Here is a 115,343-nt window from a genome sequence, read left to right as displayed (position 1 = left end):
GAGTTGTCATTGATGGTATGCCATGACGGCATACCGGCCTGTTCACAGTGCAGAAGGAAGATTTTACGTGGAGATTCACGACGTGAAGAAGTTAGCGCCGTCCCAGGGGCTGCGTCTCATGGCAATTCATGCCCACCCGGACGACGAGTCTTCAAAGGGGGCTGCCACCATGGCCGCCTATGTTGAAGCCGGCGCCGAGGTCATGGTCGTCAGCTGCACCGGCGGTGAACGCGGTGACATTCTCAACGCTGCGGTCGGGGAACTGGCCCACGCGCATCGTGACCTGCCCGGCGTGCGCCGCACGGAGATGGCTGAAGCCGCCGCGGTACTCGGGGTTAAACACCGCTGGCTAGGATACGTCGACTCGGGCCTGCCCGAGGGAGAGCCGTTGCCGGAACTGCCTTTCGGCGCGTTCGCACTGCAGCCGGTGGAAATCGCGGCAGCTGGTGTCATCAAGCTGATCCGCGAATTCCGTCCGCACGTGATTACCACCTACGACGAGAATGGCGGATACCCGCACCCGGACCACATCCAAAGCCACAAGGTCGCCACCTTCGCTTTCGAACAAGCCGGAAACCCGGAGATGTACCCCGAGCTCGGTGAACCTTGGGAAGTGGACAAGCTCTACTTCGACCGTGCGTTCTCCTCTGACCGCTTCCGCACCTTGCACTACGCAATGCTGGAAGCTGGCTACGAATCTCCGTACACCGAACGTGTTGCCATGTGGGAAAACGACGAAGAGAACGAAATGTTCAAGTGGGTTTCGCCACATACGACCACCACCCAGGTGCACTGCGCAGACTACTTCACGCTGCGCGATCAGGCCTTGCTAGCGCACCGAACCCAGATTGACCCGGAAGGTTTCTTCTTCGCGGTCCCCGAGCACATCTATGCCGAGTCATGGCCGTGGGAGGACTACACGCTGATCTCCTCGAAGGTTGCCACCGAGTTGCCCGAAACAGATCTGTTTGCCGGACTAAGATAGAGCTAAGTACCAACCAGTCCCAGAAAAGAGTTGTCCCCACACCGTGAATGCGATCTACGCGACCATGCTGGTTGCGAGCACCAAAGTGCAGAACGAAAACTTGGACGAGAACAGTTATGGCCCGGGTTTCCTCGGGTTCGTGTTCACCGCGTTTCTGGCACTGGCAGTAATCTTCCTCATTCGCGACATGGTGCGCCGCGTACGCCGCGTGCGCTACGCCTCGGAAGCCGAGGCTAAGCAGAATGAGCTGATGCTTAAGGGCGAGAACCAGCCACGCCAAGAATCTACCGATCCGGTAGATCCGAAAACTTCCGAAGACAGCTAAGCTTCACGGCAGTTGGATCAAGGCCTCGTGCCGTGTTCGCCAAATTTTTGGTGCGCCCGGCACGAGGCTTTCCGTTTCTGATCAGGCGGGCCATGCGGGAACGCAGTGTGGCCTAGCAAACCGATTTTGCCTTTGGCCACGTTTGCAGGTGAGCTCTAATCCTCATGGGGCAGAATGGCGCTATGGGACAACGAATCGCCACAAGCTCCTCTGCCTACCTGCGTCAGCACTCGCACCAGCTCGTTGACTGGTGGCCCTACGGTGATGAGGCTTTTGAGCAGGCCCGGCTGCGGGATGTTCCGGTAATGCTCTCCATCGGCTATGCGGCCTGCCACTGGTGCCACGTGATGAGCCACGAATCCTTTGATGACCCTGGGATCGCTGGAAAATTGAATGACCGATTTGTCTCGATCAAGGTGGACCGCGAGGAACACCCGTTGGTGGATGACACCTATATGATGGCCACTCAAGCCTTGACGGGTTCCGGCGGCTGGCCCATGACGATCTTCACCCTGCCCGACGGGAGGGCCTTCCACGCCGGCACCTACTACCCCCGCGAACCCCGGGGGAAGATTCCATCCTTCACCCAGCTGCTCGACGCGGTGCATCAGGCCTGGGAGGAACGCCGCGAAGGGCTGGAAGAACAGGCCGATATGCTCGCCAACCATCTGGCCGAACTTGGCTCCCGGCAAGGGACATTATTGACCCTGCCGAGCACCTCTCCGGTAGCCGAGGCGCTTGCGGTCGCGAGCACGCATTGGATTACCGCGACCAAACCCGAAGGTGGATTCACCCCGGCGCCCAAGTTCCCACCGAGCTGGGCGCTAAAAACCCTGTGGCGCACGGTGATGCTGAACCCCGAGCGCAGCGCTGAAGGGTTCAATGCGCTGGCGACTACCATCGAGGCAATGCTGCTTGGCGGTCTGCGCGATCATCTGGCCGGCGGGTTCGCCCGCTACTGCGTGGATGAGCACTGGGCGGTCCCGCACTTTGAAAAAATGCTCTACGACAATGCGGGTTTGCTCTCCCTGTGTGCGCGCACCGCGGTCTTTGCCGAAGAGTTGGCGGCACAGGACACCGCGGAGTCGGTACGTGCAGCGCAGCTTGCGCAGCTGTCCCGGCAGGCGGCGCTGGATACGGCGCAATTCTTGTCCGCCGAGCTGCTGACCGGAGCGGAAGGCGAAGCGCATCGTGCGTTGGCCGCCTCGTTGGATGCGGATTCAATGCGTGCCGGAAAAAGTGTCGAGGGTGCGGCCTACACCTTCACCCGGGAAGAATGCGCCGAGGCGCTGCGCCGGGCGGGAGTGGAGCTGCCTGCGGGTCTGGTGCGGCTCGCGGCGGTGGCCGAAGATCCCGGCTACTTCCACCTGTCGTTGACCGAGGCGCCGGCAAACGACCAGGTCGAGATCTGGGAGGCCTTCAAGGAGCAGCTGCGCATCCTGCGGGCCGCTCGCGAACGTCCGGGGCGAGATGAGAAAATCATTGCCGGATGGAACGGGCTGGCGATCGAGGCCCTCGCGGAGGCGGGCGAACTGCTCGCCGACCCGTGGCTCGGAGAACTTGCCGAGCAGGTGGCGACCACGCTCTGGGAGGTTCACTGGGACGCGCAGACTAGGACCCTTGCCCGAGTCAGCTTCGCCGGTCAGCCGGCGGCCGGCAACGAGGGGACCTTGCAGGACTATGCTGCCCTCGCCCTGGGGTTTCTGGCGCTGGGCCAAAGCCCTAAGCGTGCCACATGGCAAGAGCGCGCCGGGGTGCTGCTTGAGCGTGCTGCGAGCTTCCTCGATCCCGAAACCGGGATCCCACGAGATACCGTCAGCCTAGATGCACGGCTGAGCAAGCAGCGCGCAAATATCGCACCGGTCACGGTACTCGATGATGCCATCCCCGCCGCCGGGGCGCTCTACGCCAAGGCCATGGCGCGCCAGGCGCTGCAGAGCATGGCGGACGGGAGCTTCGATGCGCTGGGCGCCGACCGGCTTGAGCAGGCAGGCAAGCTCAGTGCGCACGCTTCGGCGCTCGCCGGCGAAGCGCCCACCCAGGTGGCAACCGCGCTAGAGGTGCAAGCGGTGCTCGACGCGACGGTGCATTATGTGAATTTCACCGGAGGCAGCAACGCGGAACGCGTGAGATTACGGGCGCTTTGCAGGGGACTGGGGATCGAAGCCAGGAGCGCCGGCGAAGCGTCCAAGGACGTGCAGAGCCTGCAAATCCAGCCCTGCAGGCTCCAATTGTGCAACCTTCCGGTGACCGGAGTAGACGCATTCTTGCGGATGCTGCGTGGTCAATAACCCTTGAGCCGGCCCGGTTGGATGCACCGGGCACGCGGCGAAACACGATAGATTTAGTTAGAAGAATTCTTTGATTGTGTGCGAAAGCGAGGAACCAGGTGCGATTTCCCTCTCTGGTGTACCGTTTCTACGAACGGCGCCTAGCGAAGTCGTTGCCCAGTGACAAGCTTCCGCACCACATTGGGGTGATGGTTGACGGTAATCGCCGGTGGGCAAAGCTTGCCGGAAGCCCGACCCTTGCCGGCCATCAGGCCGGAGCAGACAAGATCCTTGAATTCCTTGAATGGTGCGAGGACCTGGGAATCAAGGTCGTCACCCTCTACATGCTCTCCACCGACAATCTGAACCGCGAACCCAGCGAACTGCGCGACCTGCTCAAGGTCATCGGCAACACCCTGGATCGGCTGGGGGAGACCAACCAGGTCAAGGTGCAGCAAGTCGGTGCGCTGGATCTGTTGCCCGAAGAACTTGCCACGAAGCTATCGGCCCTGGAAACGATCACGGCACACCGCACCGGGGTGCACGTGAATGTCGCTATCGGCTATGGCGGCCGGCGGGAAATTATCGACGCGATCAAGTCATTGCTGCACGATGCAGCGGAGCACGGACGTTCGCTGGAATCGGTAAGCGAGTCGCTATGCATCGATGAGCTGGAGTCATACCTGTACACCAAGGGGCAGCCGGATCCCGACCTGGTGATACGCACCAGCGGTGAACAACGGCTCAGCGGATTCTTGACCTGGCAGAGTGCCTACTCCGAGTTTTATTTCTGCGAAGCGTTGTGGCCGGACTTCAGGCGCGTCGATTTCCTCCGCGCGCTACGCGACTTCGCAGACCGCCAGCGCCGGTTCGGCGCTTAGTAGCCCAGTGAAATGCCAAGTATCTAGCGTTCAAAAAAATGATACTTGCGCTTAACCTACTGGAGCCCTTTGCGGTCTATGGTGAGAATATGGCGGGATGACACAGTCCCGGCTGACCGAAAGGTTCCTCACTAGATGACCAGATGCGGCGTTTCCCCGGAGCAATTCGTGGGTCACCCTCGGCATCCGGTGGCGGAACTTCCCACTGAAGCGTGGGGAGATTCCCCCACGCCGGATTCGAGAATGGGTGCGCTGCTATGACCCGAACTACCGACTCGGTTGTCCGAACTTACGTCATCGACACCTCGGTGTTGCTGTCGGACCCGAAAGCGATGTTCCACTTCGAGGAACACCATGTGGTGATCCCGTTGACAGTCATTACCGAGCTGGAACACAAGCGCAAGGATCCTGACCTGGGCTTCTTCGCCCGCCAAGCGTTGCGCCTGCTCGACGAGCTGATCGCCAGCCATGGCGGCTTGGCGGATGCGGTTCCGGTTTCCGATGCCGGAGGTACCTTGCGCATCGAGCTGAATAACATCGCCTCCGAGGTGCTTCCCTTGGGGATGCGCTCGGGAGACAACGACACCCGCATCCTGGCGGTAGCCAAGCACCTGCTCGACCAAGGCCAGGACGTGGCCTTGGTGACCAAGGACCTGCCGATGCGCATCAAGGCTTCGGCCATCGGTATCCACGCCGAGGTGTACCGCAACGAGCTGATCGCTTCCTCGGAATGGAGCGGGGTGGAATCACTGGAACTCGATGAATCGAAGATGGCAAGGCTCTACGACACCGAGCGGCTCACCGATCTTCCCGAGGGGAAAGATTCTCCGGTGAACACCGGCTACGTGATTACCTCGCCGCGCGGCAGTGCGCTGGCCCGCAAGGTCTCGGCCGACACGGTCAAGCTGGTGCGCGGGGACCAGCAGGCCTTCGGGCTGCATGGGCGCAGCGCCGAACAACGCATCGCACTGGATTTATTGATGGATCCGAATGTCGGAATCGTATCGATGGGCGGCAGCGCAGGCACCGGCAAGTCCGCGCTGGCCTTGTGCGCGGGGATGGAAGCGGTGCTCGAACGCCGGGAACACCGCAAGATCACCGTGTTTCGACCGCTCTATGCGGTGGGCGGCCAGGAACTTGGCTATCTGCCGGGCTCCGAGGGAGAGAAGATGGGACCGTGGGCTCAGGCGGTCTTCGATACCCTGGGCTCCATCGTGTCCAAGAACGTGATCGACGAGGTTCTCGAGCGGGGGATGCTCGAAGTCTTGCCGCTGACCCACATCCGCGGGCGTTCGCTGCATGACTCCTTTGTGATCGTGGACGAGGCGCAGTCCTTGGAGCGCAACGTGCTGCTTACGGTGCTCTCGCGTATCGGACAGAACTCGAAGGTGGTGCTCACCCACGACGTGGCCCAGCGCGACAACCTCCACGTGGGACGCCATGACGGTGTCGCCGCGGTGGTTGAGCAGCTCAAGGGGCATGCGCTCTTCGGGCACGTGACGCTGATGCGTTCGGAGCGCTCGGCGATCGCGGCGCTGGTCACCGAGATGCTCGAGGGGCCGCTGGTCTAGCGCTGTGCGCGCACCGTCCACGGGATGTGTGCGCGCACATCAGTCATGGTGGGTGTGGCTACGGTGAACAGCGAGTCGATGTAGTACTCGTTCTTCGCCAGCACCGCGATGCGCAGCGGCGGTTCGCTCCCATCCAGCAGCCGGCGCTCGACGCAGATTCCGGTATCCAAATCCAAGACAAGCAGCGCAGCAGTTCCGGCTGGGACCAAGGTAAATGAGTCGCTACTGGGCTGGTAGCTGTGGCCTGCGGTGAGCACCGCGGAGAGCTGCGCGCGACCGTGCTCGCTGCGCGTGGGAGCCAGCTCGTGGATGTACGTGGGATGTTCAAAGGCGAGGTCCAAAGATGCCGGCTCGGTACCCGCCAGCTCAAAGGGATCGAGCATGCTCGCCAAGAAATCCAAGGGCAAGAGGTCCTGGTAGCCGTCGATGTCCGGCCGCCGGGCGATCAGGTGGTCATTTGTGTAGACCGGATAGGTGAGCGAGGCCGGCAGCTTCCAGGAGGACTCGGTCGCAGCCACGTAGTCGCGCCCCCGGTCCGCGGTGAACAACTCGCGCTGATAGCGCAAGGTATCGGATTCGTCGCTGATGGCGATAGCCTCACGGCCGCGCAGGATCATGCCCAGCGTGCCCGATAGCGAGTGCTGGGCGAAGGCCGGCGGGACATCGAGTTCCAGCCGCAGCGAGGTGCTCAGCCATGGCGCCGAGCGGGCCAGTGCACGGAAACGCCGGCGCGCCGCGGAATCGGGTGCCGGATGTTCGGGGAACAACTGCGGTGCTGCTGGCTGGGTCATAATTCAAGTGTAGAAGCGCTCAAGTTATTCACAACCCCACAAGCACCACTAGAGTCCAAGTCCCCGCCCGCTTATGCTCTAACCATGATCGGTATCTGGCAGGAATCGGTGGGTGCGGCGTTGCTGCTCATGCTGTTCTGCGCCTGCTTTCTGGGCTTCGGGGTGTCGCTGGCGGTGGCCGATGTGAAAAGCCACCGGTTGCCGAACCGCTGGCTGCTGCGTTGGGCCGCGGCCAGTGCGCTGCTCTTGCTGGGGCTCAGCGCGGTGCGGGCAGCCTACATGCCTTTGCTCTGGGCGCTGCTCGGCGCCGTCATTCTGGGCGGGGCCTACTTGGTGCTCGCGCTGGTCTCGCGCGGGTCAATGGGCATGGGCGACGTGAAGTTGGCCGCGGTGCTCGGCTTGAACCTCGGCTACTTCTCGCTGCCCGCGTTATTCGTGGGCAGCGTATTTGCCTTTGTGCTCGCCAGCCTGGTGGTGCTGGCGGGAATTATCGCGCGGAAGCTCACTGCCAAGTCGGCGGTGGCCTTCGGCCCGTTCATGATCCTCGGTGCGGCCCTGGCCCTGCTTATGACACGATAGGCCCATGGCAACTCCGGAATTCATCACCGAACTGCGTACCCATATCGGCCATGACATGCTCTGGCTCAGCGGGGTGAAGGTCGTCGTGCTGGACGGAACTAAGGTCTTGCTGGTTCGCCGGGCAGATAACGGGCTGTGGACCCTGCCGGCAGGAATTATCGATCCCGGCGAAGAAGCCTCGCACACCGCGGTGCGCGAGGTCCACGAAGAGACCGGCATCGACTGCGAGCTGACCCACCTGCTGGGCATCGGTGTCACCGCGCCGGCGACCTATCCGAACGGGGACCACGCCCAGTATCTTGATGTGGTCTTCCGGGCGAGGCATCTGGGCGGCACTGCGGAAATAAATGATGATGAAAACGTGGAAGTCGGCTACTTCGAACTCGATGACCGCCCGCGGCTGCCGCCGCTGCACGAGCGGGCCATCGACTGGGCGCTGAATCCGCGCCCCGGAGGGTATTTCGCCGCCTAGAGCAAGGTGTAGTTTGCGATTCCCCGGAAGCGCATAAGTCGTTTGCCTGCCCTTCGCTTGGTAAACAAGAAGACTTTGGAAAACGACAACGCCCCGCACGAGCGATTCCTCATCTCCCAGCAGGCTGGGGAAAGGAATCGCAGGTGCGGGGCGGCGCCTAGCACGAGGCTAGCTACACCCTAGGGCGTTCGTCGCTTTTCGGGGCGGTAGCTGCATCCTGCTCCGACTCACCTTGCGGAGGCTGATTCACCAACCTTGCTTGTCGTTCTGCATCTTCAAGTAGCTTGGCTTCCTCGCCACCAATCGCCTCGCCACGTGCCACCATGCCAGCGGTGTCCGAGAGCGGAACCTGCTTGAGCAGCAAGGCCAAGACGAAGGCGATGAGGATGAACGGGATCAGGTACCAGAACACCGGGGCCAGCGAATCGGCATAGGCGGTCACGATCCCATCGCGCATTTGCTCCGGCAGCTTGGCCAGGGTCTGCGGATCCAGAGTCGCGGTCGCATTGCCGGCGTCCGTGGCGCTTGCCCCGGAAGCGGTGAACACCTCGGTGAGCTTCTCGGAGAGTCGGTTGGTGAACATGGCACCGAAGATCGCCACGCCCAACGAGGCACCGACCTCGCGGAAGTAGTTGTTCGTCGACGTGGCGGTGCCGACCATTATCGGGTCCACCGCATTCTGCACCACAAGCACAACAACCTGCATGATCAGGCCAAGGCCCGCGCCGAAGACGAACAGGTACACGCAGATCAGCCACAACGGGGTGCTGGCGCTCAGCGAGGTGAACGCGAGCATCGCCAGCGCGGTGACCAGGGCACCGGCGATCGGGTAGCCCTTGTACCTGCCGGACTTCGTGATTGCGATACCCGAGAAGATGCTGGTACCCATCATGCCGATCATCATCGGGACCATGAGCAGCCCCGAGACCGCGGCGGAGGTGCCAGAGGACATCTGCAGGAAGGTCGGAACGAAGGCAATCGCCGCGAACATGCCCAGGCCCAGGGTGAATCCGATGGCGGTGGCGTTGATGAAGATCCGGTTCTTGAACAGCGAGAGCGGAATGATCGGGTCTTCCGCACGGGCTTCGACGACCACGAACAGCACGGCGGCTGCCAGCATGCCAAGGCCCCAACCCCAGGTTTCCAGGGCTGCCCAGCCATGGTTCTTCGAGCCGCCGAAGTCGGTGAAGAAGATCAGGCAGGTGGTGGCGGCCGAGAGCAGCAGCACGCCCAAGACGTCGATCTTCTTGGTGGATTTCTTGTTCGGGATGGTCAGCGCGAACCAGGCGATCAGGAACGCGGCGATCCCGATTGGGATGTTGATGTAGAAGGCCCACTGCCAGGTCAGGTGATCTACGAAGAATCCACCAAGCAGGGGACCTGCGACGGCCGAGATGCCGAAGATCGCGCCCAGCGGACCCATGTATTTGCCGCGTTCGGAGGCCGGGACGATATCCGCGATGATGGCCTGCGAAAGGATCATCAGCCCGCCGCCGCCCAGGCCCTGCATGGCGCGGAAGAAGACGAACATCCAGAAGGTGTCGGCAAACGCGGCACCCACCGAGGCCAGAGTGAACAGCGCGATGGCGATCAAAAACAGGTTGCGCCGGCCGAGCACGTCACCGAATTTGCCGTAGATCGGCATCACGATGGTGGTGGCCAGCAGGTAGGCGGTGGTGATCCAGGCCTGGTGCTCGACGCCGCCGAGCTGCCCCACGATGGTTGGCATGGCGGTGGAAACAATGGTCTGGTCGAGGGAGGAGAGCATCATTCCGGCGATCAGCGCGGAGAAGATGATCCAGATACGCCGTTGCGTCAGGAGCAGCGGCGCCGGTTCCGGGATTTTCCGGGACTCGGTGGTCGTTGACATGCGTGGGTCCTTGCGAGATTTATAGGTGGCTGGTGGTTCTGGCGTCCGGCTAGGAACGAGTTAAGGGCTGGCAATACAATTCCCGAGCCAGCTCGATGACTATGAGGAATTCTTCGGCCAGGCTTCGTTCGCGCTCGGATTCGAGGAAACGGTCGATGGCTTTGAACGTGGCGAACTGCAATGAATGAACAAGCAGCGCGAGACCCGGATGGTCCGCCTCGACACCTTCGCGCTGGGCGATAAGCTTCATGAATTCGGCTTGCCGCTCGGGGCCCACCTGCATCATGCGTTCTAGCAATTCGGGTTCGCGATGCACGGCTGCGAAGAATCCCTGGGTGCTGCGGATAGCCTGCTCGTCGCGGTTCAGCTGTTCGATGATCAGTGCGACGAGATCCGCCTGCAGGGTGGGGGAGATCCCGGTGATTCCTGCCGGCCGGGCGGCCATAAACCGATCCATTGCGCCGTGCGGCACCCCGTCATCAACGTGCCCGAAGACCGCGTCGATCTTTGTGGCGAAGTAGTTGAAAAAAGTGCGGCGCGAAATGCCCACCGCCGCGCAGAGCTGATCCACGGTGAAACCGGCAAAGCCGTATTCGGCGGTGAGCTCACGTGCGTGCTGGGTGATCGAAAGGCGCGTTTTTTGCATGCGTGCGCTGAGCCCGGCAGGTGCTGCAGCCGGTTCGGAATCGTTCGTTGCACTTTTATTCACAAGATGCAGTTTTGCACTCAAGGTGCAGGCAGTGCAACTTAAGTAATCGGGAACACAGGACGGCATCTGCCGGCAATGGCGGGGGACGGCCAGAAACCACTAGGATCGGCCCTATGACTTTGCTACAGCTGCTCGAACCGAGCACGCATCTTCACGAATCATGGCTCGCGAGCAACCGGGAATGGAACGGCGAGGACCAGCAGGGAGCCTCGGTATTCTTTGCCGAAAGGTTCGGGTGGGATTTGGAGAAGCCCGAGGATTTTGCCAGCTGGGTACGGCTGCTCAAGGACCTCAGCGACGACTCAATCCTCCCGCCGCAAGGCTTCGTCAACCAGAGCACTCTCTGGCTGGAACGCGAGGGCGAATACCTCGGTGCGGTCAGCCTGCGCCACGCATTGATCAACGAATCCCTCAAACAGGTCGGAGGGCATATCGGCTACGGGCTGCGCCCCAGTGCACGCGGAGCCGGCCTGGCCAAGCGGGCGCTCGCCGAAATGCTCGAGATTTCTCGCCAACGTGGCCTCGAAGAGGTGCTGCTTACCTGTGCCGACTCGAATATCGCTTCGGCGCGAACCATCGAGGCCTGCGGCGGGGTGCTGGAACGTGTCTGCCCGGTAGCCGAGATCGCCGAACCGTTCGGGCTTCAGGAGCCGCAACGCCGTTATTGGATCAAGCTCTAAGTTCACTGCCCCGGCGAATGCACGCGGGCGGCCACCGGGAATCTCCGGTGGCCGCCCGCGTCGGGACCTGGATCGCCACGAAGGGGCTGGCCTTCGCTCCTAGTATTTGCCCGTCATCGTGGAAACATCCAGCAACTCATCAAGCTGTGCTTCGGTGACTTCGCCACGCCCCACAAAACCCAGCGCAACGGTTGCTTCGCGGACCGTCAGGCCCTCGGCGACCGCTTTCTTGGCGATCTTCGCAGCATTTTCGTAGCCGATGAGCTTATTCAGCGGAGTCACGATCGAGGGGGAAGCCTCGGCGAGGAATCGCGCACGTTCCACATTCGCGGTAATCCCATCGATCATCTTCTCGGCCATCACCGTCGAGACGTTGGCCAGCAACCGAATGGATTCAAGCAGGTTCGAAGCCATCACCGGGATGCCGACATTGAGCTCGAAGGCGCCGTTGGTGCCGGCCCAAGCGATCGCGGTGTCATTGCCGATGACCTGGGCTGCAACCTGAATGGCTGCCTCGGAGATCACCGGGTTGACCTTCCCGGGCATGATCGAGGAGCCGGGCTGCAGATCAGGAATCGCGATCTCGCCCAAGCCGGTGTTCGGGCCCGAACCCATCCAACGCAGGTCGTTGGCGATCTTGATGATCGAGATCGCGATGGTGCGCAATGCGGCGGAACCCTCGACCAGGCCATCGCGGTTCGCTTGGGCCTCGAAGTGGTTGCGCGCCTCGGTGATCGGCAGGCCGGTATCTTCACGCAGGAATTCCAGGACGCGCTGCGGGAAGCCGTCCGGGGTGTTGATGCCGGTACCCACCGCGGTGCCGCCTAGCGGGACCTCGGCCACGCGCGGCAGGGCAGCCTCGACGCGTTCGATACCGTAGCGGATCTGTGCCGCGTATCCGCCGAATTCCTGGCCTAGGGTGACCGGGGTGGCGTCCATCAGGTGGGTGCGCCCGGACTTCACCACGTCCTTGAACTCGGACTTCTTTGCCTCCAGCGAAGTGGCAAGCGTTGCCAGGGCCGGGAGCAGGTCGTTGAGCAGCGCGTTGGTGGCCGCTACGTGCACCGAAGTGGGGAAGACGTCATTGGAAGACTGCGAGGCGTTGACGTGGTCGTTCGGGTGGACTTCCGTTTCGCTTCCCGACTCCTTCAGCGCACGTGTCGCCAATTCGGCCAGGACTTCGTTGGTATTCATATTCGAGCTGGTGCCGGAACCGGTCTGGAAGACGTCGATCGGGAAGTGGGCATCAAATTTTCCGGCGGCCACCTGGTCAGCGGCCGCTACGATGGCGTTTGCGCGTTCGGAGTCCAGCACCTGCAAGGCTTCATTGGCGCGTGCGGCGGCCTTCTTGACCTGCGCGAGCGCCTTGATGTGGGCAGACTCCAGCGTCTTGCCCGAGATCGGGAAGTTTTCTACGGCACGCTGGGTCTGGGCACGGTACAGGGCCTGGGCCGGGACTCGGACCTCGCCCATGGTGTCATGTTCAATTCGGAATTCTTCGCTGTTGCTCATGAGGCTCACCATACGCCTGGAACGAGTGCCGGAACAGGGATCTGCCTCAAAGATCACAGTCATCAGTGAGGTTAACGAAAACCGGGAATAAGCTCGGGATTAAATGCAGCGACCCGCGGAAAATCCGCGGGTCGCTTCGATTATTTCAGGCCCATATTGGAGACCAGCTGCGCTTCGCCTTCGGCTAGCTTGTAGGCAACGCCGGCCACTGCGGTACGTCCTTCGGCGATCGCGGTTTCGATGATGCTCGACAGATCAACCAACCTGGCGGTGGTCTGCTTGACGTGCTCGACGACGGTGCCGTTGACATCGGTAATGTTGGCGCTTTCGGCGGCGAAGACCGATGGGATGATGTGTTCGACCAGGTCGCGCACGAAGCCCTTGGGCATAATGCCCGATTCCTTGGCCTTGATCGCGCTGGTCACGGCACCGCAGCTGTCATGTCCGAGAATCACGATCAGCGGGATGTTGAGGATGTCCACGGCGAATTCCAGCGAGCCGAGGCTTGCCGGGTCCAGCACGTGGCCGGCGGTGCGCACCACGAAGACGTCGCCCAGTCCCACATCAAAAATGATCTCCGCAGCAAGGCGGGAGTCGGAGCAACCGAAAATGACGGCGAAAGGTTCTTGTCCCGTCACGAGGGACTGACGTCGAGCACCGTCCTGATTGGGGTGCTCTGTGGCGCCTTGGATGAATCGACTGTTGCCTTCGGTGAGCTTTTTCCAAGCTTCTTGAGGGGTCAACGGTGTCTGGCTGTGTTCAGAATCCATAACTGAAATTCTACGCTTGAGGTCCAGAGTTAGGTCGCACTGATGTCCACGGTGAAGCGAAAATTACGAGATCTGCGCCTCGGCCGCCTGCACAATTGCCATAATTTCTTCTTCGCCGGTGTCGCTGGAGACGATCAGCGTGGACGCTTCGCGTTCCGAAATCATGTAGGTGGTCTCGTCCTTAACTCGGACCTCCCACTTCGAGCCGTCGACTATGCGTTCGTCGGTGGGGGCAGCATTATCGGTGACCAGCGCAATCCATGTGGGATTCGCGTCGGCAGTCTGGCGAACGTAGACAAAGTTCGTTTCGCTCATCACCAGTCCGAACTCCCAGTAAGAGATGTCTTGCACCTGGTTGCTCTTCCAGCGGGCGAAATTCGCGTAATCCTCGCCGGAAACCTGCGGGGCGAATACCTCGAATTCTGCAATGCCGGAAGCGTCGCTAGCCACCTTTTGCAGGTCAACCGCGTGCTGGAAATTTTCTTCCTTGGTGCCAGGGTTCAGCAGCAGCAACGGAATGAGCACCGCGACGGTGAAGCCAATGGACAGGACCATGCCCTTGAATGTCTGGTTGGCGCGCTTCGACTGCTTCTCGGTGAGTACCGGGGTGAACGGAAGATCCTCAAAGGTTGCTTTGGGGTCGTTCAGGTCGCGGCGGACCGGCTGCGCGCCGGTCTGGGCGTCATTCTGGGGAGTGTTCTCTGGCTGCACGAGTCCATTCTCCCCGATGTTCCTGTGCAAATCGAACCGAGGTGCCCAAACACACGTTGTCTGCGCTCCGGCGCGCACGACATGAATTACATGCTGAAAATCGATGGGGATATGATGGAGTTGTTTGCATAGGCGCAATGACTACGACTCAGTGATGGGATCTTTCGTGACCGAAAACAACAATTATGCCCACCTTTCTCCCCGACTGTCGGTAACCGACTCGGAGCCGGACCGCAACCTTGCCTTGGAGCTGGTGCGTGCCACGGAAGCGGCAGCCATTGCTTCATCCCCTTGGGTTGGCTTCGGTGACAAGAACGCAGCCGACGGCGCCGCAGTGGACGCCATGCGCGGCCTGCTCTCCTCCGTGAACTTCAACGGCGTGGTAGTCATCGGCGAAGGCGAAAAAGATGAAGCCCCGATGCTTTTCAACGGTGAACAGGTCGGCAACGGCTCGGGAGCCGAATGCGACGTCGCGGTAGACCCGATCGACGGCACTCGCCTGACCGCCCTGGGCCTGAACAACGCCCTGTCCGTGCTGGCCGTGGCCGACCGAGGCTCGATGTTCGACCCTTCGGCAGTGTTCTACATGGAGAAGCTGGTGACCGGCCCGGAAGCCGCGGACCTCGTTGACCTGCGTTTGCCGGTGAAGCAGAATCTGCACCTGATCGCCAAGGCCAAGGGCAAGAAGATCAGCCAGATCACCGTGACCCTGCTCGACCGCCCACGTCATGCCGGGCTGATCGAGGAGATCCGTGCCGCTGGCGCCCGCACCAAGCTGCTGATGGACGGCGACGTCGCCGGCGCCATCGCGGCCACTCGCGAGGGCACCGGCGTGGACGCGCTGATGGGTATCGGCGGCACTCCAGAGGGCATCGTCACCGCATGCGCCATCAAGGCCATGGGCGGCGTGATCCAGGGCCGCTTGTGGCCAACCGATGACGATGAGAAGCAGAAGGCCATCGACGCGGGCCACGAGCTGGGCCGCGTGCTGACCACCAACGACCTGGTTACTAGCGATAACTGCTACTTCGCAGCCACCGGCATCACCGATGGCGACCTGCTGCGCGGCGTCCGCTACAAGAACGGGCGCATCCACACCCAGTCGATCGTGACGCGTGCCAAATCCGGCACCATCCGTTTCGTCGATGGTGAGCACCAGCAGGACAAGTGGGAAGCCTACACCCGCTAAAAATCATTAAACGAGTCGAGCCGCAGANNTCTGCGGCTCGACTCGTTTATGGGCTAGTTGGCGCTATTTGCCCTGTGCGCTGGCGGCAAAGAGCGTGGCCGCGCCCGGGGACGCGGATACCGCGGTCACCGGCAACTCATGGGCGGCAATGAACACCGACCCGCCACGGGAGACCTGGAGGGTCTGGGATGAGGTTTCCAGGCTGAACTCACCTGCCGTGCACAGCACCAGCGCGGCGCCGTGCAATTGCAGCTCGGTGCGAATCTGCGGCGCCGCGGTGTCCACCACCTGGAGCTGGAATTCGTCGAAGGCCGGCTGGAAGAGCTGGGAGTGCTCCGAAACCGCAGTGCCCTGCAAGAGCGGTGCCGCGGAGGACTCGGCGATGGTCACCTCGAGCAGTTCCGGAACATCGATATGCTTGCTGGTCAGCCCGCCGCGCAGCACGTTGTCCGAGTTGGCCATCACCTCGATGCCAAGCCCGCGCAGGTAGGCGTGGACGTTTCCGGCACCCAGGCTAATCGCTTCGCCGGGCTTCAAGAACACCAGATTCAGCAGCAAGGCGACGAGGACCCCGGGGTCCGCAGGATAGATCTCGTTGATCCGCACCAGCTCGGCGAACTGCACATTTTCCTGCAGGACCGGGTCCGCGGTAATGGTCCCGCAGAGCGTGAGCACCAGATCGCTGATACCGGTGCCCGAGGTGAGCACGAGATTCAGCGCCCGTGCCAGCGGGTCGGCGGACTGCAAAGCCGCAATCAGGTCTGCGGCCAGGGCCGTCTCCGTGGTGGATAGCCGGGGCAGGAAGAGGCGCAAATCCGCGATGATCTCCTCGGGCACGCGAAATCCGGAGAGCGCCACGAAATCGGTGAGCGCATAGAGCATCTCGGGCTTGTGGTTGTCGTCCTTGTAGTTGCGTTCTGCCGCATCACGGGGGACACCGGCGGCATCTTCCTTGGCGAAACGTTCCCGCGCCTGCTCCAGGGTCGGGTGCACCTGGATCGATAGGGGCTGAGCGGCGGAGAGCACCTTGAATAAGAATGGCAGGCGGCCATAGCGCTCATTGACCTGCTCGCCGAGCGTATTCACCGGATCCGCCGCAATGACTTCGTGCAGCGGCTGACCGGTGTCGACGAGCATGCTCGGGCATCCGGGATGGGCGCCGAGCCACATCTCGGCCTGGGGGCTGAGCCGTGCCGGCTGGCCGAGCAACTCGGTTATGTCCTGCTTCGAACCCCAGTGATAGTCCCGAATGGAATTTTTCAACTCAAACACGTTTTGCACCCTTCAACTTTCACAAACGATAGTGGTTTCAAAACGGTCGGGGGGTCTTAACCGCGGGTGAAACCTGGAATGCTGGTTAAGGCACCGAGCATTCGTCGTTGTTTGCGGCGATCTGCGCCAGGCGAGTCGTTTGGCCAATCATCTCAAGTTCCACCAGGTACTGCTCGTCGATCGGGCTGCCGTCGCGCTGCGTGAAGACTTCTTGTTCACCGTTGGACAGCTTCGGAGCGTCGTTGATGCTAGTGGATTCTTCCTCGGCGCTTTCGGATGGTTCGGCTGAACCGCCGGCCTCGGTGGTGTCCTTTGACTTGGCAGGTTCCTCGGATTTCTTGGATTCCTTGGGCTTCTCCGGAGCGTTCTGCTTTTCAATGATCTTAGTGATGCGATCATCGATCTTGCCGAAGTCAGGGTAGGTGGAGAACGAACGCTCGAAGTCCGGCGCTCCCAGGGTCAAGCGGCTGAACGGAGTGCCCGATACCTTGTCCGCCACGGACACGAAGGAGCTGAGCTGGCTGGCGGGAATGTTCGTCTCGACCAGCTGCTCTCCGGCCTGCATGATGCTGCTGAAGTTGCTCAGAATGGTCTGCGGGGTGAACTGCTTGATGATTGCCTGCTGCAGGCATTGCTGCCGCTTGATGCGGTGGTAGTCATCGGTGAAGTCACGCGAACGCGCGAACCAGAGCGCGTCCTTGCCGTTGAAGGTTTGCTCGCCCGGGGCGAACCAATGGGTATTGACCAGCGAGCCTTCCCACTTCTTGCCGTTGTGCGGGACCCAACCGCCAGAATTGATGGTGACGCCACCGAGGGCGTCAACGAAGTTTTCGAAGCCTGCCATGTCGACCATGACATAGCCTTGGACCTCGAGCCCGGTGGTCCCGGTCAAGGCATCCATGGCGGCCTGCGCGCCGACGTTCTTCACCGAATCCGGGAACCGATCCGCGTGGTTATCTACCGCGTCGCGGTAGATCGCGTTGAACAGGCACTCGTCCCCGCAGCTGTACCCGTCGGGGTAGACCTCGGCCATGGGCGTACCCTCGGCGAAGCGGGCATTCTGGAAGTTACGCGGCACCGAGATCATCAGTGACTTGCCGGTTTTGGCATCCACCGAAAGCAGAGCGATGGAGTCGGTACGCACGCCATCTCGGTTCGAGCCGGAGTCGGCGCCGAAAACCGCGATGTTGTAGCGTCCATCCACCGGGTCAAAGGCAGGACCCGCATCGAAGACCTTGACGATGGTCTCGCGTCCGGTGTTCAGGATCGAGGCACCGTAGACGAAGATGCCGCTGGTTGCGATGACCGCAGCCAAGGTGAAAATGGAGACGATTGCGCGCATTCCGGGTGCCAGCATTCGGGGCCGGATGATGAACAGCGTATTCAGGAACATGATCAGCCAGCCGACGGCCAGCACCGAAAGCACGACGATCAAGAACAACTGGAAGTTCGGGTGCGCTACCCAACCCAGGATGATCGAACGGTCAATGAAGTAGATGACTGCGAGCCCAATGAGCGCGGCCCAGCAGAGCATGGTGATCGTGACCGCGATGCGTCCCAGCTTGCGGTTACCCGCAATCAGCTGAGCGCTACCCGGGAAAATAATGGTCAAGACGACCAGTATCAGGGCGCGTTTGCTCCGGGCCGGAGAGGAAATCGTCTCCGGGTTCCTGAGCGGACTTGGAGCGCGGTGGCTGGCAGAACCCATGTACTTTGTGACTTTCCTTAGGAAGAGAAGTTCTCGTTTGCTACTTCGGCACGCAACGCGGCGCCCTTGGCATATGCAGAATCGCGCAGCGAATCTGCGAAGGCTAGCAACTTAACCTGTAACGACTTGGCAAGCTCGTCGGTTCCCGATGCCAGCATACGCACAGCTAACAGGCCGGCATTGCGGGCACCGCCAATGGAGACGGTAGCCACTGGCACGCCGGCAGGCATCTGCACGATCGACAAGAGGGAATCCATTCCATCGAGCTTGGCTAATGGTACCGGAACACCCACCACCGGAAGCGGCGTCACCGAGGCGAGCATGCCCGGCAGATGCGCGGCGCCACCGGCGCCGGCGATGATCACGCGCAGGCCACGGGTGTGGGCGCGCTGGCCGTACTCGATCATTTCGGTGGGCATACGGTGCGCCGAAACGACGTCGGCCTCGAAGGGGATGCCGAATTCGGTAAGCGCCTCGGCGGCCAGCCGCATAACCGGCCAGTCGGAGTCCGAACCCATGACGAGTCCGACAAGTGGTGCTGTTTCAGTCATTAGAATCTATGTCCTTGAAGATCGTGGCCCAAAATGAGCGGGTCTTGCTGAAAGCCTAGGCGGTCGGGGTGATGCCATCACGGATTAAGCCCGCGACCCGGTCGGCGCGTTCACGTAGTTCTTCTACGCGTTGGCCTTCCTCGGCCACCACATTAACGTGTCCGATCTTGCGTCCGGGGCGCACCGATTTTCCGTAGGCGTGTACCTTGACTTCCGGCGCGGCAGCCAACGCGGCCTGGAATGCGGAGAACAGATCCTGGTTGGCCCCGCCGAGGAAATTCTTCATCACGGTCACTCCAAGTTCGCGGGTTTCACCCAGCGGCAAGTCCAAGACTGCACGAAGGTGCTGTTCGAACTGGCTGGTGACCGAACCGTTCATGGTCCAGTGCCCGGTGTTGTGCGGGCGCATGGCAAGTTCGTTGATGACGAAACCGGCACCCCGTCCCGGGGTTTCGAAAAGCTCAGCTGCCATGACGCCGGTGACACCGAACTCTTCGGCGATGCGCATGGCAGCATTTGATGCGGTAGCCGCGGTTTCCGCCGAGATGTCTTGGGCCGGTGCAATTACCTCGTCGCAGACGCCGGCGACCTGGATGGTGTGCACTACCGGCCAGGCTTTCGTCTCGCCGGAAGGAGTGCGCGCGACCATGGCCGAAAGCTCGCGGGTGAAATCCACTTTGTCCTCGGCCAGCAGGGCTCCGTTGGCAAACCATTCTTCGGCTTCTCGGGCCTGCTCAGCGTTCTCCAGCATGCGTACGCCCTTGCCGTCGTAGCCGCCGCGCGGGGTTTTGAGCACGATCGGCCATCCGGTCTGCTCACCGAAGGCAATCAGTTCGGCTACGTTCTCCACCTTGGCCCACGCCGGGTTTGGAAGTCCGAGCTTCTCAATCGCGGCACGCATCACCAGCTTGTCTTGCGCGTGGATCAGGGCCTCTGGGCGAGGCTGGACATTGATTCCCTCATTGATGAGTGTGGTGAGGAACTCATTGGGGACATGCTCGTGGTCGAAGGTCACCACGTCCTTACCCTGGGCGAAGGCGCGCAGGGTCGCTAGGTCCTTGTAGTCGCCAATGGGCGCATCGGGCACACAACGTGCCGCCGATACGTCCGGGCCTTCGGCGAGAACATGCAGTTCAAATCCGAGGTTCAGGGCCTCTGGGGCCATCATTCGGGCTAGTTGCCCGCCGCCAATCACACCAATTTTAGGGAAGCTCACCCCTCTAGGTTATCGAAATTGTTCCGGCTTCCCGTCCTCGCGGTGACTGATTACTCACCAAATTCGGGGAATTGTCAGGAAAAGCGGATAAAATAGCAAGATGTGCCCTCATGCCATTGCGTATTCGGGGCAACACTAAACCGATAACCGAGGGAACTGAACTTCCCGGGATTCTGACGATCTTTAGGTCTAGATGATTCGAAATTGGATCAGCAAGAGCGCAGATACGTCTGGAGGAAAATGTTCGAGCGCATCTCACGAAAACTAGCTGGACTCATTTCGCTGCTCTGGCGCGAAGTGGCGAAGTTCGGCGTTGTCGGTGGTATTGCGTTCATCATCGACTCCGGCATCTATGTGTGGTTGCTGCATGGACCGATGAGCGATTCGCAGGTCAAGGCCAAGATCATCGCCGGCATCGTCGCGACCTTGTTCTCGTGGGTGGCCAATCGCTTTTGGACCTTCCGCCATCGCCGCCAGGCAAATGTCGCTCGTGAACTGGTGATGTTCCTGATCATGAACGCTATCGGCCTGGGTATCGCCGCCGCCTGCGTTTGGTTCACCAAGTACGTGTTGAACCTGACCGACCCGACCAGCGTATTTATTGCCGGCTCCGTGGTTGGCCTGGTGCTGGGCACCATCTTCCGTTTCTTCGCCTACCGTTTCTGGGTCTTCGGCGCCGAGATGGATCAGGAAGAAAAGTTCGCCCACGACCATGAGCTTTTGGTCCATCACGACAAAGGTGCCGGCGCCCAGGCCGTTTCCCCGGACACCGGCACTATCCCCACTGGGAAGAGCTAATCAGCCAGTTAGGTAGTCGTGGCTGATTTTTTCGCCCTCGCGAAGCCGGTCGCTCACCTCCATGGCTTCATCGATCAATACGATCGTGTCGCCGGCCTTCCACTGCGCCACCGCGTAAGGCAATAGATCAAGAACCGGGATATCTGCGCGCACCAAGATGGTGCCGCGGGCCGGTGCCTCGGCGGCAAATAATTGTGCGCTAGACAGCTCTTGGCCGCCGGGGGTGATGAGGCTGATGCGTGAGCCGGATACCGCTGATGGGTAGAACTGGTCCCCGTAGGTGCGCACATTGGCGTTGTAGTCTTCGGCGACCGGGCCTAGATCGGCGCCGAAGGACAGCGCCATGGCTGCGGGGTTGACCGCCAGGATTTCCGCTGCGCCGGGAATGCGCTCATCCGTTGGGTTGCTGGTGATCCAAAGTTGCGCCTCGGCCGCCTGGTCATGTTCGGCGGAAACCAAGGTGGCTCCGTGATGCAGGGAGGCAAGCGCCAGGACCAGGGATTTCCAGTGCGCACTGAGATCCAAGACCACTACCGATGCTTCGTCGAGGTCGAAAGTTTCGCCCAGAAGGTTTGCGCTCTTGGCGACCCAATTGTCAAAGACCCTGCCCGACAGCTCGATCCTCTCACCGGAAGTCGAGTACCAGGTGAGCCATGGAGTGGCCGAGGCACGGCGCGGTGCGAGCAGACCTTCGGCAAAGGCTCCCTTAGCGGAGTTGAACGGCATTTTCCACCTTAAATAATTTACTGAGAATTTACCGACAATTCGCGGAAGTTGCGACTCGCCGGATTCATTGGTGTCTTTCGCGGCGTGTTGTGCCGAGAGTTTCCTGAGAACTCTCCATAGAATATCCTCCCCGCTTGACTATGACCGAGTTACACGGCTGTAATTAGATGGTGAGTTCGGCTCGTCCATCGTTTCACTATTTCGATGGAATAAATAGAGACGTATGGATCGGGAGCAAGGATGGCTCGATCTTCTCAAACCAATCGAAAGGCCAACATCAACATGACGAAGCTGGAGCAGGGGTACTCCGATTTTTCGACATCGGCTGTAGCGTCCGCCCAATACGGGGTTGAGGGTGCACCATCGGACTGGTTTGTCGATCCACAAGCTGGTGACTCCGCACGCGTTGCGGTTGCCGCTGATCTGGAGAACGCCGCAGAAGACTTCCTACGGGAGCATGCGCCAGCGGAAACCGAAGGCGGATCGACCGCAGGGTCGTGGGCTCCGGAGCTGGATGAAGACGAACAGGTTCGCGAAAGCATCAAGGCCGTTTGGCTCGGCGTCGGCGGGGAAGTCGACGAAGGCGAGCTCGGTTGGCAGGCCCGCGCATTGTGCGCGCAGACCGACCCCGAAGCATTTTTCCCAGAAAAGGGCGGTTCGACCCGCGACGCTAAGCGTGTCTGCGGTGCCTGTGTTGTACGTTCAGAATGTTTGGAATACGCGCTGAGCAACGACGAGCGCTTCGGCATTTGGGGAGGGCTCTCCGAGCGCGAACGCCGCCGACTACGGAAACGAGCAATCTAATTCGACCGCCAATTCATGTCACCGCCATCGTTGCCGCGCACGATGGCGCTGACTTTTTACCCCGAACTTTAGCCGCACTGCGAAACCAGTCACGGCCGATCGAACGGTACCTCGGGGTCGATGCGTCGTCCCAAGACGCTTCCCGGCAGGTATTAAAAGCAAATCTTCCTTCCAACGCGACCCTGCTCGCGGCCCCGGCTGGGTCATTGGGACTTTCCGTTCAAGAAGCGGTTGATTCATTGCCCGAAGCTCGTGCAGATCGCGACGAGTGGCTGTGGATCATCCACGACGATTCGATGCCGGCTCCCGACGCGCTAGAACAACTGACGCGTACGGTCGAAGCCTCCGAGTCCGTGACCATTGCAGGTTGCAAGATCCTGGACATTGACAATCCTCGCCGCTTGGCCGAAGTCGGGCTCAGCGTGGACCGCAAGGCGCAGCGCCTGACGATGATCGATATCGACGAAGTCGACCAGGGTCAGTACGACGGCCGAAGCGACTACTTCGCCGTATCCTCGGCAGGAATGTTCATCCGCCGCGACGTCTTTGAAGAATTAGGCGGTTTCGATCCGGCGCTGCCAGGCCGCGGCGACGACGTGGATCTATGCTGGCGCAACCGCTTAGCCGGACACCGTGTGGTGGTCGTTCCCTCCGCGAAGGTCTACCATCAGGTCGACGTGGTCGACTCGCTGGCTGGACCGGGCGAAGCACGACGCTCTGAGGTCTTTCAGCGGCTGAAGTTCGCACCGACCTTGGGACTCCCATTTCTTTGGCTAGGCCTCCTTTTGGGCGGCATCGGGCACTTCCTTTTGGCTCTTTTAGCCAAGGATCCGGGCCATGGGTTCAGCCATTTGGGCTCGACCCTGCGCGGCTTGTTCTCGCCGGTGAAGTTGGTGTCCTCGCGCCGTGGGATCAAGCAAATCCGCAAGGTGCCGCGCGGCCAGGTACGCAAGCTGATGACTTCGAATAGCGCCGTGCGCGAGTACCGGCGAAACTTGTCAAACAGCACGGATGACTCGCAGGTCTACGGCGACGGCTCCGGCGCAGAGGGCATGGTGGAGCCAAGCGGCGAGAACTTCTCGGACTTTGTCCGAATTGCTCGGCCGCCGCGGACCACTGCGGTGCTGTCGCTGATTCTCGCATTGCTCATCACGACCGCGGCCTCGCTGATCGCCTGGCGTTCACTGATCGGTGCCAACGCCCTGAGCGGCGGTTCCATGCGTCCGCTGTCGCGCACGCTGAATGAGATCGGAGCCAACGCCACCTCGTGGTGGCAGAACGCGGGCACCGGCTTCAGCGCTGCTCCAGATAACACAGACATCATGTACTGGCTGCTTTCGGTGCTCAGCTTCAACCACGCGAACCAGGCTTCGGTGATCTTGTTCCTGGCGGCCATGCCGTTGGCGGCTCTCACCGCTTGGTGGGGCGTGGGCGTAGTGAGCCGTTCGCGTGCGGTACGTTTCTTCGCCGCGGTGATCTGGGCTTTGCAGCCTGCCCTTATTTCGGCCCTGGCCAGCGGCCGGGTGGGCTCGGTACTTATCCACGTCCTACTGCCGTTGTTCTTCCTGGCCATGCTTCGTGCGCTCAACGCGCACGTGCGCCCGGAGGGCAAACCGGCAACAAGCGCGCAATCCAAAAAGACTTCGGCCTGGACCGCTTCGGCCTGCGCGGCACTGATCCTGTGGGTAATTTCTACCGGCTCAATGCCTTTCTTCTTGGCACTTGTGGTGCTGATCTACGTTTTGGCGCTTTCGGCTCCGCGCCGGGCGCGCACGCTGTGGTGGGTTCCGCTTCCTGCAGTGGTGTGGAACTTGCCCTTGCTTTTCGAAGCACTGGGCAACCCACGGCTGCTGTTAACCGAACCTGGTGCACCGCTGGCATTCAACCCGGCGCCGCTGTGGCAGATGCTTTTGGGCTTCCCCGAGGCCTTTGACGCAATGCTCACCCCGCTTGGTTGGGGAATACTGCCTGCCGGACCGTGGGCATTGGTCGCAGGGGCTCTTGTGGGCGCACCTGTGGTGATTTTGGCGGTACTGGGCGCACTCGGGTCATCCTTTAGCCTGGACTCCACCATGCGTCGAAATTCCCGCAAACTCGTCTGGGCCGCAGCCCTGTCCTTGGTGGCCGGCTGGGGAATCGGTTTCATTTCGGTCTCCCTGGACTCGTCCAGGACGGTCAGCGCATACACCGCGCCATTTGTTTCCTTCGCGGTCTTCGCGATGCTCGCCGCCGCCGCCAACGCGCTGGCAGCATTACGCCATGAGGAGCAGCCACGCACACTTCGCCGTCCGGCGAATCGGGCAGTTTTGAGCCTGATGGCAACGCTGAGCGTGATTAGCGTGTTGGCCGCCGGTTCGGTGGCACTCGGCGCGCAACTGAATTCGCAGAATCCAGATGGCGCCATGACCGCGCTGAACGCCGCCCAGCGGGTGTCGCCCTCGCAGGAACGGACGATTCCGGCCACCGCGGCGGACGCCGGCCGCGCGGAATCCGCAGAGCGCACCTTGGTGCTGACCCCACGGGCTTCGGGCGAGATCGACAGCCAGCTGCTGACCGGGGCCGGCGAAACGCTTGACGCCATCAGCCGTTCTTCGCAGGTGTCGCAACTGAGCGGATCGCTGCTGAATCCGGCACGAAACGAGGCTTCGGCCACGGGAAGCGTGCAGCGGGAAGCCGTGGCAATGCTTTTGTCTGAATCAGCACTCGACTCCCGCGAAGCCTTGCGAGACCTGGGTGTTGGGTTTGTAGTGCTCAACGAGACCGGTGAATCAGTCTCGGCCACCGTGCGTGTGCTGGATGCTGCGACCGGCCTGGCCTCCGTGGGGCAGACCGACAACGGATGGCTGTGGCGCGTCAATTATGAAAGCTCCACGCCAAATGCGGGCGCAGGATTTGCGCGCTTGATCGACAAGTCGGACCGGGTGCAGGTACTGGCCACCAATCGCGGGCGAATTCAGGATACTGAGATACCCGCAGCCGACGGACCGCGCACTCTTGTGTTGGCGACCGCGCAGGATCCAAAACTGCGTGCCACTATCGATGGCGCGCCGTTGCGTGCGGTAGCTTACCCCCGGGATTCGGATACCCGCTGGGCGCAGGCCTATGAAGTGCCGGCCGAAGGCGGCAAGCTGACGCTGACCCACTTCGAACCATTGGCATTGCCCACGCTGATCCTCGGTAGCGTCGTATTGCTTATCGCGGTATTGCTAGCGATCCCGGTACCCAGTACCCGTCGCCTCGCTAGCTACCGAAATAGCGAATATCGTTTCCGCGCAGTCGAGGAATCGGACGACGGGCAAGACGAAGTGGCCAGCGAGCCGGCAGAACCAGCTTTCGAACCGGAACCCGAGACGAGCTCAACACCGTTGAGCCGTCGAGAGGCTCGCGAACGGACGCACGAGATCCGTGACACCTTGGCCCCGAAGCTCGGTGACCGTATTTCGGACACCGACACCGAGCAGGAGAAAAAGTAGTGAGTGATGAGAAGAAGCCCGCTTCGGATGACGCAAAAAACGAGCATGCCGGTCACCCTGCGCACGCTGCGGAACCACGCAAGGATCAAGGATCACCGGTAGCCGGCAATGCCTCCGCGGATGGCAGCGACGAGCCAGCCGTGGACGATGCAAAAAACGAGCATGCCGGTCACCCCGCGCACGCTGCGGAACCATCTAAGGATCAAGGATCACCGGTAGCCGGCAATGCCTCCGCGGACGGCAGTGGCAAGCCCGCTGCCAAACCGGTCACAGCGGACACCGGCTCCTCTGCCGAGCCGGCTAAGCCAGCGCCGCAACCGGTGGCTGCGACGAAGCCGGAATCGGCTCCGACTGTGCGGCCTTCGGCAAGCGAGCGGCCAATAAAGAGCAAGTCCGAATTGCGTGCCGAGGCCAAAGCCGAGAAGGAAGCCAAGGCAGAGGCCAAGGCAACGGCGAAGGCTACTGCGAAAGCCGAGGCGAAAGCAGCGGCCGAGGCCAAAGCCACCGCAAAGGCCGAAGCCAAGGACCGGGCAAAGGCCCAGCCGCTAGCTAAGCCGGAGCCAAAGCGTCAGGCGGAGCCGGAGAACAAGGCTGAGCCGGAAGCCAAGGACGAGAAGATGGCTGCAGCCCTAGCACAGCCGGTTATCGCAGGCGCCGCGGAAAACAGCGAGGCCTCGGCGCCCGCAGATCCGATTGCGAGTCGACGCCGACGCAAACTAGACGACGCAAATAAGGCGGCACGTAAGGATCAGGAAGCTGCTCCGGTGCGTCGTCGTGCGGGCGCCGTGCTGCTCAGCCTGGTGGCCATCATTGCCGCCGGTGGCGTGGTCGCCGCGGCTTCGGTGCTTGCACCGCAACCGTCCAATACGGCGCTCCCCGCGGCGGTGACCAGTCTTCCGGCCGGCGATGCCCAGTCCGTCTGTACCGGAACTCCGCAACTTCTCAAGGGCGTGGACGGTACCGATCCACAGTTCGCCGCCGGTGCAAAACAAATCTCAAGCAATATTCGCACAGCCCTGGTCTCAGACTTGGGTAAACGAATTCCCGGTGCCACACTCCGGGACCTGGGCAGTTCAGATCCGGCCCAGCTCAGCGAACGCATTCCGGATGCTGAAGCGGCGCAGTCTCTGGGTGCGGATGACGAGGGGTTGACCGGTCGTGTTGGAAAGGTAAACACCACCAACGGCCGAGACAAGGCGCAAGTCTTCTCCCTGCAACCCTTGGGCGAACTACCTTCCTGGGGTAGCGCCATGCGCAGTTTCTTGGCCAAGGATGGAGATCTCGCGGGACTGGCCGCGGCGACCTGCCAGGCTCCAGCCTCCAGCTGGCGCTTCACCGGGCTGATGACGAATACCGGTGCGACCAGCGTGCTTCACCTGTCGAACCCGACCCACACCACCGCCCAGGTCTCTATCGATCTGCGCGGTCCGGAGGGTCTGATCGACACCTCAACGCTGCAGAATGTCGTGCTTGCGCCGGGATCCTCGCGAGCGTTGGTGCTTGGCGGCTACGCCCAGAATTTGGATTCGGTGTCCGCCGATATCACCAGTCTCGGCGGAAAGATCACCGCATCAGTTCAACAGGCAGCGTTGCGCGGCCTGACACCTTCCGGGGTAGACCTAGTGGCTGCAAATGCTTCGGCAGCCAATACGCAGGTGATTCCGGGCGTTTGGCTTGGCAACAAGAATGACCGAAACGAACTAAGCAAAGATGACAAGAAACTGGTGCCGCAGCTTCATGTTTCGGCCACAGGTGCGCAGGGTGCAGGTTTCAAGGTGAAGATCTTGGGTGCCGAGGGCGAAGTCAAGGCGGATCTTGGCTCGAACCTCGCGGTAGCCTCCGACGCAACTAGCGTCATCGACCTCAACGGTCTCGAAGCGGGCGCTTACACCGTAGTCGTGGAAGCTGATGCTCCGGTGACCAGCAGTGTGCGCATGGTGCGCGGCGCGGATCCCAAGGATTCCTCGGACAACGCCTGGGCCGCCAGCTCCATGCCACTGGCGGGAAAGCAGGTTGCGCCTATTTCAGCGAACGGCACCGGTGAATTCAGCATTGCCGCGCCATCGGCCGATGCCTCTGTCGAAGCAGTTGTGGTCGACAAGGATGGGAAGCTTTCAAAGCCGACCAAACTCGAGGTGAAGACCGGGCAGAACATGGTGTTCAAACCGAAGGAAATCACCGAAGAAGCCCAAGCCGTGATCTTCTCTGCAGATGCAAACGCCTATATTGGCCAGTTGATCTTCGGGTCGGATCGTTCGCTGGCCTGGGCTGCCATGCCTCAAGCCAATGTCGGACGTGACGGTATCGTCGTCAACGTCGGCGGCTAGCAGGACTAAAAATCCGGGTTTTCCGGGAAATATTCGGGATCAACTTCGTGGGGCGAAAGCATCCACAAATTAGCGACCTCGTGCACCACACACTGGTGTACGAGGTCGACTAATTCCGTGTGGCTATGACTAGCTTGCTCCAAAGGCAGCCGATAAATGGAAATCCGGGCACGGCGCTTAGCCGTTGCCGGTCGAGCAGAGGACAGCGGCATGCGGTCTCCGGCGGCCGCGGCCTGAGTCATGACCTTGTCGCCGGGTACCGGGACGATGCGAAAATCGATGATCGCGAGTTTTTGGCCCCAGCGTTCGCCTAATCGTTGGGCGCTGGCCATCACCGCGTCATCAAAGCGTTCTGGTCGCGTGCGGAAGGCGGGCAGGTGCATTGGCATCAACGGACCACGCCGTCCGCGTCCATGACGGTTGCGGCGCGAGCGCTGCTGCGGACTCTGGGGATTATGCTCCATGGCTCCACAGTAAACGTTTGCGCGAGCGAACGTGGCCGTTCGGGCCAGATTACCGGGCTAGGACGGCTAGCACGAGTAGACTGGAAGCCGTGGAAAGTCTTCGTCTTTGCTCTCGCCCCGCGTGCCGTGAATCGGCCCGCGCAACCCTCACCTACAACTACGCCGATTCGACCGCCGTACTCGGGCCATTGGCGCAGTACCCCGAGCCGCATTGCTATGACCTGTGCGCCCGGCACGCCAACCGGCTCACGGTGCCCAGCGGGTGGAACCTGCTGCGCGGCGCCCTGCCAGAGGTCATTGAAAACGAAGATGAATTGCACGCACTGATGAATGCCGTGCGTGAAGAGCGTAAACCCAAGCACTCTGTCGAAACACCTGCACCCCGTGAGGTGCGCGGCACCCGTTTCGATTCTCGTCCACGGTTGGCAGTGCTTCCGCCGGAGGCCGAAGAAATCTAAGAATTGCCACCGAGGTTATTTAGCTTCGCGCGGGATCTAGCCTCCCGCTGCACCGTGGGGTGCGCCGCAGTCGACAGTTCCGCATTCCTACTAATCGGATGGGAATGGCTGGCTTTACCGTTTCCCGCACCACGGTCCTAATTTAGGTGTGGTAATGCGCGGATTGGCGCGGTCGGCTGGATAAGCTGAAACCGCGGGGCCTGTTGTGCAGGTTTCGTCTATTTATGATGGTCAGAGATCGCGCGATTTGCAGGAGGACTCCTCATGGCTGAGGCGGCGAAGAACACCCCCGGTGGTAAGGGCCCAGAAGGCCCGGACACGCCCATCGCGGCCACCAATGCTGAATCGAACGAGTCGGTCACCAAGGCCACGCTCAGCCAGCGAGCCGACGAATTGTCGGCACGCCTTGAGGAGCATAAAAAACAAGCCAAAGCTCAGCAGGACGCTCGTGCTGCAAAGGCGGCGGCCGCTGCGAAAGCAGCGTTCTTGAACCCATCAGGGGCCAAAGCAGCAGCATCCAAGCCTGCCGAGGCGAAGCCGGCAGCTCCTGAAACTTCAGATACCAAGCCCGCAGCGAATCCAACCACGGTGCAGCCGGCCACGACGCCTGCGACGGCCAAGCCAGCAGCTACCAAACCCGTCGCGAATCCTGCGCCAGCCAAACCTGTGGCGACTAAGCCGGCAGCATCCAAACCAGCAGCAGCCAAGCCGGCAACAGCAGCCAAGCCGGCAGCAGCAGCCAAATCGGCCGCAGCTAAGCCAGCAGTGAGCAAGCCAGCTACGAGTGCAGCCAAGCCGAAAACCGACGAGCCGGTAGAGGACATCATTCGAGCGATTAAACTTCCGCATGAACTCGACGCGGAACAGCAGCAGCCGAAGGCCTCCACAAAAGCCGAGGTACCTGCCAAATCTGATGCGCCGCTCAACGAAGCCAAACAGACGGTGCCACCGGTCAGCGCTGCACCAAATAAAGACAACCCAGAGACTACGTCCGCCGCAGTTGCCCAGGCGCGTTCGCGTGTCTTTGGGAACTACGCTCCGGAGTCGGAGCCATCCGAGGCAGCGGTCAAACGCCGTGTGGCTCGCGAACGCGCATTAAATTCCAAGCCGCCGCTGGCCCGCACCGCACAGGTGCTGCTTGCACTCATCTTCCCGGTATTGACGCTGATCGCCGCGATTCGTCTGGTCGCCACCCCAGCGTTCTTGGCGCTGGCCTACGCCCGGCCAGGGTTCCCCAGCGACCAGTTCGGCTTCACCGATCCGGAACGCCTAACCTATGGCAGCTACGGGGTGGACTACCTGAATAACTTCGCTGGCCCGGAATTTTTATCTGGATTGAAACTTCCGACTGGCTCCAGTATGTTCACCGCCCAAGAGGTGCAGCACATGCTTGACGTGAAAAACCTGATCGGTTTGGGCTATGTCATCGGGGCCGTGCTAGCGGTATTGGCCATAATCTTCATCGTCTACCTGGCCAACCGTTACTCCGGCGGAGTGCGCCGAGCGCTCTTCTCCGGGGCAATCTTGACCCTGGTGCTAATTGCCGGAATCGCGGTCATCGCCATTACCGGGTGGAACACGTTCTTCTCCGGTTTCCACCAATTGTTCTTCGCCGAAGGCACCTGGACTTTCAACCTCAGCGATACCCTGATCCGTCTATACCCCGAGCAGTTCTGGGTCGATTCCGCGCTTGCCATCGGGGTGTTGGTGGTTGTCTCCGCGGTTGTTGCGCTCATTACCTGCTGGCCAACCGGGCGCCGCCGCGAAAGCTCACGCCTACGTCAAGAAGCGCGAGTTTACGGATTGAATAGCTAAACAACTACACGTGGCAAAGCGCCCCGGAACAGCTAAACCTCGGGAACCGGGCAGTACGGATCCCGAGGTTTTATTGTTAAAAAGCAAGTCAGCGACGGTATAGCTCTTCGGTTTCGGAGACAAAATCATCCAGGACCTGCTGGCGTTTAAGCTTTAGCGAGCTAGTCAAATGTCCGGAAGCCTCGGTGAACTCGGCAGGAAGAACCACAAATTTGCGAATCGATTCTGCCTGAGAAACAGTCTGGTTTGCTGCGTCAATATAACTTTGCACCTCGGTGCGCACCTTGTCGTGCAGCGCCGCCTCGCCAAGCGTCAGCTGGCCCACATCGCGGGCCTTGGACCACAACGTCAGCTCTTCGGCATCTAGCGTGACCAAAGCCGCGATAAACGGTTTGTTCTCACCGACCACTACGCATTGGTCCACTATCCGGCCGGCCCGGACCATCTCCTCCAACGGACCGGGTGAGACGTTTTTGCCCCCGGCTGTGACGATCAGTTCCTTCTTGCGCCCGGTGACCAATAGATAACCGGCCTCATCAAGGCGCCCGGTATCGCCGGATTTGAAGTACCCGTCTTCGGTGAATGCCCCAGCACTGGCTTCGTTGTTGTGGTGGTATCCGGCGAATACACCGATGCCTTTGACAAGGATTTCTCCGTCACCAGCTATCCTGACGCTGGTGCCGGGAAGCGGGCGGCCCACGGTCCCCACTCGATTGTTATGAGCCTGATTCACCGTGGCAGGTGCAGTGGTTTCGGTAAGTCCGTAGCCTTCGACCAGCTGGATGCCGGCGCCGCGGAAGAAATGCGCCAGATCCTGGTTAAGGGCGCTGGCCCCGGAGATCGCGTAACCGCACTGTCCACCGAAGACCGCGCGGAGCTTCGGATAAAGTACCTTATCGAAAAATAGGTGACGGGCTCGTAATGACAGTGGCATCCGCACCTTTTCGCCACGGGATTTCGCATCCCGGATCTTGGAGACCTCAATGGCGGTCAGCTCCGCGCTGTGGAACAGGTCTGCCTGGCCGGACTGTTCCGCCTTATTCAGCGCTGTGGTGTGGATCTTCTCGAATACCCGGGGCACTGCCAGCAGAAACCCTGGCTTGACGGAGTTCAGGTCCTCCATCAACGTTGCCGTCGAGTTGCTATGAGCAATGATTGCTCCACCGTGAATGCAGACTTGTTGGACCGCACGGGCCAAAACGTGCGCCAGCGGCAGGAACATCAATGTGCGGCGGCGTTCACCCAGCACCTCGGCCATGTGCTCGGCGAGGTTGTAGGCGACCAAAGCGAAGTTCGCGTGGGTGATGTTGCAGCCCTTGGGCCGTCCGGTAGTACCCGAGGTATAGACGAGGGTGGCCGTGGCTTCCAAGTTCAGGCTCGAGCAGGCGATGCTGATTTCCTTTTCGGCGATCTGTGCTTCGTCGACCAGAATCTGCTGCAGGCCCGCAGCGGGAATCGCCTCCGGATCCGCGGTATGCGATCCCTCAAAAAGGTGAATGGCAACGGATTCTCCGAGCTGGGCCGCGGCCCGGCGAACGTTGGCGCGTAACTCGTGGTCCTCGGCGAAGACGACCCGTGCGCCGGAATCGCGCAAGATCCATTCGATTTGGAAGGGACTTGACGTCTCATAGATAGGTATTGAAATTCCGCCGGCGAACCAGATGGCCTCTTCGGCCAGCGCCCACTCATAGCGGGTACGCGAGACGATGGCGACCCGGTCGCCGGGTTGCAATCCGTCGTGGATCAGCCGGGAGGCTAGTCGCTTCACATCACGTAGGAAACCCTGGGCGCTGACGTCTCGCCACCCGGAGGGGCGTTGGACCATGAACAAGGTGTCGTTTGGCGAGGAAGCCACCCGGTCCAGCAGCAGGGTGGTTGCGTTTACCTGGGGGTCGAGGTCGTGCAGGAGCTCGACGTGCAGTTCGTGCATGGAAATCCTTTGAAATCGTTCGAGGTCAGGTGGCGCAACTCACGGTGCAGCGGGACCCTGCGCACGGGAGCTTATCCCCAGCTAGGGATCCACACGTGCATGCGATAGTACGCATCCGAGGTCAGTTCTCCGGACCATACGGACCAGAAAAATGCCGAGACCACAAGGAGCAGCGCTACGAAGAGGGCCACGACAACAACCCTTGACCGGTAGGCCACATCGGAGCGCGGTTCGCGGGGGATGAACCTGCCAATCATATAGGTCAATGCGAGAACCATGAACGGGACCAAGGGCAACGTGTAGAAGAAGAACATGGTGCGCTCGGGGTACATCAGCCAAGGAAGGAACCCCGCGGCAACGCTTGAAAGCAGGGCTCCGGCACGCCAATCGCGCGCGCCAAGCCACCAGAACACCAGCAAGATCATGCTCAACGTGCAGGCCCACCACATCACCGGGTTAGGCATGTCCATGATCACTTCGGTGCAGCGATCCAGCGTGCAACCGTTCTGCCCGTTGTCGTAGCCTTCGAAGTACATCAGTACCGGGCGCCCGGAGAAGAGCCAGGTCCACGGGGACGAAGCCCAGCCGTGTTCCGAATCCAGCCCGGTATGGAAGTTGTAGCTGGCCTGGTGATAGTGCCACAGGCTGCGCAAGGTCTCGGGCAGCCAGGAGACCCCCTCGCCGGGATTCTCTAGGGCCCATTGCCGATAGCGTCCGCCGGCGGTGCTGAGCCAGCCGGTCCACGTGGCAAGGTAAGTCAGGAACACCACCGGAATCATGGTGAAAAACGAATAGACGCCGTCACGCATGAAGGCGGCCGACTGCCACCGCTGAATTCCAACGGTGCGCCGCGCGCCGAAGTCCCAGAGCACCGCCATCAGGCAGAACACCGCAACGAAGGTCAGCGCGGACCATTTGATGCCAACTGCGCAGCCGAGCATGATCGCTGCGATGAGCCGCCAGGGACGCCACCAGAGCACGGGGCCGAAGATGAGCAGGAACTCGTTGGGTCTGTTCCCGGCGGGCACCGAGAGTTTTTTGGCGAGCTGAATTCGTCCGTGAATCCGATCCTTGAGCAGCGCATAGAAGGCGGCCAAGACGAAGAACATCAAGAAGATATCCAGCAACGCGGTGCGCGACATGACGATTGAATGGCCGTCGATGGCGATCAAAAGGCCTGCGATACCCGCCAGCAGATGCGACCCGAAGAGCAGGCGGGCGCACAGAGTAGTCAGCAGAACCGCGAGCGTACCGAACAGGGCTGCAGCAAAACGCCAGCCGAAACCGTCGAACTCGCCAAAGAGCATCATGCCGAAAGCGATGAGCCATTTGCCCAGTGGCGGGTGCACCACGAAGGAGGCGGTATCCTTCAGCTGCGGATCGCCGGCAACGAATTGGTCGTTTGATTCGTCGACCCATTCCATTTCGTAGCCGAAGTGCAAGAGCGAATAAGCGTCTTTGACGTAGTAAGTCTCGTCAAAGATCAACATATTTGGATGCGCCAGGTGCACAAAGCGCAGCAGACCACCGATAACTGTCATTACCAGCGGAACAATCCACATCAATGCACCGGAGGGCGCCGCAACCGGTAATAACCTTTGTTTGAGGTTCTCAAAGGTGAAGGCAACGCGCGCGGAACGCACGTGCCCGCTATCTGGGGTCTTTGCTGCAGTGGTGCTCATCGTTGTTCATGCTACCGGCGTAACCCTGAGAATGTGTGCTTTTGGTACTTCGCGTAGGCTAAAGGGTGTGCAGAACTCAGATAATGAGGGCGTAATCGTCCTGGGCGCCACCCCAATTGGCAACTTGTCCGATGCTTCGCCGCGGCTCCGCGAAATCATCGAAAGCGCCGATGTGATCGCCGCCGAGGACACCCGCAATTTCCATCACCTAGCTCACGCACTGGGAATTAAACCCGCCGGGCGGGTGATGAGCCTGCATGAGCACAATGAGGCCCATAAGCTCGGCGAAGTGATCGAGCTGGCTCGCGAAGGAGCCACCGTGCTGGTCGTCTCGGATGCCGGAATGCCTGCGGTCTCTGACCCGGGCTACCCCTTGGTGGCAGCCGCGATGGAAGCAGGCATCCGGGTCACCGCGGTGCCTGGGCCTTCGGCCGTGCTGACCGCCCTGGCGCTGTCGGGACTGCCCACCGGACGTTTCACCTTCGAGGGGTTCTTGCCGCGCAAGGCTGGTGAACGGCGCAAGCGCTTGGGCGCCTTGCTGCACGAAGAGCGCACCATGGTGTTCTTCGAAGCCCCGCACCGGGTCGCTGACTTCTTGGCCTCGGCGATCGAAGCCTTCGGCGCGCAGCGCCAGGCGGCGGTGGCCCGCGAGCTGACCAAAAAATTCGAAGAGGTCCGCCGCGATGAACTTGGGGTGCTCAAGGCATGGGCAGATGAAGGTCTCCGCGGCGAGATCGTCGTGGTGATCTCCGGTGCTTCGGCCCCGGAAGCGGCCTCCATCGAAGATCTGCTTCCCAAGGTCACCGCGCTGGTTGCCGATGGGATTCGCATGAAACAGGCGGTGGCCGAGGTCGCCGAAGCCGCCGGGATGAAGAAGCGGGACCTGTACGAAGCTGTTCTGGCAGAACGTCACGAAGCGAAAAAATAGCCGAAATCGCTTAGGCTGAATGCACAATGAAACAACGAGTTTGTGGTGCACCAGGCGATTTACAGCCTTCCGAAACCCGCACTAGCGTTGTGATCAACGAAGATTCCTTTCATTTACGACTTTCAGGAGAACCGCGTTATGTCGATTACCGCTGAACGCGAAGCAGAACTGCTCGCCAAAGTACCCACCGGACTGCTGATCAATGGTGAATGGCGAGATGCCTCAGATGGCGGCACCTTCGACGTACTTGACCCAGCCACCGGCGAAAAGCTGGCAACGCTGGCCAGCGCCACCAGCGAAGACGCGATGGCGGCCCTAGAGGCAGCCGACGCGGTCCAGGCCGAATGGGCGCTCACCGCTCCACGCGAACGCGCTGAGATCCTGCGCCGCGGCTTTGACCTGGTCACCGCGCGCGCCGATGATTTTGCGTTGCTGATGAGCCTGGAAATGGGCAAGCCACTGGCTGAGGCCCGCGGCGAAGTGACCTACGGTGCAGAGTTCCTGCGTTGGTTCTCCGAAGAGACCGTGCGCCACTACGGCCGCTACGTCACCACCCCGGAGGGTAAGAACAAGGTTCTGGTCCACCACAAGCCGGTGGGCCCTTGCCTGCTGATCACCCCATGGAACTTCCCGCTGGCGATGGCTACCCGCAAGGTCGGCCCGGCAATCGCCGCAGGTTGCACCATGGTGCTCAAGCCCGCGAAGCTCACCCCGCTGACTTCCCAGCTATTCGCCGCCACCATGATGGAGGCCGGACTGCCGGCCGGGGTGCTGAACGTGGTTTCTGGATCCTCGGCATCGAAGATCTCCGGACCGCTGATGCAGGATGACCGTCTGCGCAAGGTCTCCTTCACCGGTTCCACCCCGGTTGGCAAGCAGCTGATGAAGGATGCCGCAGACAAGGTGCTGCGCACCTCGATGGAGTTGGGCGGCAACGCACCATTCCTCGTCTTCGAAGACGCAGACCTGGACGCAGCCGTCGAGGGTGCCATGGCCGCGAAGATGCGCAATATGGGCGAAGCCTGCACCGCAGCGAACCGCTTCCTGGTACATGAAGATGTCGCCGAGGAATTCATAACGAAGTTCTCGGAAGCGATGAAGGCGCTGAAGACCGGACGCGGAACCGATCCATCGTCCACCGTCGGCCCGTTGGTCGAGGAGAAAGCTCGGGACGAAGTCCACGCGCTGGTGACCGACGCCGTTGCACAGGGCGCCACGGCAGTCACCGGCGGTGCTCCGGTAGCGGGTCCAGGCTACTTCTACCAGCCCACCGTGTTGGCTAATGTTGCCAACGACGCGAAGATCCTCACCCAGGAGATCTTCGGCCCGGTCGCCCCGGTGACCACCTTCAAGGATGAGGCGCACGCGATCCGCCTTGCCAATGCCAGCGAGTACGGACTGGCTTCCTACATCTACTCGCGTGACTTCAACCGGATGTTCCGCGTTTCCGAGCAGATCGAATTCGGTCTGGTTGGCTTCAATGCCGGCGTCATCTCCAACGCTGCCGCACCATTCGGCGGCGTGAAGCAGTCCGGTCTCGGACGTGAAGGCGGCGCCGAGGGGCTCGGGGAATACACCACCGTGCAGTACATCGGCATTGCCGACCCATACGCACCGGTAAAGTAATCTCGGTAATCAACGGCCGCGAGTAATCGGCGGACGGTAGCTGCCCGTGAAGCCCAACTCCTTTTCAGGTGTTGGGCTTCACGCAATTAATCCCGCAAATTAGTGTGCGTTGGTGAACCTATTTGCCGCGCGCAGTTGCCGCTCGCGCAGGGAAGCCGGGAAACAGAAGCAGAGCACCCGTTGCGTGCCGTGCAGCTCGCGGCGTAGCTGGGCAGCAAGCTGTTCCAGCGCGGCTACCAGTTCGGCGCGTTGTTCCCCATCCGGGTGGCGATGCGCATAGAAGCTTGCCTGGATTCCTTCGCGAAGCCTCGTCAAGGGCGCTGCAAGCTGCGGGTGATTCTCGGTCAAGCGCAGGGTGTAGTCGCTGACCGATTCCTGTTCACCGGCGGGGCTGCCGATGTCAGCGCCCAATGCACGCAGCTCATCCCATAATGCCTGGGCGCTCCCGGCACCGCCGGCAAGCACGCGTTCGATTCTGCGCCGACGCAATCGAGCGCGCTGCCAGGGGAAAACTGCCAGTAGCAAGGCGAGCGCCACGAAGCCAAGCGCGATCATCCAGCCATAGTCTTCGGCCTGCACGGTATTTTGTTGCGGCGCGTTGGCGGTTGCGCTTTCCTCGGCCTCCGGGTCATCAAGCTCCGGCGCGCCGGAAGGATTCAGTTCCTCGGGCACCTCTTGCGGCGTTTCGTTGGGCGTAGTCCCCGGAGCGTAGTCCGGCGTCTGACCTTGGCCGGGGGTCGGTTCAAAAGGAACCCAGCCGATCCCCGAGAGGAACAATTCGGGCCACGCATGGGCTTGCTGGCCAGTGACCTCATATTCGGTGAATTCAACATCCGGGGGCATATTACGCCCGATTCCATTGCTTTCGGCTAGTTCAGCAGCATTGAACGTCTCACCGGTTGGCTCGCCGGGGGCATAACCCACCACGATGCGCGAAGGGATCCCGGCCGCTCGCGCCAGCAGGGTCATCGTGGAAGCGAAATGTACGCAGTAACCCTGGCGGCGATCCAGGAAAGCCTTAATCACTTGCCGGTTGGCTCCGTCGTAGCCTTCGCGCAACGGCGTGCGTTCGGAATATCCGAAAGCAGCGGAACGCAGGAAATCCTGAATGGCGACGGCCTTATCGAAGTCGTTCGCCGGGGTGCCCTGCGAGCCGTAGGCCTCGGAGAGCGTCTGGCGCAGCAATTGGTCGAATTCGCCGTCGAGGTCCTCGGGCATGGAAAGATTTACATTTGCTATTTCGTTCGTCAACTGCCCGCCAAAGTAGCCAAGATTGCGCGCCATCTCCGCGCTCAAATTCATTTGGGTATGTCCAACGGTGACTTGGCCTGTTTCGGCCATGGCATCCCCGCTGAGCCGAGCCACGGAGGTCTGCTTGGTCCAGTTCCAGGAGCCATTGATGCCGGTGATATAAAAACTGCGGTCTGGCAGCGGCAGGCTAGGGCTGCTGACCTGCCCATCCCAAGTCAATTGGGTGAGCTCGGGGGTTCCGTTGAAAATGTCGGCATCGGTGTCCATTGCGGTGTCCCCAAAATACGCAGATTGGAGCAAATCTTCGCTCGGTTCCCAGCGCGTGGCGCTCAGGTCTTCGATAATCGAGGTTCGCAGATATACCGGTTCGGCAGAACTGGTGAGATAGCTGAAAGCGACGCTTCCATTGTTCGCTCTGAGGTCTCTGCCCAGATTGAGCAGCGGGTCAACGTTGCTGGCCAAGAGGTCGCCGGAAGGCCGAGTGCCTTCGGGGAGCATGCCATTGCGGAAGCCCGGCATGAACAGGCCGCTGAGAATCATCGCGAGAGCGCACGCGGCAGCGGTGACGGCGAGGATTCCCACCTGCCGTTTCGCAGGTAATCCCGCGCCTGTAGGTTCGGAACGGAAAATATAGGGGAGCAGTGCGAAATAGCCAAGCAAGGCCAGCGTCATCAGCATTAGATAGCCGATGCCCGCCCCTTCTTGCTTGAACAGCGAAGCGATCACCGGGGCGAAGCACAATGGCATGATCACCAGTGGCGCTAGGCGTTTGAAAGATGCAAGAACCTCGACCACGAGGCTCAGCACTACCGCGAGCAAAAGCAGAACGAACTCGACATACCGTGAGTAGGCCACCGGGGGCACCTGGGTGGAGAACTGTATGGCGGCCTCGGAGACCAGCGCACCGAACCAATCGATGAGCCTCACGGAGGGGGGATTGGCCCGCATCGTTTGGTGCCCCAGAACCGCGCCGACCGCCACAAGCAAGGCAACAGGCAGTGCAGTCCAGTGCCAGCCGCGGATGCCGCGCAATAATCCGGCGCTGCCATGGATGAGGACCACCGGCCAGATCAAGGCTCCGAACCACACCCCGCCTTGCACGACTCCGCTGAGCGAGGCGAAGCCAGCGAGCAGGGCAAGGCTGAGACATGCAGCTGCTAACGATCGCGCGTACAGGTGATGCGTCCTGGGTTGTTTGGGGCCAGTGCCGTACGCGCTGGGGTTCGGAGCTGGCCGCTGGGTCACTGCGGCGCTCATGGCTGTGACCACAATTCGTTGATGTTGGTGTTTGCCGCTAGGAAATGCACTTTCCACCCAGTCTGGGCCAGCCGTTGCTGCACCTCGTGGTAGCGCTCTGGATGGGAGACCAGCAGGAACAGTTCGACATGGCGAACCGAACGTGCCAGGGTCGCCAGCCACGCGGCCTGATTGGTTCGGAGTTCACCGAGGATCATGATGACCGGTTCGTCGCGAAAGCCCAGCAGCAGCTTGCGCAATCCTTCTCCGAGAATTTCTGGTCCCTCGATCGCGTTAGATGGTGCGCGCAGCGGCATCTCGGCGCTCGCGGCATGAAAGTCCTCAAAACCAGCCTGGGCGGAGGCCCCAGACAGGGAGACGCTGCCGGCTTTGAGCAGCTGTTCTCCCGAAAGCTCTCGAAAGAGCAACTGATAGCCGTTGGCGGCGTAGCGTTGGCCGATACTGCAGGCCAGGGAGAGCGCCATTTCAAAACGTCGGCTGCTTTGTATCGGCGGGCCGTCGCCTTGAGGGATTCCTAGACGCAGGTCCGCGCCATTAATATGCCAGTGCTCATAAGTTCGGTCAAAAACCAGCAATGCCTGGGCCGTAGCAATGTGGTTTTCTTGACGCACCATGAGCTTGCCCTGCTGTGCAGTGGCCTTCCAGTGAACCTGTCGGATCGAGTCGCCTTGTTGGTAATCACGGGTGGCCACGTCATAGTAGTCGGCGGTGGTGCTTCGGGAGAACCGTGCGTCACCGGTCAGCATCTTGTCGCCGAGCGAAGCGAAGCGTTCCAGCGGATGGATTTCTGCGCATACGGGGACCGGCAAGGCGTCACCCGAATCGACCATGCCGTCCACTAGGCCTAAGGGGTCGGAGAGGATTTGCTTAGCCGGGCCCACCAAATGGATTCCGCGGGTGCGGAAGATCAGCTCGTATACGGTCTCGCCGGGACCGGTGAATTCGGGGCCCGGCCCGAACTCGGTTGGAAGAGATTCTTTGACCTTCGCATTCTCCGCGCAGGACAGCTGCAACCTGGTGATGTCACCGACCACCGGATTTGCGGTGAGCAGTTTGCGGGTCAGTTTGGACTTATTGCGTAGTCGCAGTACCAGCAACCAGCTGACCAAGGCCACTGTCAGCAGGCCGGTGCCTACGGCCATCATCTCGTGGCGGCCTAGGATGTAGGCCAGGATAATCAGCAGGGCTCCGCTGCACAAGGTTCCCCAGCCGCGCACGGTGAACAGGTCAAGTTGGAGCCTTCGCAGCATTGCGGGCGTCGAATCCGTGCGTGTCCACGACAGTGCATCGCGCGAGTCGAACCGCTGCATTTTTTCCATGGCGTGCCTTGCCTATCCGACTGGTGTGGCGGAAACAAGCTCCTGGATCAAAGCAGCGGGTTCCACGCCTTCGGATAATGCCCTGCGGGTCAGGATCAGCCGGTGCGAGAGCAGCATCTCGGCTACTCCACGCACATCTTCGGGTAAAACATGATCCCTTCCGTTTATAGCCGCGTGAGACTTTGCGGCGCGGACCCATTGCACAAGCGCACGAGGCGAGGCGCCCAACGAGATATGCGGATGATCGCGGGTGGCCCGGCCCAGATCAACGACGTAGCCACTCAACCGGTCGGTTACGGTCACCTGCCTCACCTGTTCGATCATTTGCCGCAGTTGTTCAAGCTCAAGCACCGAGCCCAGCGAGTCAAGCGGCTCGGCTACATGGTGGCTGGTGAGCATCGAAATTTCTGCTTCGCGGTGGGGGTAGCCCATGGAAATCCGACCCATGAACCTGTCCCGTTGTGCCTCGGGCAGCGCGAACGTCCCTTCCGAATCTATGGGGTTCTGTGTGGCAACGACCATGAACGGCCTCTGCAATGGGTGGGTAATCGAATCCACGGTCACCTGTTGCTCCTCCATGCACTCAAGCAGGGCGGACTGGGTCTTCGCATTTGCACGGTTGATCTCATCGGCGATCACGATATTTGCAAAGATTGGGCCGGGATGGAAGGTGAACTCATGATCTTGCGGGGAGAACACCGAGACGCCGGTAACGTCGCTGGGTAGCAGATCCGGGGTGAACTGGATTCGGTGCACGGACCCGTTGACACTGCGGGCCAATGACTTAGCGAGCATGGTCTTGCCGACTCCGGGAACGTCTTCGAGCAGCAGATGCCCTTGCGCAAGGAGCACCACGATGGTGTTGGTAATTGCTTCGGGCTTACCCGCGATTACTGTCTGTACAGCATCGTACATCCGCTGATAATTCGACCTAAATGTCGAATCTACCAAGGGGAGTGTTGGGTGGGCACTCATGCGCATTCTCCTGGCTGGGCAACTTATCGTGCCGAGGTCATCGTTGACACGCTAAGCAATTCCCGTAGCTTGTGTTCACATCATATGGGGTTCTTTTCTCCACTCATAGCTTCTAAATACCTTGATTCTTTCCCTGTGTACCGGTGGTGGAAGAATTAGACCCAAGAACTGACAGTATTTATGACGAAAGGCCCGGTGCGCAGATGAGCGAATCCGATTTCTCAGGGATTCCCGAGGGGTACCGCCCGGCGGAAGAGCCGAATTCTTCACCTACCGGGGAACTCGCCCGCTCGGCAAAGACAGAAAAGAACGGAAGCAAACGAAATACCCGTTACCCGGAGGCGCCCGCCCCGCTGCCGGTACCGGTGATCGACAACCATACGCATCTGGATTTTCGCGATGGTTCGGTGAATGCCAGTGTGCAGCAGGCCCTCAACGCGGCTGCAGCGGTCGGCGTGGAGGGGCTGGTCCAGGTTGGCTGCGACGTGGAATCCTCGAAATTCGCGGTGCAGGCGGCCAAGGACTATCCGAACATCTTGGCGGCGATAGCTATCCACCCCAATGATGCCGCACGCCTAGCGGAGCACGGCGAACTTGAGGCCGCGATTGAGCAGATCGAGGCGTTGGCGGCAAATGAGCGAGTGCGAGCCATCGGCGAGACCGGGCTGGATTACTTCCGCACGGGCGAAGCGGGGCATCAAGCGCAGGAAAAGTCCTTCCGCGAGCATTTGCGGATCGCAGTGGAACATGGAAAAGCGGTCCAAATCCACGATCGTGACGCACACCATGATGTGGTCCGGATCTTGAACGATGCGCCGTTGCCCGAGCGCGTGGTTTTCCATTGCTTTTCCGGTGACGCCGAGCTGGCGCGGATCTGCAATGCCAACGGCTGGTACATGTCATTTTCGGGGACCGTGACCTTCAAGAATTCAACGGATCTCCAGCAGGCCTTGCGCCTAGCAGACCCGCAGTTGTTGCTTGTCGAAACGGATGCGCCGTTCCTGACGCCGCACCCTTTCCGGGGGCGGCCAAATGCGAGCTACATGATCCCCCATACCGTCCGCTTCATGGCGGAAACCAGGGATGCCGAATTAGCTCAATTATGCGAGCAACTAGCCGCGAATACGGGTGCGGTGTACGGCGCATTGTAGTCCTGCCGGGTGTGGTTTTCGACATATAAAGGTTGCGCCAATTATTACGATTCGGTTACGGTTATTGGAAAGCGTTGAGTTGCGAGCGCGCCCTGAGCCGGTCGCAACATAGCGCGTTGCCGTATTTCCGGAGGGGGCAGAGCCTCCACGGATCGGGTGACGCGCGAATCGCACACTGAATCTTATACCGGCGGCCTGGCCGCCATGGTTGAGCAAGACTTACCGGGAGTATCCGCCTGGCGTTCGACCAACAAACGATGGGGATCTCACTACCGTGATGCACTTGCTCAAAAAAAGCTGGGTCAAATATCTGGCCCAGGCCGTGGCTGTTGCCGTGGTCATCGCCGGAGCTGTTTTTTATATTTCCGGCCAGAAGTCCGTGACCGTTGCCGTTGATGGCGATGAGCAGATTTTCACCACCCGCGCAGCTACCGTTCAGGATGCCCTCGATCAGGAAGGCATCAGCGTTTACGAGCGTGACGAGTTGAGCGTAGCCGCAGATTCGGAGCTCTCCGACGAGCAGCGCATCGAGATCAGCCGCAACAAGTCGGTTCAGGTCAGCATCGACGGCACCGACCGAGTCGTGCACACCACCGGCATGACCGTGGCGGATGTCATGGACGAACTGAAGCTGGATGAGAAGTCGGAAGTATCCCTCGGCGAAGATATCGAGCTCGTCAGCCTCAGCGACGAAATCGAGATCATCACCCCTAAGGACGTGACTCTGCTGGTCGATGAGAAGAAGCAGAAGATTTCGACCACCGCGCAGACCGTCAAGGAACTGCTCGCCGAGCAGAAGGTCAAGCTCGACAAGGACGACGAGGTCAACGTTCAGGTTGGTAAAGACACCGACAAGGACGCGAAGACCAGCACCAAGATCGAGGAAGGTGCCAAGATCGAGGTCATCGTCGTTTCGGTGAAGACGTGGGACGAAAAACGAGAGATCGGTTTTGATACCGAGAAGGTCAACGATTCGAAACTCGAAAAGGGCAAGACCAAGGTCAAGACCGAGGGCAAGAAGGGCGAGCGTGAACTAACGCTTCGCCAGGAAACCCGCAATGGTAAAAAGGGCGAGGAAGAAGTCCTGAAGTCCAAGGTCACCAAGAAGCCTGTCGCAGAGGTTATTCGAGTCGGAACCAAGAAGCCTGAATCGAGCTCGGATTCCAAGAGCTCGGACACCAAGACCAAGGCTCCAACCGGAAGCATCTCCTCAACCTGGGCGGCACTGGCCAAATGCGAGTCCGGTGGCAACTGGTCGATCAACACCGGTAACGGCTACTACGGCGGACTCCAGTTCTCCGCTTCGTCCTGGCGGGGAGCCGGCGGAACGAAGTACGCACCGCTGCCGCACCAGGCAAGCCCTCAGGAGCAGATCGCTACCGCTGAGAAGCTGCGTGCCAACGGCGGATGGGGCCACTGGCCACACTGCTCGTCCAAGCTTGGGCTGCGCTAAGCAGCAGAGAACTTTTGATGCGACGCGTCCACCCCATTCGGGTGGGCGCGTCGCGTCGCGTCAGCAGTCCTTGTGCGCTGAACTAGAATTGTAGGTGTGATGTCTAAGGAATCTTTGCCGCTGCTTGGGGCTACCGAAATCCGTCGACTGGCCGAGGAGCTTGGGATACGTCCCACGAAGACCCTCGGGCAGAACTTTGTCATTGACGGAAACACCATCCGCAGGATTGTGGCCACCGCGAATGTCTCCCCGGAGGAGACCGTGCTTGAGGTCGGACCGGGCCTCGGCTCGCTGACCCTCGGAATCATGGATGCCGCTGCAAAGGTGGTTGCCGTAGAGATCGACCCGCCGCTCGCGAAGCGGCTGCCGCAAACCATGGCCGAACTCCGTCCGGGCCGTGAAGAGGACTTGACGGTGATCCTCAGCGATGCCATGAAGATCACCGAGCTTCCGGGCAACCCCACGGCCCTCGTCGCGAATCTCCCATATAACGTTGCGGTGCCTGTGGTGCTGCACCTGATGGAGCATTTCGAATCCATTACCCATGGCCTGGTGATGGTGCAAGATGAGGTCGCCGACCGGATGTGCGCGACGCCGGGAAATAAGATCTACGGTGTCCCCTCGGTCAAGGGCGCCTGGTACGGCACCATGCGCAAGGCCGGGGTGATTGGCATGAACGTCTTTTGGCCGGCCCCGAAAATCCATTCCGGTCTGGTGGCTTTCACCCGCGATAAGGATCGCAGCGACGCGCCTGACCGCAAGGAAGTATTTGCCATCGTTGACGCGGCCTTTGCCCAGCGCCGCAAGACGCTGCGCGCTGCGCTGTCCGGGTGGGCCGGATCCGGTGCTCGTGCCGAGCAGATCCTGCGCGCTGCAGGCATCGATCCGAAGGAACGCGGGGAGAAGCTGGACGTGGACGGATTCATCTCGATCGCCCGTGCGGCTCACACGGTGCCGGCGCTTAGCCAGACCGAAGACTAACGATGGCCAAGCAACGCGTCATTGCCACCGCACCGGGAAAAATTAATTGCTATTTCCGGGTGGGGCCACCACGTGAGGACGGCTACCATGAGGTCGCGAGCCTTTATGTCGCGGTATCCCTGCTGGAGCAAATCGAAGCCACACTGCGCGAAGACGGCGAACTGCAGCTGAGCCTGGAACCGGGCTCGCCAGTGGTTGCCGATCCGGAAAATTTCCCGCTGGGTCAAAATAACCTCGTGTGGAAAGCCGCCGAGCTGCTACGCGAGCATACCGGTTGCACCTTGGGTGCAAACCTCCACATCACCAAGCGAGTGCCGATTGCCGGCGGGATGGGCGGCGGTTCCGCGGATGCCGCTGCTGCGCTCGTGGCCTGCAACGAGCTGTGGGGGACCGGGCTGGACCGTGAAGAGCTTGGCCGGCTTGGCGCCCGGCTCGGCGCCGATGTGCCTTTTGCGCTCATGGGCGGTGCGGCCATCGGCCTGGGCATCGGAGACAAGCTCGCCCCCTTGCTGACGCGTGCCAAGACGCAGTGGGTATTGATCCCGGCCAGCTTCGGCTTATCGACCCCGCGCGTCTATTCGATGCTCGACCGGCTGCGCGCCGGCCAGTGTGTTGAGGTTCCTCAGGAGATTGATCCACAGGTCATTAAAGCGCTGATGGAATCGGATGCCGAAGCGCTGTCGCAGCTTCTGGTCAATGACCTGACGCAGGCATCCTTGGCCTTAGCTCCGGAACTTGGAACAGTGCGGGACCTCGCCGAAGGAGCCGGCGCGCTGCGGGCCATGGTGTCCGGCTCGGGACCGACCTTGGCCTTGCTGGTGCGCGATGCAGAGCATGCCGAGCAGGTGATGACGCAGCTCGGAGACGAGGTGGGAGTCGCCACCATGATGGTCAGTGCCCCGGCACCGGGCGCGCATGTGGAGCTCTCCGAATAGTTTTTGAACCCTTGCCAGGGCGGGTGCCGTAACCCTAGAGTGATTTCGGAACCATGAAGTGAGCGTGGTTCATTTATTCGTTGCGGAACGAAGGAATCACATGATCAATGGCCACCTCTCTCATTGGTGGGAACGCCTTGGAACGCCCACTCCGCGGGATACTCTGCGTGGCTCCCATGCCTTCGACGTTGCCATTGTGGGTGCCGGTTTTACCGGGCTGTGGACCGCCTACTATCTGAAGCAAGCAGCGCCCAGCCTGCGCATCGCGATCCTGGAGCAGCGCCATATCGGGTATGGGGCGTCGGGCCGAAATGGCGGCTGGCTGACCAACACCATTACCGGTGGGCGCGAACAGTACCTGAAAACCCACGGACGGCAAGCGGTCGACGAATTTCAGTTGGCCATGAATCACACCGTCGACGAGGTGGTGCGGGTCTGCGCCGCCGAGAACATCGACGCGGACATCCTGCAGGGCGGCGAATTCGAGATTGCGTACAATCCGGCCCAAGAGGCCCGGCTGCGCGCCTTCGTAACCGCCGAGCAGTCCTGGGAGCACACCGGGGTGCAGCTGCTGGAAGGCACCGAAGCCGCTCAGCAGATCAATGCCGCGGGCACCCTCGCCGCCGCCTGGCACCCGCATGCCGCCCGGATCCAACCGGCAAAACTCGTCAGCGGGTTGGCGCAGGCAGTCGAATCTCTCGGAGTGGAAATCTTCGAGAACACCAGGGTCACGGAGATCGGTTCGCACCGGCTGGAATTCGCTGGCGGCACCGTCACCGCGGACTTCATCATTCGTGCGACCGAGGGCTTCACCGCCGGGCTTAAAGGCCATAAGCGCTTGTGGCTGCCGATGAATTCTTCGATGATTGCCACCGAGCCGCTGGATGCATCCTTCTGGAATGAGGCGAACTGGAAGAACGGCGAAGTGCTTGGCGATTTTGCCCACGTGTACATGTACGCCCAGCGCACCGCCGATGACCGGATCGCCATTGGCGGTCGCGGAGTCCCCTACAAATTCGGGTCGCGTACCGACCTTGACGGGATGACGCCCGCGGTGACGGTCAACGGCCTCCGGGAAATTCTGCAACGGCTTTTCCCGCAAACCAAAGAAGCGGTGATCGACCATGCCTGGTCCGGGGTGCTAGGGGTTCCGCGAGATTGGGCTGCCACCGTAGGCATGGATCCGCGCACGGGAATCGGCTGGGCCGGGGGATATGTAGGGACCGGTGTGGCTACCACCAACCTTGCCGGTCGAACCCTGCGCGATCTGGTCCTAGGCCGGAATACCGCGCTGACCGATTTGCCCTGGGTCAACCACAAGGTGCGGCAGTGGGAACCCGAACCGCTGCGTTGGATGGCCACCACGGGGCTCTATGCTGCCTACGGGATGGCGGACCGGGTGGAATCCAAGGGCGGAACGAAGACCTCCGCCATAGCGCATCTAGCTGATCTGGTGACGGGCAAAAGGTAGGCGGTCGCCGAGTTCACGGCAGCGCACAAGCATTCTCGCACCTGCTCGCGGGCCTTCCCTGGCTCCTTCGGCGGATCGGGGGAATCTTCAGCGATTTTAAGCGGCGAAAGCTTCCCATCCACTAACGAAGCATGGCATTCTCGGTAAATGACTGTGGAGCACCGTGGGTCCCAGACGCTGTTCCAAGCGGCCCTGACAGCTGGGGAAGACCCAACCAACAAAGCACGGGGCCTCAAGGCCCTGCATCAGAGCTGGGCCGAAGGCACGCGCATTCCCTCGCTGGTTCGACCCGTGGTGGCGCGTTCCTGGTCGCGCGCCGGGGCGCAGCACAAGGACATCGTTCCCCTGGACCTTGCAACGGTCCGCGAGCGGCGGGAATCCAATGAGGAATTGAACGGACTCATTGAGCTGTTCAAGGACCGGCTCCTGTCACTGGCCACGCAGGCTGGAAACCAACTGGTGATCTCCGACAGCCAGGGATACGTGCTTTGGGTCATGGGGCCTTCGATGATCCGCCGGAGAAGCGACGGCATCGGCTTTGTCGCGGGGGCCAGATGGCGCGAAGGCGACGTCGGCACCAACGGCATCGGCGCCGCCATGGCCGAGCGGACTCCGGTGCAAATTTTTGGCCCGGAGCATGCTCGCGAAGAACAGCATTCCTGGGTCTGCACCTCGGCGCCGGTCAGCAACCCCGCCACGTCATCCTTGGTCGGCACCATCACCTTGGCCGGATCGTTTCGCACGGCCCACCCGCATTCGCTGGCACTGGTTTCCTCCGTCGCCCGTGAAGCGGAATTACTGCTGCGCGGCGAGCACGCCTTGAAAATGCAACGGCTGGAACTGGCGGCAACCCTGCCGGCGGGCGCATACCTGCTGGTTGACCCCCAGGGTTCTGTGGCGTCCGCTCGGGGATACAGCATCAGCGGCAGGATCTCCTTGCCGCCGGCCTTGGAAGAGGGGCGCAACTGGATCCTTGGCATCGGTGCGGTGGATGCGCGCAGAACGACCGGCGGCTGGCTCCTGCAGCGAGTCGATGAGCAGGTGACGCTTGAGCTCTGCGCCGGGGGCATCCGCGAAGTGCTGGTGCATACGCCCAGCGGAACGACCCGCATTGGGCTCAGTGCCAAGCACTGGCAAATCTTGGAGCTTCTGGCGAGCTGCCCTGCGGGGGCCACCGCTGCGCAGCTCCAGGAACTGTGGCCTGCGCACACGCCCAACGTGACTATTCGAGCCGAAATCTCCCGGCTGCGTGCAAAGCTGCGTGGCCTGATTGCCTCCCGGCCCTATCGTCTGGTGGTTCCGGTCTACCGCCAACCTTGATGCCTGGAGGCGTGCAACCTTTTGCAACGCTTCCATTTTGTGACCCACCTCATAGCCTTGCTTCAGGGCGGCAGAACAAGCCGCATCATTTCCCGGACTCCCGATGAATTGAAGTGATGACGATGGTGAACAACGATCCACTGGCACAGGCTCAAGAATGGTGCCGAGCGCTGCAGCAGGCCTTGGAAGCAGGCGATGTGCAAGGGGCCGCGGAGCTCTTCGGCGAGGAATGCTATTGGCGGGACCTCACCGCATTGACCTGGAACCTGCACACCAGCGAGGGGCGCGAAGACATCGCGAAGATGCTGCTCGGCGTCGAGCGCGGGGCATGGCCGCGAAACCTGAAGGTGACCAGCGCACAGGACGCCGACGGAGTCGTCGAGGCCTGGTACACCTTCGAGAACGATGCCATCAACGGGCTCGGGCTCTTCCGGCTGCGCGACGGCCGGTGCTGGACCCTGCTGAGCACGGCCCAGGAACTGCGCGAATATCCCGAGCCCGCCGGGTCCAGGCGGGAACTCGGGGCCGAGCACGGCTCGGCGATGAGCAAGGCGAACTGGCTGGACCGCCGCGAAGCCCAGCGTCAAGCACTCGGAATCACCGAGCAGCCGTACACACTGATTATCGGCGGCGGCCAGGGCGGCATCGGATTGGCCGCACGGCTCAAACGCATGGGCGTCCCGGCCCTGGTCATCGACAAGCATCCAAGGCCGGGGGACCAGTGGCGCTCGCGCTACCACTCGCTGGCCCTGCATGACCCGGTCTGGTACGACCATATGCCATACATTGAATTTCCCGACCACTGGCCGGTGTTCACCCCCAAGGACAAGATGGGCGACTGGCTGGAAAGCTATACCAAGCTCATGGAACTGGACTACTGGTCCCTGACCGAAGCAACCGGTGCACGGCAAGACCCGGACGGCGACGGCTGGATCGTTGAAGTCGAACGCGACGGGGTGCCGCTCACCCTGCGTCCCACCCAATTGGTCCTGGCTACGGGAATGTCCGGAATCCCCAACGTTCCCCGCTACCCGGGTGCCGAGAGCTTCGCCGGGGAGCAGAATCATTCCTCGAAGCACCCAGGCGGTGAACGCTACGCAGGGAAGAATGTCGTGGTGATCGGCGCGAATAATTCGGCCCACGATATTTGCGCGGATTTGGTCCAGAACGGTGCCAAGCCCACCATGGTGCAGCGCTCCAGCACCCACATCGTGCGTTCGGAATCCTTGATGAATACCGTGCTGGGGCCGCTGTATTCCGAACAGGCGTTGGCCGCAGGCATCGATCACCACAAGGCGGACCTGATCTTCGCCTCCATCCCGTACAAGGTCCTGCCCGATTTCCAGCGGCCGGCGTTCGACAAGGTCCGCGAACAGGACGCAGAGTTCTACAAGTCCCTGGAGGACGTGGGGTTCGACCTCGACTTCGGCGATGACGACTCGGGGCTGTTTCTCAAGTATCTGCGCCGCGGCTCGGGCTACTACATCAACATCGGCGCCAGCGAGCTGGTGGCCGACGGGTCGATCGCCCTGGCCCAGGGCGAGGTCTCGCACTTGACCGAGCACGGTGTGGTCCTGGCCGATGGAACCGAGCTGCCCGCCGATGCGGTGGTCTACGCAACCGGCTATGGATCGATGAACGGCTGGGCCGCCCACCTGATCTCCCAAGAGGTCGCCGATGCGGTGGGTAAATGCTGGGGCTTGGGCTCCGACACGACCAAGGATCCAGGTCCCTGGCAAGGCGAACTGCGCAATATGTGGAAGCCGACCAAGGTCAAGAACCTCTGGTTCCACGGCGGGAACTTGCACCAGTCCAGGCACTACTCGAAATATCTGGGCCTGCAGCTCAAGGCCCGCTTCGAGGGGCTGCCCACACCCGTCTACGCGCTCGCCGAAACCTATCATCAAGCCTGATCATCTAGTTGGTCGAGGTTGACTTGTGAGCTGGGCCCGGAGGATCTTGGAACGCCGAAGATCCACCGGGCCCAGCTGCGCCTGTACCGAATCGTTGATCTCGTGCCCGGTATATAGAAGTTCTGGAAGGGCTGGCCGTTTTCAAGCCTTCCGCAGTGGATGAGCTTTATGCCACTGGATCCCCGTGCTCAACCCACCCCGGAGTGAATTTCCGGAGATGGTGATTCGGAATTTTCGCGGAGCTGAACCTGCCACGCTCTATCGCCCGCCGATAAGTGGACCCGGGCCAAGCATCCGCCAAATTCGGTCCGGCTCCACCGAGTGGCGTGAAAAGAGAATTGACCCGAAGATGCGATACACGCCAGTTTTCACGACCTGGGCATTATGAGTTGGGAAATGATCCAACGGCCAATCCGGATACTGCTCCGTGCCCGCCCGGCTCATCTGCTTGAGCGAAGCCTGGCACCCCTGGCGCCGGATCCTGAGTGCGTCTTCGCTGCATTCCATCCGTATCGGCAAGAGCGGTATTGTGCCCGCAAGGGCCTGGATTCAGGAATTCTCCTCGATGCTGGGCGCCCGGTGCCCTCGGGCGGAGTCCTCTGCACCGCGATGGCCTCGGGTGCATATCTGGCCAAGTAAGTGGCCGGTGGAGAATTTACCGGTTCCGCTGCGCCTTGGCTGCGCACCGTTGGCTACCTGGCCCTGGCGGTGAGGCCGGCATTGTCTATAAGTTCAGGGCCGCGCTTCCCGCGGGTGTCGCGAAGCCCTGCCTGCCTTGAATTCAATGGCTATTTTTCGGAAATCGGCGGTGTCCCTGGGTCGGTGGTTCGCGCTCCGATTTCTCAAACTGCGATCCTGGGGCTGGGCAATTGTGCAGGAAGCATCAACCCGGACATTGGACAATCAATGAATTCATGACGCAGTTCGTTGGATCCAGTGTCTTTGAATTTAATTGAAAATATACCCTATGGGGGTACTTGACTCGATACCCTCTAGGGGTATATCGTCAAGGTATGGAAAACGCAATGGCCGTTGTTGAGGCTCATGCAAAATCATGGAGATGCCTGCAAGGCCAGCCGTTTGCCCAGATGACTTTTCGAGAACCGAAAGATCCCGCACTATCCCGCGAGAAGAGGGCCTCATGAGCAATGAATCAAGCTGCTGCGGATGCAGCTCGAGCGATGAAGAAGCAAATAGCAATACAACAAATACGGAGGACGTCATGAGCAACAACATCACCTTGAAGATTGAAGGCATGACCTGCGGGCACTGCGTATCGTCGGTGACCGAGGAACTCCAAGAGATCCCTGGCGTCAGCAATGTCGAGGTTGACCTCGTCGTCGGTGGAGCCTCAACGGCTACCATCGCCACCAACAAACCAGTCGAGAACTCGATTCTCGAAGCGGCCGTCGCCGAAGCGGGCTACAAGCTCGTTTCCGCGGAAGCCTAAATACCCACCCCGAGACGGGGCACGAATAGCTATATGAGCCCGTCTCCGGGAGTGAGAAAGAAGTGGAATCATGAGTAACGACACCGCATTCCCCACCAATCAACGCATCGTCGAGTTGGATATTCAGGGAATGACCTGTGCTTCCTGCGTGGGCCGAGTCGAACGCAAGCTGGGGAAGCTGGAAGGCGTGGAAGCGCTGGTGAATCTTCCGCTGGAGTCCGCTCGCGTGACGGTTCCGGAAGGCGTAACGGACGAAGAGCTGATCTCGACCGTCGAATCCGCCGGCTACAAGGCCAACCTCAAGGTGGATCAGTACGCAGAGCAGCCAGTCCGCTCGCAGACCGAAACCGCGCAAACCTCCACTGCAGCAGCATCGCTTGAGCCGCCGCGCAGGAACAAGCCCGCCGCGCAGGCAGGCCAGGACCTGAAGACGCGCCTCATTGTCGGCGCGATCTTCACCGTGCCGCTGTTCATTATTTCCATGATCCCCGGTGCTCAATTCCCGCATTGGGGTTGGGTTGCGCTGGCGCTTGCCACCCCGGTGACGTTCTGGTCAGCCTGGCCGTTCCACCGTGCCGCTGCCATCAACGCGCGCCATCTGTCCTCCACCATGGACACCCTGGTCTCTATCGGTGTACTTGCCGCTTACTTCTACTCGCTGTGGCAGCTGATTGCGGATCCGAATATCACGGCCCACGTCGGCATGGCCATGAGCGAGCATGCGCTGTACTTCGAGACCGCGGGTGTCGTGGCGACCTTCCTGCTGCTCGGCCGCTGGTTGGAAGCCCGCGCCAAGGTCCGGGCCGGCGACGCGCTTAAGACCTTGCTGGATCTAGGCGCCAAGGAAGCCACGGTGATCCGCGAGGGAGTCGAAACCAAGGTTTCAGCGGCCGAGTTGATTCCCGGTGATGAGTTCATTGCGCGCCCCGGCGAGAAAATTGCCACCGACGGCTTTGTCGTCTCGGGACACTCGGCCGTGGATACCGCGTTGGTTACCGGAGAATCGGTGCCCGTGGAAGTCGGCCCGGATGACACCGTTACCGGTGCGACAATCAATACCTCGGGCGTACTGGTTGTTCGCGCTACCCGCGTTGGCAAGGACACCACGCTGGCTCAGATGGGACGCCTGGTATCCCAGGCGCAGACGGGCAAGGCGCCGATCGCTCGACTTGCAGACCGCATCTCCGCGGTCTTCGTGCCGATTGTGCTGGTCATTGCGCTGTCCACCTTTGTTCTCTGGCTATTGCTCACCGGTGATATGGGCTCGGCCGTCGCTGCCGCGGTAGCGGTGCTGGTCATTGCTTGCCCTTGTGCCTTAGGCCTGGCGACTCCTATTGGTTTGCTGGTGGGTACCGGACGCGGGGCTCAGCTGGGCATCTTGATCCGTGGACCGCAAGTCCTGGAAGACACCCGCAAGGTTGACACCGTGCTGCTGGACAAGACCGGCACCGTGACCGAGGGCAACCTTGCGGTCACCTCTACAACCCCGGCGTCGGGATTTGACGAAGACGCGCTGCTGGCACTGGCCGGCGCCGCCGAGTCGGGGTCCGAGCACCCGATTGCCCAAGCAATTGTCGAAGCGGCGCGTGCCAAGGCTTCCTTGGCCGTAGCTACCGGGTTCGTCTCCGCCGCCGGTGGCGGGGTGCGAGCAACGGTGGGTGCGCACACCGTGGTGGCAGGCCGGGAAAGCTGGCTGAAGGAAAATGGGATTGAGCTCACCGATCGGCAACGCGCGGATCTGGCCGCCGCGCAGAGCAGCGGCGCGACCTCGATCATGGTCGGCGTGGATGGAGCCTTCGCCGGATTCGTCAACCTGACCGACACCATCAAGGAGTCCTCGGCCGCAGCCATTGCAAGGCTCAAGGACCTTGGGTTGCGCCCGGTATTGCTCACCGGGGATAACAAGGCGGTAGCGCAGCAAGTTGCCGCCAAGGTCGGTATTGCGCCGGAAGACGTGTTCGCGGATGTCTTCCCCGAAGGCAAAGCCCAGGCCGTGCGCCAGCTGCAGGAGCAGGGCAGGGTCGTGGCAATGGTCGGTGACGGCGTCAATGACGCTCCGGCGCTGGCTCAGGCGGACCTTGGCATCGCGATGGGTTCCGGTACGGATGTGGCCATCGAAGCGGCCGATGTCACCATCATGGGCAATGACGTCGAGCAGGTTGCGCAAGCTATCGAGCTTTCCCGCAAGACACTGGGAACTATCAAGATGAACCTGTTCTGGGCGTTTGTCTACAACACCGCCGGTATTCCGGTGGCAGCCCTGGGGTTCCTGAATCCCATGATTGCAGGTGCCGCCATGGCCGCCAGCTCGGTGCTGGTCGTCGCGAACTCGCTGCGGCTGCGTGGGTTCGGGCGAACGTAACGAGCAAGCTAGGCTTCTGCCCTAATCCAGTGACATGAATGCCGGTGTTCCTCCACTAACGGAGGAACATCGGCATTCTATGTCCGATGTGGAAAGCAATGGATTCCCAAAATCGGTGTTGCCGCACTAAACACGGATATACGCGGCACCGTCGATTTGAGCGGTGGCCAGGCGCGCCACCGCGGCGCTGACAACTCGCACGCCGGCTGCCAGGCCTTCGCCGTCAACCGCGGCCGAGCGCAGGCTGTTGGCACAGGCACTCACGATGAACCCGGCATCCACTAGCGAAACCACCTCTTGGGCCAGCTCGCTCCCGGCAGCCAGGAGCGCTACCTGCGGGCCTTGGACCACAAGCTCGATGGTCCAATCGGGGAGCTCGGCCCGGGCATTGCGGGCGATGCGCGCAGCCATTTCCAGATTGGGCTGCGGGGCGTCGCCGGTTCCGGCAAGATGGAGCAGAAGATGATGGTTCATGGTGTTCCCTTCGTGGAAGTGGAATGCGCCGCCCGAGCGCTAGCCGATGCCGATAGGCGGCGGCGAGCTTCTGCAAGCCACCAGGCGAAGAAACCGGCCGCGGCCAGAGCGATCCAGATCCATGTTGGTATGGCCGCGTCGATGTTCGCGGCAGTTGAAGAAATTGCCTCGAGGATGTCGTGCGGCAGCAGCTCGCCGGCGGTGGCCAAGCCGCCGGTCAGAAGCATCGCCACACCGACGAGCAAGGTGACTGTTCCGGCGATCAGGGTATTGCTGTGCAAGTGCAACCGGCCCAGCCGAAGCTGGCGGCCGCGCATCCATCTCCAGCGCATTCCGCCGTACTTCTTGATGGCCCACGCCAGAGCGATGATGGGCAGTACCGTGCCAGCGCCGTACACGGAAAGCAGCAGGCCGCCGGCCAGCGGGCTGCCCGAGGTGAGGATCAAGGTCAGGATTGCGCCAAGGACCGGTCCGGTGCAAAAACCTGCGACACCGGCAACGGTACCCAAGAGCGCTGCACCCCATAGCGAGCCCGGAGCACGCGGCTGGCGTACTCGTGGCGGAAAGAATCGGGCGGCGTCAAAGCCGCCGCCGAAAATCTGCAGCAGTCCGAAGGCCACTATCACCCATGCTGCGATGACAATGAGCAGTCCGCGGTCAATGGCAAGGGCTCCGCCGAGCCACCCCATGCCTAGGCCAAGTGGTACCAGCGTGGCTAGCGTGCCGGCAAGAAAGGCCAAGCCGATGGCACCAAGCCGCCGGGTGGAAGTCGCCGCATGGGCAAAGAACGCCGGCAGAAGCATTGCATTGCAAGGGCTGAACAGGCCGAGCAGCCCACCGACAAAGGCAAATAGGATTCCGGCCTCCACTACGGTTGCTCGGCTTCGGCCTTGGCGAGTTCTGCCTCGATTGCCGCCTCGAAGTTGGCCAGTGGCTGGGCGCCGACGAAGGGTGTCCGGTTGATGAGGAATGACGGTGTGCTCAGTACCCCTAGGGACTGGGCTTCTGCAATATTGCGCTGCACCGCGTCCTTGACCTGGCTGCTGCCCATATCGGTGATGAGTTTATCGCCCTCCATCCCCAGATCCTCGGCGATCGCAATCAGGGACTCATCGGTGAAGTCTTTTGCCGCGGAGATGTTCCCGCCTTGGGACATGCGATGGTGGAAATCGATATAGCCGCCTTGCAGTGCGGCTGCCTGGCCCGCCTGGGCGGCCGTCAGCGAGGCCTCGCCGAAGATGTCCAGATCTCGCCACTCGATCCGCAGCTGCCCGTTGTCTACGTATTTCTCGGCAAGTTTCGGCAGGGTGCTATCGGTCCATTTGGCGCAGAACGGGCATTGGAAATCTGAGTAGGCCACCATGACAACGGGGGCATCGACCGACCCCACAGCAGTTGGATCCTTTGGATCCAGGCGAGAGACGTCGGGAAAGGCCGGCGGTGGCGCGGGCGTAGCGGACGTTTCTTGGGTGCTCTCGGCTATCGCCGAAGGTGCCTGCGTCGATTCTGGATCTTTGCCCGATATCTGGGACCAAATCAGCAAGGCGGCGACGATGGCGATCAGAATGGGGAGGAGCCAAAACCACGGAAGACGTTTCCCCTTGGCTGTCCTCGAAGCGGTCTCATTCGTGCTCGTCATCTGTATTTCCTTCCCTGCCTACGGCCGTCAATCCTGACTACTACGTTGATTAGTAACAGTACGATGAGGCATAGTAATAATCAAACGCCGGCGGAGCGACCGCCTGCACTCGGTAAGGAGCTAGGTTGCCAGCGAACGAATGGGTGAAGGGAATTATCAGTCGGATTCCCTTGTCGGGACAGGCCTTGCGCCTATGGGGGACTCGGCAGTGGCTGACGGCAATCGCTGCCACCGTGGCGATTGGAGTGCTTTTGGGGCTCGCAACAGTCTTGATTCCCAACGACATCTTCACCCGCGAGATCCCCGCGACCCCGTGGAATTACCCAGTGTGGATCGCCACCTCGGTACTCTCGGGACTTCTCTTGGCAAGCTACGTCAAGAATTCAACTGAAATGAATTCAAGTGGTTCCGCGCAGAGACAGAATCCGGCAACCCGGTCCGCCGAACAACGGCAGGGAAGAGAAGGGAAAGCCACTTCTCGGCTGGGGCTCACCGGCGGGGTTCTGGCTTGGTTCGCCGTGGGCTGCCCGGTCTGCAATAAAATCGCCCTCTTGGCATTAGGGTACTCCGGAGCAATTACGTACTTTGCTCCGTTGCAGCCATGGCTGGCAGGCATTGCAGTGGCATCAACGCTGGTCGCCTTGGTTTTCCGGCTTTCCGGCCAAGTCCAGTGTGCTGTACCTGCGCGTCCACGCGCACCAATTGGAGGTCTTGCTCGATGACCAGCGACTCTGTGCAGCCGACCTTGCCCTTCAGCGTGGAGCACGCCCCGCAGCTCGGACCCCTGGAGCGCCGGGTGATGAACATTTTATGGCGCAGCGGCCAACCGCACACCGCGCGAACCGTACTCGAAATAATGGATGCGGAAGAGGAAGCCACACCTGCTTACACTACGGTCGCCACGGTGCTTGGGCACCTCTTCGACAAGGGAATGCTCGCGCGCACGCTGACCGGGAGAGTCTGGACCTACGAGGCCACGCTGACCGGTTGCCAGTTTTCTGCGGCGCATATGGTCCGTTCGTTAACGGAGACCAATAATAAGGAGAACTGCCTCGCGCGGTTCGTGGGCTTGCTTGATGGGGCGGACCGCGCACTCCTGGCGGCGCTGCTGGATGATGCCCGGGACTAGACGACCGGACTTGTGACTTCATGCAAGATGGGGAATCGCTTCGTAGTCTCCAGGGCAGCCGCCGGCTTCTGGCCTAGGCCAGTGAGAGGAATAATTTCTCCATGTCGGCTCGGTCTAATTCCGGATCTTCGGATTGCAGGCACTGCTCCAGTCCGGTGGCGATGATGGAGAATCCTGCGCGGTCAATCGCCTTGGAAGCGGCAGAAAGCTGCGTGACCACTGCGCGGCAATCGCTTCCCTCTTCCAGCATGCGAATCACAGCATTGAGCTGGCCCTGTGCCCGCTTGAGCCTGTTGATTGCGGGTTTCATGGTTTCGGCTTCAAGGTGCATGGTGGGATCCTTCGGGGTCGTAGTTCAGTTCAGTCTATACCCCTAGGGGTTTCCCTGCCTTGTTCGAACCCGCGGTTTTCAATACCCCCTAGGGTATGTGCAATACTGGAGATGCTCGCGGGGATACCGTCGAAAGTGCCACTAAGTTTAGGAAGTGTAAGCATGTGCCGTGCCGTCAATTGTCGTCAATGCCATAAAACAACATGGGCCGGCTGCGGCCAGCATGTCCAGCAGGTCATGGCTCATGTTCCGCAAAAAGAGCGCTGCAGTTGCGACCCTAATGCGCCCAAGAAAACTCGCACGGGCGGTGGTTTTTTCTCACGTCTTTTTGGGCGTTAGATCAGGGGGAGCGGGGTTCGGAACTGCAACGCATGGTTCCGGCCGCCGCTTCTGGCTTTCCGGGCGCGTTTGACCTCCGCGCATAGCGGCTTGATATTTGCATCTGTGGAATTGTCGCAAAATTCGATGCAAAAGTTCCCGGGGTGGTTATCGCGAGCAGCGTGCGCAGGCTGGATTCGCCCTCGGCTTCCAGGGCGGGGGCGAGAGCCCCCCTGTCCCGCGTGCGCCCCGGTTGGAGCGTCCTAGCGACATGGTGACAGAGCATACCGGCAATTCCATTGCCAGATGCAACTCGGTGAATGCCGTGTCGGCAAGACCACTGAATCAAGTCCTTGGGCCTAAGGGGTGTTCGTCCGGCAAGCGAGCTGTCCGGATCAGCCTTCGACGCTGTTCCCGTAGGGGCTTCTTTCAGGCAAGACCCGCAACGAGAACCCTCACCCGTGCATGCTAAATGACGACGACAGCGTCGATCTGTACCTTCGCACCCAACGGCAGCGCTACCACCTGAAGGGTGGTGCGGACCGGAAACGGCTCACGCAAGTGTTTGGCATAGATGGTGTTGATCGCATCAAAGTCTTTGTAATCGGTCAGGTAGATCGTGGCACGCAGGACATTCGAAAGGCTCAATCCGAGTTCACCCAATAAAGCATTCAGGTTGTTCATCATCGCCTCGCACTGTTCCGAGACGTCGTTTGAGACAAGCGAGCCGTCATCGGTCCGTTGTCCAATGATTCCTGCGGTGTAGCCAATTTCCCCGTGTCGCACGAAGTGCGAGAAAGGTGCTGTGGACTGGTGGAGAAGCGGGCTGAAATGGTGTTTAGGCATGGAGAATTTTCTCGACTTTCATTGGGAAGAAGCGACCGGCAGCTTAGTTGCAACGTTACGCTCAAATCGCGTGACGTCGCATGCTTGCCGCAATGACCGTCGGCCGCTCACCTCAAGCCAGGTCTTCCACGCGGGGCACCTTGACCCGGGAGCCCCAAGCTCAGCTGTTCGCTGAGGACGGTGGAAGGCCTCCGTGCGGGTATCCAGCGAGGTTCAGCGACACGGAGTGATCGCCCAGAAGCTGAAAACGTCTCGGCGATAATGGTCTGCATGATCGAACTTGAGCGGCGGAGCGTGCGATTCCCGAGCAAATACCAGTCGGCTGGACTTGGCATCGTTGGGTTGGTGGTGTGCGCTGGCGTCATGACGGGGTGTTCCGTGTTCCGGGATTACACCGACGACACCTGTGACGGGGGCAAACCGGTCGGCTCCATTGAACAAGCAGGCAAGGACCTGGTTGCCGCGGCCTATGCCGCCGATCGAGACGGGGTATGCCGAGTCACTCATCCTTTCCCGGGAGGGGTTTTGGACGATGCAATGGTCGCCAAGACGCGGGAGATCCTAGCGGAGCGGGGTATTACCCCGCAGAACGCGAAGGTGGTGGTTGGTGAACATTCTGGAAGCCACGTGATGGTCCAACTAACAGACGGCACCCAGAACGAAGCTCATACCCTCTCGGTGGATGGCCTCCGGGTGGGTGATGACGGATTTACGGTTGGCCTGCCGACCGAACTGTATCCGGAGGTTCCCGACAACTCGGTAGCACCCTCTACTGCGACGGTCACCGCTCCTTAAGCCGGGCTGCGCCGCAGGGGGAATTTCTGCGGGACACCCGGAGCTGGCCGCCCTCATCGCTGCCATGAAATGAGTATCCTTTCCGAGCGGTCTGTTTCTTCGGCGTGCAAGACTTGAGAACCAGCCGACTTTGGAAAGGCAGACTCAATGCAGTCGTATGGACCAGCCGGGGTCGATATGGAGCAATATGCACGCTTCCTGCCGCAGGCAAGAAAAGATTCACTCATTCCTCCCGTTTCGGAATGGTGGACTTGGAGAAAGCATCTTGTCCACCTCCTCCGGTTGCGCGATGCCAACGCCCCGGTTCGGGTGATTGTCGTCCACGGAGCCGGTGCCCATGGCGGGGCGCTTTGGCCCGTCGTATCCATGCTGGCAGGCCGCCGGATTGACCTGGCCGCAGTGGATTTGCCACTTTACGGACGCACCGTGACGGCTTCCCGCGGAACGGTGAGGTACGAAGATTGGATCGCCCTACTAGTCGATCTCGTCGCAGCTGAAGACGACGGTCGCCCCGTCATTCTTCTCGGAGCAAGCATCGGTGGCATGCTCACGGTGGAAGCAGCTGCCCGTTCACATTTGGTGGCCGCCGTGGTCGCTACCTGCCTTCTCGACCCGACAGAGTCGAAAGCCCGTTCTGCGATGACGCGGTTTGGCTCACTTGCCTTGGCATTTGTGCCCGTGCTTAGGCTGGTCCGGGGTCCGCTTGCCCAGATCCCACTCAGGATTTCTTGGATCGCCAATCTCAGAAACATGGGTCGTGACCCCGGACTGGGACGGCTTTGCGCGAACGATGCCCGTGGAGGTGGCGCATGGGTCCCTCATGGATTCCTCGCCAGCTATATGCAGCATCCGCACTCCGATGCGCGCATAAAACGCGTACCCGTACATCTGATGCACCCTGAGCTCGATGAGTGGACTCCGGTAGCGCTGAGCGGGAGCAGCCTGCAAACCTTGCCCGGCCCAACCACCACCCGGTTGCTTCGCAGCTGCGGCCATTTCCCCTTGGAAGAGCCCGGGTTGCAGGACCTCCTGAACGGCATCGAAGAGGTGGCTGCTGGGGTCGGCTCTGGCACGGCGACCTGATCGCGTTGTAACAGAGGGCAATTCGACAGATCTGGAAACTACGGAAGTCACGTCCACAGAAATCTCGATTTCCGTCCATGCCCTAAAGCTGAAGTTGCATGGGGACCAGACTGTCTCATGGCGGGGACCTTTAGCGTCGGTTTCCTACTTGCGGGTCATCCGTGCGGAGAACGGTAGCCGAAGGATCTTCGTCCACAGCGACCGACGGTGCGCGGCACTTGGAGAAGCACCGAGTTCATTTTCGGCACGATCCAGGCTTTCTTCGATTAGTGCATCGTGCAAGGGCCGGAAGAAGAGTGGCCAGGTAAGCCTGGCTATTCCGGTAGGTGATATGCAAAGTTCGTGCCGGAGCAGCGTTGATTTGCCGGTAAGGCTGGTGGCAGTGAAAGAGTGCTGCCCATTGAAACCCGACGGACCGGTGAACTGAAATTCGATCCGTCTGCCGATCTCGTATGCAGTCACGAAATAGCGCACTGGCCCGTGTCCTCCCTCTGCGCCTACCCCAAGCGGTCCATTCAAGCGCAATGCTGGCCAGTCGCTTCGTGGCCACAACCGGTCGTTCTCACCGGCAAGCGAATCGATGAGCGACCCCACTTCGCTAGATGGAGCTGCGACGTCACGCTGATGAGTGTTGTAGACCATCTGGCCAGAGTATCCTTGATTCGCGCAGGGCAGCGCCCGATTCAATTGCGTCAGAGACTGACCCAAAGAGGAATCTCGACTGTACTGTCCGCCAACGGTTTATTGCGCGGCAGGCCAAAGACACTCTTGGGGCATCCGGCGGATCTCACTGCGTAGGAGGTGAGATCTTGGGCCAGGTTTACTTTCCCGGTGTCGGAGCGATTGTTTGGGCGAAGGCGTTCAGCGCCGCAGCAACAGCGTCTGGATTGCTCAAGGTGGCGTAGTGGCCCCCTGGAATTTCAACCGGCTCGATTCCAAGTCGCTGGTGTACTTGGCGTTTCATGAATGAAGCGGGAAAGAACTGGTCGTCGCGGCACAATATTGCACTGGTGGGGACGGCCGGATGCCGCTGCCCAGGCCAGGGCCGAGCCATCCATTCACCTTGCTGGTCGCGACCCCTGGCGAGTGCCTGGCGCATCAAATCTTCCGGGACGTCGTTGAAAAACGAAGCCTGGATGTCCGGATCTATCGCTTCGTGATCGTGACCGGTGTTGGTCCACCAGTCAGCGAATGCCTCGCCCGGTAGTGGGATCATTCCTGCGAGATAAACGAGCCCGTCCGATTGGAGCTCGTCGCAGACCAGAGGCGCAGTGAAGCCGCCCAGCGAGTGGCCGACCACGATCGTGTGTTGGGCGTCGCCCACCACTGCGGCTACTGCCTGAACGTAGTCCTGAAGCAGAGCGTTCTCGTCTTCGATGGGTAAATCGACGGCGATGACCTCATGCCCCGACATCTCAAGCAGTGGTCTGACAAGATGCCAATCCCAGGCACTGGAACCGCCACCGTGAATCAGTACGAAAGCCGCCAAAATGCCACCCCAGGTCGAAGCTGTACGCGAAAATCCCGTCGTAGCCAACGGTACACCCAGCCCGCAGCGTCACGGGAGACGCTTATTTCCCGGAAACGCCGATCGCTGAGAACCCGAAGATCACCATAGGGAACGGTCGCAGCTGCTGTGGTTCGAGAACCGGCCCACAAAGTTGTTGATGATGAACGCTTGGAACCCGCACGGCTACAGCCAGCGCTGGGACTGCTTCGAAGGCTAAGCAGCGCCGTTCAAACACCATGGCGGATGAAAAATGTGTCGCCGACATCCCACTGAACATCGCGAGCTAGCTGTTTGCCGGTCGGGGCCATGCTTTTTCGCCGAACCCCTGTAACCAGCCGCGGTCCCATTGCAAGTATTGCTGAAACTCATCGTTCCAAACGGCAAGGTTGGAGCTCAGCTTTTCTAATAACCCTAGTACTCCGGCGCATGAGGCACTTCTTCCCATATTGGTCACACTTCACAGGCGTCGCAGAAGGTCCACTCAATTTTTGAATCGATGTTTTATCGGATTTTAGCCGAGTTTTCCAAAGGGGCCGGCAGCTTCTAGGGGGATCCGCTGGGGTTTCCCTGACATGATCAACAACGCTACGCCTAGGAGCAGGACTGCTATGGCAAGGCCAAATAGGGCTGTGTCGTTTGAGGTGGCAGGACAGCCCGCGGAGCTGTCATCAATCTCAGGGCAGCGTCTCCATGGCTGCAAGAACATCACGAAACTACTTGCTGTTCCTGCGAGAGTTAGCAGGAGCCCCAACATCACGTAAACAGTATTCCTGGAAGCTTTCACGCTTCATTCAAACACAGCAGCGCTATCTTTCCAGACGCCACATACGGGGGAGTATCCACCGGACGGAATTCGGGCACAGATCGGAAAACAGATGGCATATCCGGTTCGTCGTTCGTTGACAGGGTGGCCAATGGTTGGCCTTGGAAGCCCCTTCTTGTTATTTGTTGTCCCGAAGTCCTGGATTTCGTCGGTTGCGGAAAAGCTAGACAGGCAATCGAAACGATCGGCGCCCGCAGAGATATCTCAGTAGTGGCTCGGACCCCTTCGAATATTCGTCCCGGAGGCAAGCTGGCTCAGTTCAGCACGAAGCCGTCATTCGAACGCATTATTCGAATGACGGCTTCACCGCGGTGCTCGTGCCGAACTGCTTCAGCTGCTTGGCCGGAAGCATTGCGGAACTCTTTGATCACTTCTCGTAGTAATGCTGAAGCATCCGCAACACGGCTCGGTATCTAGCCCTGTAATTCTCAGCAGAATTATAGATCAGCTCGACCTGGAGGCTGTCGACCACCGCCAGATATGATTCCGTCAGATCGCGCGTTTTCTCGTCTTCCTTAGCCGCAGCTGACACGAACAAGGCTCGCAGCTCGTTTTCGAAGCTACGATATTTGCCAATGATCTGTGCTTCAAGTGCATGCGGCGGGGCATACACGGACCGCAGCAGGAATCGGAAGTTCACCGACGCTGCATACCTCGAGGACAGTGCCTCCAAGTACTCGATTCCCGGCATTTTCCCGTCCGCTTCGCTAGCGAATGCAGCTTTCGCTGCGGCCTCCTGGTCGGCAAATGCCAAATCCAGAGTCTGCTCGTATAAGGAATCCTTATTGGAGAAGTGCGCATACAGTGAGGCCTTGCGCATGCCTGCGCCTTCGGCGATGACGGTGAGTGATGAGCCATCATAGCCATGCTGCGCGAAATGCTGGGCAGCCACTAAGCAGACGCGTTGGGCTGACGGGGACAGGGGTTTTGCCAATGAAACCTCCACAAGTTCAGGCTTCTGCTAGTGACTTCCGAGATCGGTGATCGCCGGGGCGCGCTTAATGCTCACTCCTACGATGATAAAGGCTACCAAGGAGATGCCCAGAAGGAATCCCAGCCATGCCCCCGTGGATATCCCCACGGCAAGCCCCGCCAAGGGCGTAGCCGCCGAGGAAATGATCAGCTGGAAAGCTCCCAGGAGCGCAGCGGTTGAACCAAGCGCGGTATTCTGCGAAGCCATTGCCAAGGCCATCAACGTCGCTTCGGCTATTCCGACTCCGAGGAGTGCAACAAACATGCCGATGACAATGCCTGCGAGACCCAACCCAATACCTGAGAGAATTAGGCCGATCAGCGCGCCGAGTGCGATCAAGATAGTGCCAAAGACGCCGAGTTTGCCGGCGCCGAATTTACCTACCGTGCGCCCGGCAATAATTGCACCGAACATCACGGCGAGCCCGGTTCCACCGAAAACAAGGCCAAAGGTATCTGAACTGAGTCCAAACTCCCCCTGGTAGATGAAGGGCGCCCCGCCGATGTAGGCGAAGAGGAAAAAGAACACTGCCGAGAGGCCTAAGGCCGGTAGCAGGAATTGCCCATCCCGTGCGATGCGTCCGTAGGTGCGCATCACTTGGCCCAACCGCAACGACGTTCTGGATTCCGCTGGAAGCGTCTCGCGCAAGCTCACCGTTGAGTTCGCAAACGCGATTGCTGCGAGCCCGGCCAAGACCAGAAGCACTGCACGCCACCCGAAGTGCTGGTCGACGAAGCCACCGACCGTGGGAGCCAATACCGGAGCCAAGCCTTCGATCGTCATGAGCAAGGCAAAGAGCTGCGCGGCTCGGACACCTTGCGCTGCATCTCGAACCATGCTCAGGGCCACGACTAGGGTCAGGGCTGCTGCCAGACCCTGCAACGTGCGCGCGATCAAGAGTATGCCCATTGATGGACTCATGGCAGCCCATACGGAGGACAGCAGGAAAACGACCAGGGCGGCCAACAGCGGTCGCCGGCGCCCGAAAGCGTCAGTAATCGGCCCGAATACCAGCTGGCCTGCACCCATGGCCAGCAAGTAAACGGTCAAAGTGAGCTGGCCTGAAGCCGCCGTGGCATTTAGATGCTCCACCACATCGGGCAGGGACGACAGATACATATCCGTGCCCGCCGGACCTAGCACCGTCACGAGCGCCAATGAGATAGCAAACCATGCCCCCACCTTGAGGGGACGGGAAATTGTAGTAGTCATGCAAACGCCTTCTAAATCAAGAAACTTGCCTACCTATCGGTAGGTAGGTTAAAAAATATCTGGAAAATTTCCAGATGGCTACCTCGAAACCGAAAATGTGAGGAGTGACGCACGACATGAATTGCTTGGATCGAAGAGGAGAGTGGCGTAGTGGAAGTGCGGCGCTCGCCGGATGAGTGGGAGCTTTTCCATATACGGCATCACATCTTGCTGGGTGTACTGTGAATCGCAGAGATCAACGGCGGGATTCTCGCAAAGCTATTTGGCGGCGGCGCGCTCAGAGTTGTCCGGTTGGCGATCGGCGCCTGAAGCGATGGGATCCTGACGGTTTGCCGGCCCGTGCGAGTTCCAGCCACGCGGGCTTGCCACGAATTCGAAAGCCGCACGGTCGGCGAGCAGGAAGCGGGTGGAGTGCATGGCTAGTCGAATCGCGGACATCGTGATCAAGGCACGGAATCCGGAACGCTTGGCTCGTTTTTGGTGCGCCGCGCTCGGCTACCGGATCACGGGGGCGGACGAGACGGGAGTCGCGGTCTCCGGAGCTGCAAATGCCCCGACGATGCTGTTCCTGCGTACGGACGACGACGTGCGCGGAACCGAAACGTTGCACTTCGATCTGTGTCCGACAGATAGCGGCCAGGCGGAAGAGCTGGAACGGCTCCTGTCGTTGGGGGCGACGCCGACTGATGTTGTCCCGTCGGGCAGTTGGCAAGTTCTCGCTGACCCGGAGGGCAACAAATTCTGCCTCATGGCCAAACGCATCGCACCGGAGCCAGCGGACTTCCATGATTCATGATGCCGCAACGGGCCGGCGGCGGTGGCTAGGCCGCCTGCGCGAACCGGCAACCACGGTGATTGACCACCCGGCATGGTTTGTGAAGTAAGAGACTGCCTGACTGCGCAAGCGGCTCCCGAGATGCGAGCACATTAGAGTCAACGTCCAGCGGTTCTTCGGCCATGCTCGGCGCCAGAAAACAAGTGCAGGGTATACGGAACCCTCACCAGATGCGATTCTACGGTTCAAATAATTCATGCCGACCAGGCAACTGGCTGTTCTAGAACTCCACCGCACAGCCTTGTATCTTGGTGCCATGCGCGGCATGGGAACTGTCCACGCCGAACCGCGCGCCTCGGTGAGTTCGCCCTGCTATCGGGTCAATTTTTGGTCGCAACCGCACCCCGGGAATGCGTGGAACCTGGATGCCTATGCGCTCGTTGAGGTGCAGGGTGTATCCCAGGCGCTCCGGTGGGTGGACGAACAGGCGGACTATCCGGGGCTTTCGGCATTCCGCGAAAGACCCGGATAGTCCGCCTGATGGGAAACAACCTCAATGCCGATGAAGCCGTTGAGATGGGAAGCATCAATAAATAGGAAACGAACCCTCGGGCTGGCTTTACCGCCGGCCAAGAAACCTTGCTCGTCAAATACGGCGTCAGGCCATGTAGGACTGGATCAACAGTGGGATGGCAGTCAGAATTGAATAGAACGAGAGGGCGGCAACGGCGTATCCGATCACGAGCGCAACGATTGCGAGCCAGCGGCCGCGACCGCCCTGCCGGGTGATCTGGTTTAGCGAAACGTGGCCCGCGCCCACCGCAAAGATCGCCAGACCCGAGTTGCCAAGGAACCACATGCTCAAAAGGGTTAAGGCCGCAAGGGCTAGGGCCGCGACGGACAGCTTGTTCAGTGATTCCGAGCCCGTGTGTGGCGACACTCTTTGCGTTGCCATGGTTCCTCCATCGTTTGCTGTTAGTGCTGAGCCTAGACGTTGATGCCCTCGAAGGCCAGAAAGGCAGCTGGTGCTTGTCTGCCCGTCGGTGAGGGCCGCCGAAGACGCAGGAAGCAGCGGCCAGTGAAGATTGCCAGCAACTCTCGAATTGAATCCTTGTCCATGCTCGGGTTGGTATGCTCCGGCACCATGGAGTGCTTGTGGTCCGTCGTGGAAGACAGTGTTCTGTTTCCTGAACGGCAACGTGATTTCCTTTTTGCAATCCGTTTGAAGGGGTGCTGGCTTAGACCGCTCCAAAAGGGGTGCTCCACGTTGATTTGTCCCGTAGGCCGGTCGCTGGCCGGGACCCGAACCCATGGCGCGGCGAAGCCCTGTTTCCAACAAGTGCTCGGTCCGCTAGGGGCACCCGCAACGGGCACGTTCTCGGGCCGGGCCATCGACATGCTGCTCCCAAGCGCGATATCTGAACCAAGGTGCCGCAAGGAACCTCGACTGGCGCAACGGATATCTGAGCAGACTTCCTTGTTCAGGACGAGGGGCCTTGTTCAAGAATCGGGTGACTGGCTGGCGGCGAGTTCTTCGGCCAATTCCATGCAGCGCAGGCGGGCCGGGGAGAAATCATAGGGCATCTTTCCAATAGCTTCGATTGCGCTCATGGTCTCTGGCCCCGTGCCAGGGTCTTGGTCGACTCCGCTCTCATCTTCATCTTCGTTCTCGGGGTGCAACGCGTCCCAGGAGTCGACGATCGCTTCGTCGCTCAGCGCCAGGCTGGAACCCTCGATGACTGCGTGCAGCTGCAATTCGAATGCGTGCCGTTTGGCAGCCACCAGTGCCACACGCGGGTCCTCGGCAGCGATCGTGTCATCGAGTGCCTCCTCGGCGATATCAACACGGTCGGATTCTTCTTGCAGACCCGGGTGGGTCGCTATGGCAATGAAACGGGTGGCTTGGAGGGCCGCGCCGAGCGGGCCGAAGATCCGCTCTGTGACCAGCAGGCTGTCCAGATCCGCCTGGCGCAGGGAGCCCTTGGGCAGGGGCTTGAGGCGGCAGGTGACGAAGTCGGAAAGTAATCCCATTCTGCCATCTGGGGTGCGCATGCGTTGCGCGATAGCGGCGTTTTGCACGCTGTCGGCACCAACAGGAGCCGTGCCGGCAAAGGCGTCACGGATCTTCTCCGAGGCGAACCCGGCGCCGGTCATCTTGTGGATCCACAGCAGCCGGATCATGTCTTCGTAGCCGTATCGGGGGCGGTCATCGCTGCCCCGTTCGGGCTCGGGGAGCAGGCCAATCTCGTGATAGCGACGGATGGCCTGCGGTGTGGTGCCGACGAATGCTGCCGCGTCGCCGATATTGACCTGACGCGGCGGGATAAAGGACGAATGCAAAACGGGACCTTCCTTAGTGGATCGAATCGTGACGCCAAATGCCTCACCGCTGAAAACTCAACCGCCGGACTGACTCCAAGGGGCAACCACGATCATTGTTTTCGCTGCAAGATCGTGCTCACCTTGTAGGCTACAGCCATTCGCCACGGGGTCGCGGCTGTCAACACGCGAGGCGGTTACAGCGGAGACTGCCTCAAGGTCAACGTATCCACTCGGTTTGGCGGCATTTACTTCCGCACCGCAGTACTCGGATCATTGACCTACATCATCCGGATCTGCCGCCGGCGTCAGCGAAGCAACCTTCCTGTGCCCGCTCGCAGGCCCTTGGGGGAACGCCGGCAGATGGAACCGTCATCGCGGCGCTGCCCGCCGCGGCATCACCTGCGCCCTGGGCATCCGGGTACGATTTTGGGATGAAGACTGTCCGATTTCCGGTGGCGCAACTCAAGTAGGAAGTCGTGTCCGCTGTCGTTCTCATCGGCTTGTCGTTCGTGCCGGGTGTGGCGCAGCAGGGGCTCGAGCTGGCCGCGTCGCCCGATCACCCGCTCAATCCGCTCGGCGTTTGTCTGATCGTGATCCAGGGAGGCTCGGTCGCGATACTGCGCCGCTGGCCGCAGTGGTCTTTGGCGCTGGCCTTTGCGGCGTTCGCGGCGTACCAATTGCTCGGGTTCCCCACCACCTTCGCCGCCCTCGGCCTGCTCGTTGCCCTGGTGGGCGCGGGGGCATTGGTCCAGCGGCACCGGATGCTGACTTCGCTGCTCGTCCTAGGCGGCTATGCCGCGCTCGTCGCGGCGCTGATTCCGCTCGACGCGTCCCTGACAGTCTCCGACGCGCTGGCCTTCGGAGCGCTTCTGGCGGCGCTGTGGTTCTTCGGCTCGTGGCTCCGATCGCAGGCCGCGATGCGTCGCAGCCGCACCGAGGCGGCCGAACGGGAGACGATCACGGCCGAACGGGCGCGGATCGCCCACGAGCTGCACGACGTGGTCGCCCATCATGTGACCGCGATGGTGGTGCAGGCCGAGGCCGGTCAGTTTCGTCCGAATCTCGATCGGGGGACGCTGGATCTGCTGGCCTCCATCGCCGACGGGGGCAGAACCACGCTGGAGGACTTGCGCAGCCTGCTCGGGGCGCTGGACGGGAAGGCTGAGAGCACCCGTGCGCCCGCCGAGCAGCAGGTTAGCGACGTCGTCGCACGGGCCCGCTCGGCCGGTCAGCTAGTCGAATTCGTGGAACGCGGCGAGCGGCGCCCATTGACGGGAGCCACCGGACTGGTGATAGTCCGGGTGGTCCAAGAGAGTCTCACGAACGCGATGAAGCACTCGCGCGACGGTGCCGCAACGGTGGAAGTCGCCTACGGCCAACATGAGATCATGGTCGAAGTGGCCAGTTCCGGCCGCCGCCGCAAGAGAATGGCATCAGTATCGGGAGGCCGGGGGATCATCGGTATGCGTGAACGGGTGGAACTGGCAGGCGGGGAGCTGCAGGCCGAACCGGTGGACCAGCGGTTCGTGGTGCGCGTGCGGATTCCGCGGTGAGCGCGGCCGCGGCGAACATGCCGATCCGCGTCGTGATCTGCGATGACCAAGAGCTTGTGCGCGCCGGATTCGCGACGATCATCAATGCCCAGCCCGATCTTGCGGTTATCGGCGAGGCGGCAGACGGGGAAGAAGCCGTACGGGTCACCCGCCGCGAATGCCCCGATGTCGTAGTGATGGACATCCGCATGCCGCTGCTGGACGGGATCGAAGCGACCAGGAGAATAGCCGGGCCGCAGGTTTCGGATGCCGCACGCGTCCTGGTGGTGACCACATTCTCCTTGGACTCTCTGGTGTACGACGCGCTGCGTGCCGGAGCGAGCGGCTTCCTGCTCAAAGATGCCAGGCCTGCCGAGCTGGCGGCGGCCATCCGGACCATCGCTGCCGGCGACTCGCTGATCGCACCGGCGGTGACCAGATCCTTGATCGGACGCTACGCTGACCGGCTGCGGCCCTCCGCGCAGGATGCTGCGATCTTCGAAGCGCTCACCGCACGGGAACGCGAAGTGCTGATCCTCATCGCCGAGGGGCTGTCAAACGCTGAGATCGCGGCCCAACTGGTGATCAGCCATGAGACGGTGAAGACCTATGTGTCGCGCATCCTGACCAAGCTTGAGGTGCGTGACCGGGTGCAGGCCGTAGTGCTCGCGCACAGAACGGGACTCGCCGCCTGGTCCTGAGGGTCCCCCGAGCGAGGGATCCCAAGTGTCCGCTCGCGGGGGATTTGCCGTGTTCTCGAACGCCGTAACGTCATGCTCACACCCCGAAATCGAGTATGGGATAAGGAGCAAAAATGACTAAGTCCACGCAGGACCTCAAGCCAGCATCCAAGCGCGGGGTCAAGGACCCCGGAACGCGTTCCTGGATCAAAACGGCCATTATGGTCACCGGATTAGCCGTGGCGATGCTGGCGACTAACGCCATCGTCGCCTGGCCGCGCAACCCTGTGGCCGCGCTGGCCATCGGCCCCATCCTGGCTGCTGCCATGATCTGCCTGTACATCTGGACCGGTCGAAGGGTCGAACGCCGCAAGGTAGAAGAATTCCCATCGGACCACGGCGTCCGCCACCTGCTGGCCGGCACAGGGCTCGGAGTGCTGATGTCCGGCGCGACGGTGGGCATCCTCGCCCTCTGCGGCGCGTACACGATCACCGGCTGGGGGTCCATATCCGGCATGCTGGCCGTCGCCGGAATGATGTGCGCGATCGCCGTTTCGGAAGAAGTCTTCTTCCGCGGAGTCGTGTTCCGCCTGCTGCGCGGCCGCTGGGGCACAGCCGTGGCACTTGGCGCCTCGGCGATCCTCTTCGGGCTCGTTCACCTGGTGAATCCGGATGCTTCGCTGCCGGGCGCCTTCGCCATCATGATCGAAGCCGGAATCATGCTGGGCGCCGCATACCTTGCCACCGGATCGCTTTGGCTGGCGATCGGAGTGCACTTCGGCTGGAACTTTGCGACAACGGGCCTTTTCGGATCGATCACCTCGGGTTCCGAGGCCCGCGATTCGCTGGTCACCGCGGTGACCAGCGGACCGGACTGGCTTTCCGGGGGAAGCTTCGGGCCGGAAGCCAGCATCGTCGCCATCTTGGTGTGCTCGGTGGCTACCGTGGTGTTCCTGGCCGTTGCGCGTCGTCGGGACCGGCTTTCGCCTCCACGTCGCTGATCGCCCGGGGCCGAATCATTATGCCGGGCCGGGGCTCGGTATTTGACCGAGTGCAGTGATTCGTGGGGCAGAAAAAGTCCCTCATCCAGAAGCCCTGGACCGTGCCGGGACACAGACAACCGATCCAGCGAACTGTCTGGCCGGTCTCCCGCGGCCAAGGGCATCGACTGCCGTCCGGTATCCGGCTGGGCCGCCCCGACACGGAGAACCCCCGGTGCGCCAAAGCGGGAATAATAGGGATTGGACTCGAAGTTGCTCATCCGGCGGCTCTGGGAATCCGTTCGGAACGGCTGTAATTAGGAGTGCGAATGCCAAGAGATTTCAATAAGCTACTCGGGGTTCTTGGCGGTTTGACGCTGCTGGGCCTTAATGTCGCAGTCGTAGCATTTTTCTTTCTCTGGCAGATTGCGGACAGCGCCGCCGTCAATCGAATGGAGGCGGCCGCTGGAGTCGATCCCGCCCAGATGCTACCCAATGCGAATCCGTTATGGATTGCAGCTCATGCTTCACTGCTCATGGTGCTGGCCGCTGATGTACTGGCCGTGGTGTTCGCCGTGATGCTGGTGAAAACACTCCACCGTACTCGCTCAGGCGTCGTTGCGGCTTCGGGCCAATCCGTCTTTTAGCGCTGATTTAGGTAGGGGGATTGCGCGAGTTGCCGCTGACAGCTTGGACCCAAAACTTGTAGACGAGCTCGGCGCTCGAACCGCGGAGTCGCTGTGCGGCAAACAGTGTCGGGACAACTAATCGCAGACCATGCCAATTCATTCATTTCGAATCGAGAACCAGCGAGGCGCACTTTTCCAAACGGAACAGTCGCACCGTTCCGGAAGGTGGGCGCTGGCCTGCCGCCAGATCTAAGGTGTGGCATGACCCTGATTGCGATAACTGATCGTTCCGATTGAGGAACCTTTACTGGGACACCGTGAGATCATCGTTGGTCACAGCGGCCACGCATCGACGAATCAAATCGTGATCTTCACCTTCCTGCGCGCTCGTATCTCCGCACCAGCGGGAACCATCGGAACTGACTGCAGCGAAGTGATTAAACCCTGGACCTTGCCCACCATGCCCAACAATTACTGGAGGTAGACCGCGCGTCATAAGTCCCAGCCCGTATCCAGCTTCCGGCGACATCGGATGATTCTGCGGAGCACCAACCAAATGGGTTTTCGACATTGTTTCAGGCACGGCCGACCCCAGCTCGTTTCGCATGATTAACGCAATTCCACGTGCAGCTTCATCGGGTGTGGCTGCGAAAGTTCCGGTGTACACCCATCCTGGGTGGTAGTTGCGCAGTTTCTCAGTGATCGCGGGATGATTGCATTGTTCCCAATCATCAAGGGAATCAAAAGGAGAGGCTTGAATACCAAGAGGGCTAAAGATCAAGTTGTCGAGCACGTTGTAAAAAGGCTTCTGGTGGAAATCTTCGAGAGCTAAGCGTAGAAGTAGGTACCCGATATTTGAATAGTTAAATCCGCCAGGGTTTTGCACCTCTGCACGCGCAATGATGTCCATTGCGTCCCAAGGTTCTGCGGCGTTCTCTACTGCAGCTCGATAGTCCGGCCAAACAAAATAATCATTGAGCCCGGAACGGTGTGAGAGCAAGTCTTCGAACGACAGAGATTTCAAATGCGCTGGTAGCCAGACCAGGCGATCACCGATGTGTAGTTGCGGATTAAACGTCAAGAGAACAGCGGCGGCGGTGTAGGATTTCGCGATGCTGTAGATAGGGACAGTGTGCTGCATATCTCCATCCTGCCATCAGTCTAGGACAAGAGGGATAAGTGCCCACCTGAATTGATTTCCTGAACGATCGATTTCGATGCGCACAAGAGGAACGTCTACCGGGACACTCCAATACACTAAACCCTTATGGGCGCGTCCCCAGAATCGTGGCGACGTCGCTGTTGGCTTGGAGATGCTCCAGCGCATCGGTAGACAGCAATCGCACCAGATAGACGATTCGGCGACGTTCACCCTCCGAGCCACGGAGAATGTTCTCATGGTGGGCCACTCGGTTCCGAAAGCGACGAAGCGAGGCAAGTGAGTCGTTGAGTCGGTTCCGGTCTGTCCCTGGAGGGAACGCCTTGTGGAGATGGGGAACCCAGATCGTTTTTTCATGCGCGTCAGCCAAGAGATAGGTCCAGAAGCCGAACATGATCTCAGCGACTGTCTTCCCTGGCAATGGCGGGGCATGTGGCTTTGTTGCTGCGCTTGTTCGGGCGCGCTCGACGTTGCTCCTGGGAATCTTGTTCACGTCATGCAACCGACCGGTCAGCTTGTTTCGTCGCATCACAATGGGGAATAGGGCAAGTAGCGTAGCTGGGTCGGTCCAATGCGTGTCACCTGGGAGTGTCGCTGCTGCAAGTTGGCGGTCGCACGCGTTCCGCAGGCCGACTTCGAGGTGGCTGAGGTCGTGGAGAAAAGCGGCACTGAGCTTGGCGTTCCAGTCATATAGGTCCAGGGCGCGTGTGCGAGAGCCTCCCGCGACTTCGAGGTAGGTGGAAAAGCGGTCCATGCTCAGCCAGTTCTCGATCCAAGTATCGTTGCCCGATGCCTTCGCCATATGTCACCTTTCAAGGTAAGGTTGATTTGCAAGCCCTTGATGACCGCTGTTTCATGTTACTCGGGCCATGAATTGGAAACTCCGGTATTTCGCCTTGGCGGACCCGGAGTTTTTCTTTTCCCGAATCTCCCCCGTTTGGGGAACGCTTTGCGGGACGGCTATACAGAATTCAAAGTTACCTGTTCAGAGTCAGCCGATTCGTTTTTGTGCCGTCGCGGTTCCTCGAACGCGAGAACGCCAGTATCCCAGAAATATTGCTACTGCTCCGACTAAGAATAGAAGTACGTTGATGACGGTAGAGGCAATGCGATCATCGCCGGTCACTGACCAGCTGCTAAGCGTGCCAACAATGGCCAAGAGCAGCAGGACCGTTCCAATAGCCTTCAATCTTCCAGGTTTCATGTTCTCAGCCTAGCGACCTTGGAACTAGGAAAGAACGAGCCTATATAGGCTGGAGGCAACGTCGGCTCAAGAACCACCTGCGGGACATCGGCGGTTGGGTTTAGGCCGTAGCGGCCAACTAACAAATTTCCTTTAGCATCCGTCGCTCAATCTGGCCCGATAATTGGTCATGCTTCACCTGTTCAGTACCGACAAATCCAGATCCCTCGTAAACGGCAAGAGCACGACTGTTGTCATCGATGACCCATAGTTCCAGAGCCGCGCGACCGATACTCTTGGCGTATTCTTCAACGGCGACTAGCAGGCTACTTGCCACGCCACTGCCCCACACCTCGGGGGTGGCTGCAAGGTAGAAGATCTCTAGGCTTTCTTCGTGAGGTGCAAAGAGCGCGAATCCCACGCAGGAGTCTTCGCGGTTGGCAACGAGGAGTTTAGCTCCCTCCAGCTGTAATCGCCGTTGGATTCCAAGGATTTTTTCTTCGCCGGTAAGCGGCTCTGGACGTTGGTCGCGCACGGCTGTGGCGCGGGCCCAAATCAATGCGGCCTCATTGATTCCGTCTGGCTCAAGACTCAGGACCAACTGCAACTCATCATCCAAGCAATTCACCAAAACATTCTTTCACAGCACCCAGTGCCCGGAGAAGGAACGCTTTATGGGACAGCGGGGCTTCACCTCGATTTGGCCATCCCGTGAAAAGCTATAGTGTAAGAAAACCGAAGACCGACCGGGGGTAACGACATGGAAAGTGCCGACGTCATTATGATCGGCGTAATCGTGACAATCGGATTGATTGGCGCGGGCTTCTTCACGAAGAAGAAAAGTCGAGACTAGTCAGTTCACTTGCACTTCCGTGGATGTATCTACCAGGCCTCAGCGGAGGGCCAGCTCCATTGCCGTGATTACGCTCAGGGGGCATCAGAAGAGCTTCGCCTGCACCGGTCAAGGTTCCGCTACGGGACAGAATCAAGCCAAACCCGTCTCGTAGCAGGAACCCTCTACGGACAGCTAAGATCTTCGACAGCTACTTGGAACAGGAATATCAGTCGAGTCCAGCCTGAGGCATTAATTCGATATCAGAATTCGTGAATCTACAGTTGGCTCGTGCGACAACTTACGAGAGAGCTTCGCGGGTTTTTTCGCGGGTCGGTATAGATAGAAAAACAAGAGTGGCTAGAGCCATGCCAAACAGCAATACTAAGGAAAAAATGTAGAAGAATCCTGTATTGCTAGCAACAAAGGTAACCATTGGATTCTGATTCCTCGAAACGTATTCACCATGCTGAGCCGGTATCGACGTCAGAGTCAAAATCGAAAAACGTACGAGACACGCTATCGCTGATGCTATGGCAAGATAAAACGGGACATTCTTCGGCACATGCGCGCTGAAAGCCTCAAGTTTCGCTATTCGCTGTGCCGAAAGGATGAAGAATAAGGAACCCAGCGACAGAAAAATGATTTGCCCTGCCCATGACTGTATTGCTAGCAAGGACAAGATCGCCATCCCTGTACCTGACCAAGAGAGTAATCGAATACCGGCTGCTGATTTCGCGTTCATTCTTCACACCCTACCCGCGCTCGAAGCGTATAGAGCTGGTTCCGGTTAGTGCCTTGTTCATGGTCTGACTCATTGCAAAATAATTCATCATTTCTATCGCAACGGTTAGGTGGCCGGCTAAATGGGATTTGGTGGACACACCCTCTAACCTTGTATCCAGCGCAGGTTCCGTAAGCCTAACCTTCACTGGGCACAATCTCCCACCCTTTTCATGGGGTTCGGTTCACTCGTGCTGAGACGAGCCCGCTGACCGGTTCGCGGTTGATGATTTCTGTGACATCGCTGATTTCCGTGATCCAGTCATGGACTTCGGGTGCCACAAGCTTGAAGAGGGCGTTCATATCGGCCAAGCGCTCCGTGACACTGGTTGAGGCACTGGCAACCGGTTCGAGGTGGGCCAGCCGATTTCTTAAACTTACTGCCGATTCGAGAAACCTGGAGACGTCCGCCCGGGCTGTGCCGCGTGGGAAACCCCGATGTAGATAGGGGGTCCAGAGCGTGCTTTCTCGGACTCTCGGCGTGATGAGGAATTGCCAGAAGCCAAATGAGAGCCTGGCAATGACCATACCGTGGGTGGCGGCCGCTCCGACGTCACGTTGGGCTTGGCGGAGTAGTTTCAGGCCGTCGTTGTTTAATTTTTGCTGTCGCATGCGGACCCTTTGCGTACCGTTTTGCAGTTGCAGCCAGCCGGGCGTTGGTTGTGCTGCCCAGTCGGGAAAAGTCGGTGCCAACTGACCGTCAAGGGCATTGCGAACTGCGACTTCCACATGGGCTAGATCGCGAAGGATTGCCGAAGAGAGTTCAGAGTTCCAGGAGTAGATTTCCATGGCCAGCGAGTGATCACCTGAGGCCAACGCCAGATACTTGTCGTAGCGGTGTTGCGATAGCCATGCGATGGCCTGCCTGGGAGTGGGAACATTGGCATGTGGTAATCCTTCAGGCATAAGTAGTAGACTACAGGAGCACTACGGGATCGGTCCTCTGTTCAATGGTTCGCCATTCGAATAGGCAGCGTGGTGCATAGAAGGTATTGAAGGGCCCACGATGGTGGGCCCTTTCTTTCGTTAAGCCTCTTGTTCCGGATCTGGAACCAAAGTCCCTTTCAGTGCGTTTGCGCGTCCGTAAGAGGAACCTCCTGTGGGACACCAGCCACAATGTATATGGGCTGTCCTGCATTGGTCAGTCTCAGTATCGCCGGGGCGTCCACCCGGATGGCAGCATGCCAGTTATCTTTCCCCGTTCAGAATCAACCTCGGCTGACCAGCCTTGCGCTGCCTGTTCATCATCGAAAGCACCCCGCGCAATGCGCAGGCCAACGTCTGGGTGGCTCATCCCAGGCGCACCACCGCGACGCGTCGAAGCCCGCACGCTCCACGACTTATCAGCAAAACCTCCCCCGCGGAAGACTCGGTAATCGTCGTAGCGAGCCGGATCGAGTAGATCCCAGCACCATTCCCAGACGTTTCCAAGGGTGTCGTGGAGTCCGAAGGCATTGGGTAGTTTTTGGCCAACTTCTTTCGGGTTCTCTAGCTTGTCATCCGCTGTCCACCCAATGGCATCGAGGGGGCCATAGTGTGGCCCCACTGTGCCAGCGCGGCACGCGTATTCCCATTCGGCTTCGGTGGGCAGGCGGTATCCGGAGGCGTTAGTCTGCCAACTCACTTCGCCTGCCTCGAAGATGTATGCAGGGCAAGCCCTTCATTCATTGACGCTGCATTGCAAAACTTGATGGCTTCCAACCAATTGATATCTACCAGAGGTGCTTGGGAGCCTGTTTCGATTTGACCCATCAATTGCGCGTACTGCGCCGTGGTGACGGAGATGGCCCCAATCTCGAAAGGTTCTAGATCGACGGTCCAGCGGCGTTTCCGTCGAGCGTCGTGCAATTCCACTTGTCCGGCCGATAACGGACGGAGGTCAAAGGTAGGCATTCCATAATGTTCCCATACCGTCCCATAAGCCGGTCCCTATACGGGACAGGAGCTCAGCTGACTTCTGCTGTTTTCAAAACTTCGAGTATCCAACGATTTCGCATTCCCGTATACCCCGCCCGAGAAAATGCCCGGTGAACGGGGGCTAAGCGGGACACATTTCTGGGCGTTTGCTCCATAAAAATGGTGGCGCAGAAACCGAAGTTTCTGCGCCACCATTTCGTCTATTCAGGAAGAACCCGAAGCAGTTGACTAGTCGACTAATTCAGACAGTTCCAGCCAACGTTCTTCTAAGACGTCAACTTGTTCTCGAAGTTCACGAATCTCGGCAGTGATCTTGCCCAGACCTTCGAAGTCGCTTTGATCATGTGCTGCCAACTTTTCGTTCAGCTTGCTGATCTTCTGGTCGAGCTGGCCGACCTTGCGCACGTTCGCGTTCAGTTCTTTCTGCGCGGCTCGACGGTCAACGCCCGAGCCGCCCGCAGTTTTGCCGCCCTTTGCGGAAGCGCTTGTGGGGTTGCCCGAGCCCTTGGAGCTTTCTGAACTGCGCAGCTCCAGGTATTCATCTACGCCACCTGGCACATGACGGAAGTTTCCATCGAGGATTGCGTACTGCTGATCGGTGACGCGTTCTAGCAAGTAGCGGTCGTGGGAAACGACAATCAAGGTACCTGGCCAAGAATCCAACAGGTCTTCGAGGGCGGCCAGCATGTCGGTATCAACATCGTTAGTCGGCTCATCGAGGATCAGCACATTTGGCTCATCCATCAGGATCATCAGCAACTGAAGCCGGCGGCGCTGGCCACCGGATAGTTCCCGGACCTTGGTGGACAGATGTGCCGAGGAGAAGCCCAAGCGCTCCAAAAGCTGCGCCGGGGTCAGATCCTTGCCGTCCACATTAAAGGTAGTGCGGTAGCGGGCCAAGATCTCTCGGACCCGATCCTCGCCGATCTTTTCCAATTCACGGAACTGCTGGTCCAGCACCGCGAGCTTAACCGTCTGGCCGCGCTTGATCGTGCCGCCGGTAGGCAACACGGTTCCGGCAATCAGGCCCAAGAGAGTGGACTTGCCTGCGCCGTTGGCACCGAGCAGGCCGGTGCGCTCACCCGGGGCGATGCGCCAGGTGAAAGGCTTCAGGATGCGCTTCTCACCGAAGCTGACCTCGGTGTCCAGCAGGTCCACCACGTCCTTGCCCAGACGCGTGGTTGCCATCTTCTTCAGTTCCAGGGGATTGCGAACCGGTGGAACGTCGGCGATCAGCTGGTTTGCCGCTTCGATGCGGAACTTCGGTTTGGCGGTTCGCGCCGGGGCACCTCGGCGGAGCCAAGCGAGTTCCTTTTTCATCATGTTCTGGCGCTTGCCTTCGGTCACAGCCGCAATGCGATCACGTTCTACGCGCTGCAGGATGTACGCGGCGTAGCCACCCTCGAAGGGTTCGACCAGGCGGTCATGGACTTCCCAGGTGTCGGTGCAGACCTCGTCCAGGAACCAGCGGTCGTGGGTTACGACCATGAGCCCGCCCGAGTTCTTCGCCCAGCGATTCTTCACGTGATTTGCCAGCCACGAAATGCCTTCGACGTCCAAATGGTTGGTTGGCTCGTCGAGGATGACCACGTCCCAGTCCTGGACCAGCAATGCGGCCAAGGCGACGCGTCGTCGCTGGCCGCCGGAGAGGGTGGAAATCTTCGCTTCCCAATCCAAGTCCGCCACCAGGCCGGAAACCACATCGCGAATGCGTGCCTCGCCGGCCCATTCGTGGTTTTCCATGTCGCCGACCAGCGCGTAGTGCACGGTGGCGTCGGAATCCAAGGTATCGCTCTGGTCGAGCACACCGACGCGCACTCCGCTGCGTCTAGTCACGCGGCCTGAGTGCGGCTCGATCTTGCCCGCGAGCATGCGTAGTAGCGAAGATTTGCCTTCGCCGTTGCGTCCCACGAGCCCGATGCGGTCACCTTCGGAAATGCCGATGGTGACCGAGTCGAATACGACGTGAGTGGGATATTCCAGATGTAGGGTTTCGCCCCCGAGTAAATGAGCCACACCTCTAGTTTACGAAGCAGGGCAAATCGAGTCGGATCCGCATCACCTGGAACCGGTGATTTTTTGCCGGAGAACAGCTGAAAGGCCAAAAATAACGTTTCATAGGTGTGTTGTGCGATTTCACTCAGGACATGGATCGTGGCAGAATAATTAGCGTGCTAAACGGGTAAAGCCCGCGCGGTGCGTTTTCCGCCCTGGTGTAATGGCAACACGCCAGCCTTTGGAGCTGTGCATTGTAGGTTCGAATCCTACGGGCGGAACCACTTTGCTCAAGCGCCCCTTGCGGGCGCTTTTCTTTTTGGCGCCAGTTAAGCCGATCTTCTTCCGCGCGATAGACTGTCACCGGGGTTTTACTTCAATGCCGGAAACCTCAAACTCGACTTCGCAGGAGAAAGCACTTGAGCGATCAGGTCAACGCACCAGTAGCCGTTATTGTCCTCGCCGCAGGCGCGGGAACTCGGATGAAATCGGCGAAGCCGAAGATCATGCATGAAATCGCAGGTCGTTCCATGATTTCCCACGCATTGCATGCAGCTTCTGCGTTGGAGCCCAAGAGCTTGGTCGCCGTGGTGCGTCACCAGCGTGACCTCGTGGCGGCACATATTCTGAGCCAGTTCCCGAACATCACCATTGCCGACCAGGACGAAGTTCCCGGCACTGGACGCGCCGTGCAGCAGGGCCTTGAAGCGGTGGATCCAGCCCTCGAAGGAACCGTCGTGGTGACCTACGGTGATGTGCCATTGCTCACCAGCAAGGTGCTCTCCGGATTGGTTGTCACCCACGAGGCCAGCGGCAATGCGGTCACCGTGCTGACCACCGAGCTGGATGATCCTTCGGGCTACGGACGCATCCTGCGCGATGAAAACGGGGATGTCTCCGGCATCCGCGAACAGAAAGACGCCAGCGAAGCCGAGCTTGCCGTCAAGGAAATCAACTCCGGCATCTATGCTTTCGACGCCGCCATGCTGCGTTCGGCGCTGACCGAGGTCACCACCGACAACGCGCAGGGCGAAATGTACCTGACCGACGTGCTCGCCATTGCTCGCTCGCGTGGCGGCCGCGTCGCTTCCTCGCAGATCGCCGACCGCTGGCAGATCGAGGGCGCGAACGACCGCGTCCAGGTCTCCAATCTGGCCCGCATCTACAACGAGCGCAAGGCCGAATTCTGGATGCGCCAGGGCGTGACCATCGTTGACCCGGCCACCACCTGGATCGACGCGACGGTCATCATCGGCCAGGATGTCACCCTGAAGCCGGGCACCCAGCTGCACGGGGAGACCATCATCGGCACCAACGCGGTAGTTGGCCCCGACACCACCTTGACCAACGTGGTGGTCGGCCAGAACGCCACCGTGAAGCGCACCGACGCTACCGACTCGCGCATCTCCGAGGGAGCCAGCGTGGGCCCATTCGCTTACCTGCGCCCGGGGACCGAGCTCGGCCCGGACGGCAAGATCGGCGCGTTCTACGAAACCAAGAACGTCACCATCGGCCGCGGCTCCAAGCTCTCGCACCTCGGCTACGCCGGGGATGCCGAAATCGGCGAATTCACCAATATCGGCTGCGGCAACATCACCGCCAACTACGATGGCGAGAAGAAGCACCGCACCAAGATCGGTTCGCATGTGCGCACCAGCTCGAACACCGTGTTCATCGCCCCGGTAGAACTCGGGGACGGCGCCTATACCGGCGCCGGCGCGATCGTCCGCAAAAACGTCCCGGCCGGTGCGCTTGCGCTGTCCGTGGCCCCGCAGCGCAACACCGAGGGCTGGACGCTGGAGAAGCGCCCCGGCACACCTTCGGCCGACGCCGCATTCAAGTCCTCATTGAATGGCTCGGATTCCGAGTAATTCATGCGAGGAAGTCATTTCCTCAGACCACCTCATACGTGATAGCGAAGCGAGCGAGAAAGCAAACCCCATGAGTGAAATCAGCCATAATGTCGATAAAAAGCTGGTCCTGGCCACCGGCCGGGCACACCCGGAACTGGCAGCGGAAGTCGCCAAGGAACTGGACACCGAACTGCTCCCGTTGAACGCCTACGACTTCGCTAACGGCGAGATCTACGTTCGGTCGGATGAGTCGGTCCGCGGCAAGGAAGTCTTCCTGCTGCAGTCCTACCCGGCCCCACTGAACAACTGGCTGATGGAACAGCTGATCATGATCGATTCGATGAAGCGCGCCTCGGCGCGGCGCATCACCGTGGTCGCACCGTTCTACCCGTACGCCCGCCAGGACAAGAAGGGCCGTGGCCGCGAGCCGATCTCGGCTCGTCTGGTCGCCGACCTGTTCAAGACCGCAGGCGCGGACCGGGTGATCTCTTGCGATCTGCACACCGCGCAGATCCAGGGCTTCTTCGACGGCCCGGTGGACCACCTGTTTGCTTTCCCGCTGCTGGCCGACTACATCCGCACGAAGGTGGATGTGGAGCAGGTTACCGTGGTCTCCCCGGACACCGGCCGCGTGCGCGTTGCCGAGCAGTGGGCCGAACGCCTCGGCGGTGCCCCGCTGGCGTTCGTCCACAAGTCCCGCGATCTGACCATGCCTAACCAGGCCGAGTCAAAAACCGTGGTGGGCCAGGTTGAAGGCCGCACCGCGGTGCTGATCGACGACATGATCGACACCGGTGGAACCATCGCCGGAGCGGTGCGCGTGCTGAAGGAAGCCGGAGCCAAGGACGTTATCATCGCCGCGACCCACGCGGTGTTCTCCGAGCCTGCCGCGCAGCGTCTGGCCGAGTCCGGTGCCACCGAAGTGGTTGTCACCAACACCTTGCCGATCCCTGAAGAGAAGCGCTTCGAGAACCTCACCGTGCTTTCGATCGCACCGATGCTGGCTCGCGCCATCTCCGAGGTCTTCCACGAAGGTTCGGTGACGAACCTCTTCGACGGACGTGCCTAGCAGTCCTCGTTTCGCAAGCTTCTGGCCGGCACCTTCGGGTGCCGGCCAGAAGCCGTTAAAAGCTATTTACCAGCGCATGAAGCTCAGCCGTCGGAAGCCGGGCCCGGCTCGGCCTCGGTGCGCGCCAAGGTGTGAGAGGCTTCGAGCAGCTCACGAAGCACGCCCAGATCGATCTTGGATAGCCGTCCCAGATAGAGGCAGGCCTTGCTGGCCCGGTGCGGGCCGAGCGCCGCGAGCAGTTCGGGCCACTTCTCGGCGAAACCGCTTTGGAGATAGAGGGTGTGCTTTGCAGATCCCGGGGCAAAGGCCATGAGCGGTGCCCGTGCGCTGCGCCCGTTGGCGTGGAAGTATTCGTATTCACCGAACCCGATGATTTTCCCGGCCCAGACCACCGGTGTCTCTGCCGTGATTTCCTGATAGAGGCTCAGCAGCTCCTCGGCCTCGGCTCGACGTGCCCCGGGGGCACGGTCCAAGACTTCTGAAACCGGCATTTCGGACGGTGACATCGCTGGTTGTTTCGTAGCCACAAGTGCTCCTTGGTTTAGGCGGATTCTCACCGTTGATCTATTGGATTGTTGCCACGCTACCGGGGGAGCGGAACTAAGCCAAAAGGTATCATCTCTTGGTGATGTGGGATGGGCTACATGTTTTTTCTCCGGGGTCAGTAACTGGTAGAATTACTCATTGTGCCCAGGCGAGGGAAACATCTTTTTTGATGTAGCCGTTATCGACAAGGCCGGAAAAGCTCTTTCATCTCCAGATGATGGATGCTTCCCAGGTCCACGCAGGGCGTAAGAAGAAGCATTCATTTACTCTAAGGAGATTCATCATGGCATCTGTCAACCTTGACGCCGTAGTCCGTTCCGATTTCGGCAAGGGCGCAGCCCGTCAGGCCCGCCGCGACGGCATGATCCCAGCAGTCATCTACGGTGCAGGCTCCGAGCCACAGCACATCCTGCTGCCAATCCACGAGACCACCCTGGCCATCCGTGACCGCGGCGTTCAGCTGGTTCTGAACATCGAGGGCAAGGAAGTTACCACCTCGATCAAGGATGTTCAGGTCCACGCCATCAACCGCACCGTTGATCACATGGACCTGCTGATCGCTGCGTAATTGTAGTCTTCGGAACTGCAATACAGCTTTTAGTAGCTAAGACTCATGAGCAATGACACTTGGCTGGTAGCCGGGCTCGGGAATCCCGGGCCCGGCTACGCTGGCAATAGGCACAATATCGGGCACATGGTGCTCGACGAGTTGGCGCAACGATCCGGCTCGAAATTCAAAACCCATACCTCGCGCGCCCAGATTATCCAGGGCCGGCTAGGCATCGGCGGGCCCCGCATCGTCTTGGCCAAACCCCTGACCTACATGAACCTCTCCGGGGGGCCGGTCGCGAACCTCGCTAAGTTCTTTGGCATCGGGATCGAAAAATTGATCGTCGTCCACGACGAGATCGACATTCCCTTCGACACGGTCAAGCTCAAGCGCGGCGGGGGAGAAGGCGGCCACAACGGGCTGCGCGATATCTCCAAGGCCATGGGCTCCAAGGACTATCTTCGCGTGCGTGCCGGCGTGGGGCGTCCCGCCGGGCGCATGGATACCGCGGACTGGGTGCTGCAGGACTTCTCGAAAACCGAAAAGCAAGTTTTGCCGTTTCTCATCGACAATTCGGCGGACGCAGTCGAACTGTTGATGTCCTCCGGGTTGGAAGCGGCGCAGGAGAAGTTTCACACTTCCTGATCGTATTGCGATCAAAGCGGTCAGAATTTTTGCCACTGCGGCAGGGGTTCTGGCCGTTTTGCCTTTGCTGAGGGGTTGCTAACTAAGGACTTACTTAGATGTGTTCTGCGTTCTAGAGTGGAATAATTAGCTAATGTACCCTTTGCCTAATCAGCTTAAGCGATCTGGCAAACCACATCCATTACCTCGGAGGACCACGTGCAGACGGTTACCGGTCACCCAGAAACCACCGAAGCGCTCTCTCAAGCAGAGGTCGCACGGATCAAAGCAGACTTTGAAATCCTGGAGCACCAGGTCAACGGCACCGAGCTCATCTATTTGGACTCCGGAGCGACCAGCCAGAAGCCACGCTGCGTCTACGAAGCCGAGCAGCATTACTACGAGAACGCCAACTCGGCAGTGCACCGCGGTGCACATACCCTCGCCGTTGAAGCCACCGATATTTTCGAGCAGGCACGCGAGACCGTGGCCAAGTTCATCGGCGCGCGCAGCAACGAACTGGTGTGGACCTCGAATGCCACCGAAGCGTTGAACCTCATCTCCTACTCGCTTTCCAACGCCTCGCTCGGCCGTGGCGGCGAGGCTTCCGCACGCTTCCGGATCGGTGCCGGCGATGAGATCCTGGTGACCGAGATCGAGCACCACGCAAACCTGATCCCTTGGCAGGAATTGGCGTTCCGCACCGGCGCGACCTTGCGTTACGTGCCGGTCGACGAGCACGGGGCACTGCGCTATGAGTTGCTCGACGAGCTGATCAACGAGAAGACCAAATTGGTGGCCTTCACCCATGTGTCCAACGTCCTGGGCACCATCACGGACGTCGCGCGTTTTGTCACCGCCGCGCGGAAGGTCGGAGCACTGACGGTGCTGGACGGATGCCAGTCGGTCCCGCATATGCCCGTTGACGTGAAGGCCCTGGACGTGGACTTCATGGCCTTCTCCGGACATAAGATGCTCGGCCCAACAGGCATCGGCGGCCTCTACGGCCGTGCCGAGCTGCTGGACGCCATGCCGCCGTTCCTGACCGGCGGATCGATGATCACCGTGGTCGATATGGAACATGCCGAATTTCTTCCGTCGCCGCAGCGCTTCGAAGCCGGGACACAGCGCATCGCGCAGGTCCACGGGCTGGCTACCGCCGCCAGCTACTTGGACGAGATCGGCATGGATCGCATTGCCGCTTGGGAGGAACACCTCGGGGCCATGCTCTTTGAGGGACTGTCCAAGCTGGAAGGCGTGCGCGTTTTCGGTCCCTCCGGCATCAAGCGCATCGGCACCGTGCCTTTCGAGGTCATCGGGGTCCACCCGCATGATGTGGGCCAGTACCTGGACTCGCGAGGCATCGCCGTGCGTGTCGGGCACCATTGCGCCCAGCCGTTGCACCGTGCCCTCGGGGTATCTGCCACGACCCGTGCAAGCACCTACCTTTACAACACCGAGCAGGACGTTACCGCGCTGATCGAGGCCGTTGCCTCCGTGCGTGAATACTTTGGAGTTTAAATGAACGAGCTAGATCAGCTGTACCAACAGGTCATCCTCGACCATGCCAAGCGTCGCTTCGGCTCGCCCTTGGTCGACCCGGCAGACGGCGAACTGCATGGGGAATCGCACCAGCACAATCCCATCTGCGGGGATCAGATCCGTGTCCGCGTGGCCCTGGATGGCGATGCCCACTTCACCGCGATGAGCTGGGAGGGAGATGGCTGTTCCATCTCCATGGCCTCCGCCTCGGTGCTCAGCGAGATGCTCCCGGAGATGACCAAGGATGAATTCCTGGACAAGCTGGAAGTCTTCCGTGAAATGATGCGCTCGCGGGGCACCATGGTTCCGGACGAGGACGTGCTGGAAGACGCTGCGGCATTCGTTGGTGTCTCCAAGTTCCCGGCACGCGTTAAGTGCGCCATGCTCGCCTGGGTGGCAGCCGAAGCCGCCATGCTGGGTGCCAGCGCCTGAGCGGATCTCAGGGCAGCGCCAGAACAGCTAGATATAAAGAAACCCTTGCTCCGCACATTGAAAATGTGCCGAGCAAGGGTTTCTTCGTCAAGCAGAGCTAGTCTTTGTCGCCGGGCTGGTAAACATCCGGGATGCCGTCTTTGTTGTCATCGCGTGTTTCGCGGGCGGCAATGATCTTGTACCCACGGTTGCGCGGGATCAGCCACAAGGCGCCGAGGATCGCGGCAATGAAGGAGCCGGCCAGGATTGCGACCTTTGCATGCTCGTAGTGCACCGATTCCAGACCGAAGGACAGCTCGGAGACCAGCAAGGAGACGGTGAAGCCGATACCCGCCAGCAGCGTCACGCCGAACAGGTCAGCCCATTTGGCGTCCTTATCCAAGGACGCCTTGGTGAACTTGGTGAGCAACCAGGTGAAGCCCATGATGCCGATCGGCTTGCCGAGCACCAAGCCAAGCACGATGCCCCAGAGCACCGGGTCGGTGAACAGCCCGCCGCCGCCGGATTCGGAGGAAACCACCGTGACACCCGCGGCGAAGAAGGCAAAGATCGGGATGCAGAAACCGGAAGAGAGCGGACGGAAGCGGTGCTCGAAGAGTTCGGACAAACCATATCCTTCGCGGCCGTCGGTGCGTTTGACCGGTATGCAGAAGCCCAGAACCACGCCCGCGATGGTTGCGTGAATTCCCGAACCGAAGATGAAGATCCAGGTGATGACGCCCAGCGGCAACAGGATCGCCCACGCCGCCCAGGCGCGCTTGGCGAAGAATTTGCCCAGGGAACGGGCCAGCACGGTGAACAGGATGATCGGAATCAGGGCCAGCCCGAGGTAGGCCAGCTTGAGCTCGTCGGTGAAGACGAAGGCGATGATGACGATGGCGATCAGGTCATCAACCACCGCGAGGGTCAGCAGGAAGATGCGCAGCGCGGCCGGCAGAGCCGAACCGATGACGGCAAGCACCGCGACGGCGAAAGCGATATCGGTCGCCGTGGGGATCGCCCAGCCGCGGAGCAGCTCGGTGCCGCCCCCGGAACCGGCGGCGATAGCCACGAAGACCAATGCCGGAACCAGCACGCCACCGAAGGCAGCGGCAACCGGGACCGCCGCGGTTTTGACGTTGCGCAGATCGCCAATGACGAATTCTTTCTTCAATTCCAGACCGGTCAAGAAGAAGAACACCGCCAGCAAGGCATCGGCTGCCCAGTGGCCGATGGAAAGATTCAGGTCGACACCGAAGAGGGTGGGCCCGAAGTGGAAATCACGCAGCGCAAAATAGGAATCGCGCATCGGCGTGTTGGCCCAAATGAGCGCGAGGATCGCGCCAGCGATGAGGACCATGCCGCCGACGGTTTCCTTGCGCAGGATATCTCCAATGCGCACCGACTCTTTGTAGCTTGGGCGCGAAAACAGGTTCCTTGGCGAACCTGAAGAGGGCGTTGGAGTCATTGTTGAACTCGCTTACTTCGATAAATGAAAATTTGTTCGCCGACCAGACTTCCCGGCACACCTGACTTTAACACTAGCGCGAAACGTGGCTCGAACCACAAAATCCCGGGTGAGCGCATCTTCACACCGACCCGGGATCTTGCCGCTGGTTCTTGACGGCGGTTAGCGCGAAAGCCACTCATTGACCTGAGCGGCCTGCATGTTCAGCGCCTTGCCCAGGTACGGCTCCGCAGCGGAAGCAAGCTTGCCGCCGATGAACGGAATCGACGAGGAAACCTTCGCATCGATAGCGAATTCGCTCTGCTCACCGGCTGGGCTCAACGATTCGGTGCCGGAGACCGACACCGGGACGCCTGCCACGTTGATCTTCACCGATGCCGAACGATTGCCTGCTGCATCCGGTGCGCTCCACTGCTCAACCTGCGTGACATCAATGGAAGCGCCCACGAATTTACGGGCGAAGTCCGGCACGCGGTCGGTGGGCAGCGCGCGGACGGTAGTCAGGGTGAAGGCGCTATTGGTGTCGCCCTCAACGGTGAAACTCGTCAACGTGCCCTTGGCGAGCGAGGTCAGATGCTCGGCGAAACCGCGATCGGCTAAGGTCGCGATGACCTTGTCTGCAGGGTGCGCGATCTGCGTGCTTGCGTTCAATGCCATGAATACGAATCCCATTCTTGAAAGGTTCGGCGCTCTTGCAGAACAATCTTGTGTTCCGTGCCGGTTCTGGTCGTTATTAACCCTATCGGTTCCCTCAGGTTAGGTAGGCTAGGAAGGCAGCATAAAACAACATATTGGCATTGCGCCGACCGCGGAAACATTTTGCGGTCGTTGTTTGTGGTGCGCTACCGGATATTTTGCCTTCAGGAGAGGAACTTTAAGCAACATGAGCCTGAGCGGACTTCATGATTTCCTGCGCGAGGAACCGTCATTTAGGCGAATCCAGCAAGGCGCCTCGTTGGCCTTCAACGCCCGCAGCGAAGAGCTAGAGATCGCCGCCCCACCAGGGATGCGCGCAATTCTCGGCGCCCACGTCGCCGAGGGGCTTTTCTCCGGGCAAGACCAGTCGGTCATGCTGATCGTGACCGCCACCGGTCGCGAGGCCGAGGACGTCTCGGCGTCCCTGACCGCATACATGCCCGCAGAGCAGATCGCGGAGTTCCCTTCCTGGGAGACCCTGCCCCATGAGCGGCTCTCCCCGCGCAGCGATACCGTGGGCCGTCGCCTGGAAGTCCTGCGTCGGCTGCACGACGGAGACCCGACGCTGAAGGTCATCATCGCGCCGATTCGCGCGGTGCTCCAGCCGCTGGTCTCCGGATTGGGGCAGCTGCGCCCGGTGGAGCTCGAGCTCGACGCGGAGCCGGGCTTCGAAAGAGTCATCAGGGATCTGGCCGCGGCGGCTTATGCCCGGGTGGACATGGTCACTCATCGCGGCGAATTTGCCGTCCGCGGCGGCATCATCGACGTCTTCCCGCCAACTCTCGAGCATCCGGTGCGCATCGACTTCTTCGGCGAGCAAATCGATTCGATGCGCTACTTCTCCATCGCCGATCAGCGTTCCTTGGAAGGCGAGGCTCCAGCCAAGATCGTGGCCACTCCCTGCCGCGAAATGCTCATTACCCCGCAGGTGATGAGCCGGGCCGCCAACCTCAAGGCGAACTTCCCCGCGGCGACGGAAATGCTGACCAAAATTGCCGGCGGCATTGCCGTGGAAGGCATGGAATCCCTGGCGCCGCTGTTGGTCGATGAGATGGTGCCGTTGCTCTCGCTGCTTCCGGCCTCGTCCATCGCGCTGGTGATGGAACCCGAGCGAGTCCGCTCGCGCGCCCACGACCTGAATGCGACCAACGCTGAATTCCTGGCCGCGGCGTGGGCTTCGGCCTCCGACGGCGCGGCGGCGCCATTGGATCTGAGCACCGCGGAGTCCGGACGCAAGCTCGCCTCCGGCGACTTCGCCTCACTGGCCGAAACCGTTGAGCATGCCAAAGACGCCAAGGTCTCTTGGTGGTCGCTGACCTCGCTGGGTGCGGATGAAGATCTTGGCCTAGGCGCGGCGACCATCCGGGTCGAGGCCCGCGAACCACGCGGCTACCAAGGCGACATCGAAGCGATGATGGAATTCCTCTCCGGCCGGGTCAAGGACGGGTGGCGCTTGGTGGTGGCCACCGAAGGCCCGGGCCCGGCGGCGCGGCTGTCTGAACTTTTCCAGGAATACCAGATCCCGGCGCACCGTGTCCCGGAGCTCAGCGAGCTGCCCACGGCGGGACTCATCGAAATCACGCAGGCCACCGCCGGGCGCGGCTTCGTTTTTGACGAGCTGAAATTCGGGTTGCTGACCGAAGCCGACCTGCTGGGGCGTTCGAGCGCCTATGGCAGCCGCAAGACGCGCAAGCTCAGTGCCAAGCGCAAGCGCAATGCGGTGGATCCGCTGTCCCTGCAAACCGGCGACTACATCGTGCACGAGCAGCACGGCATCGGCAAATTCGTGGAATTGGTGGCACGCAAGGTGTCCGGGTCCTCGAAGGATGCCAAACGCGAATACCTCGTGGTGGAATACTCCGCTTCGAAGCGCGGGGCACCGGGGGACCGGCTCTTCGTTCCGATGGAGCAGCTGGACCTGGTCACCCGCTACGTGGGAGGCGAAGCGCCAAGCCTGTCCAAGATGGGCGGCTCGGATTGGGCCAGCACCAAATCAAAGGCCCGCAAGGCGGTCAAGGAGATCGCCGGGGACCTGATCAAGCTGTACTCCGCGCGAATGGCCAGCCGCGGCCACTCCTTCGGCCCGGACACCCCGTGGCAGAACGAGCTCGAAGAGGCCTTCGCCTATATCGAGACCCCGGATCAGCTCACCGCCATCAACGAGGTCAAGCAGGACATGGAGCGCGAGATCCCCATGGACCGGCTGATCTCCGGTGACGTGGGCTTCGGCAAGACCGAGATCGCGGTCCGGGCCGCGTTCAAGGCGGTCCAGGATTCCAAGCAAGTGGCCATCTTGGTGCCAACCACGCTGCTTGCCTCCCAGCACCACCAGACCTTCACCGAACGCTATTCGGGATTCCCGCTGCGGGTGAAGTCGCTTTCCCGTTTCCAGACGGCCAAGGAGTCCAAGGAAATCCTTGCCGGGCTCAAGGACGGCTCGATCGATATCGTGATCGGCACCCACCGGCTGCTGTCCAAGACGGTCCAGTTCAAGAACCTCGGGTTGGTGGTCATCGATGAGGAACAGCGCTTCGGTGTGGAACACAAGGAAGAGCTGAAGAAGATGCGCACCAACGTGGATGTGCTGGCGATGAGCGCCACGCCAATCCCGCGCACCTTGGAAATGAGCCTGACCGGAATCCGCGAGACCTCGACGCTGGCCACGCCTCCGGAGGAGCGCCATCCGGTGCTGACCTTCGTCGGACCGCGCAGCGATAAGCAGATCTCCGCCGCGATCCGCCGCGAGCTGATGCGCGACGGCCAGGTGTTCTTCGTGCACAACCGGGTCTCCTCCATCGACCGGGTCGCCGCGGAGCTGCGCGAACTGGTTCCTGAGGCGCGCGTCGAGGTGGCGCACGGCAAGATGAGCGAATCGCGGCTGGAACGAATCATCCAGGACTTCTGGGAGAAGAAGTTCGATGTGCTGGTCTCCACCACCATCATCGAAACCGGCCTGGACATCTCGAACGCCAACACGCTGATCGTGGACCGGGCGAACAACTACGGGCTCTCCCAGCTTCACCAGCTTCGCGGGCGTGTGGGACGTGCCCGCGAGCGCGCCTACGCCTACTTCCTCTGGGATGTGGAGAAGCCGCTCGGCGAGGTGGCGCTGGAGCGGCTGAAGGCCGTGGCAGCGCATAACGAGCTCGGCTCGGGCTACCAATTGGCGATGAAGGATCTTGAATTGCGCGGAGCAGGCAACCTGCTCGGCGGGGAGCAGTCAGGACATATCGCCGGGGTCGGCTTCGACCTCTACCTGCGCCTGGTCGGCGAGGCGGTAGCGGACTTCAAGGGCGAAGGCGAAGAAGAAGCCACCGAAATGAAAATTGACCTTCCGGTCAATGCGCACCTGCCCCACGAATACGTGCCGGGCGAACGACTGCGCTTGGAGGCCTACCGCAATATTGCCGGAGCCGAAACCGCCGAAGCGCTCGCCGAGGTCCGCGAGGAACTCGAGGACCGTTATGGCAAGCTGCCGCAGCCGGTAGAGAACCTGATGCGTGTCGCGGCGCTGCGCGTGAGGGCACGCGCGGTGGGGCTGCGTGACATCCAGCAGATCGGGAACCACATCAAGGTGTCACCGGCGAAGATCGAAGACCTTCCGGCCTCGCGCCAGGTCCGTTTGGAACGCCTCTACCCAGGGGCCGCGAACAAGCCGGCCTTGAACGCGATCTTCATCCCGAAGCCGCGGACTTCGCCGGTGGGCGGCAAGGACCTGGCCGACGAGGCGATCCTGGAATGGGCCGAACGCATGCTCTACGGAATCTTCGAGCCGACGCCAGCGGTGGCCGAAGCGAAAAAGTAGGCCTCGAGCAAACCGATGGCCGGGATCCCGGCCATCGGTCATTCAGCGTGTAATTCGTCCGCGTAGTCGTGCACCGGCCGGGCATAGAGTGCCAGGCTCGGAGCCAATGCTTGCAAGGCGACCCGAAGGGCCGCGGTGCCTTCGCCGGCATCATGCAAGGCCAAGGCGAGAAACGCTTGCGCATCGCGGTGCAGGGAAGAGTCCGGGCCGACCGCACGGAGCAGCTTGATGGCTTCCTGGAACTCACCCACATTGCGCAGGGTGCTGGCCAGCTGGATTCGCGCTTCGCTCAGTTTCTGCTCGCTCAACGTCCCGGCCATGGCCGCGCGGTAGGGGCCGATGGCCAGGGCTTCCTCGCCCAGATAATCGTGCAGAGAGGCTCGTTCAAAAAGGGCCTCAGCATCATTTGCTGGCTTTTGCGCAAGTAGTTGCGCCAACTCATTGCGCAGGGCATCTGGATTTTTAGTCCCTGCGGTGTTCCAGAATAATTCGATGCGTTCGTGCCAGTTGCTGGTCATGGCTTGAGACTAGTCTGGCAGCCTAAGCCCAAGCAAGCAGCCTTGGCCGGGCTGGGCACGAAAAAGGGGAGGTCCGAAGACCTCCCCTGATTCAAGCTTGACTTACTTGGCGGTGTTAGCTGCGGCAGCCACGGCGATGGAGTCCGAACGTCCCATCAGGTGCATCGGAATCGCGAAGGCGCCGAACGACAGCACGAAGCATGCGATGGTTGGCCACCAAGCGGTCTCCAAGGTCCAGTAGGACAGGGCGTAGATGCCAGCCGAGAACAGCACCAGGAAGATCACGGTATTAACGATGTTGCCAACGAGGCGACCTTCACCAGAGTGGGCGGTGTTCTTGCCGTTCGAGTACACTTTTTCTCCTTGAGGAAACGAATGGGTGCGGTGCCTTAGTAGCTGGACCCGCTTTGCTCTCCCTCTAGGATAGCAACTCCGGAGCTGGAACCGAGACGTGTTGCGCCGGCGGCAATCATGGCCCGGGCGGTTTCCACGCTGCGCACACCGCCCGAAGCCTTGACCCCCAGACCAGGGCCGACGGTCTTGCGCATCAAGGCGACATCTTCCACGGTGGCGCCGCCGGTGGAGAACCCGGTGGAAGTCTTCACGAAATCGGCGCCCGCGGCCTTGGCTGCCTCGCAGGCCAGAACCTTGGCCTCCTCGGTAAGCAGGCAGGTTTCGATAATGACCTTCAAGATCGCGCCACCTTCGTGGGCTGCCTGGGCAATGGCGAAGATCTCGTTAACCAGCGCGTCGCCATCACCACGCAGCGCCGCAGCCACGTCGATCACCATGTCGATCTCGTTGGCGCCGTCGGCTACCGCGGTGCGGGTTTCAAAGACCTTGGTATCGGTGGTGGAAGTGCCCAGCGGGAAGCCAATCACCGAACAGGTTAAGACGTTGGAGCCGGAGAGCTCGCGGGAGACCGTGGACACCCACAGCGGGTTCACGCAGACGGACTTGAACTCATACTTCTTGGCTTCCTCGCAGATCGTCACGATCTGTTCGCGTGAAGCGTTCGGTGCCAGCAGGGTGTGGTCGATAAAGCCGGCAATGTCGCGGGCGCTCAGTTCACTCATCTTGATCCTCTGTTCGTTCTCTTACCTAGTTTTTGAGCAGGTCCTGCACGAACAATTTATTCGTTCAGGAACGCTTCGAGTTCGCGCTTTAGGGCCAGACACTGTTCGGTGGCACGCGCCCGTGCGGCAGGCACGCCGGCCAAGTCATCTGCGTGCTCCACGGTTTCGAGGTAGCACTTGAGCTTGGGTTCGGTGCCCGAGGGGCGGACTATGACGCGCGCCCCGGTAAAGGTGTGCAGCACCATTGCGTTGGTTGCCGGCAGCTTTTCGGTGCCGCGGGACAGGTCGGTGACCTCGGTGACCGCCGCTCCGGCGAGTTCCGCCGGGGCGCTGGTGCGGATCTTGTCCATCAGCACCGGGATCTGCGACAGGTCGGTGAAGCGCAGGGAAAGCTGGTCGGTGACGTGCACGCCGTGTTGGGCCGCCAGCTCGTCCAGGCGCCCCTGGATGCTGCTGCCGCCGGCCTTGAGCTCCGCCGCCAGGTCTGCGAGCACCAGCGCCGCGGACATTCCGTCCTTGTCGCGCACGAGCCCCGGAGCCACGCAGTAGCCCAGTGCTTCTTCGTAGCCGAAGCCGAGGTTCTCCACCCGCGAGATCCACTTGAAACCGGTGAGGGTCTCCTCGTGTTCGCGCCCGCTGTCCTTGGCAATTGCGGCGAGCATGCGCGAGGAGACGATTGAATTCGCCAGCTTCTGTTCCGCCGGGAGGGTGCGCGAAAGCTGGTCTCCGAGCAGCCAGCCCACTTCGTCGCCGCGCAGCATGCGCCACGCGGTGCCGTCATGGATGGCACCGGCACAGCGATCCGCGTCGGGGTCATTGGCGATGACCAGATCTGCGCCGAGTTTGCGCGCCAGGGCCAGGGACAAATCGATGGCCCCGGGCTCTTCGGGATTGGGGAATTTCACCGTCGGGAAATCCGGATCGGGGTGCTCCTGCTCGGGGACCATATGCACATCGGTGAATCCCGCGTTGCGCAAGGCTTGGCGCATGGTGTGACCGCCGACGCCGTGCATGGCGCTGACCACCACCTTCAGCTGCTTGCGGTGCAGCGCGCGGGCTTCATCCGCCGGATCAATCACCTTGCCGATCGAATCCAGGTAGGCCGCCTCGATGTCTCCGTCCTGGCCGGAGCCTGGAAGCACCGTCCACCCGGAGGCCTGACGCTCAATCTGCGCCACCGGCTGGTTCGGATCGATGAGCTCCGCGATCTGCTCATCGATGGGGGAGACGATCTGCGCGCCGCGGCCCACCTCGTCGGCCACCCTGCCGCCGACATACACCTTATAGCCGTTATCTCGGGGCGGGTTGTGGCTCGCGGTGACCATGACTCCGGCCTCCGCGGAGAAGGTGCGCACCGCCCAGGCGAGCACCGGGGTCGGCAGTGCCGAAGGCATGAGCAGGACCTCGAAGCCGGCGGCGGTGAAGACCGCCGCCGAATCCACGGCGAACACCTCCGAGTTGTAGCGCGCGTCGAAACCGATCACGACCTTGGGCGCATAGGCGCCTGCGGCCCGTTCGCTGAGGAACCGGGCGATCCCGGCGGCGGTGCGCAGGACCACGACCCGGTTCATCCGCATGGGGCCGGCGCCGAGCTCGGCACGCAACCCGGCGGTTCCGAATTCGAGCACGCCGGAAAAGCGCTCGGCAAGATCCTCCATGGCGATTGCATCCCCGGATTCGACCCGGGAGATCAGCTGCTGGAGTTCTTCGGCGGTAGCCGCATCCGGATCCTGCGCCGCCCAATGGGCCGCCCGCGCGAGGAGCTGGATTTTCTCGGTGTGGTTCATCGTTTTCCTAGCCTCGAAAAGTGAAGTTGATTCTCGCCTAGAGCCGGGCGATGATCTGCGCCAGGAGCTTCGAGATCCGCGGGCCGGCAGCCTGGCCGGCCTCGATCACCTCTTCGTGGCTCAATGGAACCGGGCTGATGCCGGCGGCCAGGTTGGTCACCAGCGAGATGCCGAAGATTTCCATTCCCGCATGGCGGGCGGCGATGGCTTCCAGCGCGGTGGACATGCCCACCAGATCGGCGCCGATGGTTTTGGCGTACCGCACCTCGGCCGGGGTCTCGTAGTGCGGGCCGGTGAACTGGGCGTACACGCCTTCGTCCAGGGTCGGGTCGACCTCGCGGGCCACCTCGCGCAGGCGCGAGGAGTAGAGGTCGGTCAGGTCCACGAAGGTGGCGCCTTCCAACGGGGAGGCGGCGGTGAGGTTCAGATGATCCGAGATCAGCACCGGGGTACCCGGAGTCCATGCCGGATTCAGCCCGCCGCAGCCATTGGTCAGCACCACTTGGGTGCAGCCGGCAGCGGCAGCGGTGCGGATCGGGTGCACTACCGAACGGACGCCGCGCCCCTCGTAATAGTGGGTGCGCGCGCCAAGGACCAGCACGCGCTTGCCGGTTTCGGTCAGGATCGAGGAAATGCTGCCGCGGTGGCCGGGTACGGCCGGGGCATGGAACCCGGGGATGTTGGCGGCATCCAGGGTGTGGGTGGTCTCGCCGATCAGCTCGGCGGCCTGGCCCCAACCGGAGCCTAGGACCAGAGCGATGTCGTGCTTTTCGACGTTCGTCTGCTCGGCAATTACCTGGGCGGCCTGTGCCGCCAACGCCTGTGGGTCGTTTTGCATATCATTCACGTGAAATACGCTACCGGTAGGTAGCCCCTTTGTCAGGTGGCAACGGTGGCAACGGGGCGAAATTCACTCGATCGTGATGTGCGCAAATCCGGTGCATGGTGAACAATGGGAAAGGTGAGCGCAGATCGTAGGAATAAAGCAACCCGTTTAGTAATCCTTGGTGGCGGACCAGGTGGCTATGAAGCTGCCATGGGAGCCGCCCAGCTAGGTGCCAATGTCACCGTTGTAGAGCGTGCCGGGATGGGTGGTTCGGCGGTCCTCACGGATGTCGTGCCGTCCAAAACCCTCATCGCTACCGCTGACGCGGTACGCCGGGTGCAGCATGCGGAAACCTTCGGTGTCAACATCGAGGGCATCAACGATGCGCAGACCGACTTCTCGGTGGTCAACCACCGTTTGCTGGCCTTGGCCAAGGAACAGTCCGGAGATATCCGCACCGGCCTGGAGCGTGCCGGGGTGCGTATCGTGATCGGCGACGGCCGCCTGGTGGACCGCAAGACGGTGGCGGTAAGCCACCCGGACGGCTCGGAGCAGTCGATCGAAGCCGACGCCATCTTGCTTGCCGTCGGCGCCCATCCGCGCGAACTTCCTACCGCCAAGCCAGATGGCGAGCGCATCTTCAATTGGACCCAGATTTATAATATGAACGAGGTGCCAGAGCACCTGATCGTTGTTGGCTCCGGTGTCACCGGTGCGGAGTTCGCATCGGCCTACAATCTGCTCGGCGCCAAGGTGACCTTGGTCTCCTCGCGTGACCGTGTGCTTCCCGGCGAGGACGCGGATGCCGCGGCCGTGCTCGAGGACGCCTTCAAGGAAAACGGCGTCAACGTCGTTTCCCAAGCACGCGCCGAAGGCGTGGAGCGCAAGGGGGACAAGGTGTTTGTCACCTTGGCCGATGGCCGAGTGCTCGAAGGCAGCCATTGCCTGGTAGCCGTCGGCGGGATCCCGAACACCGAAGGCCTCGGCCTGGAGGAAGCCGGCGTTCAGCTCAGCGATTCGGGCCACATTAAGGTGGACGGTGTCTCGCGCACTACCGTCACCAACGTCTACGCCGCTGGCGACTGCACCGGTGTCTTCGCCCTGGCTTCGGTGGCCGCGATGCAGGGCCGCATTGCCGTTGCCCACCTGCTCGGCGACTCGGTGAAGCCGATCGATCTGAATCTGGTCTCCTCGAACGTCTTCACCTCCCCGGAAATCGCTACCGTCGGCGTCTCGCAGCGTGCGGTCGCCGAGGGCAAGTACCAGGCGAACATCATCAAGATTGACCTGAATACCAACGCTCGCGCAAAAATGATGAACGTCGAGCAGGGCTTCGTGAAGATCGTTGCGCGCAAGGGCTCGGGCACCGTTATCGGTGGCGTTGTCGTCGCGCCGCGGGCCAGTGAATTGATCTTCTCCCTGGCGCTTGCGGTGCAGAACAGCCTGCACGTGGATGATGTAGCCGAGACCTTCTCGGTCTACCCATCGCTCTCCGGTTCTTTGGCCGAAGCCGCCCGCCGCTTGCACCGTCATATCTAGGTCTCTTGCCGCATAAGCCGGGCGTTCCTGAGCAGCAATCGGGAATGCCCGGCTTTTTCGCGCTGTCAGGGCCGGTGGAAGCCAGCGCCAGGTGGTGCGCACGGCCACTGCCGCAAATTGGCGCAGAAGTATATTTTCGTGGGGCACTTCATAGTCCGCTCGTCTTTTGATATAGGGCATGCGCTGCGTTCAATTGCCGCGTCTCACTATTCGGGAGCACATTTCGCGCAAGTCAGGGGCGAATACTGGGCCAGGTGGGTGTTGAATAAAAAATGTGTCCAAATATTGGACACAAATATCCACATACTGGTCGTTTCGGCTTACCATTATGAAGTCATAAACGAGCCTTTTCTCGCACTTCAGAAGGAGCCGCCGCCATGTCGCAGGCTAACCAGACAGTAGCGCCAAAGGAAAACACCCGTGGGCGCGTGCTGTTCGCCAGCATGATTGGCACCACGGTCGAGTTCTTCGACTTCTATGCCTACGCCACCGCGTCGGTATTGGTTTTCCCAACGCTGTTCTTCCCCAACGCCACGGCGATCAACGCCATCCTGTCCTCTTTCGCCATTTTTGGTGTCGCATTCATCGCGCGCCCGCTCGGTTCGATCGTCTTCGGCCACTACGGTGACAAGCTGGGACGCAAGGGAACTCTGGTTGCCTCGTTGCTGCTGATGGGTATCGCGACCTTCCTGATGGGCTTCCTGCCCGCCGCACAGGGCCACTGGACGGTACTTGCGCCCACGGCGCTGGTGATCCTGCGCTTCGCTCAGGGCCTGGCCTTGGGCGGCGAATGGTCCGGTGCCGCATTGCTTGCCACCGAAAACGCTCCGAAGAACAAGCGCGCCATCTACGGAACTTTCCCGCAGCTCGGCGCACCGGTTGGCTTCATCCTGGCCAACCTGATGTTCGTGGTCCTGCAGACCACGCTGACCGCAGAGCAGTTCTTGGCCTGGGGCTGGCGCGTTCCGTTCTACTTCTCCGCGGTGATGGTCATCATCGGCCTCTGGGTGCGTCTGAAGCTCGTGGAATCGTTGTCCTTCCAGAAGGTGCTCAACGAGAAGAAGGTGGTGAAGTCCCCATTCTCGGTGACCATGAAGAACCACTGGCGACCAACCTTGGCCGGTACCTTCATCATGCTTGCCACCTATGTGCTCTTCTACCTGATGACCTCGTTCACGCTGACCTACGGCACCACCGCGGCAACGATTGAACAAGGGCAGGCTGCTGCCGAGGCCGCAGGAAAGACCTTTAGCGCCGAAGGGTTCGTTCCGGGACTGGGCATCGAACGCCCAACCTTCTTGACCATGCTCATCATCGGCGTCGTCTTCTTCGGTATCTTCACCGTGGTCTCCGGGCCGCTGGCCGAGAAGTTCGGCCGCCGCAAGTTCCTGATCTGGGTGACCAGCGGAATCTTGGTCTTCGGCTTGGCCTGGACCCTGTTCTTCGGTCCGGGGCAGGGCGCGGCGATGGCCGGTCTGGTCATCGGTTTCACGCTCATGGGCCTGACCTTCGGTCCGATGGCTTCGTTCCTGCCCGAGCTGTTCCCTTCAAACGTGCGCTACACCGGTTCGGCAGTTGCCTACAACATGTCTTCGGTGATCGGTGCGGCTCCGGCTTCGTTCGTGGCCATCGCACTGTGGAGCGCAGGCAAGGGCAACACGATGGGCGTCGGAATCTACCTGGCCATCGCCGCGGTGCTGACGCTCTTTGCGCTCTTCCTGACCCGTGAGACGAAGGACGTGGACATGGAGGAATTTGTCGAGTAATCTCGGTCCCCGAATGTTTTCGAAGGTGCGCAGGGAATTCCGCCAGGAATTTCTCTGCGCACCTTCTTTTGCTTTTTGCGGATCAAAACCGCTGAGCTTGTCGTAGAGTCGGGTTGGAAAGAGACGAGCTAGTGCTCATGGTGAGCTTGCTGACGTGGCAGGCATCCGAGATAGGGAACGCCCATGAAGATTGCTATTGCAGGTGGAACCGGAACTATCGGCCGTCACGTGGTGGCCGCAGTTGAAATGGCCGGTCACCAGCCGCTGATCCTGACCCGGAAAACGGGCATGGACCTGCTGACCGGCCGCGGCCTGGCCCAAGCCATGGCAGGGGTGGGCGCGGTTATCGACGTCACGGGCACCGCAAGCATGCGCACCAGCACCGCGGTGGACTTCTTTACGAAGGTCACCGAAAACCTGCTGGCCGCCGGCCGCGCGGTGGGCAGCGCCAATCACGTGGCCCTGTCGATCATTGGCGCGTTGGCGGTGGATGCCCAGTATTATGCGGGCAAGGCAGCCCAGGAGCGTTTGCTGATGGCGCAGCCCGGCGGATATACCCTGCTGCGCACCTCCCAGTTCCACGAGTTCGCCGGTCAAATGCAAGGCCGTTTGGGCCTCGGCCCAGCGCAATTCGCTCCGGCCATGCGTTCGCAGCCGATCGCGGCGGCCGAAGTCGCCGCCGAATTGGTGAAGCTTGCGGTGGCCCAGCCGCAAGGCGTGGTGGCAGATCTCGCCGGGCCGCGCGAAGAGCGGATGGCGGATCTGGTCCGGGCCTATCTCAAACACGCCACCGGAAGGGCAAAGCGCGTGATGGAAATACCCATTCCCGGGCCTATGGGGCGTGCCATGCGCGATGGCACATTGCTGCCCGGAGCCGGCGCGCGGCTGGGCTCCCAGACCTTTGCCGACTGGCTGCAGGAACAGCAAAGGCAGTAAGAGCCCGATTGCGGTTTCGCGGAGCCGGCAGCAGCCGGGAAAGCAGGAGCAACGCAGGAAGGCCAGGATGAGGCATCAGTGCACCCTAGCGGCGGCGTTCTCGCGCAGGGCCATGGTTTCCATCTGCTCGATCACGAGCTTGATGGCCTCGGGCTGCTGGTCTGGCGGGTAGCCGTTGATCACCAGCAGTCGTTTGACTTGGGAGCGCAATTTGGCGCGTACATCTTCGCGTACGGTCCAGTCGGTTTTGGCATCCCTTTTCATCATGGCGACGAGCTGTCGGGCGATCTCGGCAAGAATTCCCGGACCTTGCAGATCGACCGCGGACTCGTTCTGGCTGATGGCATCGTAGAACGCCAGTTCCTTGTAGTCCAACGGCGGCTCGAAGCGTTCGCCACGACTGGCCTCATCGGTGATTTCGTCGGCCATCTCCAGCAGCTCGGCGATGATTTCCGCGCTGGTGAGTTGCTGGTTGGTGTATTTGCGCATCAGTTCGGTGATGCGCTGCGAAAAGGCGCGCTGCCGAATCATGTTGTGCGCGGTGACCTTGATGGATTCCTCTGCTACCAATTTACGCAGGGCCTCGATGGCCAGATGCTGGTTCTTGGCCTTCTTCGCCTTCGCAACAAACTCCGGGGTGAGCTGGCCCAAGCTGGGCTTGGGCATTCCGGCGGCTTCGTAGATGTCCAAGACCTCACCGGTGGCATCGGTGGACCGGGCAATGAGGTTCCCCAGCAGCGTCTGGATCTCGCTTGGAATCGGGCGCCCGTTGGCGCGGCGCTCCTGCGCATCGAATTTCGCCATCCAGACACGTACTTCCTCGAAGAACTGCACATCTGCGCGCAGCTCATCCACCGCGCCGGAGGCGGAGCACAGCGACCAGGCGCGCGCCAAGGCCGAAGAGGCGACGCGATAGGTAGCCGCGAGGCTGGCTTCTCCTTCGGCCGGCTGATTGCCTGGAGTCAGCGGATCGCGCAGGTAGTTCACCGTGCTGTGCACCGCGCCGAGCCAGGAACGGGCCGAAGGCCCGCTGCGCAGCAACCGCCAGTCGATACCGGCCAGCATCTTTTCGATCTGGGCGATCAGCTGCTTGGTGAGGACCGCCAGTTCCTCGACGTTGCGGCCCACGGGTTTGCGCTTCTGGTCAGTGGAGGAGTATTCCTGCAAGGCCGCCGCCAGATTATCGGCCAACGGGGCAAACGCCACCAGCAACCCGTCTTGCTTGCCGCGGAAGGTGCGGTTCACGCGGGCCAGGGTCTGCATGAGCAGGGCGCCCTTGAGCGGGCGGTCCAGGTACAGGGTATGCAAGGCCGGGGCATCGAAGCCGGTGAGCATCATGTCCTTGACTATGACCAATTCCAGTTCGTCCTCGGGGTTCTTCACCCGGGCCTTGACAATATTGTTCAGCGAGTCGCGGCGGACATGCGTGGACACCGGTGGCACATCCGTGGCATCCCCGGAATAGACCACCTTGATCTTGCCGGCGGTCAACTCATCGCTATGCCAGTCCGGGCGAAGCCTGACGACCGCGGCGTAGAGGTTCGCGCAGATTTCCCGGGTTCCGCCAACGATCATGGCCTTGCCGTAGGTGGGTTTTCCCTCCGGTTCGGCGATGAACCCGGACATGGTTGCCCGACGCTCCTCCCAGTGATCCACGATTTCCTTGGCGAGCATCTCGATGCGCTCCGGGGCTCCGTAGACCGCATTGACCACGGCCACCGATTGCTCGATCTTGACTCGTTCGGTGTCGTCCAGACCGACGGTGGCCTCATCAGCCGCATTGTCGATGTCCTCTTCGCTCAATTCTTCCGAGCGCTGCACCTTGATCAGCCGCGGCTCGAAGTACACCGGAACGGTAGCCCCGTCGTCCACTGCCCGGGACAGGTCGTAGACGTCGATGTAGTCGCCGAACACGTCGCGGGTGTTGCGGTCTTCGAAGGAAATCGGGGTGCCGGTGAAGGCAATGAGCGTGGCACCGGGCAGCGCATCGCGCAGGTGGCGGGCATAGCCATCCAGATCGTCGTAGTGGCTGCGGTGGGCCTCATCCACCATGACGATGATGTTCTTGCGGTCCGACAGCAATGGATGGCTTTGTCCGGTTTCGCGTTCGCGCTTGGTCTTGCCGAATTTCTGCAAGGTGGTGAAATAGATGCCGCCAGTCACCCGGTTGGACAGTTCAGCGCGCAGGTCGCTGCGCCGTTGGATCTGCATGGGAGTGTCCGGGAGCAGCAGCGAGCGCTCGAACCCGGCGAAGAGCTGGCCGTCCAATTCGTTTCGGTCGGTGATCACCACGATGGTCGGATTCTTCAGTTGGGCGTGCCGCATCACCCGGTTGGCGTAGAGCTCCATTTCCATGGACTTGCCCGAGCCCTGGGTATGCCAGACCACCCCGGCCTTGCCGGTGGACTTCACCGCTGTAATGGTCGAGCCCACCGCCTTCGCCACGGCAAAGTACTGGTGCGGCTTGGCGATGCGCTTTTGCAGCTCCTCGCCGCCGTCGAAGGCGGTGTACCAGAAGAGCAGCTGGAGGAAGCGGGACGGATTGTAAAGCCCGGACAGGGCGGTTTCCAGAGGCAGCGGCGCTTCACCGCTAAGGTCATGGCCGGTTTCCACCGGCACCCCGTCATCATCGACCTTCCATGGCGAAAAATGGTTCAGCGGGGTAAATGGGGTGCCGTACCGTGCATCCAGTCCGTCGGAGGCGAGCGTGAACACGCAGAAGCGGAAAGCCAACGGGAATTCACGCAGGTAGGTTTGCAGCTGGGCGTGGGCCGTGGCCACGGTGGCGGAGACCGCACCGGCCTTCTTCAGCTCAATGATGCTCACGGGCATGCCATTGCAGAAGAGCACTACGTCGAAACGGCGTTCGTACTCGCCCTGCACGAGGCGGACCTGGTTGACGGCCAACCACTCGTTGTCTGATTCTTCCATGCCCATCAGGCGCAGGGTCGGGTTATGTTCGGTGCCGTCCGTATCGTAATAGGACAACCGGTAACCTTCGGTGAACATCCGGTGGACCCGGTAGTTCTCCGCAATGGCATCTTGGGATTTGGGAGCGATGATTTCAGCTAAGGCTTGCTGCAGATACTGGTCGGGCACCCCCGGATTCAACCGACGCAAGGCGGCAAGCAGGTGCGGCTTGATCAGCAGTTCGTCCCAGGAGTCGCGCTCTCCGGTGCCAGGGGCAATGTCCTTGCCGTGCTTGGGCTCCCAGCCTTCTTCGCCGAGCCGTTCGAGAGTGATACCTTCCCAGACATCCTCGTTGTTCATCGAATTCATGAGGGATCCTTTCCTAGGACTGCTGATCTAGCTGATGGGCATCTTCGAGTTCGGATTCGAGCTCTTCGATGGTTGGAAGTCCTGTGGCGAGCTCCGCCGGCAGGGAGTCCTTGATTTCGGTGGCCCACTCGGCGACTCCGATGGGGGATTTGAACCCACGCAACGCGTATTCGGCCACGACTTCGTTCTTCGTCTTGCACAAGAGGAGTCCGATGGTGGGATCATCGTCTGGCTGCGCGAGAAGGTCGTCTACCGCGCTCATGTACATTCCCAGTTGCCCGAGGTGACCCGGTTCGAATTTCGTGACTTTCAATTCGATGACGACGAAGCGGCGGAGCTTGAAATTGTAGAAAAGCAGGTCCGGGAAGAACTCGTCTCCGGCGATATCCAGCCTCATTTGCCGGCCGACAAAGGCGAATCCACGGCCAAGTTCGAGCAGGAAATGCTCGACTTGCTTGATGAGCTGGTTCTCGAGGTCCCGCTCGTCGCGTTGGTTGCCGAGTGACAGAAAATCAAAGATGTATGGGTCTTTGATGGACTCTTGGGCCAGAGTGGCAGCCGATTCGGGAAGCCTGTCGTGGAAATTGGTTACTGCTTTACCGGAACGTTCATGCAGGTGCGTCTCGATCTCGTGGACGAGGGAGTTACGGGACCAGCCCTCTTCGATAGCTCGCGATGCATACCAGAGCCGAGCCTCGGAATTATCAAGCTTCTCTAGCAAAGCGATGTGGTGGTACCAAGGTAATGTTGCAAGCGGCGCTTGCAACATTACTGAGCCCGGCCATGCCTCGGCTAACGATTTCATGTACCGGAGATTTCGCGGAGAGAACCCTCGCGCATCAGGAAACCGTTCCTTCAGGTCAGAAGATAGGCGCGTCACTACACGTGCGCCCCAGCCTTCCTCGGTTTCCCGGGCGAGGAGCTCGGTGCCAATTCCCCAGTAGGTGTGGATTAGGCCCTGATTTACCGCGGAAATAGTACGAGCTTGACCAGTCTCGATACGCGTGGAGACAGCCGTCAGGAGGTCGCCGTACCACTGTGGAACGGAGGATCGTGCTGGGGCATTTGAAAACTCTGCCGAGGACGAACCTTCATCAGCGTTGTTGCCTGAGATAGCCACGGATCTGACTCTCTTTCCAAACGTTTAGTGTTTCTCTAACGAGATAGGGAGTTTCGTCAAGGGAAGTTGAGTGTTGTCTTGGACCCAGTGAAATTTTGCAACTTGTCTTGCAAAAATTCACGGTACCTACTCGTTGGTGATTTTTGGCGAACTCATTCGGAATTCCTCAGCTTTCGCCACCGTCTCGTAGGTCACGACCTCCACGTTGTGCTCGTGCAGTGCTCTCAACACTTCATCGGGAGTCGCATAGAAGAACTCCTTGCGGCCGTTGACCTTGTTGAGCCGGCGGTCGGCGAAGTGTCGATGCAGCATTGTCTCGACGCCAACAGCGTCTTCAGTGAAGAACATGGCGTGCACATCGAAACGGAACGGTACCGAGGCATCGCCGAGTTCTCGCACACGGTCCATGGGATCCTGCCGACGGGTCATGCCGATCTTCACCACGCCCTCGCCGAAGGCCCCGAGATTAGAAATGACATACACATGGCCCAAGCGGAAGTTGGCCTCGTACTCTTCGACACGATGCTGCTCCTCGGACAACTCGTCGAGCTTGCTCTGGATGCGTTCGGCACCCTCCGAATCACCTTGTTCGACCAGCTGGCGATAAGTTTCTTCGTAGCGGGCTTTTTCCCGATCCAACTGTTCTTTCTTCCGGGCGAGTTCTGCTTCGGCTTTCTTTTGTTCGCGCAACTCCTCGCGGCGGGCTCGCTCTTCTTCCTTCTCTGCCGCAACAGCTTGAAGGTGGAGAGTGGCCAGCTGCAGTTCCTGCAGCCGCAAAGAGTGGTATTTGTTGTTGATGTGCAGGTCAATAAGAACCGTGTTGCGCTCGATCATCTCCCGCGCCTTATCGAGACGTTTGGTCGCCGTCTCCAGGTTGCCAGCGCGTACTGCCTTGACACAGTTCTCAGCCTCGGCGTTGTAGGCGCGCAGCATCACTGTGGACATCTGCTTGACGAACTTCTGGCCCTCCTTGGCAGAGTTGTTGAAGGTGAACCCGCTGGATGCGCGAATTGCTTGCTTCTCGCGAGCCAACCGCTTCACTTCAGTACGTACTGCTTCAAGTTCGTTCTTGAGCTTGGCAGATGACTCCGCTGGGTGCTCATAGTCGTAGAGCCCAGTATTCTGGATTGCTGCTGTAGCACGGACGTTGATCAGCTGAGCATTAGTCGATTCGGCGTCCTGCTGAATCGCTAACAGAGCGTGTTCATTCCGGGCAACATCTTGTTCAAGCCTGGCCTTGGAGCGTGCTAGTTCAACGATGTCTTCGAGATTGTGCCGGGCAATGATGTCGCGTAGTTCGGTGTTTTGTTGAGCTAGATCTTCGGCGACTTTCTTGGCGCCCCAACGCTTCACCTTCTGTGGCGGAGCTTGGTCTTTAAAACTTGGTGCGGGGGAGACCTCGACCGTTGAGGAGGATAATGGGGGATCTACAAACTCGCCATCAATCGTCTGGTGCTTTTGTTCGTGCTGCTTCCGGTCCTTATTGAGGCTGACAGCCAAGAAGATGGTGAACGCAATGACAGCTACGGTGATGAAGGGGCCAATGACTGGAATTAGTCCCAGAATGAGCCCAACGACAATGAGTACGACAGACGTGCAACCGATTGCTCCCGCTGAAAGCGGTTCATCCTGGCCCGTAACTTTGATATTCCCCACGATTATCGACTTTCTGGCTTGAGTGATGGTGGTGGCGGGACCGGATGACTGACCACGCCGATCCCACGGATAGATGCTTAGATCGCGTCGCTGACGAGGTTTTCGGCGTCCTTGACGCGCAGCGTACCGGACATGAGATGCGGGAGAAGTGAGTCGCGCAGGCTAGAGAGCGTTTCACTGTTTTCGCGCTGTGTGTGAACCAGTTGCCGTAACGGCATGGCTTTTGCCTCGAACTCTTCACGCCAAGATGCCTCGGCCCACGGGATTGGCGCGCTCAGGAAACGATCGGCTCTTACAGCAGGGTAAGCACTACCCTCAGCTACATTTTCTAGGTATGAGGTGAATTCGGGGCGCTTGGTCGCCTCATAGACGTATGCAATGCAATGCTTCGGTGGGCGAAGGACAGCCAGTCCTGTAGAAGCTACGAGAGTCTGATCATCCGACAAGTTGAGAGAGTGCGAGCGTCTATTTGGCCTCACAGTTGACCAGATTGTGTCGCCATGGATAAGGCCACGTCGAGCACGGCTTGGTGCTTCGCCCCATGGGATGGTTTCGCTCGGGGCGTGCATACCAATTCCGACCGAAGCAATGTCAATGTACTTGATTGTCTTTCCATCTTCGGGCGTGCGACGGTCTGGATTAACCTGAGCGATCTCGCCTAAACTTACTTCCTTTGCGCCTCCGGTTGTTTGTGAGAACAGTGAAGCAAGATACTTGTCTGTAGCCGAGGCTAGTTTCGAGTTGGCCGCGATCTTGTCGTCGAGCGCTCCAAGAACTTCAGCGATGGCTTGCTGATTATGAAGAGTGGGTACGCAGAATTCGTAATTGCCGAGTGTTGTCTTATTGACAATTGGAGTAGCGGATCCCGACGCCTCCAATTTTAGCCGAGCGCTCCAGTTGCTAGTCATGTAGTACAGGAAGTTGGCATCGCAAATTGATGGTTTGGCAAGCAACGAGTTGATTTGTTGATTCGTGCAGGATTCTTCGGTCGCTTGAGTCACTTTACCGATAGTTGCCCCAATGCAAGTTAAGTTTGTGGCGCCCTCGGGGACAAGGCGTTTGATGAGCTTAGCTCGGCCTGCAGGCGATAAGTACCGTGAGGCTGTGACGTTGCGTAACCCATCGACCTGATCGGACGGTGTAATGAAGGGGATGGTATTTCCCCATGAATCCGGTTCCGACGCCTTCGGTGTTGAACCGGTGATGATCGACGCGAGCTCTTTTAGCTTGTAGTTCTTGAACTCAATCACAGGACCCTCCCCAATCGATCGCGTACAATGGCACTCAACCGCTCTGACTCCTCGAATTGCTCGAAGAGCTCCTTCTCCAGCCGTTCCAACTTTTCTTCGATCGGTTCACCGTCGCCTTCGACGTCAGCTGCACCGACAAAGCGTCCTGGTGTTAGGGCGTATCCCGCGTCCTTGATTTCTTGAGTTGAAGCTGAATAGCAGAATCCCGGAACGTCGTCGTAGGTGCCTTCGGCTGATTCCTTGCCACGCCACGTATGGAAGGTATTGGCGATCGTTGAAATATCCTCATCGCTGAGAGATCGCTCGGCGCGGTCAACCATGTGTCCCATATTGCGGGCATCGATGAACAGCGTTTGCCCCGAGCGGTCAATGGAACCGCCTGCACTGGCCGTTTTGTCCTTTGCGAAGAACCAGATGCAAACGGGGATGCCGGTGGAGCGGAAGAGCTGGGTCGGCAGGGCCACCATGCAGGAGACCACATCGTTCTCCACCAGCTTGGCGCGGATGTCTCCCTCGCCACCGGAATTCGAGGACATGGAGCCGTTGGCCATGACAACGCCGGCGGATCCGCCGGGAGCCAGTTTGGACAGGATGTGCTGGATCCACGCATAGTTGGCGTTGCCGGTGGGCGGAACACCGTAGGTCCAGCGGGGGTCTTCCTCGTTCCTCGCCCAGTCCTTGATATTGAATGGTGGATTGGCCATGATGTAGTCGGCCTTCATCTCCGGGTGGAGATCGCGGCCGAAGGTGTCGCCCCAGCGGGGGCCCAAATTGGCATTTAGGCCGTGAATGGCCAGGTTCATCTTGGCCATTCGCCAGGTACGCTCATTGAGCTCCTGGCCATAGACCGAGATCGCAGTGCGATCCTCATTATGGGATTCAAGGAATTTCTCGGTCTGGACGAACATGCCGCCCGAACCGCACGCAGGGTCGTAGACGCGGCCGCTCTGGGGTTCAAGCACTTCAACCAGGACTCGCACCACGCCTGCTGGTGTGTAGAATTCGCCACCGCGCTTGCCCTCAGCACGAGCGAACTTCTCCAGGAAGTATTCATAGACTTCGCCGAGCAGATCGCGGGCACGCGTTGACCCTTCACCAGTGAACCGCGCACTGTTAAACATGTCGATCAGTTCACCCAAGCGGCGTTGGTCTACGCTGTCGCGGTTGAAAATGCGCGGTAGGGTGCCCGCCAGCGTTGGGTTGGCCGTCATCAATTCATCCATGGCGGTATCAACAAGCTCACCGATGTTCTTCGGAGCATTTCCGTCAACCGCGGACAGGCCCTTGGCATTCACAGCCAGGTGGGACCAGCGCGCTGCATCCGGAACAAAGAATGCGCCATGTCCGGTGTACTCGTCCGGATCATCGATCAGCAGGGCGATCTGGGCCTCCGCCAGGCCGCTGTCCGTCAATTCGGCGCGGATCTGTTGACGCCGCTCCTCGAAGGCATCCGAGACGTATTTCAGGAAGACCAGACCAAGGATGACGTCCTTGTACTGCGAGGCATCCATGGATCCGCGAAGCTTATCCGCAGCTTTCCACAAGGTGTCTTTGAGTTCCTTCATAGTTGAAGGAAGCGCGGCTTGAGCCGCTGAATTATTACGGGGTGGCATTGCTGCCTTCCTTTCGCTGGGTCCTGCGATCAATCATGTCAATTTTTTGGTCAATAACCATATTGGTTAATGAGTTTTCAAGCGCGTTAATCGTTTCTATTCTTTTTTGCGCGATCTTTTGCTCATTTTTCAGAAACTCCAAAGCTCGAACCAGCAGGTCTTTTTTGTCTTCGGGACAGATCCGGATATGCGTTCTCGGCCATTGCTTCAGCTGCTGGCGGTTAAGCGCTTCGACTATGAGGTCAGGGATCAGCCCACTGGAATTGTCCGCGGTAATTCGCAATGCCTTTGCCGGGAAACGCACCACTCGTGAGCCTGCGCGATCTACGACCGCGCGGACTTCGCCGGTTGTGCTGAAGACAATGTCGCCGGGTTCGGTCAGTTGGCTGTTCCCATATCCGTTAGCCAATGCGAAATGGGAAATAGCTGCATCCGTTTTGGCACTGGGTAGCAAGTGTGCCTCCCAGATGCCGATGCCAGAACGTACTGAGTCGTCGACATCACCTGGAGCAAATCTGGTGCCCGGAAGATGCTTCAAAGCACCGGACTCAAGCAGCTCACCGATGGTTGGTTCATGTCCGCGCTTGAAGTCCAGCCGAGTTTCCAACGCAGAAAATTCGAAAGGAAACTCGGGGCGGGCTTCGTTGGTTTCCTGCACTACTTCGGCAAGAGCCTCCAGCTCGGCGACGGCACGGGCCGACGTTGCGTAGTCGGTGTAGATCTCCCGCTCCATGCGTGGTGCGGGAATCAGCCCTGTGGAGGCAGCGACCACCGTGGGAAGCGGCATCCAGCGTGAGTGGATTACGGCCACTGGTCTCTTGCTGGTCATATTCCGTAGACCAAACGCCAGCTGCGCGCCAAAATCCGCATTGAGCAACTGCGTCAACGTCCGTAGGCTCAGATCCGAGACGAGCATGCGTGCCGGACTCTCTCCGGTGCTTGGCAGTTCCGGCCCAAGAATCCACAAGGCCATGCGCTGCCGTGGCCTCGCGGCCCTTACGCCAGATGGGAGGGAAGCGATCACGTGAACACGCCGACTGCGCAGGATCGTTGAGCGGATCGAGTCCAGCTCCTTGTCCTCCAGCGGTTCGCTGAGAATCGATGCTGGTCCAACGATCAGTGCTCTGTCCTGGCGGTCGAGGCTGAGGGCAAGCTCATCGATTTGGGAAAGCAAGGCACTTGCCGGGGCATCCGGGGCCTCGGGGGACGGCAGTTGGGCCAGATAGGTTGCCTGTCCGTCCGTATGGACTGAGTCCAAGATGACATTGTCCTTACCGACGGCAACGGCTACCACTCGACGCATGGCCATTCGCGCCAGTGCCGACCGCGCGGCCGTGTCCGATTGCTGCAAGCCAACGGTGAGCGATTCTGTTTCCGGGAGTCGAGCCAGTGTGCTGAGCAGCAGGTCGCTTCCGCCGCGGGTGGCCTCAACTATCGCGCCTTGACCGCGCAGGGCCAAGGCCACGTCGGCGAGGAATGAGAGCGCGTCTTCACTGAGAGCCGTTTGGGATCGCTCCTTCAGGTCATCGGTATTCCGCGCCGAATAGATGGCTTCCAAAGCGTGAGCCGCCGTATATGCGGCGTCAGCGCACATGTCCGCCTTCTTTGCCAGATGCTGCAGGTTCCGTGATTCATGGATTTCCTTGAAAAGGAACTCATCATCCGGATCTTCTTCGTCGGCCAGGTCCACGAGGTCATCGACTGCGTAGGTGCCCAAAGGCTCTCCGACCAGGGTCCTCAAGGCCAACAGCGCGGTCAATGGCTCGATGTCCTGCGGATCAATCTGGATATTTATTCCAGCGTCGGTCCGGACATGTGGGTTGTTCCCTTTGCCAGTCTCTTCCAGCCACGACACCACGTCATGCGAGAAGAAATAGCGCTGTTCGCCGCGAACTACGGCAGGTTCTGGAAATGGTGTGGAGCCGGCGGCATGCCGCTTGATCCACATATTCACGACGGGACGCCTGACCTGAGCCAGGCTCGCAATATCGGACATGCTCATGAGGTCACCGTGTTGATTTTCCATGAACACCTCCTGGAATTGTGGCGCCGATTGTTCCTTTCTCCATCATGTCAGAGTTCCAAGCATTATTCTCATTTTCTTTGATAACCCCCATTATCAGTTTATTTAATGACTCAGAGTGAATGTTCTCCGTAGCGTGGACTCGTCAGCACAAGCTGGCATCCAGTTGGGCCGGGCCAAGTTTGGGGACGCGGTCCGGCCCAACAGATCTCATCACTTTCCAGGAGGTAGCGACATGTCGGAGACAGCCGACCAACCGCCAACTGAAACCAGCGAATTGGAGCAAGCAACGCGCTTGCCGCGACGGTGGATGCTCCCGGCAGCAATTGGGGGAGTTGCCGGTTGCCTCATCGGTGCGCTGGCGGTTGCCGGCATGTCGAACCCTGGACTGTTTGCCGGCGGGCCCGATTTTGCCCAGGTTGCCGACGAATGCGAAGTTTCCGCGGAAGGCTTTCTCGTGCTGGATGACGGCGAGGCGCTGCAGCTGGACAGCAAAGGCAGTGACGTCTGGGATTCCGGAACGGAGGACTTCGCGCAGATTGCCTGCGTGCTGGCCGGGCTGGAGGTCCCCGGATCGGTGATCAGCAAGATCGACAGCACCCGGGCGCTGGATGGCCGCCAAGACGACAGCTGGGACGGCGTGGCAATTTCCTGGTCCTACCACCCCGACTCCGGGGTGGACATTCTTCTAGAAAAGGAGCGGTAACCATGAATTCCACCGAGCAATCCTCCACAGCTGATTCTTCGCACGTCAACCGAAAGCGCCGCGGATGGTTCAAACCTTTGCTGGCGCTCGTGGTCCTGCTGGGAACGCTGGCCGTCGGTTTCCTTGTCGGAACCGACAGCATGGATCCGACCCAGAGCGAGGAATACGCCGCTCTGGGGGCCGAGAAGTCCGTCGTGGAAGGCGAACGGGATGCCTTCGAGGAGGCGCGCGACGAGGTGCGGCAAGAACTCGACGAGTACCGGGACGAAACCGAAACCCGGGAAGCCGAGCTGGCTGAGCGCAGCGACGAGCTGGATTCCAGATCCAAGGGGCTCGACGAGCGCAAGGAGGAGCTGGATGAAATCGACGTTGCGCTGGCCGAACGCGAGAAAGCCGTCGGCAAGGCCGAGGACGAGAAAGAAGCCAATACCGTCAGCAACGGCGTGTGGACCATTGGCGTGGATATCAAGGCCGGAACCTACAGGTCTGACGCGCCAGTCTCCAGCGACTGCTATTGGGCAGTGCTCAAAACAGGGACCAATGGGGACATCATCGACAATGACATCCCGGGCGGCGGACGTCCTTCGGTCACCGTGGGCAAAGGCCAAGACCTCGAGCTGAGCCGTTGCGGTACCTGGACCAAGCAATAACTGATCATCACTACCTATGACGCAGCTTCTAGCTGCGAGATTGAGGAATATCATGTCCAACCATATTCAGCAGGCTTATGGGGCTCCGGGTTATCCCGGTGACCAAGCGCCAGCAAAATCATTTGTCGCCACCTGGCTCTTGTCCTTGTTCTTCGGGTTCCTCGGAGTGGACCGGTTCTATCTCGGCAAGATCGGTACCGGAGTGCTGAAGCTCTTGACCTTTGGTGGTCTGGGAGTGTGGGTGCTGATCGACTGGATCATCATCCTGACCGGCTCAATGCGCGACAAGTCCGGCAGGTTGCTGGACGGCTACGCTAAGCACCGGCTCGTTGCGTGGATTGTCACCGCCGCGTTGCTGGTGGTGGGGATGGTGTCGGGCGGTAGCAGTGCCGCAATGCTTGCCAAGACGGCCGCAGACGTGCCGGCGGTGTCGCAGCAGGCAGATCCCAGCTCCGCGGCAGCAGCCCCGGCTGAAACAGAAGAAGAAGCCGAAGACCCGGTCGGCGAAGCCGTCGAAGAGGCTGCAACCTGGCAAGAAGTGGTCACGATGGAAGGCGGAACCGACAAATCCAGCTCCACCTTCGAGCTGACTGGCGCGGAAGCCCGCATGACGTACTCGTTCGCCGGCGGCGAGGATTTCGCCATCGGTGCCATCTACGTCTTGGAAGAAGGGATCGTGCTGCTCGAAGACGGAGGTCTTCCCGAGGTCATGCTTGATGGCCCTGCAGAGGATGAAACTGCCCTCCATAAGAGCGCGGGCACTTACTACCTGGACGTCAATGCGGCGAACTTCAGCGGGTGGACCGTCACCATCGAAGAGCTGCGGTAGGGCCGGGGGACAATGAAATATCTGCTGTCCAAAAAGGCGGAAGTCCTTGTATCTGCTATGTTCCTCACCGGTTGCCTGGCCATTGCCGCCTCCAACATTCTGGACAACATTGACGAAGCCACACGCGGGGCGGAGCCCAACTACCTGATCACCGGAGTCTGGGTACTGGTCGCATTAGTGCAGATAGTGCTCTTCTTCATGCACTTGAGCGCCTTGCGCACCTACAAGCGGTACGTTGCACAAACCGGAAAAGCGCAGGAAGCCAAAGCCGGACCGGAGAACCTGGAGTAGCCACCTCCAAGATTCCGGCAGGGAAGGGCCGGGGCAGAAAGCAAAAGCCGGGCTTGTTTGACC

Annotated in this window: 99 protein-coding genes, 1 tRNA gene and 1 pseudogene; 52 read left to right on the top strand and 49 right to left on the bottom strand. The window is 60.4% G+C overall.

All coding sequences use genetic code 11. The features are described 5' to 3' along the window. Positions 1-118: 118 nt before the first annotated feature. The 5 genes from mca to CIK76_RS14675 all read left to right on the top strand — a co-directional run bounded on the left by mca (position 119) and on the right by CIK76_RS14675 (position 6,032). Positions 119-985: a mycothiol conjugate amidase Mca gene (mca, locus tag CIK76_RS14695; protein ID WP_096287807.1), complete on the top strand. Its 867-nt coding sequence runs from the start codon at positions 119-121 to the stop codon at positions 983-985. Positions 986-1,028: 43 nt separating this feature from the next. Then, positions 1,029-1,310: a hypothetical protein gene (locus tag CIK76_RS14690; protein WP_096287723.1), complete on the top strand. Its 282-nt coding sequence runs from the start codon at positions 1,029-1,031 to the stop codon at positions 1,308-1,310. 182 nt (positions 1,311-1,492) lie between these two features. Further along, a complete protein-coding gene (locus tag CIK76_RS14685) occupies positions 1,493-3,601 on the top strand; it encodes a DUF255 domain-containing protein (RefSeq protein WP_176484237.1) in 2,109 nt (702 codons plus the stop codon). Between the two features lie 98 nt (positions 3,602-3,699). Continuing rightward, entirely contained in the window at positions 3,700-4,461 is a 762-nt protein-coding gene (locus tag CIK76_RS14680) for an isoprenyl transferase (RefSeq protein ID WP_096287719.1), read from the top strand. A gap of 257 nt (positions 4,462-4,718) precedes the next feature. After that, positions 4,719-6,032 (top strand): PhoH family protein, encoded by a 1,314-nt coding sequence (locus CIK76_RS14675; protein ID WP_096287717.1) that lies wholly within the window; start codon positions 4,719-4,721, stop codon positions 6,030-6,032. On the opposite strand, the gene CIK76_RS14670 is transcribed toward CIK76_RS14675, so the two are convergent. Beyond that, positions 6,029-6,823 carry a hypothetical protein gene (locus tag CIK76_RS14670; RefSeq protein WP_096287715.1) on the bottom strand — a complete coding sequence of 265 codons (795 nt, stop codon included), beginning with the start codon at positions 6,821-6,823 and terminating at the stop codon, positions 6,029-6,031. The genes CIK76_RS14675 and CIK76_RS14670 overlap by 4 nt on opposite strands. An 84-nt stretch (positions 6,824-6,907) precedes the next feature. Between CIK76_RS14670 and CIK76_RS14665 the strand changes: the two genes are divergently transcribed. Together CIK76_RS14665 and CIK76_RS14660 are read left to right on the top strand one after the other, a co-directional pair. Continuing rightward, positions 6,908-7,402, top strand: coding sequence for a prepilin peptidase (locus CIK76_RS14665; protein ID WP_176484236.1), 495 nt, complete (start codon positions 6,908-6,910; stop codon positions 7,400-7,402). 4 nt (positions 7,403-7,406) lie between these two features. Further along, positions 7,407-7,874, top strand: coding sequence for an NUDIX domain-containing protein (locus tag CIK76_RS14660; RefSeq protein WP_096287711.1), 468 nt, complete (start codon positions 7,407-7,409; stop codon positions 7,872-7,874). 172 nt (positions 7,875-8,046) lie between these two features. Here the strand turns inward: CIK76_RS14660 and CIK76_RS14655 are convergent, their stop codons facing one another. After that, positions 8,047-9,744 carry an MDR family MFS transporter gene (locus tag CIK76_RS14655; RefSeq protein WP_096287709.1) on the bottom strand — a complete coding sequence of 566 codons (1,698 nt, stop codon included), beginning with the start codon at positions 9,742-9,744 and terminating at the stop codon, positions 8,047-8,049. Between the two features lie 49 nt (positions 9,745-9,793). Beyond that, a complete protein-coding gene (locus CIK76_RS14650; protein WP_255248489.1) occupies positions 9,794-10,453 on the bottom strand; it encodes a TetR/AcrR family transcriptional regulator in 660 nt (219 codons plus the stop codon). 113 nt (positions 10,454-10,566) lie between these two features. Between CIK76_RS14650 and CIK76_RS14645 the strand changes: the two genes are divergently transcribed. Beyond that, positions 10,567-11,133: a GNAT family N-acetyltransferase gene (locus CIK76_RS14645; RefSeq protein WP_096287705.1), complete on the top strand. Its 567-nt coding sequence runs from the start codon at positions 10,567-10,569 to the stop codon at positions 11,131-11,133. 99 nt (positions 11,134-11,232) lie between these two features. On the opposite strand, the gene CIK76_RS14640 is transcribed toward CIK76_RS14645, so the two are convergent. From CIK76_RS14640 to CIK76_RS14630, 3 genes are all read right to left on the bottom strand, one after another. After that, on the bottom strand, positions 11,233-12,645 hold the full coding sequence (locus CIK76_RS14640; protein WP_096287703.1) for a class II fumarate hydratase: 1,413 nt from the start codon (positions 12,643-12,645) through the stop codon (positions 11,233-11,235). A gap of 140 nt (positions 12,646-12,785) precedes the next feature. Further along, complete coding sequence (locus tag CIK76_RS14635) at positions 12,786-13,415, bottom strand: carbonic anhydrase (protein ID WP_096287701.1); 630 nt, start codon at positions 13,413-13,415, stop codon at positions 12,786-12,788. A gap of 63 nt (positions 13,416-13,478) precedes the next feature. Beyond that, positions 13,479-14,126: a DUF4245 domain-containing protein gene (locus tag CIK76_RS14630; protein ID WP_096287699.1), complete on the bottom strand. Its 648-nt coding sequence runs from the start codon at positions 14,124-14,126 to the stop codon at positions 13,479-13,481. 154 nt (positions 14,127-14,280) lie between these two features. On the opposite strand from CIK76_RS14630, the gene glpX reads away from it, so the two are divergent. After that, positions 14,281-15,315 carry a class II fructose-bisphosphatase gene (gene glpX, locus CIK76_RS14625; RefSeq protein WP_096287697.1) on the top strand — a complete coding sequence of 345 codons (1,035 nt, stop codon included), beginning with the start codon at positions 14,281-14,283 and terminating at the stop codon, positions 15,313-15,315. 63 nt (positions 15,316-15,378) lie between these two features. Here glpX and manA read toward each other — a convergent pair whose 3' ends face one another. From manA to CIK76_RS14605, 4 genes are all read right to left on the bottom strand, one after another. After that, positions 15,379-16,587, bottom strand: a complete 1,209-nt coding sequence (gene manA, locus CIK76_RS14620) for a mannose-6-phosphate isomerase, class I (RefSeq protein WP_176484235.1) — start codon at positions 16,585-16,587, stop codon at positions 15,379-15,381. 85 nt (positions 16,588-16,672) lie between these two features. Then, positions 16,673-18,295, bottom strand: a complete 1,623-nt coding sequence (locus tag CIK76_RS14615; protein WP_096287693.1) for an LCP family protein — start codon at positions 18,293-18,295, stop codon at positions 16,673-16,675. 17 nt (positions 18,296-18,312) lie between these two features. Further along, positions 18,313-18,846: a 5-(carboxyamino)imidazole ribonucleotide mutase gene (purE, locus tag CIK76_RS14610; RefSeq protein ID WP_096287691.1), complete on the bottom strand. Its 534-nt coding sequence runs from the start codon at positions 18,844-18,846 to the stop codon at positions 18,313-18,315. A 55-nt stretch (positions 18,847-18,901) separates the two neighbouring features. Further along, positions 18,902-20,062, bottom strand: coding sequence for a 5-(carboxyamino)imidazole ribonucleotide synthase (locus tag CIK76_RS14605; RefSeq protein WP_096287689.1), 1,161 nt, complete (start codon positions 20,060-20,062; stop codon positions 18,902-18,904). Positions 20,063-20,302: 240 nt separating this feature from the next. Here CIK76_RS14605 and CIK76_RS14600 point away from each other — a divergent pair, with 240 nt between their 5' ends. Then, positions 20,303-20,860, top strand: a complete 558-nt coding sequence (locus tag CIK76_RS14600; protein ID WP_096287687.1) for a GtrA family protein — start codon at positions 20,303-20,305, stop codon at positions 20,858-20,860. On the opposite strand, the gene CIK76_RS14595 is transcribed toward CIK76_RS14600, so the two are convergent. Further along, positions 20,861-21,586 (bottom strand): TIGR03089 family protein, encoded by a 726-nt coding sequence (locus tag CIK76_RS14595; protein ID WP_096287685.1) that lies wholly within the window; start codon positions 21,584-21,586, stop codon positions 20,861-20,863. Positions 21,587-21,868: 282 nt separating this feature from the next. Here CIK76_RS14595 and CIK76_RS19965 point away from each other — a divergent pair, with 282 nt between their 5' ends. The 3 genes from CIK76_RS19965 to CIK76_RS14580 are packed head-to-tail and all read left to right on the top strand — an operon-like array spanning position 21,869 to position 28,190. After that, positions 21,869-22,390 carry a WhiB family transcriptional regulator gene (locus CIK76_RS19965; RefSeq protein WP_096287805.1) on the top strand — a complete coding sequence of 174 codons (522 nt, stop codon included), beginning with the start codon at positions 21,869-21,871 and terminating at the stop codon, positions 22,388-22,390. Then, positions 22,294-25,863 carry a glycosyltransferase gene (locus CIK76_RS14585; RefSeq protein ID WP_096287683.1) on the top strand — a complete coding sequence of 1,190 codons (3,570 nt, stop codon included), beginning with the start codon at positions 22,294-22,296 and terminating at the stop codon, positions 25,861-25,863. The genes CIK76_RS19965 and CIK76_RS14585 overlap by 97 nt, the downstream gene beginning before the upstream one ends. Next, a complete protein-coding gene (locus CIK76_RS14580; protein WP_096287681.1) occupies positions 25,863-28,190 on the top strand; it encodes a DUF5719 family protein in 2,328 nt (775 codons plus the stop codon). Before CIK76_RS14585 ends, CIK76_RS14580 begins: the two co-directional genes overlap by 1 nt. A gap of 5 nt (positions 28,191-28,195) precedes the next feature. Here CIK76_RS14580 and CIK76_RS14575 read toward each other — a convergent pair whose 3' ends face one another. After that, positions 28,196-28,654, bottom strand: a complete 459-nt coding sequence (locus CIK76_RS14575; protein WP_096287679.1) for a metallopeptidase family protein — start codon at positions 28,652-28,654, stop codon at positions 28,196-28,198. 89 nt (positions 28,655-28,743) lie between these two features. Between CIK76_RS14575 and CIK76_RS14570 the strand changes: the two genes are divergently transcribed. Further along, complete coding sequence (locus CIK76_RS14570) at positions 28,744-29,112, top strand: DUF3499 domain-containing protein (RefSeq protein ID WP_096287677.1); 369 nt, start codon at positions 28,744-28,746, stop codon at positions 29,110-29,112. Positions 29,113-29,376: 264 nt separating this feature from the next. Further along, positions 29,377-30,927 carry a TIGR01906 family membrane protein gene (locus CIK76_RS14565; protein ID WP_096287675.1) on the top strand — a complete coding sequence of 517 codons (1,551 nt, stop codon included), beginning with the start codon at positions 29,377-29,379 and terminating at the stop codon, positions 30,925-30,927. 88 nt (positions 30,928-31,015) lie between these two features. Here CIK76_RS14565 and CIK76_RS14560 read toward each other — a convergent pair whose 3' ends face one another. Next, the gene (locus CIK76_RS14560; RefSeq protein ID WP_096287673.1) at positions 31,016-32,857 is read right to left on the bottom strand and encodes an AMP-dependent synthetase/ligase; all 1,842 of its coding nucleotides are present in this window, start codon (positions 32,855-32,857) and stop codon (positions 31,016-31,018) included. 71 nt (positions 32,858-32,928) lie between these two features. Beyond that, entirely contained in the window at positions 32,929-34,539 is a 1,611-nt protein-coding gene (locus CIK76_RS14555) for a phospholipid carrier-dependent glycosyltransferase (RefSeq protein ID WP_096287671.1), read from the bottom strand. A gap of 67 nt (positions 34,540-34,606) precedes the next feature. Between CIK76_RS14555 and rsmI the strand changes: the two genes are divergently transcribed. Together rsmI and CIK76_RS14545 are read left to right on the top strand one after the other, a co-directional pair. Then, complete coding sequence (rsmI, locus tag CIK76_RS14550; protein WP_096287669.1) at positions 34,607-35,467, top strand: 16S rRNA (cytidine(1402)-2'-O)-methyltransferase; 861 nt, start codon at positions 34,607-34,609, stop codon at positions 35,465-35,467. A 138-nt stretch (positions 35,468-35,605) separates the two neighbouring features. Beyond that, positions 35,606-37,093, top strand: a complete 1,488-nt coding sequence (locus CIK76_RS14545; protein ID WP_096287667.1) for an NAD-dependent succinate-semialdehyde dehydrogenase — start codon at positions 35,606-35,608, stop codon at positions 37,091-37,093. 99 nt (positions 37,094-37,192) lie between these two features. Here CIK76_RS14545 and CIK76_RS14540 read toward each other — a convergent pair whose 3' ends face one another. Genes CIK76_RS14540 through CIK76_RS14530 form a run of 3 tightly spaced genes read right to left on the bottom strand, consistent with a single transcriptional unit; the run spans position 37,193 to position 41,835 of the window. After that, positions 37,193-39,601 (bottom strand): transglutaminaseTgpA domain-containing protein, encoded by a 2,409-nt coding sequence (locus CIK76_RS14540; protein WP_096287665.1) that lies wholly within the window; start codon positions 39,599-39,601, stop codon positions 37,193-37,195. Further along, entirely contained in the window at positions 39,598-40,920 is a 1,323-nt protein-coding gene (locus CIK76_RS14535; RefSeq protein ID WP_096287663.1) for a DUF58 domain-containing protein, read from the bottom strand. The genes CIK76_RS14540 and CIK76_RS14535 overlap by 4 nt, the downstream gene beginning before the upstream one ends. A 12-nt stretch (positions 40,921-40,932) precedes the next feature. After that, the gene (locus tag CIK76_RS14530; RefSeq protein WP_255248488.1) at positions 40,933-41,835 is read right to left on the bottom strand and encodes a MoxR family ATPase; all 903 of its coding nucleotides are present in this window, start codon (positions 41,833-41,835) and stop codon (positions 40,933-40,935) included. Between the two features lie 263 nt (positions 41,836-42,098). On the opposite strand from CIK76_RS14530, the gene CIK76_RS14525 reads away from it, so the two are divergent. From CIK76_RS14525 to CIK76_RS14485, 10 genes are all read left to right on the top strand, one after another. Continuing rightward, positions 42,099-43,046 carry a TatD family hydrolase gene (locus tag CIK76_RS14525; protein ID WP_096287659.1) on the top strand — a complete coding sequence of 316 codons (948 nt, stop codon included), beginning with the start codon at positions 42,099-42,101 and terminating at the stop codon, positions 43,044-43,046. A 277-nt stretch (positions 43,047-43,323) separates the two neighbouring features. Continuing rightward, complete coding sequence (locus CIK76_RS14520; protein WP_176484233.1) at positions 43,324-44,499, top strand: resuscitation-promoting factor; 1,176 nt, start codon at positions 43,324-43,326, stop codon at positions 44,497-44,499. Positions 44,500-44,598: 99 nt separating this feature from the next. Continuing rightward, entirely contained in the window at positions 44,599-45,480 is an 882-nt protein-coding gene (gene rsmA / locus CIK76_RS14515) for a 16S rRNA (adenine(1518)-N(6)/adenine(1519)-N(6))-dimethyltransferase RsmA (RefSeq protein WP_096287655.1), read from the top strand. Positions 45,481-45,482: 2 nt separating this feature from the next. Beyond that, positions 45,483-46,415 (top strand): 4-(cytidine 5'-diphospho)-2-C-methyl-D-erythritol kinase, encoded by a 933-nt coding sequence (locus CIK76_RS14510; protein ID WP_096287652.1) that lies wholly within the window; start codon positions 45,483-45,485, stop codon positions 46,413-46,415. Between the two features lie 100 nt (positions 46,416-46,515). Then, positions 46,516-47,886, top strand: coding sequence for an FAD-binding oxidoreductase (locus CIK76_RS14505; RefSeq protein ID WP_096287650.1), 1,371 nt, complete (start codon positions 46,516-46,518; stop codon positions 47,884-47,886). Positions 47,887-48,033: 147 nt separating this feature from the next. Beyond that, entirely contained in the window at positions 48,034-49,206 is a 1,173-nt protein-coding gene (locus CIK76_RS14500; protein ID WP_096287648.1) for a helix-turn-helix domain-containing protein, read from the top strand. Between the two features lie 122 nt (positions 49,207-49,328). After that, a complete protein-coding gene (locus tag CIK76_RS14495; protein WP_096287803.1) occupies positions 49,329-51,119 on the top strand; it encodes an NAD(P)/FAD-dependent oxidoreductase in 1,791 nt (596 codons plus the stop codon). A gap of 396 nt (positions 51,120-51,515) precedes the next feature. After that, positions 51,516-51,758, top strand: a complete 243-nt coding sequence (locus CIK76_RS19125) for a hypothetical protein (RefSeq protein ID WP_141393571.1) — start codon at positions 51,516-51,518, stop codon at positions 51,756-51,758. A 583-nt stretch (positions 51,759-52,341) separates the two neighbouring features. Continuing rightward, on the top strand, positions 52,342-52,569 hold the full coding sequence (locus CIK76_RS14490) for a heavy metal-associated domain-containing protein (RefSeq protein ID WP_096287646.1): 228 nt from the start codon (positions 52,342-52,344) through the stop codon (positions 52,567-52,569). A 70-nt stretch (positions 52,570-52,639) separates the two neighbouring features. Further along, the gene (locus CIK76_RS14485) at positions 52,640-54,931 is read left to right on the top strand and encodes a heavy metal translocating P-type ATPase (protein ID WP_096287644.1); all 2,292 of its coding nucleotides are present in this window, start codon (positions 52,640-52,642) and stop codon (positions 54,929-54,931) included. A 126-nt stretch (positions 54,932-55,057) separates the two neighbouring features. Here CIK76_RS14485 and CIK76_RS14480 read toward each other — a convergent pair whose 3' ends face one another. From CIK76_RS14480 to CIK76_RS14470, 3 genes are read right to left on the bottom strand one after another with little or no spacing between them, the layout of a single operon-like run. After that, a complete protein-coding gene (locus tag CIK76_RS14480; protein ID WP_096287642.1) occupies positions 55,058-55,405 on the bottom strand; it encodes a hypothetical protein in 348 nt (115 codons plus the stop codon). Continuing rightward, positions 55,402-56,274: a cytochrome c biogenesis protein CcdA gene (locus CIK76_RS14475; protein WP_176484232.1), complete on the bottom strand. Its 873-nt coding sequence runs from the start codon at positions 56,272-56,274 to the stop codon at positions 55,402-55,404. Before CIK76_RS14475 ends, CIK76_RS14480 begins: the two co-directional genes overlap by 4 nt. After that, the gene (locus CIK76_RS14470) at positions 56,274-57,044 is read right to left on the bottom strand and encodes a thioredoxin domain-containing protein (protein ID WP_096287638.1); all 771 of its coding nucleotides are present in this window, start codon (positions 57,042-57,044) and stop codon (positions 56,274-56,276) included. The genes CIK76_RS14475 and CIK76_RS14470 overlap by 1 nt, the downstream gene beginning before the upstream one ends. A 125-nt stretch (positions 57,045-57,169) precedes the next feature. Here CIK76_RS14470 and CIK76_RS14465 point away from each other — a divergent pair, with 125 nt between their 5' ends. Both CIK76_RS14465 and CIK76_RS14460 read left to right on the top strand, forming a co-directional pair. Continuing rightward, on the top strand, positions 57,170-57,766 hold the full coding sequence (locus tag CIK76_RS14465) for a hypothetical protein (RefSeq protein ID WP_096287635.1): 597 nt from the start codon (positions 57,170-57,172) through the stop codon (positions 57,764-57,766). Continuing rightward, positions 57,763-58,173, top strand: coding sequence for a BlaI/MecI/CopY family transcriptional regulator (locus tag CIK76_RS14460; protein WP_176484231.1), 411 nt, complete (start codon positions 57,763-57,765; stop codon positions 58,171-58,173). The genes CIK76_RS14465 and CIK76_RS14460 overlap by 4 nt, the downstream gene beginning before the upstream one ends. 73 nt (positions 58,174-58,246) lie before the next feature. On the opposite strand, the gene CIK76_RS14455 is transcribed toward CIK76_RS14460, so the two are convergent. Further along, entirely contained in the window at positions 58,247-58,504 is a 258-nt protein-coding gene (locus tag CIK76_RS14455; protein ID WP_096287631.1) for a metal-sensitive transcriptional regulator, read from the bottom strand. 786 nt (positions 58,505-59,290) lie between these two features. Then, entirely contained in the window at positions 59,291-59,668 is a 378-nt protein-coding gene (locus tag CIK76_RS14450) for a RidA family protein (RefSeq protein ID WP_096287629.1), read from the bottom strand. Between the two features lie 270 nt (positions 59,669-59,938). Between CIK76_RS14450 and CIK76_RS14445 the strand changes: the two genes are divergently transcribed. Continuing rightward, the gene (locus tag CIK76_RS14445) at positions 59,939-60,463 is read left to right on the top strand and encodes a hypothetical protein (RefSeq protein ID WP_141393570.1); all 525 of its coding nucleotides are present in this window, start codon (positions 59,939-59,941) and stop codon (positions 60,461-60,463) included. A gap of 147 nt (positions 60,464-60,610) precedes the next feature. After that, positions 60,611-61,546: an alpha/beta hydrolase gene (locus CIK76_RS14440; RefSeq protein WP_217990400.1), complete on the top strand. Its 936-nt coding sequence runs from the start codon at positions 60,611-60,613 to the stop codon at positions 61,544-61,546. 820 nt (positions 61,547-62,366) lie between these two features. On the opposite strand, the gene CIK76_RS14430 is transcribed toward CIK76_RS14440, so the two are convergent. From CIK76_RS14430 to CIK76_RS19445, 4 genes are all read right to left on the bottom strand, one after another. Then, positions 62,367-63,035, bottom strand: a complete 669-nt coding sequence (locus CIK76_RS14430; protein ID WP_096287623.1) for an alpha/beta hydrolase — start codon at positions 63,033-63,035, stop codon at positions 62,367-62,369. 1,211 nt (positions 63,036-64,246) lie between these two features. Continuing rightward, positions 64,247-64,813: a TetR/AcrR family transcriptional regulator gene (locus CIK76_RS14420; protein WP_176484230.1), complete on the bottom strand. Its 567-nt coding sequence runs from the start codon at positions 64,811-64,813 to the stop codon at positions 64,247-64,249. 27 nt (positions 64,814-64,840) lie between these two features. Continuing rightward, entirely contained in the window at positions 64,841-66,064 is a 1,224-nt protein-coding gene (locus tag CIK76_RS14415; protein ID WP_096287617.1) for a multidrug effflux MFS transporter, read from the bottom strand. 258 nt (positions 66,065-66,322) lie between these two features. Next, positions 66,323-66,481, bottom strand: a complete 159-nt coding sequence (locus CIK76_RS19445; RefSeq protein ID WP_176484229.1) for a hypothetical protein — start codon at positions 66,479-66,481, stop codon at positions 66,323-66,325. Here CIK76_RS19445 and CIK76_RS14410 point away from each other — a divergent pair. Then, positions 66,480-66,860 carry a VOC family protein gene (locus tag CIK76_RS14410; RefSeq protein WP_096287615.1) on the top strand — a complete coding sequence of 127 codons (381 nt, stop codon included), beginning with the start codon at positions 66,480-66,482 and terminating at the stop codon, positions 66,858-66,860. The genes CIK76_RS19445 and CIK76_RS14410 overlap by 2 nt on opposite strands. A 235-nt stretch (positions 66,861-67,095) precedes the next feature. Then, the gene (locus tag CIK76_RS14405; RefSeq protein WP_141393569.1) at positions 67,096-67,371 is read left to right on the top strand and encodes a hypothetical protein; all 276 of its coding nucleotides are present in this window, start codon (positions 67,096-67,098) and stop codon (positions 67,369-67,371) included. Between the two features lie 126 nt (positions 67,372-67,497). On the opposite strand, the gene CIK76_RS19440 is transcribed toward CIK76_RS14405, so the two are convergent. After that, entirely contained in the window at positions 67,498-67,794 is a 297-nt protein-coding gene (locus CIK76_RS19440) for a DUF4190 domain-containing protein (protein ID WP_176484228.1), read from the bottom strand. A 545-nt stretch (positions 67,795-68,339) separates the two neighbouring features. Beyond that, positions 68,340-69,179 carry a MerR family transcriptional regulator gene (locus CIK76_RS14395; protein ID WP_096287609.1) on the bottom strand — a complete coding sequence of 280 codons (840 nt, stop codon included), beginning with the start codon at positions 69,177-69,179 and terminating at the stop codon, positions 68,340-68,342. A 458-nt stretch (positions 69,180-69,637) separates the two neighbouring features. Here CIK76_RS14395 and CIK76_RS14390 point away from each other — a divergent pair, with 458 nt between their 5' ends. From CIK76_RS14390 to CIK76_RS14375, 4 genes are all read left to right on the top strand, one after another. After that, a complete protein-coding gene (locus CIK76_RS14390; RefSeq protein ID WP_096287607.1) occupies positions 69,638-70,714 on the top strand; it encodes a histidine kinase in 1,077 nt (358 codons plus the stop codon). Positions 70,715-70,731: 17 nt separating this feature from the next. After that, complete coding sequence (locus tag CIK76_RS14385) at positions 70,732-71,394, top strand: response regulator transcription factor (protein WP_096287799.1); 663 nt, start codon at positions 70,732-70,734, stop codon at positions 71,392-71,394. 113 nt (positions 71,395-71,507) lie between these two features. After that, the gene (locus tag CIK76_RS14380) at positions 71,508-72,374 is read left to right on the top strand and encodes a CPBP family intramembrane glutamic endopeptidase (protein WP_096287605.1); all 867 of its coding nucleotides are present in this window, start codon (positions 71,508-71,510) and stop codon (positions 72,372-72,374) included. A 308-nt stretch (positions 72,375-72,682) separates the two neighbouring features. Beyond that, positions 72,683-73,000 carry a hypothetical protein gene (locus CIK76_RS14375; protein ID WP_096287603.1) on the top strand — a complete coding sequence of 106 codons (318 nt, stop codon included), beginning with the start codon at positions 72,683-72,685 and terminating at the stop codon, positions 72,998-73,000. Positions 73,001-73,286: 286 nt separating this feature from the next. Here the strand turns inward: CIK76_RS14375 and CIK76_RS14370 are convergent, their stop codons facing one another. From CIK76_RS14370 to CIK76_RS14340, 7 genes and pseudogenes are all read right to left on the bottom strand, one after another. Then, the gene (locus tag CIK76_RS14370) at positions 73,287-74,123 is read right to left on the bottom strand and encodes a serine hydrolase domain-containing protein (protein WP_096287601.1); all 837 of its coding nucleotides are present in this window, start codon (positions 74,121-74,123) and stop codon (positions 73,287-73,289) included. A 124-nt stretch (positions 74,124-74,247) separates the two neighbouring features. Then, a complete protein-coding gene (locus tag CIK76_RS14365; RefSeq protein ID WP_217990399.1) occupies positions 74,248-74,943 on the bottom strand; it encodes an Abi family protein in 696 nt (231 codons plus the stop codon). Positions 74,944-75,463: 520 nt separating this feature from the next. Then, entirely contained in the window at positions 75,464-75,943 is a 480-nt protein-coding gene (locus CIK76_RS14360; protein WP_176484227.1) for a GNAT family N-acetyltransferase, read from the bottom strand. Between the two features lie 514 nt (positions 75,944-76,457). Next, the gene (locus CIK76_RS14355; RefSeq protein ID WP_141393567.1) at positions 76,458-76,901 is read right to left on the bottom strand and encodes a hypothetical protein; all 444 of its coding nucleotides are present in this window, start codon (positions 76,899-76,901) and stop codon (positions 76,458-76,460) included. Positions 76,902-77,110: 209 nt separating this feature from the next. After that, a complete protein-coding gene (locus tag CIK76_RS14350; protein WP_096287595.1) occupies positions 77,111-77,845 on the bottom strand; it encodes a DNA-binding protein in 735 nt (244 codons plus the stop codon). Between the two features lie 241 nt (positions 77,846-78,086). After that, positions 78,087-78,832 (bottom strand): annotated as a pseudogene (locus CIK76_RS14345) (SUMF1/EgtB/PvdO family nonheme iron enzyme). A gap of 252 nt (positions 78,833-79,084) precedes the next feature. Then, positions 79,085-80,872, bottom strand: coding sequence for an ABC-F family ATP-binding cassette domain-containing protein (locus CIK76_RS14340; RefSeq protein WP_096287593.1), 1,788 nt, complete (start codon positions 80,870-80,872; stop codon positions 79,085-79,087). Positions 80,873-81,060: 188 nt separating this feature from the next. On the opposite strand from CIK76_RS14340, the gene CIK76_RS14335 reads away from it, so the two are divergent. The 3 genes from CIK76_RS14335 to CIK76_RS14325 all read left to right on the top strand — a co-directional run bounded on the left by CIK76_RS14335 (position 81,061) and on the right by CIK76_RS14325 (position 83,773). Next, positions 81,061-81,135 (top strand) — tRNA-Gln (locus tag CIK76_RS14335). Positions 81,136-81,270: 135 nt separating this feature from the next. After that, positions 81,271-82,722, top strand: a complete 1,452-nt coding sequence (gene glmU / locus CIK76_RS14330) for a bifunctional UDP-N-acetylglucosamine diphosphorylase/glucosamine-1-phosphate N-acetyltransferase GlmU (RefSeq protein WP_096287591.1) — start codon at positions 81,271-81,273, stop codon at positions 82,720-82,722. 70 nt (positions 82,723-82,792) lie between these two features. Then, positions 82,793-83,773 carry a ribose-phosphate diphosphokinase gene (locus CIK76_RS14325; RefSeq protein ID WP_096287589.1) on the top strand — a complete coding sequence of 327 codons (981 nt, stop codon included), beginning with the start codon at positions 82,793-82,795 and terminating at the stop codon, positions 83,771-83,773. A gap of 83 nt (positions 83,774-83,856) precedes the next feature. On the opposite strand, the gene CIK76_RS14320 is transcribed toward CIK76_RS14325, so the two are convergent. Then, positions 83,857-84,300 carry a DUF1801 domain-containing protein gene (locus tag CIK76_RS14320; protein WP_096287587.1) on the bottom strand — a complete coding sequence of 148 codons (444 nt, stop codon included), beginning with the start codon at positions 84,298-84,300 and terminating at the stop codon, positions 83,857-83,859. 302 nt (positions 84,301-84,602) lie between these two features. Here CIK76_RS14320 and CIK76_RS14315 point away from each other — a divergent pair, with 302 nt between their 5' ends. The 4 genes from CIK76_RS14315 to sufU all read left to right on the top strand — a co-directional run bounded on the left by CIK76_RS14315 (position 84,603) and on the right by sufU (position 87,467). Then, complete coding sequence (locus CIK76_RS14315; protein WP_096287585.1) at positions 84,603-84,887, top strand: 50S ribosomal protein L25; 285 nt, start codon at positions 84,603-84,605, stop codon at positions 84,885-84,887. Positions 84,888-84,932: 45 nt separating this feature from the next. Then, complete coding sequence (pth, locus tag CIK76_RS14310) at positions 84,933-85,514, top strand: aminoacyl-tRNA hydrolase (protein ID WP_096287583.1); 582 nt, start codon at positions 84,933-84,935, stop codon at positions 85,512-85,514. Positions 85,515-85,712: 198 nt separating this feature from the next. Beyond that, entirely contained in the window at positions 85,713-87,014 is a 1,302-nt protein-coding gene (locus CIK76_RS14305) for a SufS family cysteine desulfurase (RefSeq protein ID WP_096287581.1), read from the top strand. After that, positions 87,015-87,467 (top strand): Fe-S cluster assembly sulfur transfer protein SufU, encoded by a 453-nt coding sequence (gene sufU / locus CIK76_RS14300; RefSeq protein WP_096287579.1) that lies wholly within the window; start codon positions 87,015-87,017, stop codon positions 87,465-87,467. It begins immediately after the preceding gene. 97 nt (positions 87,468-87,564) lie between these two features. Here sufU and nhaA read toward each other — a convergent pair whose 3' ends face one another. After that, complete coding sequence (gene nhaA / locus CIK76_RS14295) at positions 87,565-88,848, bottom strand: Na+/H+ antiporter NhaA (protein WP_308727270.1); 1,284 nt, start codon at positions 88,846-88,848, stop codon at positions 87,565-87,567. Positions 88,849-89,076: 228 nt separating this feature from the next. Next, the gene (locus CIK76_RS14290) at positions 89,077-89,571 is read right to left on the bottom strand and encodes a DUF2505 domain-containing protein (RefSeq protein ID WP_096287575.1); all 495 of its coding nucleotides are present in this window, start codon (positions 89,569-89,571) and stop codon (positions 89,077-89,079) included. A 226-nt stretch (positions 89,572-89,797) separates the two neighbouring features. On the opposite strand from CIK76_RS14290, the gene mfd reads away from it, so the two are divergent. Beyond that, a complete protein-coding gene (gene mfd / locus CIK76_RS14285) occupies positions 89,798-93,415 on the top strand; it encodes a transcription-repair coupling factor (protein ID WP_096287573.1) in 3,618 nt (1,205 codons plus the stop codon). Positions 93,416-93,453: 38 nt separating this feature from the next. Here the strand turns inward: mfd and CIK76_RS14280 are convergent, their stop codons facing one another. The 5 genes from CIK76_RS14280 to CIK76_RS14260 form a co-directional block, all read right to left on the bottom strand. Continuing rightward, entirely contained in the window at positions 93,454-93,933 is a 480-nt protein-coding gene (locus CIK76_RS14280) for a tetratricopeptide repeat protein (protein WP_255248487.1), read from the bottom strand. A 102-nt stretch (positions 93,934-94,035) separates the two neighbouring features. Next, positions 94,036-94,287 (bottom strand): hypothetical protein, encoded by a 252-nt coding sequence (locus CIK76_RS14275; RefSeq protein ID WP_096287571.1) that lies wholly within the window; start codon positions 94,285-94,287, stop codon positions 94,036-94,038. A 35-nt stretch (positions 94,288-94,322) separates the two neighbouring features. After that, positions 94,323-95,009 (bottom strand): deoxyribose-phosphate aldolase, encoded by a 687-nt coding sequence (gene deoC / locus CIK76_RS14270; RefSeq protein WP_096287569.1) that lies wholly within the window; start codon positions 95,007-95,009, stop codon positions 94,323-94,325. 56 nt (positions 95,010-95,065) lie between these two features. Continuing rightward, entirely contained in the window at positions 95,066-96,796 is a 1,731-nt protein-coding gene (locus CIK76_RS14265) for a phospho-sugar mutase (RefSeq protein WP_096287567.1), read from the bottom strand. Positions 96,797-96,833: 37 nt separating this feature from the next. Further along, positions 96,834-97,634 (bottom strand): purine-nucleoside phosphorylase, encoded by an 801-nt coding sequence (locus CIK76_RS14260; protein ID WP_096287565.1) that lies wholly within the window; start codon positions 97,632-97,634, stop codon positions 96,834-96,836. A 123-nt stretch (positions 97,635-97,757) separates the two neighbouring features. Between CIK76_RS14260 and CIK76_RS14255 the strand changes: the two genes are divergently transcribed. The 3 genes from CIK76_RS14255 (at position 97,758) to CIK76_RS14245 (ending at position 101,863) form a co-directional block, all read left to right on the top strand. Continuing rightward, a complete protein-coding gene (locus tag CIK76_RS14255) occupies positions 97,758-99,161 on the top strand; it encodes an NAD(P)H-quinone dehydrogenase (RefSeq protein ID WP_255248486.1) in 1,404 nt (467 codons plus the stop codon). Positions 99,162-99,538: 377 nt separating this feature from the next. Then, positions 99,539-100,927, top strand: coding sequence for an MFS transporter (locus CIK76_RS14250; protein ID WP_096287561.1), 1,389 nt, complete (start codon positions 99,539-99,541; stop codon positions 100,925-100,927). A 183-nt stretch (positions 100,928-101,110) separates the two neighbouring features. Then, positions 101,111-101,863, top strand: coding sequence for an SDR family oxidoreductase (locus tag CIK76_RS14245; protein ID WP_096287559.1), 753 nt, complete (start codon positions 101,111-101,113; stop codon positions 101,861-101,863). A 75-nt stretch (positions 101,864-101,938) separates the two neighbouring features. On the opposite strand, the gene CIK76_RS14240 is transcribed toward CIK76_RS14245, so the two are convergent. From CIK76_RS14240 to CIK76_RS14215, 6 genes are all read right to left on the bottom strand, one after another. Further along, a complete protein-coding gene (locus CIK76_RS14240) occupies positions 101,939-105,133 on the bottom strand; it encodes a type I restriction endonuclease subunit R (protein ID WP_217990403.1) in 3,195 nt (1,064 codons plus the stop codon). A 22-nt stretch (positions 105,134-105,155) separates the two neighbouring features. Continuing rightward, entirely contained in the window at positions 105,156-106,262 is a 1,107-nt protein-coding gene (locus CIK76_RS14235) for a PDDEXK nuclease domain-containing protein (protein ID WP_255248485.1), read from the bottom strand. A 126-nt stretch (positions 106,263-106,388) separates the two neighbouring features. After that, a complete protein-coding gene (locus CIK76_RS14230; RefSeq protein WP_217990398.1) occupies positions 106,389-107,918 on the bottom strand; it encodes a DUF4041 domain-containing protein in 1,530 nt (509 codons plus the stop codon). A 77-nt stretch (positions 107,919-107,995) separates the two neighbouring features. After that, positions 107,996-109,168: a restriction endonuclease subunit S gene (locus CIK76_RS14225; RefSeq protein WP_176484226.1), complete on the bottom strand. Its 1,173-nt coding sequence runs from the start codon at positions 109,166-109,168 to the stop codon at positions 107,996-107,998. After that, positions 109,165-110,781: a class I SAM-dependent DNA methyltransferase gene (locus tag CIK76_RS14220; protein WP_217990397.1), complete on the bottom strand. Its 1,617-nt coding sequence runs from the start codon at positions 110,779-110,781 to the stop codon at positions 109,165-109,167. Before CIK76_RS14220 ends, CIK76_RS14225 begins: the two co-directional genes overlap by 4 nt. Next, positions 110,768-112,807 (bottom strand): hypothetical protein, encoded by a 2,040-nt coding sequence (locus CIK76_RS14215; RefSeq protein ID WP_096287553.1) that lies wholly within the window; start codon positions 112,805-112,807, stop codon positions 110,768-110,770. Before CIK76_RS14215 ends, CIK76_RS14220 begins: the two co-directional genes overlap by 14 nt. A gap of 232 nt (positions 112,808-113,039) precedes the next feature. Between CIK76_RS14215 and CIK76_RS14210 the strand changes: the two genes are divergently transcribed. From CIK76_RS14210 to CIK76_RS14195, 4 genes are read left to right on the top strand one after another with little or no spacing between them, the layout of a single operon-like run. Beyond that, the gene (locus CIK76_RS14210) at positions 113,040-113,510 is read left to right on the top strand and encodes a hypothetical protein (RefSeq protein ID WP_096287551.1); all 471 of its coding nucleotides are present in this window, start codon (positions 113,040-113,042) and stop codon (positions 113,508-113,510) included. Positions 113,511-113,512: 2 nt separating this feature from the next. Then, positions 113,513-114,160: a DUF3552 domain-containing protein gene (locus CIK76_RS14205; protein WP_096287549.1), complete on the top strand. Its 648-nt coding sequence runs from the start codon at positions 113,513-113,515 to the stop codon at positions 114,158-114,160. Positions 114,161-114,212: 52 nt separating this feature from the next. Further along, on the top strand, positions 114,213-114,989 hold the full coding sequence (locus tag CIK76_RS14200; protein ID WP_255248484.1) for a TM2 domain-containing protein: 777 nt from the start codon (positions 114,213-114,215) through the stop codon (positions 114,987-114,989). Positions 114,990-115,001: 12 nt separating this feature from the next. Beyond that, on the top strand, positions 115,002-115,280 hold the full coding sequence (locus CIK76_RS14195) for a hypothetical protein (protein WP_096287545.1): 279 nt from the start codon (positions 115,002-115,004) through the stop codon (positions 115,278-115,280). Positions 115,281-115,343 lie beyond the last annotated feature (63 nt).

It is taken from the genome of Glutamicibacter sp. BW80 (assembly GCF_002332385.1).
GTDB lineage: Bacteria > Actinomycetota > Actinomycetes > Actinomycetales > Micrococcaceae > Glutamicibacter.
Note: the sequence above shows the minus strand (reverse complement) of the source record. Positions and strands in the feature narration are given on the sequence as shown.

Excerpts from the sequence above, each read along its gene's own strand:
- CIK76_RS14560 (WP_096287673.1), bottom strand. The coding sequence starts at position 32,857 with ATGCACGAACTGCACGTCGAGCTCCTGCACGACCTCGACCCCCAGGTA.
- CIK76_RS14260 (WP_096287565.1), bottom strand. The coding sequence starts at position 97,634 with ATGCAAAACGACCCACAGGCGTTGGCGGCACAGGCCGCCCAGGTAATT.
- rsmA (WP_096287655.1), top strand. The coding sequence starts at position 44,599 with ATGTCTAAGGAATCTTTGCCGCTGCTTGGGGCTACCGAAATCCGTCGA.
- CIK76_RS14265 (WP_096287567.1), bottom strand. The coding sequence starts at position 96,796 with ATGAACCACACCGAGAAAATCCAGCTCCTCGCGCGGGCGGCCCATTGG.
- CIK76_RS14540 (WP_096287665.1), bottom strand. The coding sequence starts at position 39,601 with ATGAGCGCCGCAGTGACCCAGCGGCCAGCTCCGAACCCCAGCGCGTAC.
- CIK76_RS14600 (WP_096287687.1), top strand. The coding sequence starts at position 20,303 with ATGTTCGAGCGCATCTCACGAAAACTAGCTGGACTCATTTCGCTGCTC.
- CIK76_RS14640 (WP_096287703.1), bottom strand. The coding sequence starts at position 12,645 with ATGAGCAACAGCGAAGAATTCCGAATTGAACATGACACCATGGGCGAG.
- CIK76_RS14195 (WP_096287545.1), top strand. The coding sequence starts at position 115,002 with ATGAAATATCTGCTGTCCAAAAAGGCGGAAGTCCTTGTATCTGCTATG.
- CIK76_RS14495 (WP_096287803.1), top strand. The coding sequence starts at position 49,329 with ATGGTGAACAACGATCCACTGGCACAGGCTCAAGAATGGTGCCGAGCG.
- CIK76_RS14450 (WP_096287629.1), bottom strand. The coding sequence starts at position 59,668 with ATGCCTAAACACCATTTCAGCCCGCTTCTCCACCAGTCCACAGCACCT.
- CIK76_RS14655 (WP_096287709.1), bottom strand. The coding sequence starts at position 9,744 with ATGTCAACGACCACCGAGTCCCGGAAAATCCCGGAACCGGCGCCGCTG.
- CIK76_RS14595 (WP_096287685.1), bottom strand. The coding sequence starts at position 21,586 with ATGCCGTTCAACTCCGCTAAGGGAGCCTTTGCCGAAGGTCTGCTCGCA.
- CIK76_RS14675 (WP_096287717.1), top strand. The coding sequence starts at position 4,719 with ATGACCCGAACTACCGACTCGGTTGTCCGAACTTACGTCATCGACACC.
- CIK76_RS14215 (WP_096287553.1), bottom strand. The coding sequence starts at position 112,807 with ATGGAAAATCAACACGGTGACCTCATGAGCATGTCCGATATTGCGAGC.
- CIK76_RS14325 (WP_096287589.1), top strand. The coding sequence starts at position 82,793 with ATGAGTGAAATCAGCCATAATGTCGATAAAAAGCTGGTCCTGGCCACC.
- CIK76_RS14385 (WP_096287799.1), top strand. The coding sequence starts at position 70,732 with ATGCCGATCCGCGTCGTGATCTGCGATGACCAAGAGCTTGTGCGCGCC.
- CIK76_RS14575 (WP_096287679.1), bottom strand. The coding sequence starts at position 28,654 with ATGGAGCATAATCCCCAGAGTCCGCAGCAGCGCTCGCGCCGCAACCGT.
- mca (WP_096287807.1), top strand. The coding sequence starts at position 119 with ATGGCAATTCATGCCCACCCGGACGACGAGTCTTCAAAGGGGGCTGCC.
- CIK76_RS14665 (WP_176484236.1), top strand. The coding sequence starts at position 6,908 with ATGATCGGTATCTGGCAGGAATCGGTGGGTGCGGCGTTGCTGCTCATG.
- CIK76_RS14530 (WP_255248488.1), bottom strand. The coding sequence starts at position 41,835 with ATGTACGATGCTGTACAGACAGTAATCGCGGGTAAGCCCGAAGCAATT.
- CIK76_RS14350 (WP_096287595.1), bottom strand. The coding sequence starts at position 77,845 with ATGCCTGAAGGATTACCACATGCCAATGTTCCCACTCCCAGGCAGGCC.
- CIK76_RS19445 (WP_176484229.1), bottom strand. The coding sequence starts at position 66,481 with ATGCACTCCACCCGCTTCCTGCTCGCCGACCGTGCGGCTTTCGAATTC.
- CIK76_RS14370 (WP_096287601.1), bottom strand. The coding sequence starts at position 74,123 with ATGCAGCACACTGTCCCTATCTACAGCATCGCGAAATCCTACACCGCC.
- CIK76_RS14480 (WP_096287642.1), bottom strand. The coding sequence starts at position 55,405 with ATGAACCATCATCTTCTGCTCCATCTTGCCGGAACCGGCGACGCCCCG.
- CIK76_RS14615 (WP_096287693.1), bottom strand. The coding sequence starts at position 18,295 with ATGGGTTCTGCCAGCCACCGCGCTCCAAGTCCGCTCAGGAACCCGGAG.
- CIK76_RS14565 (WP_096287675.1), top strand. The coding sequence starts at position 29,377 with ATGGCTGAGGCGGCGAAGAACACCCCCGGTGGTAAGGGCCCAGAAGGC.
- CIK76_RS14355 (WP_141393567.1), bottom strand. The coding sequence starts at position 76,901 with ATGAACGCGAAATCAGCAGCCGGTATTCGATTACTCTCTTGGTCAGGT.
- CIK76_RS14280 (WP_255248487.1), bottom strand. The coding sequence starts at position 93,933 with ATGACCAGCAACTGGCACGAACGCATCGAATTATTCTGGAACACCGCA.
- CIK76_RS19440 (WP_176484228.1), bottom strand. The coding sequence starts at position 67,794 with ATGGCAACGCAAAGAGTGTCGCCACACACGGGCTCGGAATCACTGAAC.
- glpX (WP_096287697.1), top strand. The coding sequence starts at position 14,281 with ATGGGATCTTTCGTGACCGAAAACAACAATTATGCCCACCTTTCTCCC.
- CIK76_RS14485 (WP_096287644.1), top strand. The coding sequence starts at position 52,640 with ATGAGTAACGACACCGCATTCCCCACCAATCAACGCATCGTCGAGTTG.
- CIK76_RS14470 (WP_096287638.1), bottom strand. The coding sequence starts at position 57,044 with ATGACGAGCACGAATGAGACCGCTTCGAGGACAGCCAAGGGGAAACGT.
- CIK76_RS19125 (WP_141393571.1), top strand. The coding sequence starts at position 51,516 with ATGATCCAACGGCCAATCCGGATACTGCTCCGTGCCCGCCCGGCTCAT.
- CIK76_RS14460 (WP_176484231.1), top strand. The coding sequence starts at position 57,763 with ATGACCAGCGACTCTGTGCAGCCGACCTTGCCCTTCAGCGTGGAGCAC.
- CIK76_RS14500 (WP_096287648.1), top strand. The coding sequence starts at position 48,034 with ATGACTGTGGAGCACCGTGGGTCCCAGACGCTGTTCCAAGCGGCCCTG.
- CIK76_RS14545 (WP_096287667.1), top strand. The coding sequence starts at position 35,606 with ATGTCGATTACCGCTGAACGCGAAGCAGAACTGCTCGCCAAAGTACCC.
- CIK76_RS14405 (WP_141393569.1), top strand. The coding sequence starts at position 67,096 with ATGCCGACCAGGCAACTGGCTGTTCTAGAACTCCACCGCACAGCCTTG.
- CIK76_RS14200 (WP_255248484.1), top strand. The coding sequence starts at position 114,213 with ATGTCCAACCATATTCAGCAGGCTTATGGGGCTCCGGGTTATCCCGGT.
- CIK76_RS19965 (WP_096287805.1), top strand. The coding sequence starts at position 21,869 with ATGACGAAGCTGGAGCAGGGGTACTCCGATTTTTCGACATCGGCTGTA.
- CIK76_RS14240 (WP_217990403.1), bottom strand. The coding sequence starts at position 105,133 with ATGAACAACGAGGATGTCTGGGAAGGTATCACTCTCGAACGGCTCGGC.
- CIK76_RS14645 (WP_096287705.1), top strand. The coding sequence starts at position 10,567 with ATGACTTTGCTACAGCTGCTCGAACCGAGCACGCATCTTCACGAATCA.
- mfd (WP_096287573.1), top strand. The coding sequence starts at position 89,798 with ATGAGCCTGAGCGGACTTCATGATTTCCTGCGCGAGGAACCGTCATTT.
- CIK76_RS14520 (WP_176484233.1), top strand. The coding sequence starts at position 43,324 with ATGCACTTGCTCAAAAAAAGCTGGGTCAAATATCTGGCCCAGGCCGTG.
- CIK76_RS14535 (WP_096287663.1), bottom strand. The coding sequence starts at position 40,920 with ATGGAAAAAATGCAGCGGTTCGACTCGCGCGATGCACTGTCGTGGACA.
- CIK76_RS14445 (WP_141393570.1), top strand. The coding sequence starts at position 59,939 with ATGATCGAACTTGAGCGGCGGAGCGTGCGATTCCCGAGCAAATACCAG.
- CIK76_RS14660 (WP_096287711.1), top strand. The coding sequence starts at position 7,407 with ATGGCAACTCCGGAATTCATCACCGAACTGCGTACCCATATCGGCCAT.
- CIK76_RS14375 (WP_096287603.1), top strand. The coding sequence starts at position 72,683 with ATGCCAAGAGATTTCAATAAGCTACTCGGGGTTCTTGGCGGTTTGACG.
- CIK76_RS14245 (WP_096287559.1), top strand. The coding sequence starts at position 101,111 with ATGAAGATTGCTATTGCAGGTGGAACCGGAACTATCGGCCGTCACGTG.
- CIK76_RS14670 (WP_096287715.1), bottom strand. The coding sequence starts at position 6,823 with ATGACCCAGCCAGCAGCACCGCAGTTGTTCCCCGAACATCCGGCACCC.
- CIK76_RS14365 (WP_217990399.1), bottom strand. The coding sequence starts at position 74,943 with ATGGCGAAGGCATCGGGCAACGATACTTGGATCGAGAACTGGCTGAGC.
- CIK76_RS14440 (WP_217990400.1), top strand. The coding sequence starts at position 60,611 with ATGCAGTCGTATGGACCAGCCGGGGTCGATATGGAGCAATATGCACGC.
- purE (WP_096287691.1), bottom strand. The coding sequence starts at position 18,846 with ATGACTGAAACAGCACCACTTGTCGGACTCGTCATGGGTTCGGACTCC.
- CIK76_RS14635 (WP_096287701.1), bottom strand. The coding sequence starts at position 13,415 with ATGGATTCTGAACACAGCCAGACACCGTTGACCCCTCAAGAAGCTTGG.
- CIK76_RS14415 (WP_096287617.1), bottom strand. The coding sequence starts at position 66,064 with ATGACTACTACAATTTCCCGTCCCCTCAAGGTGGGGGCATGGTTTGCT.
- CIK76_RS14250 (WP_096287561.1), top strand. The coding sequence starts at position 99,539 with ATGTCGCAGGCTAACCAGACAGTAGCGCCAAAGGAAAACACCCGTGGG.
- CIK76_RS14490 (WP_096287646.1), top strand. The coding sequence starts at position 52,342 with ATGAGCAACAACATCACCTTGAAGATTGAAGGCATGACCTGCGGGCAC.
- CIK76_RS14585 (WP_096287683.1), top strand. The coding sequence starts at position 22,294 with ATGTTTGGAATACGCGCTGAGCAACGACGAGCGCTTCGGCATTTGGGG.
- CIK76_RS14380 (WP_096287605.1), top strand. The coding sequence starts at position 71,508 with ATGACTAAGTCCACGCAGGACCTCAAGCCAGCATCCAAGCGCGGGGTC.
- CIK76_RS14210 (WP_096287551.1), top strand. The coding sequence starts at position 113,040 with ATGTCGGAGACAGCCGACCAACCGCCAACTGAAACCAGCGAATTGGAG.
- CIK76_RS14205 (WP_096287549.1), top strand. The coding sequence starts at position 113,513 with ATGAATTCCACCGAGCAATCCTCCACAGCTGATTCTTCGCACGTCAAC.
- CIK76_RS14685 (WP_176484237.1), top strand. The coding sequence starts at position 1,493 with ATGGGACAACGAATCGCCACAAGCTCCTCTGCCTACCTGCGTCAGCAC.
- CIK76_RS14220 (WP_217990397.1), bottom strand. The coding sequence starts at position 110,781 with ATGCCACCCCGTAATAATTCAGCGGCTCAAGCCGCGCTTCCTTCAACT.
- CIK76_RS14315 (WP_096287585.1), top strand. The coding sequence starts at position 84,603 with ATGGCATCTGTCAACCTTGACGCCGTAGTCCGTTCCGATTTCGGCAAG.
- CIK76_RS14410 (WP_096287615.1), top strand. The coding sequence starts at position 66,480 with ATGGCTAGTCGAATCGCGGACATCGTGATCAAGGCACGGAATCCGGAA.
- deoC (WP_096287569.1), bottom strand. The coding sequence starts at position 95,009 with ATGAGTGAACTGAGCGCCCGCGACATTGCCGGCTTTATCGACCACACC.
- CIK76_RS14555 (WP_096287671.1), bottom strand. The coding sequence starts at position 34,539 with ATGAGCACCACTGCAGCAAAGACCCCAGATAGCGGGCACGTGCGTTCC.
- CIK76_RS14525 (WP_096287659.1), top strand. The coding sequence starts at position 42,099 with ATGAGCGAATCCGATTTCTCAGGGATTCCCGAGGGGTACCGCCCGGCG.
- pth (WP_096287583.1), top strand. The coding sequence starts at position 84,933 with ATGAGCAATGACACTTGGCTGGTAGCCGGGCTCGGGAATCCCGGGCCC.
- CIK76_RS14290 (WP_096287575.1), bottom strand. The coding sequence starts at position 89,571 with ATGGCATTGAACGCAAGCACGCAGATCGCGCACCCTGCAGACAAGGTC.
- sufU (WP_096287579.1), top strand. The coding sequence starts at position 87,015 with ATGAACGAGCTAGATCAGCTGTACCAACAGGTCATCCTCGACCATGCC.
- CIK76_RS14455 (WP_096287631.1), bottom strand. The coding sequence starts at position 58,504 with ATGCACCTTGAAGCCGAAACCATGAAACCCGCAATCAACAGGCTCAAG.
- CIK76_RS14505 (WP_096287650.1), top strand. The coding sequence starts at position 46,516 with ATGATCAATGGCCACCTCTCTCATTGGTGGGAACGCCTTGGAACGCCC.
- CIK76_RS14510 (WP_096287652.1), top strand. The coding sequence starts at position 45,483 with ATGGCCAAGCAACGCGTCATTGCCACCGCACCGGGAAAAATTAATTGC.